General features: G+C 49.0%; 101 protein-coding genes, 1 tRNA gene, 1 other RNA gene and 1 pseudogene (2 of these 104 cut by a window edge). 61 read left to right on the forward strand and 43 right to left on the reverse strand.

Features of this window, described 5'->3' with window-relative positions; genetic code table 11:
- The 20 genes from ACOZIO_RS10195 to ACOZIO_RS10290 form a co-directional block, all read left to right on the forward strand.
- Positions 1 to 100: the 3' portion of a hypothetical protein gene (locus ACOZIO_RS10195; protein ID WP_129953096.1), read on the forward strand. 116 nt of this gene lie to the left of the window's left edge; only the last 100 of its 216 coding nucleotides appear in the window; its start codon lies beyond the left edge, outside the window; the stop codon is at positions 98 to 100.
- A gap of 74 nt (positions 101 to 174) precedes the next feature.
- Positions 175 to 831 (forward strand): YjbF family lipoprotein, encoded by a 657-nt coding sequence (locus tag ACOZIO_RS10200; protein ID WP_129991363.1) that lies wholly within the window; start codon positions 175 to 177, stop codon positions 829 to 831.
- Positions 828 to 1,571, forward strand: coding sequence for a capsule biosynthesis GfcC family protein (locus ACOZIO_RS10205; protein ID WP_129991364.1), 744 nt, complete (start codon positions 828 to 830; stop codon positions 1,569 to 1,571). The genes ACOZIO_RS10200 and ACOZIO_RS10205 overlap by 4 nt, the downstream gene beginning before the upstream one ends.
- The gene (locus ACOZIO_RS10210; RefSeq protein ID WP_129991365.1) at positions 1,571 to 3,661 is read left to right on the forward strand and encodes a YjbH domain-containing protein; all 2,091 of its coding nucleotides are present in this window, start codon (positions 1,571 to 1,573) and stop codon (positions 3,659 to 3,661) included. The genes ACOZIO_RS10205 and ACOZIO_RS10210 overlap by 1 nt, the downstream gene beginning before the upstream one ends.
- A gap of 169 nt (positions 3,662 to 3,830) precedes the next feature.
- On the forward strand, positions 3,831 to 5,261 hold the full coding sequence (gene wbaP / locus ACOZIO_RS10215; RefSeq protein ID WP_129991366.1) for an undecaprenyl-phosphate galactose phosphotransferase WbaP: 1,431 nt from the start codon (positions 3,831 to 3,833) through the stop codon (positions 5,259 to 5,261).
- A 97-nt stretch (positions 5,262 to 5,358) separates the two neighbouring features.
- Entirely contained in the window at positions 5,359 to 6,492 is a 1,134-nt protein-coding gene (locus tag ACOZIO_RS10220; protein ID WP_129991367.1) for a polysaccharide export protein, read from the forward strand.
- 2 nt (positions 6,493 to 6,494) lie between these two features.
- Complete coding sequence (locus tag ACOZIO_RS10225) at positions 6,495 to 6,929, forward strand: low molecular weight phosphotyrosine protein phosphatase (protein ID WP_129991368.1); 435 nt, start codon at positions 6,495 to 6,497, stop codon at positions 6,927 to 6,929.
- Positions 6,930 to 6,948: 19 nt separating this feature from the next.
- On the forward strand, positions 6,949 to 9,126 hold the full coding sequence (locus ACOZIO_RS10230; RefSeq protein ID WP_129991369.1) for a polysaccharide biosynthesis tyrosine autokinase: 2,178 nt from the start codon (positions 6,949 to 6,951) through the stop codon (positions 9,124 to 9,126).
- Between the two features lie 97 nt (positions 9,127 to 9,223).
- The gene (locus tag ACOZIO_RS10235) at positions 9,224 to 10,372 is read left to right on the forward strand and encodes a glycosyltransferase family 4 protein (RefSeq protein ID WP_129991370.1); all 1,149 of its coding nucleotides are present in this window, start codon (positions 9,224 to 9,226) and stop codon (positions 10,370 to 10,372) included.
- Positions 10,365 to 11,594 (forward strand): hypothetical protein, encoded by a 1,230-nt coding sequence (locus tag ACOZIO_RS10240; RefSeq protein WP_165385181.1) that lies wholly within the window; start codon positions 10,365 to 10,367, stop codon positions 11,592 to 11,594. The genes ACOZIO_RS10235 and ACOZIO_RS10240 overlap by 8 nt, the downstream gene beginning before the upstream one ends.
- 20 nt (positions 11,595 to 11,614) lie before the next feature.
- Positions 11,615 to 12,604 (forward strand): glycosyltransferase family 4 protein, encoded by a 990-nt coding sequence (locus ACOZIO_RS10245; protein ID WP_240783467.1) that lies wholly within the window; start codon positions 11,615 to 11,617, stop codon positions 12,602 to 12,604.
- A 37-nt stretch (positions 12,605 to 12,641) separates the two neighbouring features.
- The gene (locus ACOZIO_RS10250) at positions 12,642 to 13,679 is read left to right on the forward strand and encodes a cellulase family glycosylhydrolase (RefSeq protein ID WP_129991373.1); all 1,038 of its coding nucleotides are present in this window, start codon (positions 12,642 to 12,644) and stop codon (positions 13,677 to 13,679) included.
- 77 nt (positions 13,680 to 13,756) lie between these two features.
- A complete protein-coding gene (locus ACOZIO_RS10255) occupies positions 13,757 to 14,995 on the forward strand; it encodes a glycosyltransferase (RefSeq protein ID WP_129991374.1) in 1,239 nt (412 codons plus the stop codon).
- A 4-nt stretch (positions 14,996 to 14,999) separates the two neighbouring features.
- Complete coding sequence (locus tag ACOZIO_RS10260) at positions 15,000 to 16,016, forward strand: polysaccharide pyruvyl transferase family protein (protein ID WP_129991375.1); 1,017 nt, start codon at positions 15,000 to 15,002, stop codon at positions 16,014 to 16,016.
- Between the two features lie 18 nt (positions 16,017 to 16,034).
- Positions 16,035 to 17,498 carry a lipopolysaccharide biosynthesis protein gene (locus tag ACOZIO_RS10265; protein WP_129953082.1) on the forward strand — a complete coding sequence of 488 codons (1,464 nt, stop codon included), beginning with the start codon at positions 16,035 to 16,037 and terminating at the stop codon, positions 17,496 to 17,498.
- 8 nt (positions 17,499 to 17,506) lie between these two features.
- Entirely contained in the window at positions 17,507 to 18,496 is a 990-nt protein-coding gene (locus ACOZIO_RS10270; protein ID WP_129991376.1) for a glycosyltransferase family 2 protein, read from the forward strand.
- A gap of 121 nt (positions 18,497 to 18,617) precedes the next feature.
- Positions 18,618 to 20,039 (forward strand): mannose-1-phosphate guanylyltransferase/mannose-6-phosphate isomerase, encoded by a 1,422-nt coding sequence (locus ACOZIO_RS10275; RefSeq protein WP_129953080.1) that lies wholly within the window; start codon positions 18,618 to 18,620, stop codon positions 20,037 to 20,039.
- Between the two features lie 14 nt (positions 20,040 to 20,053).
- Positions 20,054 to 21,433 carry a phosphomannomutase CpsG gene (cpsG, locus tag ACOZIO_RS10280; RefSeq protein ID WP_129991377.1) on the forward strand — a complete coding sequence of 460 codons (1,380 nt, stop codon included), beginning with the start codon at positions 20,054 to 20,056 and terminating at the stop codon, positions 21,431 to 21,433.
- Positions 21,434 to 21,518: 85 nt separating this feature from the next.
- A complete protein-coding gene (locus tag ACOZIO_RS10285; RefSeq protein ID WP_129953078.1) occupies positions 21,519 to 22,673 on the forward strand; it encodes a glycosyltransferase family 4 protein in 1,155 nt (384 codons plus the stop codon).
- Between the two features lie 139 nt (positions 22,674 to 22,812).
- Positions 22,813 to 23,883, forward strand: coding sequence for a GDP-mannose 4,6-dehydratase (locus ACOZIO_RS10290; protein ID WP_129953077.1), 1,071 nt, complete (start codon positions 22,813 to 22,815; stop codon positions 23,881 to 23,883).
- A 141-nt stretch (positions 23,884 to 24,024) separates the two neighbouring features.
- Here ACOZIO_RS10290 and ACOZIO_RS10295 read toward each other — a convergent pair whose 3' ends face one another.
- Together ACOZIO_RS10295 and ACOZIO_RS10300 are read right to left on the reverse strand one after the other, a co-directional pair.
- Positions 24,025 to 25,038 (reverse strand): substrate-binding domain-containing protein, encoded by a 1,014-nt coding sequence (locus ACOZIO_RS10295; protein ID WP_129953076.1) that lies wholly within the window; start codon positions 25,036 to 25,038, stop codon positions 24,025 to 24,027.
- Positions 25,035 to 26,654, reverse strand: a complete 1,620-nt coding sequence (locus ACOZIO_RS10300; RefSeq protein WP_129991378.1) for a methyl-accepting chemotaxis protein — start codon at positions 26,652 to 26,654, stop codon at positions 25,035 to 25,037. Before ACOZIO_RS10300 ends, ACOZIO_RS10295 begins: the two co-directional genes overlap by 4 nt.
- 545 nt (positions 26,655 to 27,199) lie before the next feature.
- Between ACOZIO_RS10300 and ACOZIO_RS10305 the strand changes: the two genes are divergently transcribed.
- On the forward strand, positions 27,200 to 28,504 hold the full coding sequence (locus tag ACOZIO_RS10305; RefSeq protein ID WP_129953074.1) for an Nramp family divalent metal transporter: 1,305 nt from the start codon (positions 27,200 to 27,202) through the stop codon (positions 28,502 to 28,504).
- Between the two features lie 12 nt (positions 28,505 to 28,516).
- On the opposite strand, the gene ACOZIO_RS10310 is transcribed toward ACOZIO_RS10305, so the two are convergent.
- From ACOZIO_RS10310 to ACOZIO_RS10335, 6 genes are all read right to left on the reverse strand, one after another.
- The gene (locus ACOZIO_RS10310; RefSeq protein ID WP_129991379.1) at positions 28,517 to 29,479 is read right to left on the reverse strand and encodes a lysylphosphatidylglycerol synthase domain-containing protein; all 963 of its coding nucleotides are present in this window, start codon (positions 29,477 to 29,479) and stop codon (positions 28,517 to 28,519) included.
- Entirely contained in the window at positions 29,479 to 30,726 is a 1,248-nt protein-coding gene (gene clsB / locus ACOZIO_RS10315; RefSeq protein ID WP_129991380.1) for a cardiolipin synthase ClsB, read from the reverse strand. The genes ACOZIO_RS10310 and clsB overlap by 1 nt, the downstream gene beginning before the upstream one ends.
- Positions 30,723 to 31,484 (reverse strand): endonuclease/exonuclease/phosphatase family protein, encoded by a 762-nt coding sequence (locus tag ACOZIO_RS10320; protein WP_129953071.1) that lies wholly within the window; start codon positions 31,482 to 31,484, stop codon positions 30,723 to 30,725. Before ACOZIO_RS10320 ends, clsB begins: the two co-directional genes overlap by 4 nt.
- A 180-nt stretch (positions 31,485 to 31,664) precedes the next feature.
- Positions 31,665 to 32,093 (reverse strand): glutaredoxin-dependent arsenate reductase, encoded by a 429-nt coding sequence (gene arsC, locus ACOZIO_RS10325; protein WP_129991381.1) that lies wholly within the window; start codon positions 32,091 to 32,093, stop codon positions 31,665 to 31,667.
- A gap of 62 nt (positions 32,094 to 32,155) precedes the next feature.
- Complete coding sequence (locus ACOZIO_RS10330) at positions 32,156 to 33,445, reverse strand: arsenic transporter (RefSeq protein ID WP_129991441.1); 1,290 nt, start codon at positions 33,443 to 33,445, stop codon at positions 32,156 to 32,158.
- Between the two features lie 262 nt (positions 33,446 to 33,707).
- A complete protein-coding gene (locus tag ACOZIO_RS10335) occupies positions 33,708 to 34,061 on the reverse strand; it encodes a metalloregulator ArsR/SmtB family transcription factor (protein WP_129991382.1) in 354 nt (117 codons plus the stop codon).
- A 263-nt stretch (positions 34,062 to 34,324) separates the two neighbouring features.
- On the opposite strand from ACOZIO_RS10335, the gene ACOZIO_RS10340 reads away from it, so the two are divergent.
- Genes ACOZIO_RS10340 through ACOZIO_RS10350 form a run of 3 tightly spaced genes read left to right on the forward strand, consistent with a single transcriptional unit; the run spans position 34,325 to position 37,529 of the window.
- Positions 34,325 to 34,780 carry a MarR family transcriptional regulator gene (locus ACOZIO_RS10340; protein WP_421595241.1) on the forward strand — a complete coding sequence of 152 codons (456 nt, stop codon included), beginning with the start codon at positions 34,325 to 34,327 and terminating at the stop codon, positions 34,778 to 34,780.
- 24 nt (positions 34,781 to 34,804) lie between these two features.
- Positions 34,805 to 35,983 carry an efflux RND transporter periplasmic adaptor subunit gene (locus ACOZIO_RS10345; protein WP_421595242.1) on the forward strand — a complete coding sequence of 393 codons (1,179 nt, stop codon included), beginning with the start codon at positions 34,805 to 34,807 and terminating at the stop codon, positions 35,981 to 35,983.
- A gap of 10 nt (positions 35,984 to 35,993) precedes the next feature.
- On the forward strand, positions 35,994 to 37,529 hold the full coding sequence (locus ACOZIO_RS10350) for a DHA2 family efflux MFS transporter permease subunit (protein ID WP_129953065.1): 1,536 nt from the start codon (positions 35,994 to 35,996) through the stop codon (positions 37,527 to 37,529).
- Positions 37,530 to 37,654: 125 nt separating this feature from the next.
- Here the strand turns inward: ACOZIO_RS10350 and ACOZIO_RS10355 are convergent, their stop codons facing one another.
- Positions 37,655 to 38,125, reverse strand: coding sequence for a VOC family protein (locus ACOZIO_RS10355; RefSeq protein WP_240782828.1), 471 nt, complete (start codon positions 38,123 to 38,125; stop codon positions 37,655 to 37,657).
- A gap of 573 nt (positions 38,126 to 38,698) precedes the next feature.
- Between ACOZIO_RS10355 and ACOZIO_RS10360 the strand changes: the two genes are divergently transcribed.
- A complete protein-coding gene (locus ACOZIO_RS10360) occupies positions 38,699 to 39,214 on the forward strand; it encodes a GNAT family N-acetyltransferase (protein ID WP_235173283.1) in 516 nt (171 codons plus the stop codon).
- Between the two features lie 154 nt (positions 39,215 to 39,368).
- Here ACOZIO_RS10360 and ACOZIO_RS10365 read toward each other — a convergent pair whose 3' ends face one another.
- Together ACOZIO_RS10365 and ACOZIO_RS10370 are read right to left on the reverse strand one after the other, a co-directional pair.
- Positions 39,369 to 39,818 carry an NUDIX hydrolase gene (locus ACOZIO_RS10365; RefSeq protein ID WP_129953063.1) on the reverse strand — a complete coding sequence of 150 codons (450 nt, stop codon included), beginning with the start codon at positions 39,816 to 39,818 and terminating at the stop codon, positions 39,369 to 39,371.
- A 172-nt stretch (positions 39,819 to 39,990) separates the two neighbouring features.
- Entirely contained in the window at positions 39,991 to 40,827 is an 837-nt protein-coding gene (locus ACOZIO_RS10370) for a MipA/OmpV family protein (RefSeq protein WP_421595243.1), read from the reverse strand.
- Positions 40,828 to 41,033: 206 nt separating this feature from the next.
- On the opposite strand from ACOZIO_RS10370, the gene ACOZIO_RS10375 reads away from it, so the two are divergent.
- From ACOZIO_RS10375 to ACOZIO_RS10385, 3 genes and pseudogenes are all read left to right on the forward strand, one after another.
- A complete protein-coding gene (locus ACOZIO_RS10375; RefSeq protein ID WP_129953061.1) occupies positions 41,034 to 41,711 on the forward strand; it encodes a response regulator in 678 nt (225 codons plus the stop codon).
- Positions 41,711 to 43,099, forward strand: coding sequence for a sensor histidine kinase (locus tag ACOZIO_RS10380; RefSeq protein WP_421595244.1), 1,389 nt, complete (start codon positions 41,711 to 41,713; stop codon positions 43,097 to 43,099). The genes ACOZIO_RS10375 and ACOZIO_RS10380 overlap by 1 nt, the downstream gene beginning before the upstream one ends.
- Before the next feature lie 50 nt (positions 43,100 to 43,149).
- Positions 43,150 to 43,584 (forward strand): annotated as a pseudogene (locus tag ACOZIO_RS10385) (hypothetical protein); the annotation flags it as partial.
- A gap of 466 nt (positions 43,585 to 44,050) precedes the next feature.
- Here the strand turns inward: ACOZIO_RS10385 and ACOZIO_RS10390 are convergent.
- On the reverse strand, positions 44,051 to 44,656 hold the full coding sequence (locus ACOZIO_RS10390) for a serine O-acetyltransferase (RefSeq protein ID WP_129953059.1): 606 nt from the start codon (positions 44,654 to 44,656) through the stop codon (positions 44,051 to 44,053).
- Positions 44,657 to 44,966: 310 nt separating this feature from the next.
- A tRNA-Phe gene (locus ACOZIO_RS10395) sits at positions 44,967 to 45,042 on the reverse strand.
- A 704-nt stretch (positions 45,043 to 45,746) separates the two neighbouring features.
- Here ACOZIO_RS10395 and speF point away from each other — a divergent pair.
- The 10 genes from speF to ACOZIO_RS10445 all read left to right on the forward strand — a co-directional run bounded on the left by speF (position 45,747) and on the right by ACOZIO_RS10445 (position 59,053).
- On the forward strand, positions 45,747 to 47,909 hold the full coding sequence (gene speF / locus ACOZIO_RS10400) for an ornithine decarboxylase SpeF (protein WP_129953058.1): 2,163 nt from the start codon (positions 45,747 to 45,749) through the stop codon (positions 47,907 to 47,909).
- A 703-nt stretch (positions 47,910 to 48,612) separates the two neighbouring features.
- A complete protein-coding gene (locus ACOZIO_RS10405; protein WP_217218637.1) occupies positions 48,613 to 49,743 on the forward strand; it encodes a polysaccharide export protein in 1,131 nt (376 codons plus the stop codon).
- Between the two features lie 9 nt (positions 49,744 to 49,752).
- Positions 49,753 to 50,199 carry a protein tyrosine phosphatase gene (locus ACOZIO_RS10410; RefSeq protein ID WP_129953056.1) on the forward strand — a complete coding sequence of 149 codons (447 nt, stop codon included), beginning with the start codon at positions 49,753 to 49,755 and terminating at the stop codon, positions 50,197 to 50,199.
- Positions 50,196 to 52,346 carry a polysaccharide biosynthesis tyrosine autokinase gene (locus ACOZIO_RS10415; protein ID WP_421595245.1) on the forward strand — a complete coding sequence of 717 codons (2,151 nt, stop codon included), beginning with the start codon at positions 50,196 to 50,198 and terminating at the stop codon, positions 52,344 to 52,346. The genes ACOZIO_RS10410 and ACOZIO_RS10415 overlap by 4 nt, the downstream gene beginning before the upstream one ends.
- Before the next feature lie 110 nt (positions 52,347 to 52,456).
- Positions 52,457 to 53,692 (forward strand): oligosaccharide flippase family protein, encoded by a 1,236-nt coding sequence (locus tag ACOZIO_RS10420; RefSeq protein ID WP_421595246.1) that lies wholly within the window; start codon positions 52,457 to 52,459, stop codon positions 53,690 to 53,692.
- On the forward strand, positions 53,682 to 54,905 hold the full coding sequence (locus ACOZIO_RS10425) for a hypothetical protein (RefSeq protein WP_421595247.1): 1,224 nt from the start codon (positions 53,682 to 53,684) through the stop codon (positions 54,903 to 54,905). Before ACOZIO_RS10420 ends, ACOZIO_RS10425 begins: the two co-directional genes overlap by 11 nt.
- Positions 54,892 to 55,977 carry a glycosyltransferase gene (locus tag ACOZIO_RS10430; RefSeq protein WP_129953052.1) on the forward strand — a complete coding sequence of 362 codons (1,086 nt, stop codon included), beginning with the start codon at positions 54,892 to 54,894 and terminating at the stop codon, positions 55,975 to 55,977. Before ACOZIO_RS10425 ends, ACOZIO_RS10430 begins: the two co-directional genes overlap by 14 nt.
- The gene (locus ACOZIO_RS10435; protein WP_217156934.1) at positions 55,970 to 56,551 is read left to right on the forward strand and encodes an acyltransferase; all 582 of its coding nucleotides are present in this window, start codon (positions 55,970 to 55,972) and stop codon (positions 56,549 to 56,551) included. Before ACOZIO_RS10430 ends, ACOZIO_RS10435 begins: the two co-directional genes overlap by 8 nt.
- A complete protein-coding gene (locus ACOZIO_RS10440; RefSeq protein WP_421595248.1) occupies positions 56,548 to 57,732 on the forward strand; it encodes a glycosyltransferase family 4 protein in 1,185 nt (394 codons plus the stop codon). Before ACOZIO_RS10435 ends, ACOZIO_RS10440 begins: the two co-directional genes overlap by 4 nt.
- 148 nt (positions 57,733 to 57,880) lie before the next feature.
- The gene (locus tag ACOZIO_RS10445; RefSeq protein ID WP_421595249.1) at positions 57,881 to 59,053 is read left to right on the forward strand and encodes a glycosyltransferase family 4 protein; all 1,173 of its coding nucleotides are present in this window, start codon (positions 57,881 to 57,883) and stop codon (positions 59,051 to 59,053) included.
- Between the two features lie 46 nt (positions 59,054 to 59,099).
- Here ACOZIO_RS10445 and mltC read toward each other — a convergent pair whose 3' ends face one another.
- The 3 genes from mltC to mutY form a co-directional block, all read right to left on the reverse strand.
- Entirely contained in the window at positions 59,100 to 60,179 is a 1,080-nt protein-coding gene (gene mltC, locus ACOZIO_RS10450) for a membrane-bound lytic murein transglycosylase MltC (protein WP_129953049.1), read from the reverse strand.
- A 75-nt stretch (positions 60,180 to 60,254) separates the two neighbouring features.
- Positions 60,255 to 60,527, reverse strand: coding sequence for an oxidative damage protection protein (locus ACOZIO_RS10455; RefSeq protein WP_013576841.1), 273 nt, complete (start codon positions 60,525 to 60,527; stop codon positions 60,255 to 60,257).
- 33 nt (positions 60,528 to 60,560) lie between these two features.
- Complete coding sequence (gene mutY, locus ACOZIO_RS10460; protein ID WP_129953048.1) at positions 60,561 to 61,619, reverse strand: A/G-specific adenine glycosylase; 1,059 nt, start codon at positions 61,617 to 61,619, stop codon at positions 60,561 to 60,563.
- Between the two features lie 252 nt (positions 61,620 to 61,871).
- Here mutY and trmB point away from each other — a divergent pair, with 252 nt between their 5' ends.
- The 4 genes from trmB (at position 61,872) to ACOZIO_RS10480 (ending at position 64,676) form a co-directional block, all read left to right on the forward strand.
- The gene (gene trmB, locus ACOZIO_RS10465; protein ID WP_129953047.1) at positions 61,872 to 62,591 is read left to right on the forward strand and encodes a tRNA (guanosine(46)-N7)-methyltransferase TrmB; all 720 of its coding nucleotides are present in this window, start codon (positions 61,872 to 61,874) and stop codon (positions 62,589 to 62,591) included.
- Complete coding sequence (locus ACOZIO_RS10470; protein WP_129953046.1) at positions 62,591 to 62,917, forward strand: YggL family protein; 327 nt, start codon at positions 62,591 to 62,593, stop codon at positions 62,915 to 62,917. Before trmB ends, ACOZIO_RS10470 begins: the two co-directional genes overlap by 1 nt.
- Before the next feature lie 76 nt (positions 62,918 to 62,993).
- On the forward strand, positions 62,994 to 63,920 hold the full coding sequence (gene glsB / locus ACOZIO_RS10475) for a glutaminase B (RefSeq protein ID WP_129953045.1): 927 nt from the start codon (positions 62,994 to 62,996) through the stop codon (positions 63,918 to 63,920).
- A 24-nt stretch (positions 63,921 to 63,944) separates the two neighbouring features.
- Positions 63,945 to 64,676: a DUF2884 domain-containing protein gene (locus ACOZIO_RS10480; protein ID WP_217139427.1), complete on the forward strand. Its 732-nt coding sequence runs from the start codon at positions 63,945 to 63,947 to the stop codon at positions 64,674 to 64,676.
- 51 nt (positions 64,677 to 64,727) lie between these two features.
- Here the strand turns inward: ACOZIO_RS10480 and ACOZIO_RS10485 are convergent, their stop codons facing one another.
- From ACOZIO_RS10485 to ACOZIO_RS10515, 7 genes are all read right to left on the reverse strand, one after another.
- Complete coding sequence (locus ACOZIO_RS10485) at positions 64,728 to 65,429, reverse strand: YopT-type cysteine protease domain-containing protein (protein ID WP_129991399.1); 702 nt, start codon at positions 65,427 to 65,429, stop codon at positions 64,728 to 64,730.
- A gap of 40 nt (positions 65,430 to 65,469) precedes the next feature.
- Positions 65,470 to 66,606: a radical SAM family heme chaperone HemW gene (gene hemW / locus ACOZIO_RS10490; RefSeq protein WP_129953043.1), complete on the reverse strand. Its 1,137-nt coding sequence runs from the start codon at positions 66,604 to 66,606 to the stop codon at positions 65,470 to 65,472.
- A complete protein-coding gene (locus ACOZIO_RS10495) occupies positions 66,599 to 67,207 on the reverse strand; it encodes an XTP/dITP diphosphatase (RefSeq protein ID WP_129991401.1) in 609 nt (202 codons plus the stop codon). The genes hemW and ACOZIO_RS10495 overlap by 8 nt, the downstream gene beginning before the upstream one ends.
- Before the next feature lie 34 nt (positions 67,208 to 67,241).
- Positions 67,242 to 67,547, reverse strand: coding sequence for a DUF167 family protein YggU (gene yggU, locus ACOZIO_RS10500; RefSeq protein WP_129953041.1), 306 nt, complete (start codon positions 67,545 to 67,547; stop codon positions 67,242 to 67,244).
- A complete protein-coding gene (locus ACOZIO_RS10505) occupies positions 67,532 to 68,086 on the reverse strand; it encodes a YggT family protein (RefSeq protein ID WP_112150889.1) in 555 nt (184 codons plus the stop codon). Before ACOZIO_RS10505 ends, yggU begins: the two co-directional genes overlap by 16 nt.
- A gap of 90 nt (positions 68,087 to 68,176) precedes the next feature.
- Positions 68,177 to 68,998 carry a pyrroline-5-carboxylate reductase gene (proC, locus tag ACOZIO_RS10510; RefSeq protein WP_129953040.1) on the reverse strand — a complete coding sequence of 274 codons (822 nt, stop codon included), beginning with the start codon at positions 68,996 to 68,998 and terminating at the stop codon, positions 68,177 to 68,179.
- 54 nt (positions 68,999 to 69,052) lie between these two features.
- Positions 69,053 to 69,790, reverse strand: a complete 738-nt coding sequence (locus ACOZIO_RS10515) for a YggS family pyridoxal phosphate-dependent enzyme (protein WP_129953039.1) — start codon at positions 69,788 to 69,790, stop codon at positions 69,053 to 69,055.
- A 22-nt stretch (positions 69,791 to 69,812) separates the two neighbouring features.
- Here ACOZIO_RS10515 and ACOZIO_RS10520 point away from each other — a divergent pair, with 22 nt between their 5' ends.
- Positions 69,813 to 70,835 carry a type IV pilus twitching motility protein PilT gene (locus tag ACOZIO_RS10520; RefSeq protein WP_129953038.1) on the forward strand — a complete coding sequence of 341 codons (1,023 nt, stop codon included), beginning with the start codon at positions 69,813 to 69,815 and terminating at the stop codon, positions 70,833 to 70,835.
- Here ACOZIO_RS10520 and ruvX read toward each other — a convergent pair.
- The 14 genes from ruvX to metK form a co-directional block, all read right to left on the reverse strand.
- Positions 70,826 to 71,254, reverse strand: a complete 429-nt coding sequence (ruvX, locus tag ACOZIO_RS10525; protein WP_421595250.1) for a Holliday junction resolvase RuvX — start codon at positions 71,252 to 71,254, stop codon at positions 70,826 to 70,828. The genes ACOZIO_RS10520 and ruvX overlap by 10 nt on opposite strands.
- Complete coding sequence (locus ACOZIO_RS10530) at positions 71,254 to 71,817, reverse strand: YqgE/AlgH family protein (protein ID WP_129953036.1); 564 nt, start codon at positions 71,815 to 71,817, stop codon at positions 71,254 to 71,256. Before ACOZIO_RS10530 ends, ruvX begins: the two co-directional genes overlap by 1 nt.
- A 128-nt stretch (positions 71,818 to 71,945) precedes the next feature.
- Entirely contained in the window at positions 71,946 to 72,896 is a 951-nt protein-coding gene (gene gshB, locus ACOZIO_RS10535) for a glutathione synthase (protein WP_129953035.1), read from the reverse strand.
- 11 nt (positions 72,897 to 72,907) lie between these two features.
- Positions 72,908 to 73,639 carry a 16S rRNA (uracil(1498)-N(3))-methyltransferase gene (gene rsmE, locus ACOZIO_RS10540; RefSeq protein ID WP_421595251.1) on the reverse strand — a complete coding sequence of 244 codons (732 nt, stop codon included), beginning with the start codon at positions 73,637 to 73,639 and terminating at the stop codon, positions 72,908 to 72,910.
- Between the two features lie 87 nt (positions 73,640 to 73,726).
- Positions 73,727 to 74,440 carry a deoxyribonuclease I gene (gene endA, locus ACOZIO_RS10545; RefSeq protein ID WP_129953033.1) on the reverse strand — a complete coding sequence of 238 codons (714 nt, stop codon included), beginning with the start codon at positions 74,438 to 74,440 and terminating at the stop codon, positions 73,727 to 73,729.
- 93 nt (positions 74,441 to 74,533) lie between these two features.
- Entirely contained in the window at positions 74,534 to 75,055 is a 522-nt protein-coding gene (locus tag ACOZIO_RS10550; protein ID WP_129953320.1) for a SprT family zinc-dependent metalloprotease, read from the reverse strand.
- A 75-nt stretch (positions 75,056 to 75,130) separates the two neighbouring features.
- On the reverse strand, positions 75,131 to 76,525 hold the full coding sequence (locus tag ACOZIO_RS10555) for a sugar porter family MFS transporter (protein ID WP_015698489.1): 1,395 nt from the start codon (positions 76,523 to 76,525) through the stop codon (positions 75,131 to 75,133).
- Between the two features lie 308 nt (positions 76,526 to 76,833).
- Entirely contained in the window at positions 76,834 to 77,577 is a 744-nt protein-coding gene (locus ACOZIO_RS10560; protein WP_129953032.1) for a fimbria/pilus periplasmic chaperone, read from the reverse strand.
- Positions 77,578 to 77,598: 21 nt separating this feature from the next.
- Positions 77,599 to 78,759, reverse strand: a complete 1,161-nt coding sequence (locus ACOZIO_RS10565) for a CfaE/CblD family pilus tip adhesin (RefSeq protein ID WP_129953031.1) — start codon at positions 78,757 to 78,759, stop codon at positions 77,599 to 77,601.
- A gap of 85 nt (positions 78,760 to 78,844) precedes the next feature.
- Positions 78,845 to 80,008: a CfaE/CblD family pilus tip adhesin gene (locus ACOZIO_RS10570; RefSeq protein ID WP_421595252.1), complete on the reverse strand. Its 1,164-nt coding sequence runs from the start codon at positions 80,006 to 80,008 to the stop codon at positions 78,845 to 78,847.
- Positions 80,005 to 82,698 (reverse strand): TcfC E-set like domain-containing protein, encoded by a 2,694-nt coding sequence (locus ACOZIO_RS10575; protein WP_421595253.1) that lies wholly within the window; start codon positions 82,696 to 82,698, stop codon positions 80,005 to 80,007. Before ACOZIO_RS10575 ends, ACOZIO_RS10570 begins: the two co-directional genes overlap by 4 nt.
- A gap of 88 nt (positions 82,699 to 82,786) precedes the next feature.
- Positions 82,787 to 83,290 (reverse strand): CS1 type fimbrial major subunit, encoded by a 504-nt coding sequence (locus ACOZIO_RS10580; protein WP_421595254.1) that lies wholly within the window; start codon positions 83,288 to 83,290, stop codon positions 82,787 to 82,789.
- 88 nt (positions 83,291 to 83,378) lie between these two features.
- On the reverse strand, positions 83,379 to 84,128 hold the full coding sequence (locus tag ACOZIO_RS10585; RefSeq protein ID WP_421595255.1) for a fimbria/pilus periplasmic chaperone: 750 nt from the start codon (positions 84,126 to 84,128) through the stop codon (positions 83,379 to 83,381).
- A 411-nt stretch (positions 84,129 to 84,539) separates the two neighbouring features.
- Positions 84,540 to 85,691 (reverse strand): methionine adenosyltransferase, encoded by a 1,152-nt coding sequence (gene metK / locus ACOZIO_RS10590; RefSeq protein ID WP_129953026.1) that lies wholly within the window; start codon positions 85,689 to 85,691, stop codon positions 84,540 to 84,542.
- A gap of 878 nt (positions 85,692 to 86,569) precedes the next feature.
- Here metK and speA point away from each other — a divergent pair.
- The gene (speA, locus tag ACOZIO_RS10595) at positions 86,570 to 88,549 is read left to right on the forward strand and encodes a biosynthetic arginine decarboxylase (RefSeq protein ID WP_129953025.1); all 1,980 of its coding nucleotides are present in this window, start codon (positions 86,570 to 86,572) and stop codon (positions 88,547 to 88,549) included.
- Positions 88,550 to 88,741: 192 nt separating this feature from the next.
- On the opposite strand, the gene ACOZIO_RS10600 is transcribed toward speA, so the two are convergent.
- Entirely contained in the window at positions 88,742 to 89,494 is a 753-nt protein-coding gene (locus tag ACOZIO_RS10600) for a M48 family metallopeptidase (RefSeq protein ID WP_129953024.1), read from the reverse strand.
- A 248-nt stretch (positions 89,495 to 89,742) separates the two neighbouring features.
- Between ACOZIO_RS10600 and tkt the strand changes: the two genes are divergently transcribed.
- The 10 genes from tkt (at position 89,743) to ACOZIO_RS10650 (ending at position 104,137) form a co-directional block, all read left to right on the forward strand.
- Positions 89,743 to 91,737, forward strand: a complete 1,995-nt coding sequence (tkt, locus tag ACOZIO_RS10605; protein WP_129953023.1) for a transketolase — start codon at positions 89,743 to 89,745, stop codon at positions 91,735 to 91,737.
- A 499-nt stretch (positions 91,738 to 92,236) separates the two neighbouring features.
- Positions 92,237 to 93,253 carry an erythrose-4-phosphate dehydrogenase gene (gene epd, locus ACOZIO_RS10610; protein ID WP_129953022.1) on the forward strand — a complete coding sequence of 339 codons (1,017 nt, stop codon included), beginning with the start codon at positions 92,237 to 92,239 and terminating at the stop codon, positions 93,251 to 93,253.
- Between the two features lie 72 nt (positions 93,254 to 93,325).
- On the forward strand, positions 93,326 to 94,492 hold the full coding sequence (gene pgk / locus ACOZIO_RS10615; RefSeq protein WP_129953021.1) for a phosphoglycerate kinase: 1,167 nt from the start codon (positions 93,326 to 93,328) through the stop codon (positions 94,490 to 94,492).
- Between the two features lie 125 nt (positions 94,493 to 94,617).
- A complete protein-coding gene (gene fbaA, locus ACOZIO_RS10620; RefSeq protein ID WP_013576802.1) occupies positions 94,618 to 95,697 on the forward strand; it encodes a class II fructose-bisphosphate aldolase in 1,080 nt (359 codons plus the stop codon).
- Positions 95,698 to 95,831: 134 nt separating this feature from the next.
- A complete protein-coding gene (locus ACOZIO_RS10625; RefSeq protein WP_129991413.1) occupies positions 95,832 to 96,914 on the forward strand; it encodes a LacI family DNA-binding transcriptional regulator in 1,083 nt (360 codons plus the stop codon).
- A gap of 134 nt (positions 96,915 to 97,048) precedes the next feature.
- On the forward strand, positions 97,049 to 100,147 hold the full coding sequence (locus ACOZIO_RS10630) for a beta-galactosidase (protein ID WP_421595256.1): 3,099 nt from the start codon (positions 97,049 to 97,051) through the stop codon (positions 100,145 to 100,147).
- 60 nt (positions 100,148 to 100,207) lie between these two features.
- The gene (locus ACOZIO_RS10635; protein WP_129953018.1) at positions 100,208 to 101,476 is read left to right on the forward strand and encodes an MFS transporter; all 1,269 of its coding nucleotides are present in this window, start codon (positions 100,208 to 100,210) and stop codon (positions 101,474 to 101,476) included.
- A gap of 135 nt (positions 101,477 to 101,611) precedes the next feature.
- Positions 101,612 to 102,499 carry a small-conductance mechanosensitive channel MscS gene (gene mscS, locus ACOZIO_RS10640; RefSeq protein WP_129991415.1) on the forward strand — a complete coding sequence of 296 codons (888 nt, stop codon included), beginning with the start codon at positions 101,612 to 101,614 and terminating at the stop codon, positions 102,497 to 102,499.
- Positions 102,500 to 102,681: 182 nt separating this feature from the next.
- Complete coding sequence (gene argO / locus ACOZIO_RS10645; RefSeq protein ID WP_129953016.1) at positions 102,682 to 103,299, forward strand: arginine exporter ArgO; 618 nt, start codon at positions 102,682 to 102,684, stop codon at positions 103,297 to 103,299.
- 103 nt (positions 103,300 to 103,402) lie between these two features.
- Complete coding sequence (locus ACOZIO_RS10650; RefSeq protein ID WP_129953015.1) at positions 103,403 to 104,137, forward strand: oxidative stress defense protein; 735 nt, start codon at positions 103,403 to 103,405, stop codon at positions 104,135 to 104,137.
- A 53-nt stretch (positions 104,138 to 104,190) separates the two neighbouring features.
- Here ACOZIO_RS10650 and ACOZIO_RS10655 read toward each other — a convergent pair whose 3' ends face one another.
- A complete protein-coding gene (locus ACOZIO_RS10655; RefSeq protein ID WP_129953014.1) occupies positions 104,191 to 105,093 on the reverse strand; it encodes a LysR family transcriptional regulator ArgP in 903 nt (300 codons plus the stop codon).
- A 227-nt stretch (positions 105,094 to 105,320) separates the two neighbouring features.
- Between ACOZIO_RS10655 and rpiA the strand changes: the two genes are divergently transcribed.
- Together rpiA and serA are read left to right on the forward strand one after the other, a co-directional pair.
- On the forward strand, positions 105,321 to 105,983 hold the full coding sequence (gene rpiA, locus ACOZIO_RS10660; RefSeq protein WP_129953013.1) for a ribose-5-phosphate isomerase RpiA: 663 nt from the start codon (positions 105,321 to 105,323) through the stop codon (positions 105,981 to 105,983).
- A gap of 350 nt (positions 105,984 to 106,333) precedes the next feature.
- Complete coding sequence (serA, locus tag ACOZIO_RS10665; protein ID WP_129953012.1) at positions 106,334 to 107,572, forward strand: phosphoglycerate dehydrogenase; 1,239 nt, start codon at positions 106,334 to 106,336, stop codon at positions 107,570 to 107,572.
- A gap of 300 nt (positions 107,573 to 107,872) precedes the next feature.
- Here serA and asr read toward each other — a convergent pair whose 3' ends face one another.
- From asr to zapA, 4 genes are all read right to left on the reverse strand, one after another.
- Positions 107,873 to 108,346, reverse strand: a complete 474-nt coding sequence (gene asr, locus ACOZIO_RS10670; RefSeq protein WP_129991416.1) for an acid resistance repetitive basic protein Asr — start codon at positions 108,344 to 108,346, stop codon at positions 107,873 to 107,875.
- 271 nt (positions 108,347 to 108,617) lie between these two features.
- Entirely contained in the window at positions 108,618 to 109,214 is a 597-nt protein-coding gene (locus ACOZIO_RS10675; protein ID WP_129953011.1) for a 5-formyltetrahydrofolate cyclo-ligase, read from the reverse strand.
- Positions 109,215 to 109,253: 39 nt separating this feature from the next.
- A non-coding RNA gene (ssrS, locus tag ACOZIO_RS10680) (6S RNA) lies at positions 109,254 to 109,437 on the reverse strand.
- A gap of 47 nt (positions 109,438 to 109,484) precedes the next feature.
- Entirely contained in the window at positions 109,485 to 109,814 is a 330-nt protein-coding gene (gene zapA / locus ACOZIO_RS10685) for a cell division protein ZapA (RefSeq protein WP_013576788.1), read from the reverse strand.
- A 253-nt stretch (positions 109,815 to 110,067) separates the two neighbouring features.
- Here zapA and ACOZIO_RS10690 point away from each other — a divergent pair, with 253 nt between their 5' ends.
- The 5 genes from ACOZIO_RS10690 to gcvT all read left to right on the forward strand — a co-directional run.
- Complete coding sequence (locus ACOZIO_RS10690; protein ID WP_129953010.1) at positions 110,068 to 110,640, forward strand: YecA family protein; 573 nt, start codon at positions 110,068 to 110,070, stop codon at positions 110,638 to 110,640.
- Between the two features lie 60 nt (positions 110,641 to 110,700).
- The gene (gene pepP / locus ACOZIO_RS10695; protein WP_129991417.1) at positions 110,701 to 112,017 is read left to right on the forward strand and encodes a Xaa-Pro aminopeptidase; all 1,317 of its coding nucleotides are present in this window, start codon (positions 110,701 to 110,703) and stop codon (positions 112,015 to 112,017) included.
- A 1-nt stretch (position 112,018) separates the two neighbouring features.
- Positions 112,019 to 113,197 (forward strand): 2-octaprenyl-6-methoxyphenyl hydroxylase, encoded by a 1,179-nt coding sequence (gene ubiH, locus ACOZIO_RS10700; protein ID WP_129953008.1) that lies wholly within the window; start codon positions 112,019 to 112,021, stop codon positions 113,195 to 113,197.
- 17 nt (positions 113,198 to 113,214) lie between these two features.
- Positions 113,215 to 114,441 (forward strand): FAD-dependent 2-octaprenylphenol hydroxylase, encoded by a 1,227-nt coding sequence (gene ubiI / locus ACOZIO_RS10705; RefSeq protein ID WP_421595257.1) that lies wholly within the window; start codon positions 113,215 to 113,217, stop codon positions 114,439 to 114,441.
- Positions 114,442 to 114,751: 310 nt separating this feature from the next.
- A protein-coding gene (gene gcvT, locus ACOZIO_RS10710; RefSeq protein ID WP_129953006.1) for a glycine cleavage system aminomethyltransferase GcvT crosses the window boundary here: on the forward strand, positions 114,752 to 115,343 show its 5' portion. It continues 506 nt past the right edge of the window; only the first 592 of its 1,098 coding nucleotides appear in the window; it begins with the start codon at positions 114,752 to 114,754; its stop codon lies beyond the right edge, outside the window.

Genomic DNA, 115,343 nt, shown 5'->3' on the forward strand with positions numbered 1-115,343 from the left:
TGGCGCAATATTAGCCGCAGGCCTGATTGCTGTAGGTAACGATGATAGTAACGGTAACAGCAACACCAATACCTCAACTACCACCACAACCTCACGCTAATAAGTCACTTAATTATAACCACACATCCGTGTGGTTATTTTCCCACATGATAATAAAGATATAGGGAATCACTTGTGCGCTATTCCTTATTGCTCCTCTGCCTCTTATTACAAGCATGTACCCCTTCGCAAAACAGTCTGGTTGATACTTTTAAGGTTACCGTGAAGGGGCCGCAGGATGTCGTGGTGCCACCCGAAAGAATTGCCGCTATTCCTTACGGCAGCATTTATTTAAAACTGCCTACGTCAGCGCAAATCTTTGTGGTTGGTTATCTCCAGGATGGCTTTGAAAAATGGAGTACCGGCGATCAGGTTGTCTTTATTACCAGGAATGGTCGCCTGGTACGGTCAACCGGTTATTCGCAAGGCGATCTGCTGGAAGTCACCAATCTGCCCCAGGACCCGTTGCTGCATGCAGCGAGTTTGCATGAGGGGGCGAACTGGACACGCCTGATGCGCTGGACGGAGAACCGGCAACCCTTGTCATCGGTTGTCACATCCCGTTTCAGCCGTCAGGACGACGAAACCCTGACCCTTCCCGGAAGAGTCGTCGCCTGCCAGGTGTGGCGCGAGGATGTCACGCTTCAGGCCACGGGTGACCGCTGGCAAAACACGTTCTGGGTGGATCCGCAGAGCGGATTAGTGCTCAAGAGCAATCAGAGGCTGGGAGCAGATATGCCGGTGAGTATGACATTGCTCAAACCAGCCAATGCGGGGATCCCACCAGCATGAAAATAAAAACACTGTTATTCCTTTTCAGCGCCTTGCCGGGGATGGCATTTTCCGCAGGCAACGTGACCGTATATACCCGCGCTTCTCAGGGGCAGCCGGTGCAGACACTCAGCCATATTAAAGATATGCGTCAGATGATGGCGGAGTCGGATCTGATCCGTCATTCCTGGGCACCCGGTACGGTGATTGCTGTGCCTGCCGCAACGTCTGAGGCGCAGCAACAGTATCTGAACATGCAAAACCAGCTGAAAGCCTGGAGTATCACCGAGAGTGGCGATACGCAGCAGACCATTAACCGCGTTATTCAGCAATTGCAGGGGCTGCGGGTTACCGGCCGTCAGTTTACGCCGATGGATGCGGATCTGATCCTGAACAACAATGACGCGAACCGGCAGTTGCAGGGAGATTATCGCGTTTATACCGCAACGCGTCCCGACAGCATCTGGCTGCTTGGGGCGGTGAGCGGGGCGGGGAAACAGCCGTGGGTTGCGGGACGCACGGTGCGTGAATATCTCGGGGAGCATCAGTTTCTTGCCGGTGCCAATCTGAATGAAGCCGTGGTGATTGATCCCAACGGAACCGTCCGGGTTGCACCGGTCGCTTACTGGAACTATCGCCACGTTGAAGCCCAGCCGGGCAGTATCATTTGGGTCGGTTTTTCTGACTGGACGCTGCCGCGTCAGTATAAAAACCTTAATCAGAACATCGTCTCTGTTTTGGCGCACCGGATCCCTGACTGATGAAACCAAAATATCTTCTCAGCCTGCTCGCTTTGTCCGTGGTGTGTGCTAATACAGCCCGGGCGCAAACTTATAATGAACCTCTTGGTCCTTCGCAATCGGATTTTGGCGGCGCGGGGCTTTTACAAACACCAACGGCGCGGATCCCCAAAGAAGGGGAGTTCAGCGCCAACTACCGTGATAATGACGCGTACCGCTTTTACTCGCTCTCGATGGCGCTGTTTCCCTGGCTGGAAACCACGTTGCGTTATACCGACGTGCGTAACCGGCTTTACAGCAATGATCCGAATTTCAGCGGCGATCAGACTTACAAAGACAAGTCTTTCGATGTGAAATTAAGGCTGTGGGAAGAGGGCTACTACCTGCCACAGGTTGCGTTCGGCAAGCGCGATATCGGCGGCACCGGTTTGTTCGACAGCGAATATCTGGCTGCCAGTAAAGCGGCCGGCCCGTTAGATTTCACGCTGGGGATTGGCTGGGGGTATATCGGTAACAGCGGTAATATCACTAACCCTTTCTGCAAAGCCAGCGATAAATATTGTACCCGTGCTCAAAGCCATTCCACCGGCGATATCTCCCTCAATGATATGTTCCGCGGACCAGCGGGAATATTCGGTGGCGTGGAGTATCAGACTCCCTGGCAGCCGTTGCGCCTGAAAGTGGAATACGATGGCAATAATTACCGCGATGATTTCGCCGGAGCATTAAAACAGAGCAGTAAGATTAATGTCGGTGCCGTTTATCGCCTGGCCAGCTGGATGGATGTCAATGCCAGCTACGAGCGCGGCAATACCTTTATGTTCGGCTTTACCCTGCGCAGTAACATGAACGAGTGGGTACCGCATCAGATTGACGATCCGGTGCCTGACTATCAGCCGCAGCAGCAAAGCGCGGGAATGGTCAATTACAGCGTCGCCACCGGTCAGCTGGCGCAGCTCAAAAGTAACGCCGGGTTTAGCGAACCGCGTATCGACATTCGTGACGATACCCTGAACGTCACGGGGCAGCAGGATAAATATCGCAATACGTCAAAAGGCGTAGACCGTGCCAATCTCATCATGCTGAATAATCTGCCAGCCAATGTCGATACACTGGATGTAACCCAAAACCGCTTTGGTATGCCGATGGTCACCACCCGTACCCGCGTGGCGAGTCTGCGTCAGCAGCAAGAGGGTTATCCGCTGGGCCAGGAGCAATCCCTGAATCAGCAACGGATTGAACCTGTCACTGACGTCGGTCAGGGATTCTTTATCGGCAAAGACCGGTTTAATTACAGCCTGTCGCCGGTATTAAGACAATCCGTCGGCGGCCCTGAAAACTTTTACATGTATCAGGTCGGGGTACTGGCCGATGCCAACTACTGGCTGACAGATCATCTGCTGGTTGATGGTGGTGTGTTCGGCAACATCGCCAATAACTATGATCAGTTCCGCTATGATGGCGTCAGTAATGACTCTTCTCTGCCACGCGTGCGAACGCGTATCCGTGAATACGTCAGCAACGATGTCTATGTGAATAACCTGCAAGCCAACTACTTCCGGTATCTGGGCAACGGCTTCTACGGACAACTTTATGGCGGCTATCTGGAGATGATGTACGGCGGCGTCGGGGGCGAAGTGCTCTACCGGCCGCTCGACTCCGACTGGGCGCTGGGCATTGATGCCAACTACGTTAAACAGCGTGACTGGGACGACATGATGCGTTTCACCGATTACAAAACTGCCACCGGCAACCTGACAGCATACTGGCGGCCAGCGTTTATGGATGATGTGCTGGTGAAAATGAGCGTCGGGCAATATCTGGCTAAAGACAAAGGCGGCACGTTGGATCTCTCCAAACGCTTTGACAGTGGTGTCACCGTGGGCGCCTATGCGACGCTGACGAATGTCTCGAAACAGGAATACGGGGAAGGCTCCTTTACTAAGGGGTTCTACATCTCTGTTCCGCTGGACTTGCTGACGGTCAAACCAACACGCAGTACGCCAACGGTTAGCTGGACACCGCTGACGCGTGATGGTGGCCAGATGCTGGGCAGGCAGTACGGCTTATACGGTATTACTTCAGACAGAGATATTCCGCAGTTGCCTTAAAGAAAGGTTGTGCCTGACTGGAATAGTCAGGCATCTACAAATGACTTATTTATTTTTTTTCTGATATTACTGCATGTCAGGAGACAGTTAATGAAGTCCATTATTATAAGCCTATTAACCTGATGTACTCAGGTAATAATTTTTTTTCGTTACTTGTTGTGAGGGAAATATGACATTTCTCACCAGAAATTTTTACTCAAGCCTGTTCCTTGCTCTTTCGGATTTTTTCAGTTTTGTTCTGTCGATTTATGTCGCTAAAATATTGTTGAGATTCATGCTCAAAGAGTTTGATGACTATATTCCCGCTGAACATGTCACCGCCCTTGTTTTATTACACTGGACGCTGGCATTTTGCTGTGTTGGCTGGTTCTCCATACGCTTGCGGCATTATTACTATCGCAAAACCTTCTGGTTTGAGCTGAAAGAAATCTTACGTACATTGGTGATTTTTGCCGTCATTGAAATTGCCGTGATGGCTTTCGCCGAGTGGAATTTCTCACGTTATATGTGGATCCTCACCTGGTTGCTGGTGCTGATACTTGTCCCTTGTGCCCGCATGCTGACTAAACACATATTAACGGTTCTGGGGATCTGGCGACGGGATGCGATTATTATCGGCACCGGTAAAAATGCTCATGAGGCCTTCAAAGCGATTCAAAGCGAGAAGAACCTCGGGTTAAATGTCACCGGATTTATATCCAGTGAACCAACAGATAAACCGGGCGACAGTATTAATGGTATCCCGATCATATTCTGCGATGACCTGTGGTTATTAACCCCTTGCGACAAAAAAACGCAGTTTATTGTCGCCGTGGAATCGCATCAGGGTGATATCCGCAATTACTGGCTACGGATGTTTATGATCCACGGCTACCGGTATGTCTCTGTGATCCCGACCCTGCGCGGTATGCCGCTCGACAGCACGGATATGTCGTTTATTTTCAGCCATGAGGTGATGATATTACGTGTTCATCAGAACCTGGCCAAATGGTCATCACGTTTCCTGAAGCGCGCCTTCGATATTGCGGCTTCACTGGGCATTATTGCCATACTCTCTCCGCTGTTGCTGTATATCAGCTACAAAGTCAGGAAAGATGGCGGCCCGGCGATTTATGGTCATGAACGCATTGGTAAAGGCGGACGTCCTTTTAAATGCCTTAAATTCCGCTCAATGGTCATTAATTCCAAAGAAGTGCTTGAAGAATTGCTGGCAAATAACCCGGAAGCGCGTGCCGAGTGGGATGAGACTTTTAAACTGAAAAACGATCCACGTATTACGCGCATCGGACATTTATTGCGTAAAACCAGTATGGATGAGTTGCCGCAGTTATTTAATGTACTAAAAGGAGAAATGAGCCTTGTCGGGCCGAGACCTATTATTAACGCTGAACTGGAGCGATACAGTGATGAGGTAGATTATTACTTACTGAGTAAGCCGGGAATGACCGGATTATGGCAGGTGAGTGGTCGCAGTGATGTGGATTACGAGACCCGCGTCTATCTGGACGCCTGGTATGTAAAAAACTGGTCGATGTGGAATGACATTGCCATTTTATTTAAAACAGTAAGTGTTGTGCTTAGAAAAGACGGTGCTTATTAACAGTTATTTAAATAATGCATCACCCTCATGTATTGGCTGCTAATCATTAGCGTCATGGCCAACATCAATTTCTGTTGAACCACATGATATGGATTTTATGAAAAAAAATACCTTTAAGATTTCTGCATTATTCGGGGCTTTGTTACTGAGCGGATGTACGGTTATTCCAGGGCAATCGTTAAGTACCATGGACAAAGACGTTGTTCAACCTACTGATAGCAATTATGACATTGATAAATTAGTTAACGTTTACCCGATGACACCCGGCCTGATTGATCAGCTGCGCCCTGACACGGTTCAGGCGCGGCCAAATCCTGAGCTGGATATGCAACTGCAAAACTACCAATACCGTATCGGTGTCGGTGATGTCCTGATGGTTACCGTGTGGGATCACCCGGAACTGACCACCCCTGCGGGCCAATACCGCAGTGCCAGCGATACGGGTAACTGGGTCAATGCTGATGGGACAATTTTCTATCCTTACATCGGAAAACTGAAGGTCTCCGGAAAAACTGTAGCGGAAGTACGTCAGGACATCAGCAGCCGTCTGGCGACGTATATTGAAAGTCCGCAGGTTGATGTGAGTATTGCGGCCTTCCGTTCTCAGAAAATTTATACCACTGGCGAAGTCGTCAAGTCCGGACAACAGCCCATTACCAATATTCCGCTTACCGTGATTGATGCTATTAACGCCGCTGGGGGCTTAGCGCCAGATGCGGACTGGCGTAACGTCGTGCTCAACCATAACGGCCAGGATACTCAGATTTCACTTCAGGCCCTGATGCAGAAAGGGGACCTCACACAAAACCGCTTGCTTTATCCCGGCGATATTCTGTTCGTGCCACGAAATGACGACCTGAAAGTATTTGTGATGGGCGAAGTCACCAAGCAGAGCACGCTGAAAATGGATCGTAGCGGGATGACGCTCGCCGAGGCATTAGGCAATTCAGAAGGGATTAGCCAAAGTATGTCTGATGCTTCCGGGATATTTGTTATCCGGCCACTGAAGGGAAACCAGAAAGGTAAGATAGCTAATATCTATCAGCTGAATGCCAAAGATGCCTCTTCTATGGTGATGAGTACGGAATTCCAGCTTCAGCCTTACGATATCGTTTATGTCACCACCGCACCGATAGTTCGCTGGAATCGTATCATTTCGCAGATTGTCCCGACCATTTCGGGAGTGCATGACATGATTGAAAGCACTCGTTACATCAAGCAGTGGAACTAACTATGTTCTCTTCAGTTCTTGTTGTGTGCACCGGCAATATATGTCGTTCGCCAATGGCCGAACGGATCATGAAGCAATATCTTCCCGAAAAGAAGATCCGTTCTGCTGGTCTTATGGCAATGGTCAATCATCCGGCTGATGATACTGCTGTGATTGTCTCTGGGCTTCACGGGGTATCGTTAGAAGGACATAGAGGCGTGCAGTTTCGGTCTTCAATGGCAGGAGAGTTTGATCTTATTTTAGTCATGGAAAACAGCCATCTGGAACAGATAAGCAAAATCGCACCCCAGGCCAGAGGAAAAATTATGCTTCTGGGGCACTGGTTAGATCACCGTGAAATTCCGGATCCTTACCGTAAAAGCCAGGAAGCTTTTGAATCCGTATTTCAGCTTATCGATCAGGCCTGTCAACGTTGGGCACAGAAGCTCACCGGCTAATCTCTCAGGAAATTATCGCATGTCATCAGCTATTTCAAAAAAAACTGCAACACCAGACTCCGACGAAATCGATTTGGGGCGTCTTTATGGCGAATTTCTCGATCACCGTAAATTGATTATCATTCTGACGGTCGTTTTTACTCTGCTGGCCATAACGTATGCCTTATTTGCTACGCCTGTTTACCAGGCAACAGCAATGATACAAATCGAGCAGAAACAGGGGAACGCGATCCTCGACAGTATTAGCCAGATGTTGCCAGATTCACAGCCTGTCTCTGAGCCTGAGATTGCGTTATTACAGTCTAGGATGATTCTTGGCAAGACTGTTGACGATCTTAACTTGCAAGCTGTTATTACTCAGAATTATTTTCCGGTATTTGGGCGTGGTTGGGCCAGGATGACCGGTGATATTCCGGGTAAGCTTAGCATCAGCCGTCTATATATTCCTAAAACCAGCAATGATGTTCCGAGTATCACTCTCACTGTCATTGATAAAAATCGATTTCATGTTGAAGGTGATAATTTCAATCTTGACGGAGAAGTGGGTAAGCTCATCACCCAGGATGGCATTGCTCTGAACGTCAGGAGTATGGACGCTGAACCAGGAACACAATTCACGGTCGACTATATAACGCGCTTAGATGCTATCAACAGTTTGCTGAATTCGCTTACTGTCGCCGACCAGGGCAAAGATACTGGGATCCTAAATCTGTCATTAAATAGTGATGACAGGGCGCTGGCAACGTCAGTCCTTAATGATATTAGTGAAAACTATTTGGATCAGAATATTGCCCGTCAGGCTGCACAAGATGCGAAGAGTCTGGAGTTTCTGAATCAGCAATTGCCGCAGGTACGTAGCGATCTGAATGATGCTGAGGATAAACTTAATCTGTATCGCCGCCAGAAGGATTCTGTTGATTTATCCCTTGAAGCGAAATCAGTTCTTGAGCAGATCGTTAATGTAGATAGCCAGCTTAATGAACTGACGTTCCGCGAAGCGGAGATATCTCAACTTTATACTAAAGATCATCCGACGTATAAAGCCCTGTTGGAAAAGCGACAGACCCTATTACATGAGCGGGATAGCCTTAATAAACGTGTTACAGCTATGCCAGCCACTCAACAAGAAGTAGAACGTTTAAGTCGTGATGTTGATTCTGGTCGGGCTATCTATATGCAGTTGCTTAATCGTCAGCAAGAATTAAGCATCGCAAAATCAAGTGCAATCGGTAATGTGCGTATTATCGACAATGCAATAACACAGCCTAAGCCAGTAAAACCAAGGAAAGTATTGGTTGTACTCATAGGGATTATTGTAGGTTTATTTATATCATCAGCACTCGTTTTGCTGAAAATTTTCCTGCGTCGTGGAATTGAGTCCCCTGAGCAGTTGGAAGAAATTGGTGTCAGTGTATATGCGAGTGTGCCACTTTCCGAATGGCTGACTAAGAAAAATAAATCAGGGCGTTCAAAAGGAGCAGGAGATAAAAATAGGAAATATGAAAATAAATTCTTAGCTATTGAAAATCCTGCTGATTTAGCTATTGAAGCAATTCGTAGCCTACGAACAAGTCTTCATTTCGCTATGATGGAAGCCAAGAATAATATTCTGATGATCTCGGGCTCAACACAGAATGCAGGTAAAACATTTATTGCGAGTAATTTGGCTGCAGTCATTGCTCAGGCCGGAAAAAAAGTATTATTTATAGATGCAGACATGCGTAAAGGTTATGCACATAAATTATTTAAATTCACTGGGGAACAAGGGTTGTCTGATATTCTTTCTGGGAAGATAAATGTTAACAACATTGAAAAATCTGTTCCATCAATTGGTATTGATTTTATTGCAAGAGGCAAGGTTCCCCCTAATCCATCAGAATTACTGATGCATAAACGCTTTAATGCTTTGCTAGAATGGGCTTCTGATAATTATGATTTAGTGATTGTCGATACCCCTCCTATCTTAGCTGTTACGGATGCAGCCATTATTGGTCGTAGTGTTGGAACATCATTACTTGTTGCCCGCTATGGAACAAATACAGTTAAAGAAGTAGAGATTAGTATCAGGCGATTTGAACAAGTCGGTGTGCAAATAAAAGGATGTATCTTGAATAGTGTGCTCAAAAAAGCCAGTAGTTACTATGGCTATGGATACAGCCAATATGATTATTCTTACGCCGAGAGCAAAGATAAATAGTTTTTTTATTCCAGCCTGGGATAGAAATATCCCAGGTGTAAATTAATAATAAGGTTTTTTATTTCGATTATTTTTTTTTGGATGAATGGGAAAGAAAATGAAAATAATGATTTTTAACACATTGTATTTTCCCTACAGAATTGGTGGTGCTGAAGTTTCAGTTCAACTGCTCGCCGAAGAACTCGCATTGCAAGGACATAGAGTCAGGGTGGTAAGTCTTACCGAAGGGAATGAAAGGGATGTCATGATGCTTAATGGCGTAGAGCTTATTAAATTGCCATTGGCTAATGTCTATTGGCCTTTTTCGAATCAAAATAAAAATTCTTTAAAAAAAGCTATATGGCATCTCTTTGATTATTTAAATGTTAAAATGTATTTTAAAGCACTCAAAGAAATCAAAGAGTTTTCACCTGATGTTGTTCATACTAATAATATATCTGGGTTTTCAGTCCTTTTGTGGAAAGCAGTAAAAAAATGCAAAGTCAGACTCATACACACTTCCAGAGACTATTATCTTTTTCATCCTAATAGCACATTATTTAGTAATGGCCATAACATGAGGTTGAACGATAAAAGTATTCTATTCTGGTCTGCAATAAAAAGAATGTATAGCCGAAATGTTGATGAGTATGTTGGCATTAGTCAATTCATACAAAAATTGCATCATGAAAAATTATTTTTCAAAAATGCAAATAACCATGTCATATATAATGCTGTATGCAAAATTGAATCAAATAAATCTAGTGAAATTAAAAAAATTGGATTTATCGGTCGATTATCAACGGAAAAAGGATTTGATGTTTTCTGCAATGTAGCCGAAAAATATAAAAACAAATATACATTCATTGCTGCCGGTAACTTCGTCAATAATGATGAGCAGCACTCATTAAAGAATTTGGCAAGTAAATCTGATGTGTCTGTAAAAGGCTTCATGAAACTCGATGACTTTTTGAATCAAGTAGATGCCGTCGTTCTTCCTATAAAATGGAATGAACCTTTCGGGCGTACTGTTGTTGAATGTGTCCTGGCGGATAAGTTAGTCCTTACAAATCCAGTTGGGGCAATGACAGAATTATCTATGATCCTTCCTAACATCATAATTACTGACAATATTGAACGTGATTTCTACGATAAAATAGATAAAACTGAGATAAAACCTGTTGGCTCTGTACTTATTGAACAGTTTAAACCCAAGGAAATAGCCGACCAATATCTCCGTGTTTATAATGGTAAAGTGAGTGTATAAAATGACAATGAGGGGGTTAGAGCAAAAACTTATTGGATTATCCTTGTTGCTTTTTTTGTTTTTCGAATGCTTCGCAGGACCACTTCGGATGGTCTTTCATATGGTCGGTGTGGAGTTTTTGTTTTCCATCCCAAAACTCTTTATTTTAATAACGCAAGCCTTCTCAGTAATATTAGTCTTGTATTATAGGAAAATAACAGTAAATGGGATAATTGCTTCGGTAACGATATTCTATGTAATATTAATAAGCATGATATCTTCACAGATGGCAGCGATGTTTATCGGTGTGTGGGCTATTCTACCTCTGTTCTTAGGTTATCATGGGGCAAGAATAATCATGTCAAATATTAAGGAGAAAAAAGCAAATCGCATCATAACAATAATATTTTTGATGTCATGCCTAGGGGTTGTTCTGAATATTTTTTTCAACTACCCATGGTATAATGTCTCATATGAAATTGCAGGGATGGACGTTTCCTCATCCCAAATAGGAAGTAGCGGTGGTTATACCCGATATGCTGGCTTCTTTAAGAGTTCGTTACAGGCGTCCGCTAATGTCTTAATTCTTCTTTTATATGTTATATCAACAAGCAAAAGCAAAACTTTAATTATGATTTCTTTTGTTTTAAGTGCGTTGGTAGCTTTGATAACTATTTCTAAGACAATATTTTTACTTCATATCATTATCCTTCTGTACATCTTTGTTAAGATTATCCCTGTCAAAGCTATATGGCGAATAACATTAATATGCGCTTTCGGATTTACAGTCTTTACGATAGGAAGTACCAATTATCACTTTAATGTTAGCAAGGATCCAATGGAGGTTATGTTATTAGCTTCTCTAAATGATCGGCTAACTAATACATGGCCAGAAGGCGTTAAAACTATTATTAACAATGGAAGCCTTTTCTTTGGTGGCGGAATGGGGACTATTGGTGTGGGGTCTAAATTAGGCACTGGTGTCTATAACCCTGGCGATAGCATGTATCTTTATATTATTGGTTCAGGTGGTTACCTGTTAGGGTTTATATTTCTTTTTTGGGCTTTTTATCAATCGGCTGTATTTAATAATGAAAGTGTCTGTAGGTACTTATCATTATTATTGATCGTGATATGTTTGTTTGGTTTGTCAATGACAGCTCCGGAGTATCCATTTATGGCACTTTCTTTTGGTTTTTTGATAAACTCAAGAATATATAAATATGTTAAAATTGCTGATTAAAATAAATGGAGATAGGGATAGTGAAAATAATTTATGATGCCCGTTGGATTGGTGAGCATGGGATTGGACGATTTGCTAGTGAGGTAGCAGATCGGAATAAAGAGTTTGTAAAAATAAAAAATGGTTTGAAACCAACAAGTCCTCTTGATGTATTTTTTATTACTTTCTATTTAGCCTTTAAAAAAGGTTTATATTTTTCACCGGGATATAATTGCCCATTTTTCTTTTTGAATAGAAGTATCATTACTATTCATGATTTGAATCATATAGATGTTAATCATAATAGTAGTTTTCTTAAGAAAATATATTATGAATTTGTTATGAAAAGAGCTTGTCAGAAGTCATTTAAAATATTGACGGTGTCAAATTTCTCTAAAAAGAGAATTTGCGAGTGGGCTGGAATTAGTGGTTCTCAAGTCGTGGTTGTTGGAAATGGCGTGTCGGAGGAGTTTTTAAATAAAGAAAACGATATAGATAGTGTTGATGGTGAATATATTTTAGTCGTAAGTAATAGAAAAAAGCATAAAAATGAATCAAGAATATTATCAGCCTTCCATATGGCTAATATTCCCTCGTCGGTTAAGTTAATCTTCACAGGAAGTCCAGATGAGAACCTTGAGAAAGAAATTAACAGTAAAAATTTGCAAGATAGAGTGATTTTTAAAGGGCGGGTAGGGAATAACGAACTTGCATCTTTATATAAGAGCTCACTCTTTTTGCTCTTTCCATCACTCTATGAAGGTTTTGGCCTTCCTGTCATTGAAGCGATGTCCAGCGGTACAGCTGTGATAACTTCAACTACAACCTCTTTACCAGAAGTAGCAGGTGATGCAGCAATTCTTGTTGATCCTGAAAATACAGAAGCTATTACACAGGCAATAAACAGGCTTTATTCTGATCCAGATCTGAAAAAAGAACTAATAAAAAAAGGTTTAATCCAAGCGAAAAAATATTCTTGGGTGAAAACTTCTGATCTGATAAAGGATTGTTTGAATAGTTTTAAAAGTTAATACACACCTGCCATATTATATTTTATAAGGTAATAAAATGAATAAATTCATGTTTTATATAAAAACTTGCTGTATGTTTTTTTTCATTTATTCGTCGTATGGGATGTGTACAATTGTTGGCGTAGGTACTCATTTTCAAGGTTATCGTGGAGAAAGTGATATCTATTTAGAAAAAATAAGAAGCATGGGTTTTACATCATTTCGTGAAGACTATCCGTGGTCAAGTGTAGAAAGAAGTAAAGGCGTTTTTGCAGTAAGTGATAATATAAAAAAAACAGATTCTGCATTTTTAAATGCCCAGAAGAATGGTCTGGATCCTATATTGATTCTTGATTATGGAAATAAGTTTTATAATAACGGTGACTATCCAAGAGACCAAGAATCTATTAATAATTTTGTTAAGTATGCTAGCTGGGTTGCTTCAAGATTTAAAGGTAAGGTCAAATATTACGAAATTTGGAATGAATGGACAATAGGTACTGGAATGACTCGGTTTCGTACTAATATACCATCGGCTGAGGTCTACTTTAATCTTGTTAAGGCAACAAGTAAGGCAATAAAAAATATTGATCCAAATGCAGTAATCTTGGCCGGTGGATTCAACCCTTTGGAACACAGAGCTAAGGTCTTGAATATTACAGACGTCGTTTGGTTCGAACAACTTTTAAAAATGGGAATTCTACAATATGCCGACGGTATTTCTATTCACACCTATTCATATCTGAATGGTCGCCGTTCTTTAAGAACAACAAAAGGGAATTTAGATTTTCTTGACGATTTTTACTCTAACAGCAAAAAAATAGCTGGGAAAGATTTCCCTGTATACATTACTGAAATTGGAGTGACAAACTATACAGGGCCTGGTGGTATGAGCCAGCAAGAGTCTGCTGATTATATAAAAAGTTATATTGAAGATGCAAAATCCCGTTCATATATAAAAGGCGTTTGGATCTATGATCTCATTGATGATGGCAAGGACAAGAGTAAGAGGGATTTTAATTTCGGTCTTTTGAATAACGATCTTACACCGAAGTTAGTCGCTCCTATGATTTCTGACTTACTTAATAAAAAATAATCTCATTTAACTGTGATGACTAATGATCGATATGAATTTAGTTTTGATGATTATTTAATGGCGAGTAAAGAGGTAATATGAGGATTTTGTTTTTTGTATATAAATTTCCAGTTCTTTCCGAGACGTTTATCCTCAATCAAATTGCATATTTTATTAATGAAGGTTGTGAAGTAAGCGTAGTTTCTGTTTTTCCCGGTGAACTTAACGCAGAGCATAAAGTTATCAAAGATTTCGATTTGATAAAAAGGACGCGATACTTACTGGAACCGGAACCAAGAGGTAAGGTTTCAAGAGTTTTAGCACGACTTAATGGATTGATTCCTTGCCTTTTATCTCCACATGCTCTTAAAAGCATAAATGCCTTTAAATATGGGTATTACGCTAAAACCCTTATGCTCCCGCATATATTGTCAAAAAATAAAATCCCGATAGAGGTTGATGTTATTGTTTCACACTTCGGCACGACCGCAGTATTAGCAAATCAGCTAAGGAAATTAAATTTTTTGAAAGGTAAGTTAGCTGCGGTTTTTCATGGTAACGATATTTCACAAACTCGCACTCTCGATATTTTTAGAGATGATTATAAAAAACTATATGATGACGCTGAATTTATTCTGCCTGTAAGTCAGTTATGGGCTGACAAAATTAAAAATGTTTCCGGACATGATGATAATATTCATGTTATCAGGATGGGGATCAGTGTTAACAAATTTTCTTTTCAACCGAGAACTGTTTTAGGTAATCCAATTCGTTTACTCTCTATAGCCAGACTTACAGAAAAAAAAGGCATATCAGTCGCTATCAATGCCTGCTTGTTATTAAAACAGCAAAACGTTGACTTTGATTACACCGTTATCGGGGACGGCCCGCTGCGTAAAGAACTTGAGTCTCAGGCCGCTACTCTTGGGCTGGGTGACAAAATTGCCTTCTTAGGTGCGCAGACGCAAGAAACTGTCTCTGAATATTTAAATAACTCGGATGTTTTTTTACTTCCTTCCGTTACAGCGGCAGATGGCGATATGGAAGGGATCCCGGTTGCATTGATGGAAGCAATGGCTATAGGTATACCCGTGATATCGACGTTTCACAGCGGGATACCTGAACTCATTGAGAATCGGGTGTCTGGTTTTCTGGTCAATGAAAATGATGCCACCAGCATTGCGGCTGTCGTCCGTGAAATAATCGATAATCCCGACGTGTTGCCGGATATTTGTCGTAATGCAAAAGAAAAAATTGATAACGAATTCGATCAGGATAAATCGTATTCCAGGATGTTAAATATTCTACTTGGCCAGCCTTTACATATTAACCGGTGATAAATTGAAAATTTACTATTATAAATCAGCGCATGGAAATTTTGGGGATGATCTTAACGCATGGATTTGGGATGCATTACTTCCCGGCTTTTTTGATGACAATGAGGACGTAAGGGTATCGGGTATTGGCACCATTATTACCTCCGCTATGCCACCCGCTAAAAAGTGGTATGTCTTCTCGAGCGGGGTAGGTTATGGCTATCCGCCTGCCAGCTTTGGTGACAGCTCCTGGGAAACGTTGTGTGTCAGAGGGCCACTCAGTGCTGAGATTTTGGGATTGCCGAAAGATAAGTTTATTACTGATGGCGCCGCGCTGTTAAACACGCTCGCTGAGTTTAAACCCCTCTCCGAAGCTGAGCGTAAGGGGGTGATTTTTGTTCCTCATCACCATGCACTCATCACGGGACAATGGGAAAAGGTTTGTCAGCAGGCCGGGGTTGAGTTTGTGAATCCACAGTCGGATGCGAAGACAGTTATCCAAAAAATCCGAAATGCCAAACTGGTGCTGGCGGATGCTATGCATGCTGCGATTATTGCGGATGCAATGCGTGTACCTTGGGTACCATTAATTACTTCTTCACAGATCAATACATTCAAATGGTTAGACTGGACTCAGACAATAAACCTTCCTTACAGGCCGACTGTTTTGGGAAGCAGTTCTCTACGTGAGTATTTACGTGATAAATCTTTATATATTTATGGTGAAAAATATTTTTTACCTGGCTCAGATGTAGAGTTTGCTGTTAAATATTTCAAGGGGCAGCGTGAGTTAAAAAATAAAAAATGGTGGGGTGGTTATCAAGAATTAACTCAGTTGGTGACGCATAGAGTCCCTAATAAAGGTATTAAAACTATTGAAGGGTTGTTTAACCTGGATTTAAATGAAAGGTTTATTAATAATGCGTCCAATGTTCTTACTCATGCAAAATCTCAACCGGGTTTTTTAAGTAATGATATTAGATTTAACTCAAATTTAGAACGCTTATTAAATGGTATGGATAGGCTTTCAAAATGCAAGTGAAACTCTAAGGATGCTAAATTGAATGCTCAAGCGCGAAATCAGAAGCCATCGATAATTTCTGGTGCTATCTGGTCTGTTCTGGATAATACAGCCTCACAAGTGATAACATTTGTAATATTCATTATTTTAGCAAAATTGCTGACCCCCAGTATATACGGCATGCTAAGTGTTTCTTTGCTTGTTACGCAGTTTTTTCGAAATGTTATATTCGATAGTATTGCGACTTCTATTGTGAGGATGAAGTCACCGACATCAGTAGATTATAATTCTGCCTTTTTTTTGTGTTTCTCTTTATCTGTGCCTGCCTTTTTGATCGTCTTTTTTTCCGCCCCGTTCATAGAGGCGTATATGAAAGTACCAGAACTGGCCAATGTAATTCGAGGAACAGGGATTATTATTGTTGTCAGCGGGTTGAGTCGAACTCACGAGGCCTGGCTGACGCATAATATGATGTTTAGACCCTTAGCGATAAGGTCAATATGCTCTATCACTATTGGTGGCGTTGTTGGGGTAGTACTGGCATATAAAGGGTTTGCCGTTACCAGTTTGGTCGTGCAGCAAGTTGTCACCTCCCTGATTTCCCTTGTCACACTATGGCTTACTACTCCATGGAAACCAAAACTGAAAATTTCAAGAGACTCAATCAGAGAGTCTTTAGGGTTTTCTAAGCATGTGGCGCTGAGTAATATTACTAACTTTGCTAATCAGAATAGTGATGTTTTCTTCATCACATATTTTCTCGGTACAGCCGGGGCAGGTATTTATTCGGCTGGTAAGCGTATAGTGAATACCTTAAATACTGTTCTCTCTTCCGCATTAATGAGAGTTTCATTACCGGCATTCACTCGATATAAAAATGATTTAAATGAGTTCGGCAATAAGTATTTGCAAGCAACCTATTTTACGGTTCTGGTGACGGCGCCCGCTTTTGTTGGTCTTAGTGCCCTATCGCATGATATTACTTTCCTGCTCTTGGGGCACAAATGGATGCCTTCTGTTCCAATCATGCAAATTGTCAGTGCAGTAGGATTTGTAACATCGATCGGTTATTACAATCATTCAGTGATGTTTGCACGTGATAAGCCCGAATGGCAAGCCAGACTCACGTTAGTCTATGCGATAAGTAATGTAATAGCGTTTTACATCTTTGTTAGGTTTGGTTTGATTGCAACGGCACTAGTATTTTCCATCCGTACGATACTTCTCTATCCTATTTCTGCCTGGTGTGCATTGACACTTTTGAACTTAACATTTAAGCAATATATTAAAGAAATATTCGTTCCTATCATATGTTCGGGAGTTATGTGCTTACTTCTTATTGGAATGCAGGAGTTTACATACTTAAATGAATCTTGGGTTGGGATTGTTGTAAAGGTTTTTTCGGGCGCATTTTTTTACTTTATTTTAATTTTTACTTTTTCGTCTAAGAGTAAAAAAATGATGATACTTTCACTCGCGAGAAAGATAATAAAAAGGAATTAAGAGATTTCATGACGACTTATCCAAGTTTAGTTAGCATCCTTATCCCTCTTTTTAATTCTGAAAAATACATCAGGAAGGCTTTGCAGTCTGTTGTTTCACAGAGTTACTCTAACATCGAAGTTATCATTGTTGATGATTGTTCAACAGACTCATCGCTAACTGTGGCAAAAGAGTTTTTTATTGAGCATAACACTATACCTCACGTAATAATTAAGAATGATAAAAATGAAGGGGTTTCTATCACCAGGAATAAATTAGTTGATAATGCTAATGGTGATTTCATTTGTTTTTTGGATTCGGATGATTATTTTGATCATGATGCAATAGACTATTTGATACGCATTGTGACAAGTAATAATACATCTATAGGTCAGTGTTTATATTATTCTGAAACTCCTGACGGGCACCCAGTCGGTACAACAAACAAGTTTTCCCCGAATGTGATTTTACAGGGGAAGGACGCCGTTTTTTCTATGTTAGAGAATGAAATTACAGGTTTTCTCTGGCATAAAATTTTCAGGCGGGAAGTTTTTCAGGATGTCAGTTTTGATTCTAAATTGCCAGTTTTTGAAGACTATCTTGTAATTATGACTATGTTTATCAAAGGGGCTAATATCTCTTTTGGCAACGAACCAAAATATCATTATATACAACATACATCCTCACTAACTAAGAAATCCTACCAAAAATCACTTGATAGATTGTTATATCTTGACATGACTAAAACCCTCGTTAAGCCCTTAATTTCAACAGAGGTGGATAAATTACGACTCATTAAACATGAGTACATGGTAATTTTAATGGTTTTTATTAATGCAGTTAAATTTGGCGCTCCGGCAAGCGATGTTGCCAAAATAAAAGAGTACATTAATATTCATTCTCTTATAAAGTTAAAAAAGCAACTGAACCTTAAGCGATTTTATGCAATATTCATGATTAAAATCTTCCCCTATTTATTTTATTTCATGCTTAAAACTGCTTTTAAAATTAAATCGTAATTACTTCCGTGTGAATATGTATGCTTTTTAATTCTTATTACGTTATTACTTCTCTGTACACTGAGTGGTTTTATTCGGTGGTTTAATCTTATTTAACTCTTATATATTTGAGACGAAAACTATGATCCTTCCAGTAATCATGGCTGGCGGCACCGGTAGCCGTTTGTGGCCAATGTCTCGTGAGCTTTATCCAAAACAATTTCTTCGCCTGCATGGCGATAATTCCATGTTGCAGGAAACGGTCACCCGTTTAAAAGGGCTGGACGTTTCTGAGCCGCTGGTTATTTGTAATGAAGAGCATCGTTTTCTTGTGGCTGAACAATTGCGACAAATAAACCAGCTCTCCGACAATATTATTCTTGAACCGGTCGGACGTAATACCGCGCCTGCTATTACCCTGGCCGCCCTGAGTGCCATCGATAATGGTTCTGACCCGCTGTTGCTCGTGCTTGCAGCCGACCATGTTATCGAGTCACCGGATGCCTTCCATCGGGCCGTGCAGAATGCGATACCCTTCGCCGGCCAGGGGAAACTGGTCACGTTTGGCATCGTGCCAACAGGCCCGGAAACCGGCTACGGTTACATACAGCGCGGGACAGAATTCAGCAGCGATGCCGAGCCTGCTTTTGGGGTGCAGCGTTTTGTTGAAAAACCGAATCTGGCCACCGCAGTGCAATATCTGGAAAGTGGCGAATATTACTGGAACAGCGGAATGTTCTTGTTCCGCGCCAAACGTTTCCTTGAAGAGATGGCAAAATTCAGGCCGGATATACTCGAAGCTTGTCAGAAAGCGATTGAAACCTCGCATGCCGATGAACAACAGGATTTTATTCGCGTAGATAAAGCGTCTTTTATTTCCTGCCCGGACGAATCTGTTGACTATGCCGTGATGGAAAAAACCACCGATGCGGTTGTGGTTCCGTTAGATGCAGGATGGAATGATGTGGGTTCCTGGTCGGCTCTTTGGGAAGTGAATGATAAAAACGCCGAAGGGAATGCCGTCAATGGCGATGTGTTTACCCATAATGCGAAGAATTGTTATATCAACACCGATGAGAAATTAGTGGCTGCAATCGGTGTGGATAATCTGGTTATTGTCAATACCAAAGATGCCGTTCTGGTTATTGATAAAAACCAGGTGCAGGACGTTAAAAAAGTCGTCGAATATCTGAAGAGTAATAAAAGGCGGGAATACCGTTTGCACCGCGAATCTTATCGCCCGTGGGGCCGTAACGATAATGTCGTAACTGCTCCCCGCTATCAGGTGAACCGGATAACCGTGAAACCGGGCGGTCAGTTCTCATTACAAATGCATCATCACCGCGCTGAGCACTGGGTTATTTTGTCCGGCACCGCCAGAGTCATTCTCGAAGATAAAAATTATTTGCTCACTGAAAATGAATCCACGTTTATCCCTATTGGTGCTCAGCATATGTTAGAGAACCCCGGGAAAATTCCGTTGGAACTTCTGGAAATCCAGTCGGGTTCCTATCTGGAAGATGACGATATTATCCGTATAAAAGATCACTATGGTCGCTGTTAATTTGGGGATGAAATATGTCAGATACATTAACTTGCTTTAAAGCTTACGATATCCGCGGTGAATTAGGCGTCGAATTAAATGAAGATATTGCTTACCGTATAGGGCGTGCTTACGGGGAATATTTAAAACCCAAGAAAATGGTATTGGGGGGCGATGTCCGCTTAACCAGCGAGGCACTAAAACTTGCGCTGGCGAAAGGTTTGCAGGATGCGGGAACGGACGTTGTGGATATCGGAGTAACCGGTACAGAAGAAATCTATTTTGCAACGTCTTATCTGTGCCTTGACGGTGGCATCGAAGTCACGGCCAGCCATAATCCGATGAACTACAATGGCATGAAACTGGTCCGTGAGGATTCCCGTCCGATCAGCGGTGATACTGGCTTACGCGATATTCAGGCGCTGGCGGAGGCTAATAACTTTGCACCGGTCGATCAGGCTTCGCGTGGCAGCTATGAGAAAGCCTCGGTGCTGGATGAATATGTTGATAAGCTGCTCAGCTTTATCAATTTTGAGAATTTTACCCGTCCTTTAAAGCTGGTGTTTAACTCCGGCAACGGTGCGGCCGGCCATGTTGTCGATGCTATCGAACAGCGGTTTATTGCAGCGGGTGTACCGGTTGAATTTATCAAGGTTCATCACGAGGCAGACGGCACATTCCCCAACGGTATTCCTAACCCGCTATTACCGGAGTGCCGTCAGGACACGACGGATGCCATCATTAAGCATAATGCAGATATGGGAATTGCTTTCGACGGCGATTTCGACAGGTGTTTTCTCTTCGACGATGCCGGTAATTTTATCGAAGGTTATTATATCGTTGGTCTGCTTGCCGATGCCTTCCTGGAAAAATATCCCAACTCACGAATTATCCATGACCCGCGCCTGAGCTGGAATACCATTGATATTGTTACCGGTGCAGGCGGCGTACCGGTTATGTCAAAAACCGGGCATGCCTTTATTAAAGAACGTATGCGCCAGGAAGATGCGGTCTATGGCGGTGAGATGAGCGCCCATCATTACTTCCGCGATTTTTATTATTGCGATAGTGGGATGATCCCCTGGTTGCTGGTCGCTGAATTATTGCATCTGAAAGGCAAATCTCTTCGTCAGCTGATTAATGACCGGATCACTGCCTATCCCGCTTCAGGCGAAATTAACAGTTACCTGCAGCAGCCGAAAGAATCCATTGCCCGTGTCCTGGCAATGTATGAAGGCGAGGCGGTAAATGTCGATCACACTGACGGGATCAGCCTGGAGTTTGATGAATGGCGTTTCAATCTCCGCAGCTCTAATACAGAACCGGTTGTACGGTTGAATGTCGAATCCCGCGCAAATACCAAATTAATGCAGGAACAGACCAGAAGAATTCTTTCTATCCTTCGCAGTATGTAATTATTAAAAATATCTTATTTAAGTGAGTGATCATGACTCGCTGTGGGTTTGTATTGCTCACTTTTCATTTTATAAGGTTTAAATTATGTCACATGATGTGAGTGTAGGGATTGTTGCTGACTGGTTAGTGACATTTGCAGGGTCCGAAAAAGTTATCGCAGAATTTATTAAATTATATCCGGATGCTGATGTTTATTCTGTTGTTGATTTTCTGTCTGATGAATCGCGCAAGAAATTCTATGGGAAAGAAGCCACGACCTCTTTTATACAGCGCCTGCCTTTTGCGAAGAAGAAATATCAGCAGTATTTGCCTTTAATGCCGCTGGCCATCGAGCAACTTGATGTCACGGGGCATGATATTGTGCTTTCCAGCAGCCATGCCGTTGCCAAAGGTGTGCTGACCGGCCCTGATCAATTGCACATCAGTTATGTGCATTCTCCCATCCGCTATGCCTGGGATTTCCAGCACCAGTATTTGCGTGAGTCAGGGCTGAATAAAGGCCTGAAAGGCAAACTGGCCCGCTGGTTTCTGCATAAAATCAGGATGTGGGATTACCGGACAGCCAATGGCGTGGATCACTTTATCGCCAATTCCCAGTTTATTGCCCGGCGAATTAAGAAGGTCTATGGCCGTGATGCGGACGTGATTTATCCGCCTGTCGATGTTGACCGTTTTACTTTGCAGGAAAATAAAGAAGATTTCTATTTTACCGCCTCACGGATGGTGCCTTATAAGCGTATCGATCTGATTGTTGAAGCATTCAGTCAGATGCCGGATAAGAAGCTGGTGGTCATCGGTGACGGTTCTGAAATGGCTAAAATAAAGTCCAGGGCTGGCAGCAATATCGAAATACTGGGTTATCAGCCTGACGATGTCATGCAGGATTACATGCGGCGTACCCGGGCGTTTGTTTTTGCTGCTGAAGAGGACTTTGGAATTACCCCGGTCGAAGCACAAGCCAGCGGGACGCCGGTGATTGCTTTTGGCAAAGGCGGTGTGCTGGAAACCATCAGACCTTATGGGGAACGTAATGCCACCGGGATGTTCTTCTCAGAACAAACGGCGGAATCCTTGATTAAAGCTGTGCGTCATTTTGATACCATTAAAGACACCATCCTGCCACAAGACTGTCGTGAAAATGCTTTAAAATTCTCTGCACAAAGATTTCATGATGAGCTGGATGAGTATATCAAAACAAAATGGCATGACTTCAACGAACGGAAACGCATCATTTATTAATATTGTGATCTTTTTTAATCTTATTTATTTTTCTGTCGTTGACTGTTTATTCTGCGATTCATCTTACTCAACATAACCTTGCAATTATAATCGTGCATCTGTCCCGATGCGTTTTTAAATTGTAATCTAAGGGTTTACTATGTCTAAGGTCGCTCTTATTACCGATATCGCCGGGCAGGACGGGTCTTATCTGACTGAGCTTTTGCTTAAAAAAGGCTATACAGTCCACGGGATTATTCAGCACGGCCGGGTACCCGATACTGAATCTGTCTGTGATGATTTACAGGCAAACAATCCTGATTTTTATATTCATCATTATGGCTGGGGTGAAATCTTCGATCTGGGGAAATTGCTGGCGTTAATTCGCCCGGATGAAATTTATAATCTGGATATCACCAGTGAGACTGCTACGCATTCTACGCTTCCCGTGGCCAGGATCAGTGCGCTCAGAATGCTCGAGGCGATTCGTTCTCAGGGGCTGGAGCACACAACGCGTTATTATCATGCCTCATCTTCTGCGTTGTGCGGGCTGGTTAACGGGATGACCATCAATGAAATGGTGACGTTTAATCTTCCGCCTTCGGATACCGTCGCCAGGGTCAGTGATTTCTGGACAGCCGTGAATTATCGCGAAACGTTTGGTATGTATGCCTGTAATGGCATTTTGTTTAATCACGAGTCGCCGCGACGCAGCGAAAGTTTTGTGACGCGTAAAATCACGCGCGGGCTGGCCAACATTACTCAGGGGCTGGAGAAATGCCTTTATCTGGGCAATCTGAATGCATTACGTGACTGGGGGCATGCCAGAGATTACGTCAAAATGCAGTGGCTGATGTTGCAGCAGGACAAACCGGAGGACTTCGTGATTGCGACGGGCGTGCAGTTTACGGTGCGTCAGTTCGTGACTTTTGCTGCCCTTGAACTGGGGATCAAGCTGCGGTTTGTCGGTAAAGGTATCGAGGAGAAAGGGGTGATTGCCGCGATTATCAGTCCGGTCGCTGCGGCGCTGAAAGTCGGGGATGTGATTGTCGCCGTCGATCCGCGTTATATCCGTCCGTCAGAGGTCAGCAAGGTTTCGGTTAATCCTTCCAAGGCGCGTCGCCAGTTAGGCTGGGCACCTGAAACGTCACTACAGGATCTGGTGATTGAGATGGTGCAGGCTGATCTGGCTTCTGCCAAAAAGAGGGCACGTCTGAAACTGTACGGATAACGCCGCCCGCTATTTATCACGAGCGATAAAAAGCCGGAGAATGTCAGCACATTCTCCGGCTTTTTTTTTGCTTTCCGGAAGGTAAAAACCGGTCATCAACGGGTTTCTTGAAATGGGCTGTTCGGCCCATTTTTATGCCCTTTATTTTGCACCAAAACAGGCATCAAGCCCTGCCTGAGTATCTTTGCTTGGCAGGCCCTGCATGGGTTTATCTGCGATAAGCGTGACGCCGGTATCGACATACCCGGACACTTTTTTGCCGTGTCTGGCATAGGCTACGGCAGCATCAACACCCATTGCGGCCATCGTTAAAGGATATTGTTGGGCTGTGGCAGCAATCTTTCCTTCCCGCACGTAATTTACGCCCGCACACCCGCCATCAACAGACAGAATAAGGGCATTCTTTTGTTTACCCGCCTCCTGCAATGCTTTGTAGGCTCCGGCTGCAGCCGGTTCGTTGACGGTGTAAACCAGGTTAATGTCCGGATGTGCTTTCAGGCAATTTGCCATGACCTCGTAGCCTTGTTTTTCTGCCCCTTCGCTATAGCCTGAACACACGATTTCGGGTGTGGCCGACAGCTCACTGGTTTCGGCACCTGCCGCAGGTAAACCTAATCCTTTCATAAACCCGTTGTGCCTTCTTGCTCCTACCAGATGTCCTGGCGATAAATCCAGCATGGCTATTTTGAAGGGTTGCCCCGGGAACGTCAGCGGCATAGCCGCCTGAGCATACTGACCAATCAGCTCGCCCGCTTTATAGTTATCGGTGGCGAAGAGGGCATCGACGGCACTGATCGGATCCGTGGGAGAATCGAGAGCGATGACCTGTACGCCTTTCGCCCGAACCTCATCCAGTGCGGGCACAATGGCTTTGGCATCGCTCGGCGTAATGAGCAACGTGGTCGCGCCGGCGGACACCATGGACTGAATCGCGATGATCTGGGAAGGATAATCGCTGTCTTCTTTACCGGCTGCGGTGAGCAGCCTGACCCCGTGTACAGTGGCGCCCAGCATGGCGCCTTCTTTCATTTTCAAAAAGAACGGGTTGGTGTCTGTTTTGGTAATCAGGCCAATCGTGATGTTCTGATTACTGCCGGCAAGGGTGGCCGATGTAAACAGGGTCGCCGCCACGGCAAAAACGCAGGAAATTTTCATCTCAATACCTTAGCGGCTGCCGTTGCACTGATATTCAGATTTCCTGCACGTGAAATATCAAACGCAGAAATCCCCTTCAGCAGGATATGGGCCTGTTGTTTTAAACTGTCCGCCGCCGCCGCACTTTGTTCGACTAAGGCGGCATTCTGCTGCGTCGCCTCGTCCATATTGACCACGGCTTTGTTAACCTGATCGATGCCCGTATGCTGTTCGCTTGAGGCAAGGGTGATTTCAGCCATCAGGCTGTTGACGCCTTTGACAGCATTTACCACTTCCATCATGGTGGTGCCCGCTTCATCGACCAGCTTAGAGCCGACGTTGATCCGCTCCACAGACTCACTGATCAGGTTTTTGATTTCTTTAGCGGCATTGGCGCTGCGTTGTGCCAGCGTGCGCACTTCTCCGGCAACGACCGCAAAGCCGCGTCCTTGCTCACCGGCACGGGCTGCTTCAACGGCGGCGTTAAGCGCCAGAATATTGGTCTGGAAAGCAATGCCTTCAATGACCGTGATGATTTGTGTCACTTTGCCTGAGCTTTCTGCAATTTCATGCATGGTACTGACGACGCGTTCAACCACGACGCCGCCGCGCTGCGCCACTTGTGAGGCATTGGTAGCCATTAGATTTCCCTGATGGGCATTGTCGGCATTGTGTTTCACTGTCGCGGTCAGTTCTTCCATGCTTGCCGATGTCTGTTCCAGTGAGGAAGCCTGAGCTTCGGTCCGGCGACTCAGATCCTCATTGCCCAGCGTAATTTCCGTTGAGGCGCTGACAATGCTTTCTGCGGAATTCGCCACCTGGTTGATTAACTGATGCAGTTTTACCTGCATTTCACCAAGCTCTGCCAGCACGCTGTTTTGCGGGGCATTTTTCGCGCCTTTCACTTCACTGAGATCACCCGCCGCAATACGCTGTACGACCTGACCTAAAACAACCGGTTCCTCACCCAGCGCGCGGAACAGGGAACGGATAATAATGCCGCCCAGAATGACCGCCAGACTCAGCGCGACCAGGCTGATAATGATGAAAATGAGGCGGGTTTGTTGATACGCATCCTGTGCGGTATTCAGGCTCTCTTTTGCGCGTGCGTTACTGTATTTCAGATAATCATTGGTTGTATTAAGCAGCAGCGTCAGCTGAGGCCGTAGCTCCCGGTTCATGCGGTCAATCGCTTCGGCCTTCTTCTCGTCAAGGGCGAGATCAACAATGTGTTTCGCCACCGGACGGTAGCCTTCTTCCGCATTGAAAATCGCGGTCACGAATTGCCGATCCTTATCCGTGACGTCAGAGTGTTCTTTGATTGCCGCCTGAAGCTGGGTCAGTGCGGCAGTGGTTTTCTCTTCTGCGGCAGCCACTTGTCTTTTACCTGCTTCGATATCAGCAGGCTCACTGACCAGCACCAGCCCGTAAATATTCAGTGAACTGTCTTTTACGCCGCTGAGAATTAAATTCACTGAAGCCTCACGGGCGGAAACCTGCTGCACGTGGGTTTTGAATCGGTTGTTGGCCTGGCTTAACGCATTCATCGAGAGCAGGACTACTGCAAGAACAATGACGACTAAAACGCCAAACCCCAACGTAAGCTGGGTGCGTACAGTAGTATGTTTAAAAGACATAGAGGTAACTCCCTGAAATTGCAATTAAAAAAGTGCGCAGGCACCTTAAGTTTATGACAACACTTCAATCAGTCTGATACGTAAAACGTTGTTATTGGCGTAGCCTGTCAGGGAGCACAGGAGAGAAATCTGTCGGAAAAAATGAAGCTGCTCACGTAAACCGAATGAGATTTATTGATTAAGTTAACGGCACATTGACGGGGAAACTTGATAGCAGGGGACATGCAGCCGGTTTGTTTGGCGGAAAAGTGTGATGTCTGTCGGGTTTTTCTGGCGGCGATTTTTTCATGCGCTGTTACGCATGTCTGTTGAGCCAAAGACGCTGGCGCAGAACAGGCCGTGTGGTCGTCGCGCCGGATGAATCATTCGAAAAAGCATTCCGGTTTTATAATCTCAGGCAATGATTGAAGTTTCATATTTTGAAACACTCTGCTCCTGATAACCCGTCAACTAAGCTTGTGCTATAGAATATAGCTGGTGCTATATTTGTTATCGCCGGATAAAAATCACACAAAAATAACAAGCAAGAACAGGGTGGGGGCAGTATGCGTGGAACAGGCCAAACTTCTTCTTTAACCGACAGAACCAACGCGGCGATTGTTAATGCCATGTCTGGCCGCAAACGCAGCCTGATGACACCGCTGCTGTTTGCCGGTCCTGCGGTGATCGCCTCGATTGCCTATATGGACCCGGGTAATTTTGCAACCAATATTCAGGCTGGCTCCCGCTATGGCTACATGCTGCTGTGGGTGGTGGTAATGGCCAATATGATTGCTATGCTGTTTCAGGCGCTCTCCGCCAGGCTTGGGATCGTTACCCATAAAAACCTGGCGGAAATGTGTCGTGACCAGTTCCCGAAACCCGTGGTCTGGGGCATGTGGGGGAGCAGTGAAATTGCCGCAATGGCGACCGATCTGGCCGAATTTCTCGGGGGTGCTCTGGGACTTTCATTACTGTTCCATATGCCGTTACTGGCCGGAATGGGCATCACGGCGCTGGTGACCTACGGTCTTTTGATGGTGGAAAAACGGGGTTTCCGCCCCGTTGAGCTGATGATCGGCGGGTTAGTGGCGGTGATTGCGCTGTGTTATCTGATCGAAATGTTTATCGCCCCGGTTGACTGGGCCGCAGCCGGTCTGGGCATGGTAACGCCGCAACTGCCTGATGCGCAGGCGCTGACCATTGCCGTAGGGATCATCGGAGCCACCGTGATGCCACATGCGATTTTCCTGCACTCAGGTCTGACTCAGCACCGTACCCAAGCCAGAAATCCGGGAGAGTGCCGTAAACTGCTGCGTTTTTCCAATATTGAAGTGGTGATCGCGCTGACTCTCGCGGGACTGGTGAACATCGCGATGGTGATTATGGCGGCGAGTGCCTTCCACTCAGGGCACAGTGAGGTGGCGGAAATCGAAACGGCTTATCACACCCTGACCCCGCTGTTAGGCATCGGGGCGGCAGGTTTCTTCCTGTTGTCATTGATCGCTTCCGGTATTTCCAGCTCAGTGGTCGGCACGATGGCAGGTCAGATGATCATGCAGGGCTTTGTCGGCTTTCGTATTCCTGTCTGGTTGCGCCGGCTGGTCACCATGATCCCCGCATTTATCGTGGTGGCGATGGGCGTTAATGCCACCGACGCGCTGGTATACAGCCAGGTGGTGCTCAGTCTGGCACTGCCTGCACCGATGATTGCATTGGTGATATTCACCGGCCGTCGCGACATCATGGGTGAATTTGTGAACAGCCGCCGGACTGCCGTGCTTTCCATCATCGGCACGGTGGTGATTGTGGCGCTCAATATCATCCTGCTACTGCAAACATTTGGCGTGAATATTCCCGGTCTGGAATAATAGCCGGGAGGCTCACTTCGCCATCGCCTTCTCGTTCTTCGCCCGCAATTTCTTCGCCCGGCTCTCCAGCAGCAAATAGCATACCAGCGCCAGCAGCAGCGGCAGGAAGTAGTAAAGCACGCGATAGGCCAGCAGGGCGGCGATAATCGTGCCCTGAGAAGTGTGTTCTCCGGCCAGCAGGGCAATGAACACCGCTTCCAGCACGCCGATCCCCGCCGGAATATGCACAATCACCCCGGCGATACTGCTGACTAACAGCACACCCAGGATAAAGAAATAGTTCATATCCTGGCCGATCAGCAGCCAGATAATGGCGCCCATTGCCATCCAGTTAGCGCTGGAAATCACCATCTGCGCCAGGGCGAATTTAAACGACGGTAGCACCAGCTTTTGCCCTTTCACTGTCATATGGCGGTGTTTAGCAAAGGCGCAGAACCAGAGATATGCAGCCACCATCGCCAGCAATATAAGACCGACAATGCGCAGTGTGCCTTCGTCGATGTACCAGTGCGCAGGCAACTCCACGACGCCGAAAGTGAAGATAATGCCACCGAGCAAAATATAGCCAAGCCAGTTGGTGGTAATGCTCAGTGAGAAGATACGCGTGATCGTGCTGCCCGGCAGCCCCAGGCGGGAGTAAAGCCGGTAACGCATACCGATGCCGCCCACCCAGGTGCTGAGCGTGAGGTTAAAGGCGTAGCAGACAAAAGACACCAGCATCACCTGGCGCGCCGCGAGTTTGTGCCCGCAATAAGCACGTGCCAGCAGATCATAACAGCCGTAAAGCAGATAGCTGATAATCACCAGCCCCGCTGAAATCAGCAGTGGCGTACGGTTATAATTACGAATGACCTTCCACACGTCTTCCCAGTTAACCGTGCGGGCGTAAACCACCAACAGCACGGCCACGGCGATAAAGAAAATCCAGGTGAGGATCTTTTTCGCCAGGCGCCACCTTGGACGGGATACAGACATTATGATTTCACCTCCGAATTCTCTGACGTCACCCGATCCTGTGTTTCAATTTCGGGCTGAACGGGTGGCTTTACCTGTGCAAGCCTTGGCGTGTGTGCGGGTAGCCAGCCGACCATCGCCGGAAATTTACGCAAGAAGTGGAACACCACCACGCTTTTTGCCAGATTCCACCAGGTGCGCTTCGGGGCCATGGTTTCATCCACACACTGGCAGTCCCGGGCGATAATGTTGTTGAGATTGTCGCGCAGCGTCTGGTTAAACGTCCGGTCGTGGATAATCAGATTGGCTTCAAGATTGAGCGATAAACTCAGCGGATCGAGGTTGCTGGAACCGATTGTCGCCCAGTGGTCATCCATCAGCGCGACTTTGCCGTGCAGCGGGCGACGGCGATATTCATACACCTGCACCCCCCCTTGTAGCAGATAGTTGTACAGCAGCTCGGCACCGACTTTGACAATCGGCATATCCGGCTCGCCCTGCACGATGAGTTTTACCCGCACGCCTCGGCGGGCGGCATTGCGCATGGCGTGCAGCAGACGGTAGCCGGGGAAGAAATAAGCGTTGGCGATAATCACTTCGCGTTTCGCGTTAGCGAGCATTTTCAGATAGTGACGCTCAATATCATCCCGGTGATCCTCGTTATCGCGCCAGACAAACAGCGCCTGAGCCTCGCCGGGCCAGCGATTTTCGGCCGCATGATAACGGCGGCGTTGCTGCCACCACCGGCGGGTTTGTGCATGATCGGGCAGGTTTTCCAGCTCAAACTGCAAAATGTCATCCACCACCGGGCCTTCTACCCGCACAGCGTAATCCTGCTTGGCTTCGGGACCGTAATCGGACATATGCTCGGCCGAGTAATTAATCCCGCCGACAAACGCCACCGTGTTGTCGATGACCACAATTTTACGGTGCATACGGCGGAATAAATTGGTTCGCATACCGAACAGCGGCGGACGCGGGTCGTAATAGCGGAACACCACACCTGCTGAAGTCAGTTCCCCGACGAAATCATCGCTCAAATCAGGCGAGCCATAACCATCAAGCAGCACTTCAACGTCGGCACCGCGCCGGGCGGCGCGCAGGATCACCGCATGTAACTGGCGTCCCACTTTATCTTCGAACCAGATAAAGGTCTCCAGAATCACTTTACGCTGAGCCTTATCGATAGCCTCAAATACCGCCGGATAGTATTCGTCGCCATTTTCCAGCAGCTGGATACGGTTGCCTTCCCGCCATGCAGTTTTCATAGATGGACCTCCGCACTTAACGGGGCATGATCGGACAGATGACGCCAGTTCCGCAGCGGCAGCACGGCAGGCGCGCTGGCATAGGCATTTTTTACATAAATTCTGTCAAGACGCAGTAGCGGCATACTGACCGGGAAAGTGCGCGCCGGGCGACCCCTGGCGCGGGTGAAAATCTCCTCAAGGCCGGCCTGCATTTTAAGCGGATGACTGGCCTTTTGCCGCCAGTCGTTGAAATCACCCGCCACCAGCACCGGTTCTCCCTGCGGGAAAGCATTAACCCAGTCGGCCAGCATGTTGAGCTGCGCCTGGCGGTGTGCTTCCCGCAGACCCAGATGTACACAAATTACATGAACAGGACACTCAAGCTGCGGAGGTACGATGCGGCAATACAACAGGCCCCGGTTCTCGCTACCCGCGACTGACACGTCGCGATTTTCATAATGTTCAATGGGATAGCGGGAGAGGACCGCATTGCCGTGATGACCTTCCGGGTAGACCGCGTTGCGCCCGTAGGCGAAGTCGTTCCACATGGTGTCAGCCAGAAATTCGTAATGGCTGGTGTCCGGCCAGTTCTCGACATGCAGCGAATGGGCTTCATGTGCGCCCATCACTTCCTGCAGACAGACGATATCGGCGCTGACGGTACGTACCGCGTCGCGCAGTTCGGGTAAAATGAAGCGTTTATTAAACGCGTTGAAGCCCTTGTGTGTATTAATCGTCAGCACTTTCAACGAAAATCCCCGGGTTTGTTGGGTCATTATTTATCCTGCCAGCATCACTATCCTGATGAAATATTAAATAAAGTGTAGTTACTGTTACCAAAGGATGCAGGGTTACAGATTTTTCCGTAAACATGATGTGCCAGCATGTAATGCCTGCTGACCCCTTTCTGAGGTCAGCATCAGACAACCCGCGCGTGCTTTTCGGTTTACTTCAGTTTATTGAGAAACCCGTTTTCCCTGAGCATCCACGACGGCTTCGCCGTCTTCTTTAGTGAATGCACCTTGCTGTGCGTCCGGCAGGATATCCAGAACGACCTCAGACGGGCGGCACAGTCTGGTGCCCAGTGGTGTCACGACAATCGGGCGGTTGATAAGGATTGGATATTGCAGCATGTAGTCGAGTAACTGTTCATCCCTGAACGTATCTTCAGCCAGGCCCAGTTGCGCATAAGGTTCAACGTTTTTTCTCAGTAATGATCTCACTGAAATACCCATGTCACTGATAAGTTTTATCAGTTCGCTGCGGCCTGGCGGCGTTTCAAGATAGAGAATAACGGCAGGTTCAACGCCGCTGTTACGGATGAGTTCAAGCGTGTTGCGTGAGGTGCCACAGGCAGGATTATGGTAGATAGTCACAGACGTCATAACGGTGCTCTCTTGTCAGTAAGACCTGCCGTGATGTCACAGCAGGCGGGTAGCGGGGGGAATTAATGGGGGAACGACAGACGGAGGGCAAGGGCCGCCAGCGTCACAAACAGCACCGGAAGGGTCATGATAATCCCGACCCTGAAGTAATATCCCCAGGTGATCCTGATGTCTTTCCGGGACAGTACGTGAAGCCATAACAGGGTCGCCAGGCTACCGATTGGGGTGATTTTAGGTCCCAAATCACTGCCGATAACGTTGGCATAAATCATGGCCTCTTTGATCACGCCTGCCGCGCTGCTGCCGTCAATAGACAGCGCACCGATCAGTACCGTCGGCATGTTGTTCATGACGGAGGAAAGGAACGCGGTCAGGAATCCCGTGCCTAGTGTGGATACCCACAGGCCCTGCTCAGCCAGATGACCGAGGATCAGGGACAGGTAATGGGTCAGGCCGGCGTTGCGCAGGCCGTACACCACCAGGTACATGCCCAGTGAGAAAATAACGATTTGCCAGGGTGCTTCGCGCAGCACCTTGCCGGTGTTGATTGCATGACCACGCTTTGCCACGATAAACAGAATAAGCGCGCCCGCCGCCGCAACGGCACTTACGGGAATTCCCAACGGCTCCAGTCCGAAGAACCCGACCAGCAACAGTATTAATACCCACCAGCCAGTTTTAAAGGTCAGGCGATCTTTAATGGCTTCGTGCGGTACCGGTAACTTAGAGACATCATAGGCCGCCGGAATGTCTTTGCGAAAGAACAGGTGCAACATGACCAGCGTTGCCACGATAGACGCCATGTCGACAGGTACCATGACGGAGGCATAGTCGTTAAAGCCAATTTTGAAAAAGTCTGCGGAGACAATATTCACGAGGTTCGACACGATAAGCGGCAGGCTGGCGCTGTCGGCGATGAATCCCGCCGCCATCACAAAGGCCAGCGTCGCGCCCCGGCTGAAGCCTAAAGCCAGCAGCATGGCAATCACGACAGGTGTGAGAATAAGCGCGGCTCCGTCGTTGGCAAACAATGCCGCGACGCAAGCGCCAAGCAGGACAATATAAGTAAACAGTAAGCGTCCCCGGCCTTTACCCCACCGTGCTACGTGCAGCGCCGCCCACTCAAAAAAGCCTGACTCATCCAGCAGCAGACTGATAATGATGACCGCGATAAAGGTGGCCGTCGCATTCCATACAATGTTCCAGACGACAGGGATGTCGCCCATACTGACGACACCGCCAATAAGGGCCAGCGCGGCGCCGGTAATGGCACTCCAGCCGATACTCAGGCCTTTAGGCTGCCAGATAACTAACACGATAGTCAGAACAAAGATTGCCCCTGCTAACCACATATTTTTTCTCCGGCGCGGACGGGAGATACCCGTCCGCGCTATCATTTATGTTTTCCTGTGAGAACATTCAGCCGGTCAGTACCTACCGGCTCATCTCCCTGCAACAGGGCTTTGCCTTGTACACCCGGATCTTTCCCCTGAGTCACTCACATCTTTTCGCGATAGTGTTCGGTTTCTGCCCGCGGGGGCAGCGCCGGGGCGCTTTTCATCGGATAGCGCGGTTATTTATATTTGTATTTTCGCATGTATTTCCGGTCCGGCATCACAGGCAGACGGACTTGCCGCCTGTTGTGTTTTGGTTACGGGTGATGTTTTTAACCTGTGCAGTAATCTTGTCCCGGTCACTCAGAAATGCTTGTTCGATAACGGCTGCTGCCCATGCCGGCATGTGTGGTGACAAGCGGTAATGAATCCATTTCCCGTCACGGCGATCTAAAATGAGCCCTGTTTCTCTCAGCATAGCCAGGTGTCTTGAGATTTTCGGCTGCGACTCGTTAAGCACTCCGATGATTTCGCAGACACACAGCTCTCCGGCTTCTCTGAGCAACATGACGATCGACAGACGCGTTTCATCGGACAGGTTTTTAAACAACACAAGCGAAGACAAACCGTTCATAAGAACTCCTTTATGTAATGCGTTTATGGTATGCCCTGCTTAAAAATTGTCAATAACACATGTGTTTTTTCGAATATGTACGCCTGGAGTTATGTCATCTAAAGCGATCGCTATGTGTAAGCGTCCGGATTTGAAGCAGTGACATCAAAACACACCCAAGTCTGACTTTCCCCCTGACAAAAAATGCGTTTAATTTGACACAACCTTGACAGATAGATGCCTGGACAGTAGTTTTGTTTGCAATTAATGACTAGGCAAATATTATGCACAATACTTCCGCTATTAGCGGCGATAAATTACCCCTTGGTTTGCTTATCCACCTCGCGAACCAGTTCAAAGACCAGATCATCAGCGAGTACTTTGCCGGTGCGAATATCACTGCGCAACAATTCAAGGTATTGATTACTATATATAAAGGTTTCTCCAGCCCTGTTGAAATCAGCAAAAATTTGGTAATGGACGCCGGTGGCATGAGTCGCATGGTTGAACGCATGGTAAAGCGGGAACTGATTGCACGCACCCCGAACCCGCAGGATAAACGCCAGGTGATCCTGACGTTGACTGACGAAGGTCAGGCCCTGTGCGAACGTTTTGAGAAAGATGCGCAGATCTCAATCATGGGCAATCTCACCGCACGCCTTACTACTGAGGAATCCCGCTTACTGGTAGAGCTCATTACAAAAATGCTCCCGGACGACATCACCGCACCTCATCGCTAACGTTTTCAAAAAGGTCATCACAAGATGGAAACCACACCTGCCCAAGATGTTGAGCGCGGTAGCAAGCGCAAACGTAATTTTATAATTTTGTTTTTTATTCTGGTGATTGCCGCCGGGGGAATACTGGCGTGGTATCTGCTTTACGCCCGCTTCTATGAATCTACCGATGATGCTTACGTAAATGGCAACCAGGTCACGCTTACGCCCCAGATAGGCGGTACGGTGACACAAGTGACGGTGGATGAAGGCGACTTTGTACAGAAAGGCCAGCCGCTGGTGCTGCTCGACCCGAGCGACACCGAAATCGCTCTCCAACAGGCGGAAGCCAACCTTGCGAACACCGTTCGTCAGGTTCGGGGTTTGTACAGCACGGCGGATAACTACCGTGCCCAGGTTGCGGCCAAAAAAGTCGCCTTGCAAACGGCACAAAATGACTATGCCCGCCGCCAGAAGATCTTCTCTTCCGGCGCTATTTCTTCGGAAGATCTTTCTCACTACCGTGATGCGGTCACCAGCGCACAAAGCGATTTAGCCGCCGCGCAGGAAGCGTTACGCACCAATACTGCAATGGTCGACGACACCGTTATCGACAGTCATCCGGAAATCAAAAGTGCGGTTGCCACACTGCGCCAGCGCTTCCTGGACAACGCCCGCACTACCATCGTTGCACCCGTAAGCGGTTACGTAGCCAAACGCGCTGTGCAGCTGGGTATGCGCGTGGATTCCGGCACCACGCTGTTGGCTATCGTGCCGCTGAGTGAAGTGTGGGTGGATGCAAACTTCAAAGAAAGTCAGATGTACTCCATGCGCCTGGGCCAGAAAGTCACGCTCAACGCGGATCTTTACGGTGACAAGGTTGAATACCACGGCACTATCGAAAGCCTGGGCATCGGGACCGGCAGTGCGTTCTCTCTGCTACCCGCCCAGAATGCCAGCGGTAACTGGATCAAGATTGTTCAGCGCCTGCCGGTGCGTATCACGCTCGATCCGCGCGATATGCAGAAGCACCCGCTGCGCGTTGGCCTGTCGATGAACGTCCGCGTGGATATCCGCGACGACGACGGCCGCTTGCTGCCGCAGCAAACCGTTAGCACCCCACGTTTCAGCACGGATGTGTATCAAAACCCGCTGGCAGAAGCGGACAAACTGGTGGCTAAAATCCTTCATGACAACAGCAAAACGGTTGCCACAGGCAGCCGTTAAGGGAGACGTAATGCAAGATAAGGCCGCATTTACGCCGCCCACTATGTGGCTGGCGGTGCTCGCATTGTCGCTGGCGACATTTATGCAGGTTCTGGACTCCACCATTGCAAACGTTGCGCTGCCGACTATCGCCGGAAACCTTGGCGTCAGTGCGGACCAGGGGACGTGGGTTATCACCTCCTTTGCGGTATGTAACGCCATTGCCCTGCCGCTGACCGGCTGGTTTACCCGCCGGTTCGGGCAACTGAAGTTGTTTGTTGGTTCGGTGGTGATGTTTACGCTCAGCTCGTTCCTGTGCGGCTTAGCGCACAGCATGACCGAACTGATCATCTTTCGCGCCCTGCAGGGGTTTTTCGCAGGCCCGATGTTCCCGATGTGTCAGACGTTGCTGCTGGTGATCTTCCCCCCCAGCAAGCGAAGCATGGCGCTGGCGCTGCTGTCGATGGTGACGGTTGTCGCACCCATCGTCGGGCCCATCACCGGAGGCTGGATCACCGATAACTATTCCTGGCCATGGATCTTCTACATCAATGTGCCAATCGGCATTTTTGCCACTCTCGTGGTCTGGACCCAGCTGCGTGCCCGTGAAGAAACGACGAGCCACGTGCCAATTGACTATATTGGCATTGCGCTGCTGGTGATGGGGGTTGGGTTGCTGCAGGTTGTATTAGATAAGGGCAACGATCTCGACTGGTTTGCTTCACTGCAAATTGTCATCATGACGGTCATTTCCGCGATTTCCCTGGTGTCGTTTGTCATCTGGGAACTGGGCGAGCGCCATCCGATTGTTAACCTGCGCTTGTTCAAAGAGCGCAACTTTGCCGTCGGCACGCTCTCGCTAACGCTGGGCTACGCCGCGTTCTTCGCCATCAACATTATTTTGCCGCAGTGGCTGCAAACTCAGATGGGCTACACGGCGATTTGGGCAGGGCTCGCCGCCGCACCCATGGGCGTACTGCCGTTATTGATGACGCCGTTTATTGGCCGCTATGCCAACAAAGTTGATCTGCGTATTCTGGCATCGCTGTCATTCCTGACGATGGGGGCATCCTGTCTCATCCGTGCACAGTTCAACACCGATGTGGATTTCCGCACCATTGCGCAAGTGCAGCTGTTTATGGGGATTGGCGTGGCGTTTTTCTTTATGCCTGTGACCACTATCGTCTTGTCGAATCTTAACGGTGCAGAAATCGCCGAAGGTTCCGGTCTGGCAACGTTCTTCCGCGTACTGGGCGGGTCGTTCGCCTCGTCGCTGACGACCTGGATTTGGTCCCGCAGAGAGATATTCCACCATGCCAATCTGACGGAGAGCGTCTCTGCGTACAACCCGGCGGCGGTGAATTATATTGAGAAGATGGGGGGGCTCACCCAGCAGAATATGGCGTCTGTCGATAAAACCATTGAGCAGCAGGCCTATATGATGTCGACCATTGATTACTTCTGGATATTAGGCTGGGGTTTTATGGCGCTGATTGTGGTTATCTGGTTCACACGGCCACCCTTCAGTCGTTCTGGTCCGTCAGGTGCTCCGGCGGCAGGGCATTAAATGAAAGGTAAAACGTAAAGTAGCTGCTTTGAAGCGTACAACACCCGGCTAAACGTAGCGGAGAAAACCCTGACGCTTATTCTCACTGAGCCTGGACAGCCGAGCAGAAAACCTGAAGAGTGTATCTATGCTTCGGGTGCGCAGACAAAACAAAGCTTATTGCCTTCCGGGTCCCGGCAATAAGCGGCAAAGAAATCTGTCGCATATTCTCTAAATCCTGGCGGGCCCTCATCGGTTCCTCCCATCGTAATGGCAAGTTCCCAAATCTCTTTCACATCAGCGTGTGAGGCCACTAAGAAACTCACCTGAACGCCATTTCCCCAGGTTGAAGGGAGGCCATTCACAGGGAGTTGTACATAGAACTGAGGCCATCTTTTATCCGGGTATTTCCAGCCCACACCTTGTGCGCTACCGCCATTTCCCTCAGGGATCTGAACGAGGCCTAATCTGGAAAGTATGGCTTCATAGAAACAAACCAGCTTGCTCAGATTTCTGGCTCCGACGTGTACATGACTAAACATGCGTGACTCTCCATGAAAAGTAACGATGACTTTTGAATTGCCATAAACAGTGTAGACCTTTTTAAATCGATGCATCACAGCACGCTTTTTCAGTCATACAGTCAGATATTTGCTCTTGGCTTCCCCTGGTCCGACATTTTCCAACGTAGCGGGCTGATTCGTGCCAGAAATGGACGTTAGATACATCACGATATTTTAATTGATGAGGGCAGATTCAACGGATATTTTAATGAATTCATGTGGCTAGCATGAGCCTATTCAATAATGGAGATGCAAATATGTATAAACACTTTTTTGTGTGTATTTTCGCGCTTGTCGTTTTTTCTGTGAGTGCTGCAGAGGGAGGGGCGGGAGGTAAGGGGGCGGATGGTGGAAACGGTGGGAATATGTCACAACCTGGTAAACCAGGTGCGGACGGCGGGAGGGGCTCTGACGGGGGCAGTTCAGATAATTCACCAGGCAGGGCAGGATGCCCGGGAGGAACGGATCCTGCTGAGAACGGCCTTTTTTATCTCCCGGGAACAAAAGAACAATGCAATCCAGGTCCGCAGGATTCAACGAAAAGTGCAAATTTGTTGTAATGCATTATCTTCGTAACTGCTTTTATCGTTAATGCGACTGGCTGACAGGCACGGTTGAGGATCCTCATTGGAGATAAAAAATTTGGATATGGAACTCAGTATCCGGGAAGCAATACGTTCTGATCTTGCGATCATGAGTGATTTGGCTCGCGAGCTCAATATCATCCATCATAAAGCGCGCCCAGATATTTATGCTGATGTGACTTTGAATGAGGGAGCAGATGAACCCCATTGGATGGGATTTATTGAAACTGATGATCATGTTGCGTTTATAGCCCGGCATAACTCTCTTCCCATCGGGTTTATTGCAGCGAACATATCAATACCAACAAGTCCACTTCTGAAGCCAGTCCCTGGTTGCAGGATTTGCTCAATATGTGTTCTTGAAACACACAGAGGGCAAGGAGTGGGTAAAGTATTGATGAACAGAGTGCGTGAATGGGCTCTGGCACGTAACGCGCAGGAACTCAGACTGGCTGTTTGGCATTTCAACAAGGCAGCAATCCGCTTGTACGAGGAATTTGGCTTTGAGGTTCGTGCGCTGGAGATGGGCATGCCAATATCTTCTAAGGGGGAGGTTTGAGCGCATGACCTTATCCCCGTTGATTAACACACGGCGATGTTTTGAAATACACCCTCGGTGGTCAGAACGATTTCGTACTTCCGCTTTTCGCTCTCAGCAACTCTTTTGCATATGCATACTGACAAGGAGCGGAAATATTGCTTTGTAGCAGAGGTTACTCACCTGTGTCCCAGCCGTACTCTGAGTAACTCTCATCAGCATTAATGGCTTCAATAGCCTGCCTTACATAGGGTATTGTTTCTTCTGGCAGATCCGAAATATTCTTCCAGCTTACTTCGGCATGCTTGTCAGGTTCTGCAAGGAAGGGTACACCACTCCATTCTCGGCAGATAAAATAATGTCCTATCCATGAACGGTTTTCCGTCCACACATGCATGGTATGCACAAGGGCCAACGCTGAAGGAATTGTGTCCACCCCTGTCTCTTCTTTTAGCTCTCTGGCGGCAGCGGTGGAGAGTGTTTCGCCTTTTTCTAGCCCACCGGCCGGTAAGCTAAAGCAACCATCCATCCAGCCCGTATTAGACCTTCGGAGCATGCAGAGTTCATCCCCTTTTAGAAGCAAGACGAATACTGCTATGGATAGATTATATCTGTCACGGCCCATGTAGCGATTGCCCAATTACTTAGAATACTGTCTATATATACATTGCTTTAATGCGTTTTGATATCTGTTAATTTTGAAAATGAATGTCCTTACGTCCTTTGTGAGTACCGCCCCATCATCTGTATCGGGGCGGTTCAAGTGTGTATTTATTGACAGTGCAATCGAACAACGTTCAGAAGCTATATGTCACTTTCAAGCTTCCATTGGGCGATGCTTTTCGTTGCACAATCGGGCTGTTGCGTGCATCACCAGCCAACTGTGTAAAGCCTGTAGCGGCCACTACGCTCCAGTTCTGGTTGAACTTGTGCGTCCAGTCCATATTCATTGAATAGGCATAAATCCCGGAACCGGCATCATATTGAGTAAACCCCGATGCGGCTGACTGTGATGAACTTACCCCGTAGTAAGTTTGCATATAGTTGTCAGTTCCCCAACTGCTGGTCAGCGCCATCGTCACGGTATTTTCCGATGAACTATAAAGCGGGCTGATAATGCCGAAATGCAGGGCCGCGCCATTGTCCCGCTGAGAAAACGGCACCTCAGCCTGCAATTGCAAATGAAGCCAGTCGGTTACCTTATATCCCAGACCCAATGCCCCGATAGCCGAGCCTTTGACATCGCCCATACCCCGCAAGTCGTCACTGCCATCGCTCATTGCGTCGCTGTCCACGTCATGATCCTTACGGCCTGCGCGATAGCTCAGCGCAGTACTGTAATCCAGCTTGCCGGAGCTGTTGCCATAACCGATACCCCGCATGGTACTCACGAAGAACCCATTATGCATCGAGTAATCAAGCACCAGGGCTGTCGTGACGCGGTTTTCATCCGAACCAGAATAAAGTGGCGTAACATCCACGCCTCCTCCCAATGTTAAGGCGTTACCCTGTTGTGGTTCTGCCGCAAGTGTTGGGTTGGTCAGTAACGCCAGCAGCGCGCCCGGCAGCATTTTTTTCAGGTTGCGTCCTGAGAGTGAATAGGGGAACTTATGACGCAGTTCGAAGTTGCTCATTAAAGAAGTCCTTATGGATTCAAATGATTACGATACAAGCGGGTTTTAAACGCCAGAACGCTCAGTTTGAATACGCACCCTAAAGTTCTCATGAGCTAAAAATGAAGAAATACTGAAGCACGTGCCGGTGACACAAACCTGATAAATTTCCTGATACCGTTTTTTTCTTCAGACGTTCTTCATTCACTGTTGATAACGTAACTATTGTGAAAATTCTCCTCATCGAAGACGACCTGGATCTCGGCAACGGCGTACGTATTGCCCTTGCAGATCAAGGATTAGATGTCATATGGGTTCGCCGCAAAGTGGATGCGCTGCATCAACTCGATGCCTGCTTGCCGGAACTTGTTTTGCTCGACCTCGGACTGCCTGACGGCGATGGCATGAGCCTGATGGCGTACTTGCGCCAGCAGCTCAAGGGGATCCCCGTCATCATTCTGACCGCGCGGGGCACTCTGCAGGATCGCCTGTGCGGGCTGGATGCCGGTGCAGACGACTATCTCGTCAAACCTTTTATTCTTGCCGAGTTATTGGCCAGGGTGAGAGCCCTTGCGCGACGCAGTTACGGTTTTGAGAATGAGGTGATAGAAATTCGTGGGTTATCTCTCCACGTGCCGACTCGTCGCGTGACAGTGAGCGCGCGGAATGTTGAGTTGACGGCAAGTGAATACGCGCTGCTTGAAACTTTAATGATGCGCACTGATCGCGTGCTTACACGAAGGTTTCTGGAGGAAAGGATATTCGGCGCAAAAGAAAATATGAGCAATGCACTCGATGTGCATATGGGTAATTTACGTCGCAAAATCGGCGACGGCTATGTACGAACGGTGAGAGGCGTAGGGTATGTCATTGATACTGTGCCGATTCAGAAAGGGGCTGGTTGATGCGAAATTTTTGGCACCACCTGAGAACTCCAACGCTCGTACGGCGAATTATGATCGCCCAGATGCTACTGCTTACACTGCTTTGGTGTCTTTTTCTGACCTACATTTTGTGGGAGAACTTGCGTAGCCCCCCTATGCTAACGGGCAACAATACCTACGAAACCATTCTTACATTGGTTGATCGTATGGATGATCGCCCGCAGGATCTCACCGCTGTGCTGAAAAAGTTCAGCACAGCGTTGCGGGAAGGTTATGGCGGAGGTGAAGATCCGAAACTGTCAATCAGCCTAATCGTTCGGAAGAATAAAGAGATAATTTATTCATCTGATGGCGCTCCGGCAGGAGTGACAAACACCAGGTATGGGAAAATTCAGAGCATCCGGAGTGGGGGGCGCACCTGGACTAGCCGTACTCTCAAGTCCGGGAGATCCGATGCGGAGGTAACACTTGTCACCCCTGCCGGAGGCTGGAACTTTTTTATATACCTGAACTCGCGGGGATACTACATATTGCCGCTACTGGTGTGCATTCCTTTTCTTTTGTTTCCCGCGTGGCTGTCAATCCGTATTGCAATGCGCCCCTGGAACAAGGTGGTAAATGAAATTTCCTTACGAACTTCAGAAGATCTCTCTCCCTTAAAAGAAGTGCCAAAGCACATGGAGCTTCGCCAAATGGTGGACGCTACTAATCTATTTCTTGCCAGGGTGCGAGAGAGTTCTGATAGGGAACGGGTTTTCATTGCAGATGCCGCCCACGAACTGCGTACCCCACTGGCTGCGATGCGAATCAATGTGGAGGCTTTGCAGTCCTATGTAAGCAGCGATAATCAACAGGAGTTGCTTGCAGGGATTATTCGCAGCAATAGCCGTGCAGCGCGTCTTGTCAATCAGTTGCTGCTGATGATGCACAGCGAAGTGCGTATTGACACTGTTATGGAGCCTGTGCCGCTGACAACGCTCATACAAGAGCGAATGGCTGCACTGGCACCGCTAGCGGCTGAGCGCAGGATTGAGCTCGAATTCTACTCTGATGATGAAATCTGGATCACAGGCGTCAAGGAACGCCTGATGTCGCTGATTGATAATTTAATTGAAAATGCCGTGAAGTACAGCCCTGAGGGCGGACGGGTTGAGGTAGATGTAGGATCACTTGATAAATCTACTCAGCTGCGTGTTTCAGATGCAGGGCCCGGCATTCCATTTGAATTGAGGGAGCGCGTGTTCGATAGGTTTTTTCGCGATCCCAATCAGATGCAAAGCGGGAGTGGATTGGGACTTGCAATAGTCAAAGCGGTTGCGCAGCAACACAACAGCAGCGTATGCCTAAATACGTCTGCAGAAGGTGGGCTCATGGTTACTGTTGACTTTCCAAACCACAAGTCAGCCTGAAAGAAAACATAATTTTGATACCAGCCCAGCGGAGAGCCTCTGTCAGAACAATGGAGTTGAAATTGAAATATTTGACCCTGTCTACACTATTATTTTCTATCTCGATCAGCGGGTGCGCCATAACCGTCAGCGAATTAAAAAGCAGTCAATCCTCTTATGACGGCAGCTTTACGAGCAAGACGGAGCCCTCAGATACGTATCGAACTTTAAGGCACATGGCAAGGCAGTGCCTGGAATATGAGGCATATTCAGGAAATCCGGTCATCGTATTAAGCGAGTTTGACGGTGAGCGCAATGAAGGTGAAATCAATCAAAAGCTCCTTGCGCAGGGACTGTTGATTAACAACACGCTAATTGAAATAGAAAGACATGATGGGGACAAAGCACAGGTCAGCCTATACACAACCAAGAACATCTTGAGTGTGGGCATCAGGTCGCCAAATATAAGTGATATCAAGCGCTGGGCTGACGGTGATAAAGCTTGCCAGAACGACACTGTCGTCAATACCGTGAAACATCTCAGGCCATATGACTTAATCCCCCGTTGATTTACACACCGCGATTTAAGTAATGCCTTCATCAGTAATGAGAATAACTGCGAATGACTATCCCTCGCTCATAATTGCCCTGGATCCTTTAGCGGATAGGTCTGAGTAGCTACGCAGCTTAAAATGATTCAAGGAATCTTTGTTTCGGGGGCAGTTTTAGTAACCGCTACAATTTTTTGCTCATAAAGACGGTCTTTCCACCCATGAATTGTTCACGTCTATCGATTTCATATTCTGGCGCTGCATATAAGGCAATGTTCGCCTCGAATGCTTCGTTCGTCTGCAGGCGAATTTCCCCAACGAGTCATTTCATCTCAGAAAGACAAATTAAGTGATGAGTAAGCAAAAGTTAAGCCTCTTTATTGAAGAGGCTTTTTTTATTGGCGTGTTGCTTAATACAACATCAATGCTGAATCGTAGACCCGATGTTTTTAATTACGATCTGAGTAGTTTTTTGACTATAAACCAGGGTGTTAGCGGGGATATCTTTATTGATAAATGACATTGCCCCAATAGTGACATTGTCTCCAATAACGATGTCCCCAAGAATGCAGGAGTTAGCACCGATATCGACGTTATTACCGATTGTGATATATCCTATATCAGGCGTTGATTTTTTCCTTCCAATAGTCGTGTTTTGACGGATATTCACATTGTCGCCAATCACACATTCAGCTCTGATTACGATCCCCACGTAATGGTTTATTTTCATACCGGTTCCGATATGTGCAGCAATGCTTATGTCTGCGCCATACTTTCTGGCTAAGTTAACACCAATTATTTTGGCGATTTTTCGCTGGCGAGATGATGAGGATTTATACAAATAGTTTGCAATCCGCCACCAAAAGTAGAAGCGTTTTTTGCGATTAAAAGCTACGCGGTGAAATACTTTTAGCCATGAGAATCTTTTGCCCCCATCTCTTTTTATCACTTCTATTCTTAAACATTCTTTCAAATGTTCATAGCCTGTAACTTTATTACTTGCGGAGCTGACCAGAGGATTATCCATATTGTATTACCGTTAAATAAAAGCAATTAAGCACTTATCGGCATTGAACAAATAAACTTTAAAAGAATAACCTGAGTAGAGGATATGCCCGAAAAGCAGGGCGCAGGCGCTCACAAATCTGAAATTTTTAACCAATTTTACCTTCCGCCACCGGACCAATTTGCGCCCAACGCTTTTTCCTCTGTACGGCTCATACGGCAGTAAGGGCCTGGCAGGGTGATCCTGCAAGGCGAATCATCGGACGAAGTTCGATGGAGAGTCCGGAAAGCGGAAAGCAAAAAACCCGCCATAGGCGGGTTCTTCTAAATATTGGTGCCCGGACTCGGAATCGAACCAAGGACACAGGGATTTTCAATCCCTTGCTCTACCGACTGAGCTATCCGGGCAACGGGGCGCATTAAACCGTATCGGGCATGTGCCGTCAACGGCTTTTTGTGACAACAGCGGGGTTCGTCACCTGACTGATGCTTTTTACGACGATTTGTCGATTTAACTTACGGCCCAGGCCACCTGTCCAGGTTTGTACCCGACAACAAGCCCGAAAAACGTGGAGGTTCCGGGACATGCTCCCTGTCGCATTCTGTAAGAAATTCGCCGTATGTTCAGGGTTGAACCGGGGGGTAAAAGATGCGATTATTGCGCCGATTTATTAAACAACTCTGATCCCGTTTTCACGCGACAGCTCAAGAGGGTTGCGGCATGGCTGGTTTATCACATCGCGCTGTTCGCCAGTGCAAAAACAATCTGATGATGATCTCCGGGTGCTGTAAACACCACGATTTCAGTTTTCCTCCTTTTGTCGTCTCTTTCATGCGGTAAGGCTACCGTTTGCTCGCTGTTAGGCATTATTAAAAACAGAGATTAAAACAGAGCAGCTCTCTGATTTTACTGTTGTCTATCCGACGTGGCGTGGCCTGAAACCCGATTTGTCACCGCTTTGCCCCACCGGCATAGCTCCGTTGCACTCGATATCTCGCTTAGCCAACGTCAATTGCCGGGCCGGACTCTGCGCTTACCTTTTATGCCGTAAGATCCCGCTCATTGCCGTGCCATCTGGCACACCCTCTTACTTAACCGTTTGAGAGTCTGAATGAAACACTTAAAACTTGCAGCAAGCGCTTCCGTCGCCCCTTATCTCCAGACTGCACGTCTGGTCGTTGACCTGCGCCGCGCCGATTATGCGGACGTTGCGGCCATCATTATTTCTGTCGGTGACCTGAACCACGGCAGGCTGGCGGAGATTGAAACGCTGGGATTTGGTATTCCCGCGTTTGTTGCGGTGCAGGGTACGGAGCAGGTGTCACCTGAGTTTCTGCCATTGCTGAAAGGCGTTATCACGCTGTCGGACGCCAATCAGGCATTTTATGCCGCGCAGATTGAATCTGCCGCGCAGGCTTATGAAGAAGCGCTGTTCCCGCCGTTTTTCGATACGTTGAAAAAATATGTCGAGATGGAGAACGCCACTTTCGCCTGTCCGGGGCACCAGGGGGGCGAGTTTTTCCGACGTCATCCGGCAGGGCGACAGTTTTATGATTTTTACGGCCCGAATATTTTCCGCTCCGACATGTGTAATGCGGATGTCAAACTGGGCGATTTACTGATCCACGAAGGATCGGCGAAAGATGCCCAAAAGTATGCAGCTAAAGTCTTCAGCGCAGATAAAACCTATTTCGTGCTCAACGGCACGTCTGCGGCCAATAAAGTCGTCACTAATGCACTGCTGACGCGCGATGATCTGGTGCTGTTTGACCGTAACAACCACAAATCAAATCATCATGGTGCGCTGCTGCAGGCGGGTGCAACGCCGGTTTATCTCGAGACTGCGCGTAATCCGTTCGGTTTTATCGGCGGTATCGATGCTGCCTGTTTCGATGAAACCTATCTGCGTAAACAAATCAAACAGGTGGCACCTCATCGCGCGGCCGAAAAACGTCCGTTCCGTCTGGCGATTATCCAGCTTGGTACCTATGACGGCACCGTGTACAACGCCCGTCAGGTCGTGGATAAAATCGGTCACCTGTGCGACTACATCCTGTTTGATTCCGCATGGGTGGGTTATGAACAATTCATCCCGATGATGAAAGAATGCTCGCCGTTGTTGCTGGAACTTAACGAAAACGACCCTGGCATTATCGTCACGCAGTCTGTTCATAAGCAGCAGGCCGGGTTCTCGCAGACCTCGCAAATCCATAAAAAAGACAATCACATCAAAGGCCAGAAGCGTCATTGCAGCCATAAAAAGCTCAACAATGCGTTTATGATGCATGCCTCGACCAGCCCGTTTTATCCGTTGTTTGCCGCACTGGATGTCAATGCGCGCATTCATGCCGGCGGCAGCGGAAAACATATGTGGATGGAGTGCGTGAAGCTCGGCATCGAAACCCGCAAAATGCTGCTTGATCAATGCTCAATGATTTTGCCGTTCGTTCCCCCGACTGTCGGTGGCAAACGCTGGCAGGATCATGAAACCAATGAGATGGCTAACGATGTGCGTTTCTTTGATTTTGTGCCGGGCGAGCGCTGGCACGCATTCGACGGTTATGCCGGGAAACAGTATTTCGTTGATCCCTGCAAATTGCTGCTGACCACGCCGGGCATTGATGCTTCCAGCGGTAAGTACACGGAGTTCGGCATTCCGGCAACCATTCTGGCGAACTATCTGCGTGAGAATGGCATCGTGCCGGAGAAATGTGACCTTAACTCGATTTTGTTCCTGCTCACTCCGGCGGAAACACCGGCCAAAATGCAGTTGCTGGTGGAAGAACTGGTGCGGTTCGAGCAATACATTGAAGAAGATGCGCCGCTCAGCGAAGTACTGCCGACGGTATATCGTAAAAACGAAGACCGCTACCGGAATTACACCATCCGCCAGTTGTGTCAGGAAATGCATAACCTCTACGTCAGTTTTGATGTGAAAGAGTTGCAGAAAGAGATGTTCCGCGAGAAGAGTTTCCCGCAGGTCGTGATGAATGCGCAGGATGCTCACAATGAGTTTATCCGCGATAACATCGAACTGGTGGCGATTGGTGATGCCGAAGGCCGTATTGCTGCGGAAGGCGCTCTCCCTTATCCTCCGGGCGTGTTGTGCGTCGTACCAGGTGAATTATGGGGCGGGGCGGTTCAGCGTTACTTTATGGCGCTGGAAGAAGGTATCAACCTGCTGCCGGGCTTCTCGCCGGAATTGCAGGGGGTGTATATCGAGAAAAAACCGGTTGGCTGGAAGCGTGTGATGGGGTATGTCGTTTCTGCGTAATTTCTTAAAATAAAGCCTGGTTTTTCACATAATCATCTTTACGTAATGCGGAGGCTATAGCCTCTGCATTATTTATAACACACTTATAATGTATTTTATGAATATGTAATAGCGGGCGGTTTTATCGATAATATAAATGATTTTATCAACTTTCTGGCTTTATGGATTATTATTACTTATCAGGATTAATTAATTTTTTGTATGTTTTAGTTAATGTTAATTACGCACATTACTGAATATTCCCCGCAAGTAATTCCCCGCAATTTTCAACTCAAAATTGTTTCCAAACATTGCTTTTTACTTTCCAATCCTATAAATTGCCCTACTACCGAGACTGCTAAAAATAAAACGTTATGCATAAGGATGTTAATAGGATGTATGTCTCTATATTTGGCATTCCTGGATTTGTTGTTATTTATTATTGATCGTGATACCCCGCACTGATTCTCAGCGATATTTAATTTCTGCATGACATAGGCAGAGGCTATTTCACAGCCTGTTTTCGGTGGTTGACTCATTATCATATTATTACGCTATGGATACCATAACATCCATGGGCGGTAGCGTGGGAAAGCCATCCTCACTGGCTAAACTTACTCTTACTTAAGAACCTCATAAAAACATCTTCCTTAATTCCCCGGCGGGCAGGGATAAAAATACCAGAAAGAAAGCTGCCCCGATAAAAATAAACGGTTAAAACGTTATGAAAGTTAAGCTCTTCTCTGTTCCACTCGTCATATTTTTCACATCGCTGTGTGGATGTACGTTATCGCCAGGTATCGGTCTGAATACCTCGGGTAAAAATGTCGTGAACGAAAAAGTTCCTTCTGAAGATATTAGCGCCCTGGTTGATGTTTACCCTATTACGCCTAAACTGGTTGAATCCCTCATCCGGCGTCCCGCCGTTGCAACAGTGAATAGTGACCTGGATTCACGTCTTAAAAACTACCAGTACCATGTCGGCATCGGCGATATATTAACCATTACCGTATGGGATCATCCTGAACTTACCACTCCCGCCGGTCAGTATAGGAGTGCCGGAGAGGCCGGAAACTGGGTAAATGCCGAGGGAGCCATATTCTATCCTTACATAGGCATGGTTAACGTTGCCGGCAAAACTACCTCCGAAATTCGTAGCAATATTACTGCCCGGCTCACCCAATATATTCAATCACCGCAGGTTGATGTCAATGTCGCGACGTTCCGCTCGCAAAAAGTCTATGTCACCGGTGAGGTGGTAAAATCCGGACAGCTACCGGTCACCAACGTTCCCCTGACCATAATGGATGCCATTAACCAGGCGGGGGGATTAGGTGAAAATGCCGACTGGAATAATATCGTATTATCGCATAACGGTGAGAAGTCCCTCATTTCTTTGCAGGCCCTAATGAAGAACGGAGATATGCGGCAAAACCGTTTACTCGAGCCGGGAGATATTCTCTATATCCCAAGAAATGACGAGCTGAAAGTGTTCGTGATGGGTGAAGTGAACAAGCAAATGACATTACGCATGGATCGTAGTGGTATGACTCTGACTGAAGCTCTGTCGGATGCTCATGGTGTTGACCCGCTGACGTCAGATGCTACGGGGATTTTCGTCATCCGCCCCCTGAAAGGGGAGGCTAAAAACAGGATCGCGAATATTTACCAGCTGAATGCGAGCGATGCGGCGGCACTGGTGCTGGCAACAGAGTTCCAGCTTCAGCCTTACGATATTGTGTATGTGACGACGGCTCCGGTAACAAAATGGAACCGTATTATCGGACAACTATTGCCAACTATTACCGGGGTTCATGACCTGACGGAATCAGCCCGCTATATTCGGAACTGGTAAGGAAAGGGAATGTTTAATTCTGTCCTGATAGTGTGCGTAGGTAATATATGCCGCTCACCGCTAGCTGAAGCTTTACTGAAACAATGGCTGCCTGAAAAAAATATACAATCGGCCGGTCTGTTTGCACTGAAGGGAAAAGGCGCTGATCTGATGGCAAAGACGGTGGCCTGCCGTCACGGGATATCACTGGAAAATCATAAGGCAAGGCAGTTTACGCGTGAAATGGGGCGGACGTTTGATCTTATTCTGGTGATGGAAAAGAGGCATATCAATATTATTACGCATTATTTACCCGAAATCAGAGGGAAAATCATGCTGCTGGGGCATTGGAATCAGCGCAAAGATATTCCTGACCCGTATGGAGGAGATATAACAACCTTTAATTTTATATTCTCTCTTATAAATGAGTCAGTATCTGGCTGGAAGGCGGCTTTAGATGATCAGGGTTTAAAATGAGTGTGAAAATAACGAATCACTTTAAAAATAAAAATAGCCAGGATGAGTTTGATTTACGCAAAAACGTTGGCGCTGTTATTGACCGAAGATACACTATTATTGTCATTACCTTAATCTTTGCCATCATTGGCCTGTTATATGCCGTTCTGTCGGCTCCGATTTATCATACTGATGCGTTAGTTCAGATCGAATCCTCAGGCGAAACCGATATGATAAGTCATATCTCGCCATTATTGCCGGCGAAATCACCTGTTTCACTGACAGAAAAACAATTGATTACTTCCCGGGCAATACTGGGTGAAACCGTCGCTCAGTTAAATTTGGATACAGAAGTCCGTTTTGCCCATTTTCCCATTATTGGTGAGGCGATACGGCGATATTCGTCGTCAGGATTGCCGCAGATCACGGTGGATATCTTTGAACCACGCGAGGGAGTGACCGGAAGCCCTTATACGCTTGAAATTCTCGGGAATGCTAATTATCAGATAACATCACCTTCCGGCACGACCACATCGGGAATGGCCGGTAGGGTGTTAGAAACTCCGGAGTTTCGTATTGAAGTCAACGCAATCAATGCGCGCAAAGGCGATAAGTTCACCGTTATAAAAGTCGAAGTGCTCAAGGTGATCAGTGACTTACAAACCAATGTCAACGTCATGGATCAGGGAAAAGATACGGGTATTTTGACTATCAGCTACAGTGGCAATGATCGTAAACAAATTAAGCGTATTCTCCAGACAATTATTGATAACTATGCCCGCCAAAGTATCCACCGGAAATCAGAAGAAGCAGAAAAAAGTCTGGAGTTTCTCAGGAGTCAGCTTCCCTTGGTAAAAAACAATCTTGGGATCGCAGAAGCGAAATTAAACACCTTCAGAAGCCGAAATAATTCGGTGGATTTACCGATGGAAGCAAAGTCGGCCCTCGACAGCCTGGTTCAACTGGATGGTCAGGTTAACCAGCTTATCCTTAAAGAAGCTGAGATTTCAAAGCTCTATACAAAGCAGCATCCTGCATACGTGGCATTAATTGAAAAAATCCATGTACTGAAAGAAGAAAAGGAAAATCTGAGTCAAAAAATCAGCACATTGCCTCAGATGCAGCAGGAAGTGGTCAGGCTGACGCGTGACGTTCAGTCGGGACAACTTATCTATATGCAGCTTTTAAATAAGCAGCAAGAACTAAAAATCAGCCAGGCCAGCACAATCGGCACGGTCAGGATTATCGACAGTGCCGTCACAGGATTAAAACCCGTTAAGCCCAATAAAATCAGGGTGATATTTATTTTTGCCTGTCTGGGAATGATTTCATCCGTTGGATTTATCCTGGCAAAAGTCTCACTGCAGCATGGCATTGATTCCGCCGAAATACTTGAAGACATCGGTCTGAATATTATTTCAAATGTGCCGCTATCAGAGTGGAAAAATAATCCCGATCCTGACGCTATGAAGGATGGGCAACGCTTAAGCCTACTGGCACTTGAGAATCCGTCAGATATTGCCATTGAAGCCCTGAGAAATTTAAGAACCAGTTTATATTTCTCGCTGATGGAATCCGGATCAAATGTATTGATGATCTCCGGTGCTACCCCGATGGTAGGTAAAACCTTCATCAGTTCCAACCTTGCTGTGGTGATAAGCCAGGCTGAAAAACGGGTCTTATATATTGATTGCGATATGCGAAAAGGGTATGCACACCGGATCTTTGATATTCACAACGTAGGTTTATCAGAGGCTATTGCAGGTTCCATCATGTATAAAGACGCGGTCCAGAGCAGTAAAATTCCGGGGCTGGATATCATTACGCGCGGGAAGTTATCCAGAAAACCATCGGAACTTTTGATGCGCAAGGAATATCGCCAACTTATTGAATGGGCTTCAGAGAATTACGACCTCGTAATACTGGATGCACCGCCGGTCCTGGCGGTAAGCGATGCCGTTATTATCGGGAAACATGCGGGTATTTCTCTGCTGGTTGCTAAATTCGAACAGAGCACAGTACGTGAAATAGAATCTGCAATCAGAGTATTCAAAAGAAATAATATCGATATTAGCGGCGGGGTGCTCAACGCAGTGGTGAATAAATTTTCTGGTTTCTATAGCTATGGTAAAAAAGAAATATATGAATATCATGCATCTGAACTATGAAAATCACACTCCGTTATCAGGACATAGGCAGAACTCTACGAGAAGTGGTGTTTGCTCCTGACTGGTCTTAACTAAACCAGGATCATTATGATATCTTTCAGGGAAAGATAATGAATAAGATATTCAGCGACAGTGTTATTTATGTTGGCGGAGAGTTATTTGTAAAAATTTTCCCTTTCCTTCTGCTCCCTGTTCTCTCCCGTGCTTTGGGGCCTGAACAGTACGGACAAATATCTTTATTCAATACTTATGTGTCGATCTTCTTTGTCTTCATTGGGCTCAATTCATCAGCCGCGATTATTAGATATGAGTACACGCAAAAAACATATCATTCTGCAGATTATTTCTTTTCCTCTGTCATTATTTTATCCATCGCCTTCATCCTTTACATCCATGTCCTGTATGTTTTTTACCGCCATGAAATTATCATCCTTGCAGCGCTGGCAGGTTATCTGCAGTGTGTTTACACCAATCTGGTCTCGGTCAGTCAGGCCAGAAAAGAAGCGAAAAAATACCTGATAGCACAAGTGCTTAATGCGGCAATGTCATTTTTTATGACATTATTATTTCTGTATTATTTTTGGGCGAACTATGAGGCCAGGGTTTACGCGATTATCATGGGCTTTCTGCTCTCAATATTTTTTGCTTCCTGGTCAAACAGAGTCTGGCTGAAGCAGGTAGATTTTCGTTTTGAGACGTTTAAAAAGACATCATCGCAACTTTTACTTTTTGGCGTTCCTCTCATTATTCATAATTTGAGTTTTCTGGCCCGATCCGGACTGGACAGGATTATGATCAGTAAATACTTCCCCGGTGCCACATTGGGGAATTACTCAGCAGCATTTCAGCTGAGTGTGATTATTACCGTAGTGCTGATGGCGCTGAATAAGGCATTGACCCCTCATCTGTACAGCCAGTTAAGGAATAATAAAATCAGGAGAAGTGACTTTAATCTGATCTTCGCCGGGTATTTTTTTCTGAGCATACTGATAACCGTTGTTGCGCAGTTACTGCCTGAAAAAATATACAATATGGTTGCAGGAGAAGAGTATAAGGATATTAAAATATTGGTGATAATTATGGTGCCTGCTTTTTTAGCGCAGGGATTTTACCTGATTATGGCTTCCACCTGCTTTTTTTATGGCAAGAATAAAGCAATTTCCTATTGTACTTTCACCGGAGGAATCGTTCATTGCGTTATATTGTATTTCGTTTGTAAGTTTATGAATGTATTGTGTGTGCCATGGGTGCTGTTTTTCTCGAACAGTTTTGTCGCTTTTCTGATGTATATAACTGTCTTCAGGACTGTATTAAGCCAGGACCGGCGAGGAAAAAGTGAACATTGATTTAAAACGTGGCGTTATGTATCTTTTTTTAATGATGGCCATTTCAGTATGCATAGTTAATCTTATTGTGAATGCACGTATTGCGGTAGGGGCGGTGATCTTTACCCTGACTGCATTGAGCATACCTGTCATGACCATTCCGGGAGCCCGTTATAATTTTTTTATCATCTCGGCACTGCTGTTCTCCGCCGGCTATACGTTTTATTGTGTTAATGCTTTTGATATATTCCCCGGAATAGATGCTGTCCGCTATTATCAATTTTTGATGTCAAATAACTCGCTTGGTGAAATACTCTCCGGTGCGGTAGAGAGAGTGATTAAAGTGCATGAAAGCGGAGAGACTGACGGACCGGGTTCCTTTTTTATCTTTGGGTTGCCCGTTCATTTATTTTATAATTTAATGCCCGCAAAAGATGCAGTTTATATTGTTATTTTTAATTTCATCTTCAAAATGATGGGGGTTTTGACAATCAGCCGACTATTTTCCAGAGTATGTTCGGTTAATTTTCGCTGCGTTCTGCTATCCCTGATTATTTTTTCTCCGACGTTTAATTATTTTGTTTCTGTTTTTGGTAAAGATACCTTTATCTTTTTCATGACGATCCTTCTGGCCGCAGCGTTAGTCAGTTTCTCGGTTACTCCGGGGAGAGTTACAAAATTCTTCCAGGCCATTAGCATGTTAATACTGGCAGGCTACTGTTTTCTGCTCCGGCCTTATTCTCCCGTAACGGCACTTCTGTATGTTATGTTTACACTGGAATGTTGCCGGTTAATAAAATTCGCCATGATAGGAACTGTTTTGATAGTGGTACTGGTTGCTGTTTTAAAATCGGTTCTATTAATAATTAACTGGCCGATGATTTTTGCTTTTATGTATATGGCTCCCAACCCCTCTCAGTTTATGAATTATGATGGCTTTACATTGCTTCCCGTGCTCGGGGTTATTATTACTTTAATGTTGATTTTTGTCCGGACAATAAAATATACCACCCTTATTTTTGACAGGAAACTGGCAGCATCGGTTATGTGTGTCCTGATTTATTCTGCCATCATGACACTGGTTGGATTCTACGCGATCCGTACTGAATATAGCTTTGGAAGTGTAGGGGATGCCGTATTCAGAAAACAACTGCTCATTATGCCGCTGGTTATTTTTTCCCTGTTACTTTATTTAAGAACCCGAGTTGCAGGTACATCAGATGAAGAAAATTGAAGTTGCTCACCTGTTAGGTCAGCTGGATATCGGAGGAATTGAAAGCTGGCTTTATGATTTGGTGATTGAAACAGCAGGCAGTGTACAGCACACCTTTATCGTCGATAAGCCCCATAAAGGATTTTACGAAGAGGATTTATTGTCGATGGGTTGCAGAGTCATACACATTTCGTCTTATACAAAACCACTGAAATACATAGCCGCTTTGTTTTCCGTTCTCAGGAAAAATAAATATGATGTCTGTCATAGCCACGTCAGCTTCAATAATGGTGTCGTCGCGTACATCGCTAAGATGTGTGGTATACCGAAGGTTATTTCCCATGCTCACTCTGATCGAACTCTGCAATACCAACGCCAGGGCCTGTTAAAACGCCTTGAAATTGATTTTAAAATCTTCCTGGTCAGGCGTTATTCGACGTATTGCGTTGCGGTCAGTGAAGGTTCAGCACGTTGCCACTACAAAACAAAGGGAACGGCAGTCAGCATCATTCCCTGTGGCAAAAATTTTCAGAACCTTGTCTCTGCTGCTCCGAGCCGCCTTAAACAGGAGCTTGGTATTGCTGAAAGCACGTTTGTTTTGGGAACGGTCGGGCGGGTAGAACCTGTTAAAAACCAGGCATTCCTGCTTGATATACTCTCTCAATACCGTGAGCAGGATGTATGTTTGCTGATTGTTGGTGAAGGAAGTCTGCGGGCTGACTTGCACAGACTCACCCTTGAGCAGGGTCTCGCTGACAAAGTTATCCTGACCGGTGCAAGAGACGATACGCTGTTAATTTTACGCGATGTTATTGATGTTTTCCTGTTTCCGTCGCTGCACGAGGGCTTTGGGCTTGCTGCTGTTGAAGCTCAGGCGGCCGGCCTGCCGGTCATCGCTTCACTGCATGTTCCACGGCTTATTGATGTGACTGAACGTATCTCTCATCATTCACTTAGCCATCTCTGTGCATGGACGTCAGAAATTGATGCATGGATGGCTCAGCCTGTCAGGAAAGAAATTAATACTGATGTGATAACAGGCCGCTTTTCTATCGGGAAGAATGCGCAGGAAATATTGAGGTTATATGTCTGAAAATATTAAAACTGGCCGGATGGTTTTTCATCACTGGCGGAGCATTATTCTGTTTCTATGTGCCATAATCTCTCCTTTACCGAAATTTTTTCGTGCTTATCTGCTTGATGTCTTCGCCGGATTTCCGGGAAAAACAGGGGTGGGCATCCGCTATATTCTTATCCGTACGCTGGTAAAAGCATGTGGAGATAATGTTTATATCGGACGCTGGTGCGTATTCAAAAATCTACAAAACCTCTCACTGGGTAGCAATATCAGTTTTCATGAACGGAGTTATGTGGATGCTGCCGGAAATATATTGGTGGGTAATGATGTGTCGTTTGCCCATTCTGTGTCGATTATCTCTTTCGAACATCGGTACGCATTATCTGAACAACCCTTTAAATATCAGCCGGTAGAGCTTAAAAAAATTTGTATTGCCTCGAATGTCTGGGTGGGGTGTGGTGTAAGGATCCTGGCAGGTACGATAATTGACTCTGACGTCGTTATCGCAGCGAATTCTGTCACCAAAAATCATCTTACTGCGGGAGTCTATGCCGGATCCCCGGCAATGAAGATAAAGGAGCTATCATGAAAATGGTTTTTGCGCATGACCATTATTTTATCCATCATGGTGAAAAAGTGTATTCACCCGGTAAGCTTCCTTATTCTGCTTTTACCCGGTATTTACATCATTTTGATCAGGTAACTGTATTATCCCGTTATAAAAATGATTCCTCATTTTCGCCTTACTGGACTCTGGCCAGCGGTCATGGGATGGTTTTTAAAAAAATTGAAAATCATTCTTCTCTGAAATCTGTGTTATTCACTTGCCATAAAAATATTATCGAGATTAAAGACACTCTCAGGGGGTGCGATGGCGTTGTTGTCAGGTTACCCAGTGAAACCGGTCTGATAACGGCAAAAATCGCACGACAGATGAATATTCCTTATCTTGTGGAACTCGTAGCCTGTCCGTGGGATGCCATGATCGGATACGGATCACTGAAGGGATTCCTCTATGCGCCGGTGTTATCCTGGCGGGTGAGGCAGGCGGTGAAAAAAGCCTGGGGTGCTATTTATGTTACGGAAAGTTTTTTGCAAAAACGTTATCCTATTAAATATAACGGCGTGTCTGCTTCAAACGTTGACTTACTGCCGGCCTCTCTTTCTGTTCTGAATCAAAGATGCGATAAAATAGCTACGTCCTCTGGAGGACCTTTTAAAATAGGCTTAATTGCTTCTCTTGACAGTCCGCATAAAGGTTTTGATACCATTTACAAAGCAGTCTATCGGCTCAAAAATAAGGGGGTTCCGGTCATGCTTGAAATCACCGGTGGCGGAAGTAAATTCAAAAATAGTCCGCTGATTGATAAATTATTACTGCATGACAATATTATTTTTTCAGGGCCCAAAACATCAGGAGAAGGGATTTTTTCATTCCTGGATACCGTCGATCTGTATGTGCAGCCCAGCAATCAGGAAGGATTGCCACGTGCTGTGATAGAGGCGATGTCGCGCGCCTGCCCGGTGATCACCAGTTCTGCCGGAGGAATGCCGGAGTTATGTCAACGGCATTACCTGCATAAGCCCAATGATGACCATACACTGGCGAACAACATTGAATATTTACTAAAAAACCGTCAGGAAATGTTATCGATGGCGCACCACTCGTTTAATACTGCGCGTCTTTATCAGCCTGAATTATTAATGAAAATCCGCTTTGATCTCTTTACCCGCTATAAGAACCATATGCTTTCACTCAGGAATGCCTGACACAACATCTCTCAGTTGTTTTTGGTTTTTACTGATATAGATAATGAATGACCTTTAACATAATTATGAGAAATGTTTTTGCAAGGTCAGTGTGAATATTTTATTTATATTAGGGAGCTGCAAGCAAGATCCGAACACAATGCAATAAATGTTGGAATTTATTTCCGGCAAAAAAGGAATGATAATTTTGAATGGAATCGATCACAAATATGTTATTGCAATTACGGCTAACACAAGCTGGTATTTGTATAACTTTCGAAAAAATACCATTATGGCTTTGCTGGAGAATGGATATCAGGTAATAGCAATTTCACCTGCGGATGAATATACTCACCGGCTCGCTGAACTTGGCTGCCAGACGGTTCCGGTAAAAATAGATTCCGGCGGTACTGATTTTTTCAAAGACTTGACCACTTTATTTTCAGCCTGGTGTGTTTTGCGCAAGCACAAAGTCGATGTGGTATTGAATTTTACGCCTAAAAATAACATCTATTTTACGCTGGCAGCAAAGGTATTAAATATTCCTGCCATCAACAATATCGCCGGACTGGGCAGTGTTTTCATGAGCAAAGGCATGGTGAGGATAATATGCCGGCATCTCTACCGGTTCAGTCAGCGCTATGCGGCAAAAATTTTCTTTCAGAATGAGGATGACCGGGAATTATTCCTGACTGAAATGCTGCCTGATTATTTATATACCGAACGATTACCGGGTTCGGGTGTTGATTTAATGCGTTTCAAGGTAACACCGGCACCTGATGATGATGTGGTACGTTTTATACTGATTTCCCGAATGCTCTATTCCAAAGGGGTAGAACATTATGTTGATGCGGCGCGCAAATTGAAGAAACGGCATGGGCAGCGCTGTGAATTTCGCTTGCTTGGGTTCCTGGATGTTAATAATCCGGCCGCCATTAAGACCGAACGGATGGCCGCCTGGATTGAGGAGGGCAACATACTTTATCTGGGGACGTCAGATAATGTTGAGCAGGAAATCGCGCTGGGCGACTGTATTGTTTTGCCTTCCTTTTACCGTGAGGGGGTGCCGAAATCCTTACTCGAAGCCGGAGCGATGGGGAAGCCTCTGATTACCACGCGTAATATTGGTTGTCAGGACACGGTCAATGAAGGGGTAAATGGTTTTCTGTGTGAGCCACAGGATACGGGGTGTTTAACACGTGCGATGGACCGGATAATCAACCTTACCCACTCGCAACGTCTGGATATGGGCAACGAGAGCAGGAAAAAAATGGTCAGGGAGTTCGACGAAAAAATAGTCATTTCCCGCTATCTGACGGCCATTGAACAGGTTCTTTCCTGACACCGGCGGTTATTCCGCCGCCGGTGTCAGGCTTGCTGACAAAATGCTAGTCCACGCGGCGATAGCTGCGCTGCGTATTGTTGACTTTATACAGATAGCGGCGCGATTCTCCGGACGGATGTTTGGTCGTCAGTGTGGTATAGACATCGCCCGGCGACATGTTGTTAATGATGTTAAATGCCTGCGTTTTATTGCTTGAGAACACGCGTAACACGCTGCCTGCGCCACCGTTATACGCAGTAATCACTGCATAACGACGTGATGTCGGATTGCTGATGTTCCCCAGATAAACGTTTTGCAACATCGCCAGATATGCGGTGCCGGTATTGATGTTATTTTGAGGATCAAACAGATAGCTTCGGCTTGGCTTACCCCATTTCCCTTCTGATTTAAACACATCCACCCCAGCGGTATGCTGCACAACCTGCATCAGCCCCAGTGCATCGGCGTTACTCACCGCATACGGGTTAAAAGCAGATTCTGTTTGCATGATCGCCAGTATCAGTGACTGATCGACACCATATTTCGCAGAGGCTTCGCGGATCATCGGCAGGTATTTATGCGCACGCTGATTCAGGTGGTTTGGTACCATCTGGATCGTTACGGAATAAATGACATGCAGGCCGGACTGACGGCGCATCAGTTTGTTCTGGATCAGATAGTCGGCAAAGCTGGCGGCACGCCCTTCCCAGCGGATCGGCTGACCGGTGTTGTCGAGAACCTGACCGTACAACATCGGTTCCCGGCTGATCTGGATATCGTTGGCGTCTGAGTAGAGATCAACGTTGCCCGGGTCATCGCCCACCAGCAAGGTGCTGATAATGGCCTTACGCAGGCTGGCGGCCGGATCGGTGCCAGAAATGGTTTCAAGAGTAATGGTACCCGCATCAAAGTTAATATGGCTGCGGGTGTAATACTGATCGCTATATTTCACGTAGTCTTTCGGACCCGCGATCAGCACTTCATTCATGCCCCAGATGTTTTCGATGTTATGGGCGAACTGGCCCATCAAAATGTCAAATCCGTTAGTGTCTTTCACATAAGCTTCGTTGAACGAGTCTTTCTTACTGCCGGAGCAGGAGATCAACATGGGCGCGATAACCAGCAAAGCTAAAATTTTCTTCATCTTACAAGCCGTTTCTGATGAAAGAAGCAGGCGCCGGGGCACCTGCCTTAATGTTTCAACCATTATTACCAATGATTATTTTGAGGGCGGGGTATAGCCTTCGATATGAACATCCTGACCTTCAAACAGAAAATTCACCATTTCCTGCTCCAGCAATTTACGGTCATCCGGGTTCATCATGCTGAGTTTCTTTTCGTTGATCAGCATGGTCTGTTTGGCCATCCACTGCGACCAGGCTTCTTTGGAAATTTCATTGAAAATACGTTTGCCAATCTCGCCAGGGTACAACTGGAAGTCTTGCCCTTCGGCATCGCGCTTGAGAAAGGTGCAAAAAATCGTTCTGCTCATGCTAATTCCTTATCGATCGTTCTTTTAGGGCGGTTATTTGCCAGCGGTCTGCTTTGCTAATTGTATCAGCAGACGTTCTACCGGCGCGGCCAGCCCGACGGATTGTGGTTGCGCTAAGTTATACCAGAGACCCGCACCTTCATCCATGCAACCCGCCGTAGAACGTAGATTTAACCACATCGGAACGATATCCAGATGGAAATGGCTGAAAGTGTGACGGAAAGCGGTCTGTTGCTGTAACGCATTTTGCGTAACACCGTATTTTTGCAGCCCCAGCGCGAGTTCATCTTCGGTCTGGTATTGCGGGAAGCAGAACAATCCGCCCCACAGGCCGACGGGCGGACGCTGCTCCAGCCAGACTTTATCTTCCTGCTGAATCATCAGCATAAAGGCCGTTTTTTCCGGTAACGTGGTTTTGGGTTTTTTACCCGGGTATTTTGCCCAGCTGTGATGTGCGTAAGCTTCGCAACCTGATTTCACCGGGCATAACTCGCATTTCGGTTTGCTGCGGGTACAGACCATGGCACCCAGATCCATCATTGCCTGATTAAACTGTGCGACGCCTTCGGCAGGCGTGACGTCTTCACTGATCGCCCACAGTTTATTTTCGGTTTTTTTCTCGCCCGGCCAGCCGTCAACGGCGTAGCAACGGGCCAGCACGCGTTTCACATTGCCGTCTAAAATGGGGTAATGCTGATTCAGTGCCAGCGACAACACGGCGCCCGCCGTTGAACGGCCAATGCCCGGCAGCGCAAGAATTTCATCAAACGTCGTCGGAAATACGCCGCCGTGCTGGCTGGCAATAGTTTGGGCCGCTTTATGCAGGTTTCGTGCACGGGCGTAATAGCCAAGGCCGGTCCACAGATGCAATACTTCGTCGAGCGGTGCCGCGGCGAGATCTGACACCGTCGGGAAACGTTCCATAAAGCGTTCAAAATACGGGATGACAGTCGCTACCTGCGTTTGCTGCAACATCACTTCTGAAAGCCAGACTTTATAAGGTGTTTTGGCAATTTGCCACGGCAGCGTCTTGCGGCCATAGCGCTGATACCACTCGAGCACCAGCGGCGAAAAAGAAGGGGCTTCCATCATGGGTGAATTACAGTCCGGCAGGGTTAAAAGACGGGGCTGATCACATCACAGTTGCCGTCTGGCTGTAAACCGGAACTTTCCGCACTGTACGCACAGTAGTTAGTGGCCGATTTCAGTATTGACTGTTTTCCTGCCCGCAAGCCTTGCTAATCGGGAGTAAGTTTGGATAATGCGCCTTTCCTTATATTCAGTGACCCAGGCACAGGCATCCGCGCGCGGGTACCGCGTCTTGCCAATCGGAGTGGAAACACCATGAAAAACGACGTCATTTCACCGGAGTTCGACGAGAATGGTCGCGCGATGCGCCGTATTCGTAGTTTTGTCCGCCGCCAGGGCCGCCTGACGAAAGGCCAGCAATTCGCTCTGGACAACTTCTGGCCGGTAATGGGCGTGGAATTTCAGACAGAACCTCTGGCAATTGATGCCTTGTTTGGTCGCAGTGCACCGGTTGTGCTGGAAATCGGTTTCGGAATGGGCACGTCGCTGGTCACCATGGCTAAACAGAACCCGGACCAAAATTTCATCGGCATTGAAGTTCACTCGCCTGGCGTCGGTGCCTGTCTTGCGACCGCGCATGAAGAGGGTGTCAGTAACCTGCGCGTGATGTGCCACGATGCAGTCGAAGTGTTAGAAAAAATGATTCCGGATGGCTCGCTGGATATGGTGCAGCTATTCTTTCCTGACCCGTGGCACAAAGCGCGCCATAATAAGCGCCGTATCGTGCAGCCGGAGTTCGTTGAGAAGCTGCGCAGGAAACTGAAAGTAGGCGGCGTGTTCCATATGGCAACCGACTGGGAGCCGTATGCAGAGCACATGCTTGAAGTCATGACCGGTTTAGAAAGCTGGGCGAACCTGTCGCAGGAAAACAATTATGTTCCGCGCCCGGAATCCCGCCCGGTGACCAAGTTCGAAATGCGTGGCCAGCGTTTAGGCCACGGCGTATGGGATCTGATGTTTGAGAGGAAGCAATAATGGCTAAGAATCGCAGTCGTCGTTTACGTAAGAAGTTACACATTGCCGAGTTCCAGGAACTGGGCTTCTCTGTAAAATGGCGTTTCCCGGAAGGTACCGCGGTAGAAACCATTGATGAATCCCTGGATAAATTCATTGACGGTGTGATTGAGCCAAACAAACTGGCCTTTGACGGCAGTGGTTACCTGCAATGGGAAGGTCTGGTTTGCCGTCAGGACATCGGTCACTGCACTGATGAACAGCGCGCGCAGGTCAAAAAATGGTTAGAAGACCATAAAATGGAAGACGTGGAAGTCAGCGAGTTGTTTGATATCTGGTGGGATTAATTCCCGCAGATCTGCAGGATCGCTGAATGTAAAGGTGCCTCTGACAGGCACCTTTGTTACATCTGGAGGCTGGGCATTGGGTACTGAACTTGATAACAATTTGCTGGAAGATATTCTTGCGCAGGTCAGGCCGCTGATAGGTCGCGGTAAAGTCGCCGGTTATATTCCTGCGCTGGCGGAAGTCAGCCCCGATCATTTAGGCATCGCCGTGTGTACCACGAAAGGAGAAATCTTTCGTGCCGGTGATGCCGGGATGCGTTTCTCGATCCAGTCGATTTCTAAAGTCCTCAGCCTGACGCTGGCGCTGACCCGCTATCAGGAAAGCGAAATCTGGCAGCGCGTCGGTAAAGAGCCCTCGGGGCAGCCCTTTAATTCCCTGGTACAGCTTGAGCTTGAGCAGGGAAAACCGCGTAACCCGTTTATTAACCCGGGCGCGCTGGTGGTTTGCGACATGCTGCAAACCCGTCTGTCCGCACCCAAGCAAAGAATGCTGGAAGTGGTACGTCAGCTGGCCGGATCGGCAGATCTCAACTACGATCGGCACGTTGCGCGTTCCGAGTTTGAGCATTCCGACCGCAACGCCGCTATTGCTTATCTGATGAAGTCTTTTGGTAATTTCGACAACGATGTCATCACCGTTTTGCATACCTATTTTCATTACTGCGCACTGCGGATGAGTTGTGAAGAACTGGCGCGCACCTTTGTGTATCTGGCCAATAAAGGCCATCCGCTCGGCAGCGAGACACCGCTCATCGATGCCCGCCAGGCGCGGCAGATTAATGCAATGATGGTGACCAGCGGAATGTACGACGGTGCGGGTGAATTCGCTTATCGCGTCGGAATGCCGGGTAAATCCGGCGTCGGCGGTGGCATCATTGCCGTCGTGCCGGGGGAAATGTGTATCGCGGTTTGGTCGCCGGAACTTGATGCGGCAGGGAACTCTTTGGCAGGTATTGCTGCCTTAGAATTACTGGCGCAACGTATTGGCCGTTCAATTTTTTGAGTTTGCTGTCTTAAGGGAGAGTACATGTTAGTAAAAAGTGGAGTGGTAAAAGCCGGACTTGCTGCATTGCTGGCGCTGAGCGCGTGGAGCGCGCAGGCTGATTATCAATGTGCCGTACAGCCTAAAGATGACGTGATCATCAAGCCGCAGACCGTTCAGGTGGTCGGTAACAGCGGTGATTTGCTGATCACCCCCAATGGTAACGTGACCCTCAACGGTAAAGACATGACCCTGAGCGCCAGACAGCGTCAGGAAGCAATCGACTATCAGGCCGGTTTACGCCGTGACCTGCCGTGGATTGATCAGGGAGCAACGGCGCATCTTGAAAAAGGCCGCGTGGCGGTTGACCGGGTGATCGTCGAGAAACTGGGCACCGACAGCAACGTGCGTAACCGACTGGTGACACTCGATAAAAAACTGAAAGAGCAAATGAACCTCATCATCGAGCATCGTACTGACGGCCTGACCTTCCACCATAAAGCTGTGGATCAGGTTAAGCAGAATGGTCAGAAGCTGATGGAGCAAACCATGGGCGGTGTGATGCAGGACAGCATCAACGAGATGGGCCTCAAACAGGCGACCAGCGGCGGAAATCCGCTGCAGGCAATGATGGGGAATCTTGGCGGCCTGCAGCAAGCCATTCAGGAAGAGTGGAACAAGCAGGAAAAAGAGTTCAAAACCTTTGGCGATGACGTCTGTAAGCGTGTGACGAATCTGGATACTCAGCACAAAGCCCTGCTGGCGGCGCTCAGATAACAGTCATTTTATCGCCTCTTTAAAACACCTAAAGAGGCGATAAAGACGAAATTAGTGTGTGGTATTCACCATATGGTAAAGCGACCAGCGTTTAATATCAGGATAAAAAGTCGTGAATAACCCCTGAAGGAAGGTGATTAAATCACTTTCCTTTTTGAAGATAAATTCGCCTAAATTGGGATCAAATACTTTATATCGGTCCCTGGAAATGAATAACCCCATCGCGTGGCCTGCGTTACTCATTCTTATACTTAAATACTCAACTCTACCCGGCACGCATGAATAAACGATTTCACGCGCCGCGACATCAGTGAGACTGGAAGTTCCTGCCTCAGTGGTTTCTGATCTCGGGTTTTTCTTTTTTAAGACGTCAAAAAGATCTAAACCCAGAGGCCGGCACATTTCTCTGAGATGAAAATCGTTATAGGTTTTCATTTCCGAAAATAACAATGCGATATTAGTCATTCCCCTGACTACGCTTGCGCCTTCGGCACCCAGAACATAGTTTTTCCATGCATGATAATTCCCTCTTTTCTGGGCATACGTCAGTACTAATCCCAGGCAGGCTCCACCCGGGCCATGCTGGATGGTTTTTTTACTGGGCGGCATGATATTTTTTTGCCAATATCCCTGCCGCAAGAAAGGAACCTGGTGTCTGGCATTGCTTAAATCCAGATAATTGATTTGATGAAATAAAGAATAATCAGAACAATGGGTTGCAGTGGCTAATTGCATAACCTTTTTGAAACGCATATAACATCCTTGTGTTAATTATCAACGTAAATTACTTATATTACTCAGTCAGAAATAGCTCCAGCAGTGAGTTCAGGAACAGTTTCCCTTTGCCGGTGATCTGCCAGTGCGTGTCGGTTTCCAGCAGATATTCTTTGGCGATCGCGTCATCAAGCTGCGCACGAATCACCGATTCATCCAGCCCGGTATACAAACCAAACTCTTCGCGGGGTGCCGCTTCCAGCAAACGAAAACGGTTCATGAAGAATTCAAATGGCAAATCTTCAGTTTCGACCGGATGCTGTTTGTCCATGTAGCGTCCTTGCATATAGCCACGAGGGTGTTTGGTTTTCACGGTTCGCAGGATTTGCCCGTCGGGCTGTGTCAGCTTGCCATGCGCACCACAACCGATGCCGAGATAATCGCCGAAGCGCCAGTAGTTGAGGTTGTGCTGGCACTGATAACCTGGTTTAGCGTAGGCCGAGGTTTCATATTGCTGGTAACCGGCAGCAGTCAGTAACTGATCGCCTTGTTCGAAAATATCCCACAGCGCGTCGTCATCCGGCAGTTTAGGCGGACGCGAGGCGTACATCGTATTCGGCTCGATAGTCAGCTGATACCACGACAAATGCGGCGGATTAAGCGCGATAGCCTGGCGCAAATCGTCCAGCGCTTCTTCCAGCGTCTGATCCGGCAAGCCGTGCATCAGATCGAGATTAAAGCTGCGCAGATTCAGGCTGGTCGCCAGATGTGCCGCACGCTTTGCCTCATCAGGCCCATGAATGCGCCCCAGACGCTCCAGTTTCTGCGCATCGAAACTTTGTACGCCAATGGAAATACGGTTCACACCGGCGCGCTGATAGCCGCTGAAGCGGTCGGCTTCGACGGTGCCGGGGTTAGCTTCCATGGTGATTTCAGCATTGGCATCAAGCGGCAAACGCGCCCGGACGCCGTCGAGCAGGGTCTGCATGGCTTCGCTGCTCAGCAGGCTGGGGGTTCCGCCGCCGATAAAAATCGTCCCCACACTGCGCCCGCCGACCAGATGCAGGTCGGCATCCAAATCGGCCAGCAGATGCGCGACATAATCGTCATGCGGCACTTCACCCTTTAACGCGTGCGAGTTGAAATCGCAGTAAGGGCATTTTTGCACGCACCACGGAATATGAATGTAGAGACTCAGCGGCGGCAACTTACGCATTCTTCTGTACAGCCTCTTTCATCGCGGCAAGCAGCAGTTTCAGTGCCTGACCCCGGTGGGAAACTGCACTTTTTTCTTCGCGGGTCAGTTCTGCAGCGGTTTTCCCCAGTTCCGGTACGTAGAAAATCGGGTCATAACCAAAGCCGCCTTCGCCTGCTTCAGCAAAGGTAATTTCGCCCGCCCAGCTGCCGTGGCACACCAGCGGCGTCGGGTCTTCTGCGTGGCGCATATACACCAGAACGCAGTGGAATTGCGCGTTGCGCTGGCCCTGGGGCACATCTTTCAGTGCCACCAGCAATTTATCGAGGTTCTGCTGATCGCTGGCGTCAGCGCCTGCGTAGCGGGCGGAGTAAATCCCCGGCGCACCCCCGAGAAAATCCACCGCCAGGCCGGAGTCATCGGCAATGGCCGGCAAGCCGGTGACAGCCGCTGCATGGCGGGCTTTCAGGATGGCGTTCTCGATAAACGTCAGGCCGGTTTCTTCAGCGGATTCGACGCCCAGTTCGGTTTGCGCCACCACGTCCAGGCCGAAATCAGCCAGAAGATGCGCGAGTTCACGCACTTTACCGGCATTGCCGGTAGCTAAAACGACTTTCTTCATAAAAATAATGTCCTGAAATGAATCTGACTTGAAGTTATTCAGCGAGCAGTACCGCGACCTCGGTCGGGATATTTTGCGGATTCGTAATGCGGACTTGTTTATGGCGGCCCAGCTCGCCTTTTTCGATGCTTATCTGACTTTTGGCGACTTTAAACTGTTTTGAAAGAAATTTCACCAGATGCGTATTGGCCTGGCCGTCCACCGGCGGGGCAGTGATGGCGACTTTCAGTTCATCGCCATGCAAACCCACCAGGCTGTCGCGGCTGGCTTTGGGCTGGATAACCAGCCGCAAAACCAGCGCATCGGATTGCCAGAACGCCGGACTTAAAGCTGGAACCACAGTGCACCCAGCAAATCCATACCGAGATAATTCAGCATATACAGGATCAGAATCACGACCATCGCCGAGAAATCAATTCCCCCCATGGCCGGAAGGATGCGGCGGATGGGTGCCATCAGCGGTTCGGTCAGTTGCATCAGCAGGTAATCCATCGGCCCGCGTCCCTGGCTCACCCAGCTCATCAGAGAGCGGATAATCACCAGCCAGAACACCAGATAACCCGCGGCTTTGACCAGCCCTATCAGGCCAATCAGCAAGCTGCTCAGACCAAAGAAGATGGCACCACTTTGGATAAGCAACAGCAGCGGAAATTTGATCGTGCAAAGGATAAAAGCCAGCAACAGGCTTGCACTGTCAATCGGGCCCAGCGGCGGAATAATCCGGCGCAAAGGTCCGATAACGGGCTGAGTAATCTTCACCACGAACTGTGAGAACGGGTTATAAAAATCTGTACGTGCCCATTGCATCCAGATGCGCAGCAGCAGAACCATCACGTAGAGATCAATCAGTGTTTTGACCAGAAAAGTCAGCGTTAACATAATTCTCCTATGCCCTTCGTCTTTCGGGTTGCTTCTGCGTTGCCGCAACGCGAATGATTTTAGACAGTCATATTTTATTATTCGTTCTTGTCAGAACAGTTTTTCCATTTCCTGCGCACGGGCAATGGCGGCCTGCATGGCTTCGGAAACAATCTCCGGTAATTTACGGTCGGTGAAAACCTTCAGCGCCTCAAACGTCGTACCGCCTTTGGATGTCACATTCTCACGAAGTTGTGACAATGGCGTGTCCGGGCTGGTGGCTACTAAGGCGCTGGCACCGCTGGCAGCTTGCTCAACCAGCATCCGTGCGGTTTCAGCGCTGAAACCCAGACGCTGCGCTTCGGCCTGCATGGCTTCCATAAACAGGAAGAAATACGCCGGTGCGCTGCCTGCGGCGGCAATCACATGGTTAATACCTTCTTCGGTATCGACCCAGCAAATTTTGCCGACGGCGGTCATCAGTTCGCCACTGTAATCACGGTCTGCCTGAGATACCTGAACAGGCGCGTACAGGCCACTCATGCCTTTCCCGACGAGGGAGGGCGTGTTGGGCATAATGCGCACAATATTCAGATTTTCTCCCAGCAACTCGCAAAAACGCGCCACGCTGACGCCTGCGGCAATCGACAGTACCAGCTTGTCGCTAAAATCCACGTCTTTTTGCAGTGCTTTACACACATCGGCCATCATCTGTGGTTTTACGGACAAAACCACTACATCTGCCTCTTTTGCACAGCCGCTGTTATCGCTGCTGCTTTGTACGCCATATTTTTCAGCCAGCGCATCGCGATGCGTGGTGGACGGGGCACAAACGCTGATGAGATGTGCCGGATAGCCGCTTTCGACCAGGCCGGAAATAATTGCGCCCGCCATATTACCGGCGCCGATAAAACTGATTTTGCGATGTTGCATTCATGCTCCTTGCTTTTAATGGGGGCTGAATTGAGCCTATCAAGAGTAAAGCAGTCAATCCAAAGATAACGATGACTGTTTTACGCCGTAATCACGGGCACCGAAAATGGCGGTCCCGATGCGAACCATCGTGCTGCCAGCCGCAATCGCTGCAGGCATATCATCGGTCATCCCCATCGACAGCGTATCGGCCAGCGGACAAATACGTTGCAAATCTTTCAGTGCCTCACGCATTTTGCCGAACACTTCAAGCTGTCGCGCATAATCCGTTTCCACTGCCGGGATGGCCATCAGACCGCGCAATGACAGATGAGGCATCGTCATAATCTGGCGGGCCAGCTCTGCAATATCACCGATTGCGATGCCGGATTTGCTGGCTTCATCACTGATGTTTACCTGAATCAGCACCTGCAAAGGCGGTAACCCGGCCGGACGCTGTTCGTTCAGTCGCTGGGCGATTTTCAGGCGATCAATGGTATGGCACCAGTCGAAATTCTCCGCCACCAGGCGGCTCTTATTCGATTGCAGCGGCCCGATAAAGTGCCAGGTCAGCGCGGGCTGATGTCCGGCAAAGTGGGCAATCTTATCAACGCCTTCCTGCACGTAGTTTTCGCCAAACGCGAGTTGTCCGGCGGCAATAGCTTCTTCGACAGCGCTCGCAGGTTTTGTTTTGCTCACTGCAAGCAGGGTAATTTCTTCTGAAGGTCTGCCGCAAAGGTGTGCAGCTGTGGCGATTTTCTCACGGACATTCTGTAAGTTCTGCTCAATAGCGTTTTGCTGACTAAGGCTCATAGGGACTCAGGAGGATTTCAACATGGATATTGATGGATTAGTGGGACGTAGTGTAAAGCAAAATGCCTCAGATCTGCACCTTTGTACTGGCTATCCGCCAGTGTTACGCATTGACGGAGAATTATGCCGCTGTGAAGATCTGCCGGTGGTCGATGCCTCGCAGATGCTGGGGCTGACCCGTGAGTGGCTGGATGCGACGGAGCAGTATGCTTTACAGCAGGCCGGGCAGGTGGATAAAGCGCTTTCACTGGGCGATGGCATACGGGTACGGATCAATATCTTTCAGCAACTGCACGGGCTTTCTGCGGCACTCAGACCGGTGCCTGCCCGTTGTCCTGAACTGGCCGCTTTGCTGGCGCCAGATATCTTGCAACGCGTCATTATGCAGGAAGACGGCCTGATTTTGGTCACCGGCGCGACAGGCAGCGGGAAATCTACCACCCTTGCCGCGCTGATTGATCATCTCAACCGCCATGTGAAGCGCCATATTATTACTCTTGAAGATCCGATCGAGCTTATTCACACGGGCAGGCAATGCCTGATTCAGCAGCGTGAACTCGGGCTGCATACGCGTTCATTTGGCGAAGCCGTACGCGGTGCGCTGCGTGAAGACCCGGATGTTTTGCTGCTTGGTGAGTTGCGCGACACCGAGGGTATCCGGCTGGCGCTGACGGCGGCGGAAACCGGACATCTGGTTCTCGCAACACTGCATGCGCGCAACGCCACGCAGGCGATTGACCGGCTGGTTGATGTATTTCCGGCTGAAGAAAAAGCGTTTGTCCGTGCGCAACTGGCGGGCAGCCTGCGGGCCGTGATTGCGCAAAAACTGGCGGTGTCGGCAGAAAAAGACGGTAAAAAAACGGGAAGGGTAGCGCTGTTTGAAGTACTGACGTCCACGCCTGCTGTGTGCAATTTAATTCGCGAAGGAAAAAACCATCAGCTGGCGGATATCCTGCAAACCGGTGTACAGGCCGGAATGCAGACGTTTGCACAAAGCCGTCAGCAGCGGCAATGTGCAGGATTACTGGCGGAAAATCAGGAGTGATTCCATTGTTTCTCGAACCAGCTTTCCAGAATAATGACGGCGGAAGCAGCATCCACGCTGCCTTTATCCAGAGCACGAAAACCGCCGCGATCGAACAAATCAGCACGGGCTTCGACGGTGCTCAGACGTTCGTCATGCAGTTCAACCTGGACGCCAAAACGGCCATGCAGACGGTTGGCAAATTTACGTGCACGGGCCGTCAGGGGTTGTTCTGTGCCGTCCATATTTAGCGGTAAACCCACAACCACCAGATCCGGCAACCATTCTTTCAGCAACTTTTCGATTTTCTGCCAGTCTGGTGTGCCGTCCTGCGCTTTAAATGAGGTCAGCGGGCGGGCGGTGCTGGTCACTTCCTGGCCAATAGCCAGACCAATACTTTTAGTACCAAAGTCGAAAGCAAAAACCGTGCGGTTTGCCATTATGCATGCCCCGCGTGGGTGGCCAGTTGCCCGACGTCAACGCCGATCATTTTCGCCGCTTCTCGCCAGCGGTCAGCAATCGGTGTACGGAACAGAATGTCGCTGTTTGCTTCAATGGTCAGCCACGAATTCTCCAGCAATTCTTTTTCCAGCTGGCCCTGTTCCCAGGCGGCATAGCCCAGCGCCACCAGCACATCTTTCGGCTGAGCGGGGGTGCCCAGTGTTTCCAGTACATCTTTGGAGGTGGTGATCATGGTGCTGTCAGAGATACGGATGCTGGAGCCAAAACCTTCGCGCGGCGTATGCAAAATGAAACCGCGATCGTCTGCCAGCGGGCCACCGGAAAAAACCGGGCGATCAAGACGAATGCTCAGATCACGGGGTTCGGGTGTGATGTCCAGTTTGTCGAGCACGTTTTCAACCGTAAAATCGTCGACCAGTTTGTTAATCACCAGGCCCATGGCGCCGTCTTCATTGTGCTCGCAGATGTACACGACCGAACGTTTGAACTGGGGTTCATCCAGGCCAGGCATCGCAATAAGAAAGTGGTGTTGTAGATTCATGTTATGCAGGATGTTTAACCTCAGAATAGATATCAGTGCAGGCAGGCCAGTTTATTACGTCAGGCTTGCCAAAAAAAGCGGGTTATCCAGCAATGCTGAACAACCCGTTTACCGATGTTAATCTGCGCTTACTTTTCAGCCAGACGTTTCTCGATGGCGTCCATCAGCATGCCTGTGATGGAAATCGGGAAGGCGGCTTCGATTTCACGTGCGCAGGTCGGACTGGTGACGTTAATTTCCGTCAGGCGATCGCCGATAATATCCAGACCAACAAAAATCAGGCCCTTTTGTTTGAGTACAGGGGCTACGGTGCGGGCTATTGCCCAGTCACTTTCGCTCAGCGGGCGTGCTTCACCACGGCCGCCAGCCGCCAGATTACCGCGGGTTTCGCCTTGTGCGGGAATACGCGCCAGGCAGTAAGGTACCGGTTCGCCGTCGACCACCAGAACACGCTTATCACCGTCTTTGATTGCAGGCAGATAGTTTTGTGCCATGCAGAAACGGCTGCCATGTTCGGTCAGGGTTTCAATCACCACTGAGACGTTCGCATCCTCCGGTTTCAGACGGAAAATCGAAGCGCCGCCCATGCCGTCGAGCGGCTTGAGGATCACGTCGGTGTGTTCTTTATGGAAGGCTTTCAGCTGCGCTGCATTGCGGGTCACCAGCGTATCCGGCGTCAGTTCCGGGAACCATGCGGTGAACAGCTTCTCGTTACAGTCGCGCAGACTTTGTGGTTTGTTGACGATCAGCGTGCCTTTTTCTTCGGCACGTTCGAGGATATACGTGGCATAAATAAATTCGGTATCGAAAGGGGGATCTTTACGCATCAGGATGACGTCAAGTTCCTGCAGGGCGATATCCTGCTCTGTCCCAAACTCATACCAGCCGTCGTAATCCTGCTTCACGCTGAGTTTTTTAGTGGTCGCACGGCCTTCGCCGCTGCGCAGATACAGGGAATTCATTTCCATGTAATGCAGTTCATAACCACGACTCTGCGCTTCCAGCAACATAGCGAAACTGGTGTCTTTTTTAATGTTGATGGAAGAGATCGGATCCATCACGATGCCAAGCTTAATCATTTGGTTTCCTCTTAACCCAGATCGCCGAAACGAACCTGTAAGGCCGTTATCGCGGTGAGTGCTGTGGTTTCTGTACGCAGAACACGGGGTCCCAGCAGGATATCAGTAAATCCGTAGCCGGAGGTCATTGCAATTTCGTCAGCGGATAAACCGCCTTCCGGGCCAATCAGCAGGCGAACATGGCTCACCGGCAGCTGCAGGGTATTAATACTGTGGCTGGCGCGCGGATGCAGGTTCAGCTTCAGGCTATCCTCCTGTTCGCCACACCAGGCTTCAAGCTGCATCGCCGGGCGAATTTCCGGGATACGGTTACGGCCGCATTGTTCGCAGGCCGCGATGGCAATTTTCTGCCACTGCTGCAATTTTTTCTCCAGACGTTCACCGTCAAGTTTTACACCACAACGTTCTGAAAACAGCGGGGTAATAGTATTGACGCCCAGCTCGATAGATTTCTGGATGGTGAATTCCATCTTCTCGCCACGCGATATCACCTGGCCAAGATGCAGATTAAGCGGGGATTCATTATCTGCCAGCACGCCTTCGTTCAGACTGACGCGCACGCTCTTCTTATCAACCTGAGTGATGCTGGCTTCGAAGACCTGGTTGCTGCCATCAAAAAGCTGAATCGCCTGACCGGGCTGCATACGCAGAACGCGTCCGACGTGGTTAGCGGCATCTTCACTGAGCGCAATTTCGCTACGTGCGGTCAGGATTTCCGGATGATAAATGCGGGGTATGCGCATGTATGGCTGCTGTCCTTAAAATGTTGATGTGGGCTATTTTGGCAACTGTTGCCAGCCCTGTCGCTGACTATTGTGCTCTATAGTAGGTTAGCTTTTTCTTTGCGCGCAAGCCTGCTGAACGTAAGGGTTATGATTGCCTTGCACATTGGCAATACGGTTGTCGCGTTCGCATTCCCAGGCGGTCACCGGATACTGGCGATCCCATGCGGTAAACAACTGCGTCTGCTGGCGGGATAAATTCAATTTATACTGGTCACGCATGTAGAAATAAATGCGTGCAATAGCGCCCCGGGCGCGGGCTGGCGGCTCAGCGGCTTTGGCTTTAAAGTCGATTTTCATTTCGCAGCGGCCATACTGACCTTCACCCCCGTTCCACTGACTGTACATAAAATTGTTGCGGTCGCCGTTCACTTCGCCAATGGCCGGTTCAAGATTATGCAGGTCGGTTTCTATCTGGCGATAGCTGGCACTTTTTGCGCAATTTTTGCGCCCGCCATCCTGCCAGCATTGCATCTGGTGGCCGAATTGCCAGGCGGGAACCACATGTTCCCATTCGATCCGGTTGGCGCGTTGTTCACTTTTACGTACTGCGTAGCCGCAGGATTGCAGATCCGGTGTGCCTTTTTTCCCTTGCCAGTGGATAGTGCAGCCGCAATAAAATGTTGGCGCGCCCTGATTGATTTTAACAGCGGCGGCCTTGGCCTGACTGAAATTATTAATGGCATTGCCGGACTGGCTGAACGCGCTCAGCGGTGCCAGCGCACCGATAAACAGAAAAGATAAGAACTTTTTACGAAACATATTTCTGAAAGCCCCGAAACTAAAAGGCCGGAAGGGTAACGGATGAAAGGCGTCGTGACAATGGGACTTTGCTGCTAATGAGTGGTTGATAAATCAGCAATTAGTACTGCCGTTAGCGTTAAAACGTAACAGTTCACCGCAATGACGGCAGCGATACTCCGACTCTTTTCGCATTACTTTATTGTGGCGCCGCACGGTAAGCCGGTGATCACGACAGGCGCATATATACGGATAGGTTTTACTTTGTACGGACGCGACTTCGAACTTGTGTGTTCTGCTCGCTGACACACCCAGCACATGTTCCATCATCCAGCGCCACTCTTTACCATGCGGCGCAGGCGCGCGGCCAAAGCGGCGGTAGACCAGTAAATGGGCCAGTTCATGCGGAACAACTTCGTCGATAAAGGGTTGCTGATTTTCCATCAGCAGCACCGGATTAAGCCGGATTTGCCAGTGTTGCAGATACGCGCTTCCCGCGCTGGTACCGCGTTGCTGATAGCTTATCTCCGGCTCCGTATAATCGGTGCCAAAAAACTGATTTGCCATCAGGAGCTTTTCCCGCAGGCAGCGCATAACGGCTTGTTGCAGGGCAATGGGGAGACGTGTGGTTTTCATCAGGCGAAGGATAAATCTGGCGGGGAAGAGATGCAATATGGAATTCCTCCCCTTTGCAGGGGAGGAAGGAAACGCTTACTTACCGATGTCGCGCAGTGCTTCACCTTTCATCAGATTGCGTTCGATATGTTCCAGCGAGACGTTTTTGGTCTCAGGGATCAGCGCAATGGTAATGAAGATGAACACGACATTCAGCGCTGCATACACCCAGAAGGTGTTGGCATTGCCGAGGCTGTCGAGCATGGTCAGGAAGGTCGCGCCGACAATCATGTTGGCGATCCAGTTCGTTGCGGTGGAGACGGTGATACCAAAATCGCGGCCTTTCAGCGGCTGAATTTCAGAACACAGTACCCAGATCAGCGGGCCGGCACTCATCGCAAAACCGACGATAAACATCAGCAGCATAGCGATGGAGAAGTATTTCGCCGCATCGGATTCCACACCAATATGCAGCATGGTACCGAGCACGCCCATCCCTACCGCCATCACCAGGAAGCCCAGTTTCAGCGTCGGTTTACGACCCCAGCGGTCAACCAGACCAATGGCAATAAAGGTCGCCAGAACGTTGACCAGACCTACGATAACCGTGCCCCACATCTGCTGAGAGGTGCTGGCGAAGCCGGCGATACCGAAGATTTTCGGTGCGTAATACATGATGACGTTCATACCGGTGAACTGCTGCATCACCTGCAACAGAATGCCGAGGTAGACCGCACGACGGAAGTTCTTGTTATTGGTGAATAACCCCCAGCCGCTTTGTTTTACTTTCAGGCTTTCACGGATTTCATCCAGCTCGCGTTTCGCCTGTTCGCTGGAATCACGCAGTTTCTCCAGTACGCGGCGCGCTTTTCCATCATCGCCACGGGCAGCCAGCCAGCGCGGGCTGTCCGGCAGGAAGAAGACACCGACCAGTAACAGCAATGCCGGAATGGTGATGATGCCCAGCATCCAGCGCCATGCCCCGGTATAGCTGAACGCAGTATCAGACAGATACGCCGCCAGAATACCGATGGTGATCATCAGCTGGTACATCGAAATCATACTGCCGCGGATTTTCTCCGGTGCAATTTCCGAGAGATAAATCGGCGCGGTATAAGAGGCAATCCCCACCGCCAGACCCAGCAGAACGCGGGCGACAATCAGGATTTCTGCGTTAGGTGCAAAGGCTGAACAGAGGGAGCCGACCACGAACAGGATCGCGCCGATCATCAGACTGAATTTACGGCCCAGACGGAAGTTCAGCCAGCCGCTGCCGACAGCACCGACGGCGGCACCAAACATCATTGAGCTGACCACCCATTCTTGCTGGTGGTTGGTTATCTGAAAATCATGGCTGATGAAGGGCAGGGCACCAGCGATGACGCCGATATCTAAGCCGAACAGCAGTCCGGCAAGGGCAGCGAGAAAACAGACAAAGAAAGTGACGCTTTTGTTTGAGCGCTTTCCTTTCGTCGATGTTGAGTTATTCATCCGGTCTCCAAAATAATGCAATCGTGTTGAGTTTGTAATAATGCTTAGGCTGTTATGTTATTAACCCTGCACACGGCTTAACGTGAGCCCCGTCACAGTGTTGTAATCGTTTACACTAATAGGGGTGGTCGGGTGACTTGTTTTTTAAGGGTTTCAAACGGATAGCGTAACAGGAAGGGAAGGCACCTAAGATTAATAGCTTACAAATTGATTTATATCAATCAATACTGTGTATCAAACTTTTACATATGAAAATAACTTGTTAATTAATAATGAATTATTGCCTGTAACCGTTTTCATTATCGCTATTATCTGAGAGGGTAATTTTCCGTTTCCTGCCGTTGAGTGTAATCGTTGAAATACTCAATCCTCACATTTTCGGAAGAAACTGAACCGGGAAAAGAAAGCCCGGGCGGGAAAGGTTTACCCGGATAGACGTTTTTTTTCAGAACTTTCCACTGACATTGCGCCTCAGGTTTGTCGCTGGCACACAACCCGATGCGATTTACCAGAAGGTGGATATTGCCGGTGTTGGTTATTTCCTGAGCGGACGCATCCCATCCCAGTTTTGCAGTCTGTTTGGCGGGTGGCACCATGACCACCACGCCCCATACGATGGTCAGACTCAGGTCGCTGGTGAAGTTTTTGTTACTGCCTGTGTTTTTAAATTCTTCCGGTGTCAGAGACTGAAAATGTACGCGGTAGATTTTTTCTTCATTGCTGTCGCCGAGAACTACGATCCTTACCGGCTGGTTGTTACCGGCGGGTAAGCCAAATTTTAGTGGCGAGACCACCAGACTGTTGGATGTTCCCTGCGGCGCAGGCGTTTCATTTTCTTCAGATGTACCGGGGTTATGCACCTCGTTGATTTTTCCCTGAATGTACTGAGTTGTTTCACTTTTAGAACTGATCACCAGAGCGGCGGCATGCTGATCGTTAAGTATGACTTTCATCGGTGAAACGGTGATATTGGCAGAACATAAGACCGGAACCGCCAGGGTCGCCAGTGAGAGTATTTTGAGGCCAGAGGTGAGCCCGGGATTTTGCAGCATGCGAATAGGCCTTCTGTGAGGTTAATAAAGCGACGGTGTGAAATTAAGCTCAAGCGTTCCCCGATATCCGCCGGCATTTTTACTATTAATCTCGAACATTTGGGTACTCAATGTGAGAGGAGCCGGCACGCAGATCACGGGTTGGGGGAGACCCGGCAAATGTACCTGACGTATGTGAGCCTGCTGTATTTTGGTGAACGTCATCTGTGTTCCACGCGCTACGGTCTGTATCGTGTTGGTATCAGGGTTGAGAATATCAACTACATAATCAATACGATCTCTGTCATTACTCGCATTGCCTCCCTCACGGACCAAAGAAAAATCCATCATTGTTCGGTTTCCCTGACCGGTATAATTATCGTTTATCGTTAACATAAACGCGCTGCTGTTGGCGTTGTAACCATCGTACAGACAGACATCAATACTCGCGCTACCGATAACAGATATTTTGTTAATGCCGTTGCCTGGAAGCGGGCGCATATTTAAATTCACCAGCGGCGCAGCCTGGCCAAATTCGGGTAAATAGATCTGCTGGTTATTATTGTCAGTGACGTTGAGGGTGATACGGGCGTTCCAGTCGGCAAGTTTAATCCGCGGACTCCACTGCATCAGACTCATTTTTAAATTGGCTTCCCAGATACCACCCGAAGGAAGTTTGCTGAGTTCCTGGCTGGTTACATACACACTCAGTTTTGATTCATCATTAGCCTCCCCATCATTACAGTTTGCTTGCATCCCCGCGTAAACCTGGTATGGACCTCCCCACGGCTGTTTTGGGCTAACACCGCATGCATTGCCGGTTGTCGTATAAATATCGTGATAACCCGTGAGATTTATGATTTGCGTTAAATGGCTTCTTTTTTCGGTAAAAATAACAGGGATGGTCGTATTGCCATTTACAACGCCGGTGACGGAGGTGCTACATTCACCGTTGACAGGATTTGAAGACGATAAGCAAATCCAGGTATTTCTTCCCCATAACGGATCGTTATCGGAATCATAACCGCCACTTTCATCCTTCCAGATATCAAGTTGTGCAGGTGGCGATGATTTATCAAATGTTGCGATAACGGGGGTATCACGCCCTGTAGGTTCTACCCGCTCCGCATACGCGCCTGGCATTGTCAGTAACGAAGTACTGAGCAGGAGCAGTAATGATGTCAGACAAGTGGTGAGTTTCATTTTATTCCCAGGTATTTTCTGACGGGCACGTCATCTTCTCAGTAATGGCCTGCTTTTATTCCGGCGTTGCGGGATCCCCCTTTACCTAAAGCTGCGAGGTAAAATTCACAATCAGGTGTCCGGTATAATGCCCGGCTTGTTTGCTGTTGATATCCAGAGTCTTGGTACTTAATTCCAGTGGCGCAGGTATGCATAATACCGCCTGCGGGATCCCCGGAAGGTGCACCGGCCGGACGCGGGCTGTCTGAATATTAGGGATGACCAGATCCTCGCCACGTATGATGCTGACATATTTACCGTCGGGGGCTTGCATTTTCACGTAATAATCAATGCGACCCGAATCCTGATTAACGTCGCCGTGATCCGAGTAAATAGAAAAATAGCCGTTATTACGCTGAATTGTCCCCTGCTGTTGATCATCAAATTTCAGGGTAAAACTGGTGCTGTTTGAGCCATAACCATCGTACAGACACATATCAATATTAGCAGCGCCATTCATTTGTGCCTGGTTGCCCTGCGTACCCGGCAGCGGGCGCATGTTAAGATCTACGTGTGGTGCAGCCTGGCCAAATTCGGGCAAATAAATTTGCTGGTTATTATTGTCAGTCAGGTCGACGGTGAAATTAATATTGTAGGTTGAGGCAATTTGTACGTCAGTACCAAAATGCATCACCAGATTGGCCTGCCATTTCCCACCTACCGGCAACTGACTTAACTGGGTATAATCCAGCCATAAATTTAATGCTGCACCGGAACGCCATTCACCTCCTGAACAAAAAGATGTACTCCAACCCCTTGAGTTCAGATTATTATCCCCGTGAAATGTCGGTGAACCGCAGGCATTGGTCGGGTTCATCTGCACACGTTGGCCGGTAACCAGCAGGTCGACCTGCATACCGGAGCGTTGTTCAGTAAAACGTAATTTAATATCCGTTTTACTTCCCTGCGCGTAATTGCCTATTTTTACCGCGCATGCCCCCTTTTGGCTGTTGCTCTCATCCAGGCAGGTAAACCCCATCTCGTTGTAGGTTTTTCCCAGTTCAGAAGGCTGCTGGGTATAGGCGGCGACATCATCGTCAAAAAATGTTTGTTTTCCTGATGAAGGCAGGGTTGCCCTGTCAAAATTCATAATGAAATTTTGCTGCACATCATGTGGCACCGTATCGGGTGGCTGAGCATAAGCCTGAGCGCTGACAAACAAACTCAGAATACAAAATATGGTCGCAAGAGTCGGTGAATATTTCTTCATTTTGTTTCCCGTAGGCTCTTTGGTAAATCAGCAGCCTGAATCGTTTTACACAGTGTTTTTCCCACATAGCGCACCACATCCCGGCTGGATTGCACGGTGATCGCACATTGGTAATTCAGATTGCCACTGCGCAGATACAGATTCTTCGCCAGCGAGGTCATTTCTGCGGTAAAACCGCCGTCGTCTGAACTGTTGAACGCATCGGCATTGAGCATATGAACATTACTGAGCGGCTTGCCGGTGACGGTAACCAGTTGGCCGACGTAGGTGTAATGGGATTCCATCGTGACTTCGCGCACTTTCATTTTACCCGGCAGCAGGAATAACTTCTGGCTGCCTGCGCCCCGGGTAATGCTGGCCTGACTGCCGTTGCTGACGTCACGGCTTTCATCGATCGATACCTTGCCTTCTTCAAAACCGGTTACCGGGAATAATGCTTTGCTGTTTTGTTTCATTTTGGCTGCCCCGCCCCCCTGAACAGATACGTCAATCAGGGCGTCACCGGCGGCATCCGGACTTTCTTCGTTGCTGCTTTTGACCTGCACGGCCACTGCGGCACCCGGAGAGCCTGTTCCGCCCGGTCCCCAGAAGAAACCGGATTTAGATACCGCAACGGAAGAGTTGTAGCTGCCGGTTACCGCTCCCTGATGGGTTTTTTGCTGATTGTCATAGCTGTCGGATACGGTCAGTTCGCCATCGCCGTATTGCCCGTTGAGACGGCCGTGAACCGAAGCGTTAGCGTTGTCGGTGTTCGTACCCCCCACATCAATACCGAGTTCGCGTTCATTATTGCTGCCCCAGTCCCAGTTCTGGCTGGCGTTGTACGTCATCTGCGCATCGCCATTCTGGCTGCCCTGATAATCGGTACTGAAGGAAGTATTGCTGCTGCGCAACTGTGCATCTTTCGGCGTGTTCCGTGACAGTGAAAAGCCGATGTAAATACCTTTGTCGTTATCGCTGCCGCTGCTGCTCTGACGACGATATCCGCCAAACCGCGTGGTGACGGTCATCTGTTTCCAGGTGAAACTTTTGTTCAGACTCAGTTGCAGGGTTTTGGATGTACTTTGCGATTCGGTGTTGTTAATCATGTTGTCTTCAAAAGGCTTTGAAGGATCGTATGACGACGAGTCCGGCGAGAGGCTGGTATTTTTATTGTACGTGTATCCCAGCGAGGCCGACCAGCCTTTGACCGGCACGGAAAGGGTGCCGCTGATGGATTCGTAACATCCAATATCAGCATAATCGTACTGACTGACTTGCGCACTGGTGCAACTTTTACCGTAAGCCGCATTGCGGTAAACGCTCATGGAAAAGCCGTCGTTATAGCTGATTTGCTCTACGTTACCATCGGAACCGTCGGTGCCGCTGAAAACGTTGGCCTGCATATCCAGCACACCGTCGATCACTTTTCCGTTAAAGCCGTGGGTCCATTGCAGTCCCGCTTCGCCGTAGTTTTCATTATCTGTATTGGCGATACCCGCCGTGGCTGTGACTTCGGCAAATACTGGCAGGCGGGCTCCGGCTTGCATTACGGGTTTACGCGGTGTGCTGTCGTTTTCATCATCACCGCTGGCGCGGACAACGTGATTATCTGCCGTTTCGCCTGCCTGTAAAAACCATTGCAGATGCCCGTCGCCGATCCCGCCCGTTTTCGTAAAAGGCTGCGTCTCGGTACGTACCAGCTGATTATTTTCATAAATTCTCAGGGTGACCGCGTAGCTTCCGTTGGGGAAGCTACCGGTATCCAGCGTATTCGAACCATTATTAAGGTAGAAAGTGCCCAGCAACTGATTACCACGATAGGCATCGACGCGGGATTTACTGGAAAGCAGCAGCACCAGCGGCGAACCTTTGCTGGCCTCTTCAAGGTTCAGGTAGCTCAGGGAACTCCCGGCGCGGATGCCGTCAATCGCATTAAGCGGTAACAGCGCGAAGGTAATATTGCCGCCGAGATTGCCGGAGAGATCACGCGAATCCATACGTCCGGCCTGCACGTAATGGCGTTTGCCCAAACTCTGACGGAAATAGAAATCATCCACTGACACTGTCTGGCTGTCACTGTCGTCACTTTTGTAAGAGTCGAGTGACCAGTCAAAACCCACGTAACCGTTGGTCAGCACGCCCAGTGCGCCGGAGCCCTGTAAAGACAGACTCTGGTATTCATCCTGTGCCGCCACGTTCAGTGTTTGCTGATGAATTAACGCATTTTCAGTCTGCGCTGTCGGGGTATAATAAAGGGCTTTTTTATCAGCATCAGGCACCAGTGTTTTGCTGACAAAAAGGTCGGCTGCGCTGTTATTTTCATCATAAATGAGGGCCACCGAATCAGTTTCCAGATAACCGCATCCTTCGGCATCCGCATTGCTGTCGCAGGCCAGGTTGCCATGTCGTGCAAGCGGTGCAGATAAGGTTGCCAGTATTTTTTGATAATCCGGCGTGCCGGGTTTTAGTGGCAGGTTCAGTGCGGTCAGGACTGCCTGCGGATCTTTAAACTGTACGGTTTCCAGCGTGACGTTGGCTTCAAATAATCCGGCCGACTGACCGAGCAGATTGACGTTCAGCCAGATGTTCTGGCCCGAGACCAGTTCTTCGAACCCCGGCGGAACGCCGGAGTCTGCAAAAGCAAGATTGCTGAATAAAGCAAAATGAATGGCCAGAAAGCAGAGAGACACTTTCAGATTTGAGTTCATTATTTTTCCTTTATTCAAAAATCTGATGAGTGGAAAAGAATCGGCCTGATTAACAGGCCGATGTGGAGTGATTCAGACGCGTGATCACTTATGGCGTTACGGTTGCCTGAGTCAGCACAACGCTGACAACGCCGCTGTAGTTACCGGAAGCAACCGGTGCCTGAGTTGTCTGGCTGACTTTCAGAGGCTGAATGATGGAACCGTTAGTGGTATCGCCGTTCGGGAACAGGGTAGTTGCAGCCATGGTCTGCTGAGCCTGAGTCAGGGTCAGGTCGCCATATTTCACGGTCAGTGGGATATTTGCGTTGGTTCCTACGGTATCCATTAATTGCGGAGTACCTGCCAGGTTGATATTTACGTCTTTCTCTGCATCGTTAGAGAAGATTTTAGTCATCTGGGTAACAGGTTCCAGACCCACGCCAGGCATATACCCCATTTCCATCGTAGAAGGTAATACTTCGCCGGTGTCAGTCGTCATATCTAAAGTAGCATCAACATTTGCAGTTACAGTAATATCTTTCTGAACAGCATAAGCGTTAATTGCCATACCCATGATCATGGTTGCTATCAGTGGCTTGATAACGGATTTCATTGTTTAATTCCTTAATGTAGAGGGTGCATGTCAATATGCATTTTTATAACAAGGGTGTTACTAATTTCTCAGTGAAAAATAATAATATTTACTTTGCACTGAATTCTTTTACGCCGGTTTTCTTATCTGTCCAGTTGAAATATTTCACTTTCACTACGCGGTAATTATTCCCTTTAAATAAGGCAGGGTCTAATGTGGCGTGCTGATTAGGATAAATACTGTTCTTTACCGGTTTACTCCATTGACATCCGTCATCAGTGAGTTGCTGAGGACATAAACCGATGCTGTTAATCTTCAGATGAATATTGCCGGTATTACTGACCTCGCGGCTGACGGGGTTTAGTGTGAAATCCAGTCGCGGGGCAGCGGGTGGCACGGTAACCAGTACGCCCCAAATCATGCTGATACCGAGTTTAGCCGCGCCTTTGGGTTCATTTTTGTCATTGCTATTATTCGGTGCCGGAATGCCTTCAAAATAAACACGGTACGCTTCTTCTGTTTGGGGTTGCTGAATATTAATCAGACGTATAATTCGGGTGGTGCCAGGCGCCAGTCCAAATTTCGCTGGTGTGACAATAATACCCTGGCCCGATGACTGATTTAGGATAATTTCATTTTCCTGTGATGTGCCAGGGTTATTAATTTTTTTTACGGTCGTTTTCACATATTCCGTGGTGTCGGAGTTTGTTGTTACGCTAATTTGTGCAGCGCCGTTTTTTTCCATCGGGACAGAAATAGGGTAAACGCTTATTCCTGCAAATGATAATGCGGAAAAAAATAATGGGGCGGCCGCTAAAATCATTATCAGGGATTTTAATTTCGTTAAGGGCATGGTCATTTTCTCAATATTTAATTAAACGTTATCCGGAAAAGTATTTCGTTGATTCCCTTTGAGTAATTATTTGTTTTGACTGTTTCGATGGGGTGAATAATAGATTCAATGAATGTTCAGGTCAATGGCATAGAAATTAGCTATTTGTGTTATCTGTTTAACTAAAAATAATGTTTACAAAATAATAACATCTCATGCGGTTTTTATTTTTTTGATTACACAGGGTTTTTATTTTCCTTCCTGCTTATTCACCCTGACTTGTTAAATAAAAATGGGTGTTTTATTTGAATTATTCGCTTATCTACATGATGGATTAAGTTAAATTAATATAAACCTACGCGGTTTGTTTTTATTTAAAAATCAATAAAAAACCCCGCTTGCGGCGGGGTTGAAGAGATTTTATGACGCCCGGGTTTCTTATAAACCAGCGGCTTCGCGCAACTGAGCGGCCTTGTCGGTTTTTTCCCAAGGGAAATGTTCACGACCAAAGTGACCGTAGGCTGCGGTTTCTTTGTAGATTGGGTGTAACAGATCCATCATCTGGATCAGACCGTATGGGCGCAGGTCGAAGAACTCGCGTACCAGCAGGGTCAGTTGCTCATTGGAAACTTTACCGGTGCCGAAGGTTTCCACCATGATGGAAGTCGGTTCCGCCACGCCAATCGCGTAGGACACCTGAATTTCACAACGGTCAGCCAGACCAGCAGCCACGATGTTTTTTGCCACATAACGTGCTGCGTAAGCCGCTGAACGGTCAACTTTCGACGGATCTTTACCGGAGAACGCACCACCACCGTGACGGGCCATGCCGCCGTAAGTATCCACGATAATTTTACGACCGGTCAGACCGCAGTCACCCATCGGGCCGCCGATAACGAAACGGCCGGTCGGGTTAATATGATATTTGGTACCGGCGTTCAGCCATTCTGCTGGTAACACAGGTTTGATGATTTCTTCCATCACCGCTTCCTGCAAATCTTTCAGCGAGATGTCTTCTGAATGCTGGGTAGACAGTACGACCGCATCGATGCCGACGATTTTGCCTTCGTCATACTGGAAAGTGACCTGGCTTTTGGCATCAGGGCGCAGCCACGGTAACGTGCCTGATTTACGCACTTCAGCCTGACGCTGCACCAGACGGTGTGCGTAAGTAATAGGTGCTGGCATCAGTACGCTGGTTTCGTTGGTCGCATAACCAAACATCAGCCCCTGGTCACCCGCGCCTTGTTCCAGCGGATCAGTACGGTCAACGCCCTGATTGATATCCGGAGATTGCTTACCGATAGCGCTCAGCACTGCACAGGAATTGGCATCGAAACCCATGTCAGAATGGATATAGCCAATTTCGCGAACAGTCTGACGTGTGATTTCTTCAACGTCGACCCATGCGCTGGTGGTGATTTCACCGCCAACCAGGACCATGCCGGTTTTGACATAAGTTTCACATGCAACACGTGCTTTTGGGTCTTGCTCTAAAATTGCGTCCAGCACGGCATCGGAAATCTGGTCAGCAATTTTATCTGGATGTCCTTCCGAAACGGATTCGGACGTGAAGAGGTGTTTAGCCATTATGTTCTTTACCTTACATACGACGGGTTAGATATCACTGCATAGCACTGGGGTGACGGGCAGATGAGGAGCGGAGCTCGCCATTGTCGCAATGCGTCCTGCATGTCCCCATTAGGCAAAGCCTTGAAGCAGTTTGCGCGTTAAACCACCCATGCGTGTGGACGGATTAACATCTGGACGGCTATTTTAGGATAGCAGGTGTCCCGAATGCCAGTCATTTTTGTGACAGAGTGGGTGTTATTGTGCGGGTTTGCAGTGATATTCACGGCCTGAAACTATTTACACCACATTTTCATTTTGCAATTACAGCGGGTTGCCGGTATAAACGGCGCGCGCTATGCATATTTCTGCAGGCCCTGCAGATGCAGCGTATTCCAGTAATTACTGTTTTCTCAGCTCGAATGCCCGCGGGTGATGCGTGGCACGTGTGGAGGTGGTTAGTTTAATGACCCACTTTTTACCGCTTGTAACATTTCAACAGCATCCCCTGCAGCCTTCATTGCGCCCTGCAGCATTCTCCTCAGCATTTCTGTTAGCAAAACGTCTGTTATCTCTTCGATGTTACAGACAGTCTGACTATAGACAGGTCAGCCGCCGACATCTGTACGCTGCTCAGTAAACCCGGCTGTGTGTACATCGCACTTCCGACATATAACTGATGTAGCCTGCGATCTCCCGGGGCATCCGTCCCTGATTTCTCCCGACTCGTTACACGGAGTCTAAAAACGTGTTTTACAATGATATGAGTAGAAAACAGTCCTATGGCTGCGGCACACAGGGTTTTATCCTGTCTGAAAGCCAGGCTTGCGGGTTGTTCTCACCTGTTGTTACTGCGATAGTGGCTGGCCATGTTGTCAGTATAGAAAGAGGATTTACCTATGTCTGATGACATCCAGTCCCACCGTCCGCCACATTCGGACGATACTGTTTTTTTGCGCTCCATGCAGGAGGTTGCCGTGAACGATCGTGATGCCAGCAAGATGCTGCGCACTTACAACGTTGCCTATTGGGGTAACAATTATTATGACGTCAATGAACTGGGCCACATCAGTGTTTGCCCGGATCCAGACGAGCCTTCTGCCCGTGTCGATCTGGCACAACTGGTAAAAGACATGCGGGAACAGGACGGTCAGCGTCTGCCGGCATTGTTCTGTTTCCCACAAATTCTACAGCACCGTCTGCGTTCGATTAACGCCGCCTTTAAACGTGCGCGTGAATCTTTTGGCTACGAGGGTGACTACTTCCTGGTGTACCCGATTAAGGTCAACCAGCACCGCCGTGTCATTGAATCGCTGGTGGAATCGGGTGAACCGCTGGGTCTGGAAGCCGGCTCAAAAGCTGAGCTGATGGCCGTGCTGGCGCACGCCGGGATGACCCGTTCCGTGATCGTCTGTAACGGTTATAAAGACCGTGAATACATCCGTCTGGCCCTGATCGGCGAGAAACTCGGGCACAAGGTTTATCTGGTTATCGAGAAGATGACTGAGATTAAACTGGTGCTGGAAGAAGCTGAACGCCTGAACGTTGTTCCGCGTCTGGGCGTGCGTGCGCGTCTGTCCTCACAGGGCTCCGGTAAATGGCAGTCCAGCGGTGGCGAGAAATCTAAGTTTGGCCTGGCAGCCTCTCAGGTTCTGCAACTGGTCGAAATGTTGCGTGAGGCAGGGCGTCTGGAAAGCCTGCAACTGCTGCATTTCCACCTGGGTTCACAGCTGGCGAATATTCGTGACATCTCGACCGGTGTACGTGAATCCGCGCGTTTCTACGTAGAACTGCACAAACTGGGCGTTAATATTCAGTGCTTCGACGTGGGCGGTGGCCTGGGTGTGGATTACGAAGGAACCCGTTCACAGTCTGATTGCTCGGTGAACTATGGCCTGAATGAATATGCCAATAACGTTATCTGGGGGATCGGCGACGCCTGTAACGAACATGGTTTGCCGCATCCGACGGTGATCACTGAGTCTGGTCGTGCCGTGACCGCGCACCATACTGTGCTGGTGTCGAATGTCATTGGTGTTGAGCGCAATGAGTTTAAAGAGCCGGCGGCACCTGAACCGGATGCACCGCGTGCGCTGGGCAGCATGTGGGATACCTGGAACGAAATGCACGATCCGGAAAACCGGCGCTCGCTTCGTGAATGGCTGCACGACAGCCAGATGGACCTGCACGATGTCCATTCACAATATGCGCACGGAATTTTGGATCTGACGCAGCGTGCCTGGGCGGAAGATATCTACCTGAATATCTGTAATAAAATTCAGGATCAGCTGGATCCGAGTAACCGTGCTCACCGCCCGATTATTGACGAATTGCAGGAACGTATGGCGGACAAACTGTACGTCAACTTCTCGCTGTTCCAGTCGATGCCGGATGCATGGGGTATCGATCAGTTGTTCCCGGTTCTGCCGCTGGAAGGTCTGGATAAACCGCCTGTAGGCCGTGCGGTACTGCTGGACATCACCTGTGACTCCGACGGTACTATCGATCACTATATCGACGGTGACGGCGTCGCGACCACCATGCCAATGCCGCCGTATGACCCTGAGAATCCGCCGGTGCTGGGTTTCTTTATGGTCGGTGCGTATCAGGAAATTCTCGGCAACATGCATAACCTGTTCGGCGACACTGCTGCGGTGGATGTGTTTGTCTTCCCTGACGGCAGCATTGAAGTGCAGCAGTCAGATGAAGGCGATACGGTTGCGGACATGCTGGAATACGTGCAATTGGATCCTAACGTATTGCTGTCCCGCTTCCGCGATCAGGTGAAAGAAACAGATTTGGATGCCGAATTGCAGGCCCAGTTTGTCGAAGAGTTTGAAGCCGGTTTATACGGTTATACCTATCTGGAAGACGAATAAAAGCCCGGTTCTTTTATTCTCTGCGCCTCAACGCCCGGCTTGTCCGGGCGTTTTTACGTCCTGCTTTCGTTACTTATTTCATGAACGTATTTTATATTGATAGGTAAAATTGTTTCTTTATTAACCATGAAGCAGAAATCATTGTTGTGCGAAATGAAAGTGAAAGGCGCAACATTTTGCGCCTTAATGGGGTTATTTTCCGGCAGCGATACGTTCACGTATATGTTTCGCACGTGCCTCTGAAGACGGGTGATCGTCAAACCAGCCGATACTGCTCCCCTGATCCAGTTTGGCCAGCTTCTCAAAACTGGTCGCCAGACCTGTCGGATCAATACCCCGTTTTTTCAGCAGATCGAAAGAATAATCGTCCGCTTCGGATTCCTGCTTCTGGGAGAACTGTGCGTTAACATATTTCTCGCCCAGGTCCGCCAGTTGTGACTGTGACAAGGTGGCGCTGACGCCACCAAGGGAAGAAATTGCAGAGCGTGCTGCGGTAGCGCTGTAAGCGACCTGCATGGCTTTGCGGGTGTGACCGAGCGCGACGTGGCCCATTTCATGACCGAGAACGCCTTCCACTTCATTGTCATTCATCATATCCATCAGGCCGCTGTAAACACGGATGCAGCCGTTCGCCATCGCCCAGGCGTTGACGTCTTTGGTCAGGTAAACCTTATAGTTGGCAGGGGTGCCATTAATGTTATCACCCAGTGCCGCCGAGATTTTTTTCAGGCGTTGTGCGTATTCACTGCTGTCGGGAGCAATTTGTGCCTTTTTATCCATCTCCTCGCAGGACTGTACGCTCAGTGTTTTAACGTCGGCGTCACTCAGCGTATAGGCCTGATAAGCCTGCGCGCCGGACTGCATTAAGGTATCGGTATTGACATTAGCGCAGCCACTGACCAGCGATGCGGCAAAAAGGCTCAACATAACAGGGTGAAATTTCATCAATTTGGGTTCCCGGAGAAAGTTAACAAAACAGCGAATACAGCCTGAAAAAGGCTCTGACTGTAAGGATAGCGTTAAGATAGGTTTTTGGCAGTGCACGATCTATAGTGTAAGTCCGAAAAAACGCACTGATTTAAAAGCGGATTTTGTGAACTTAATCACGAGAGTGATTAGAGATTGCCGTTTTAATGCCGAGTCTGAGAAAATGACTTTCTTGACTGCTTTTTTAATCCGACCTGGAGTAGAACATGTCCTCTCGTAAAGAGCTTGCGAACGCTATTCGCGCACTTAGTATGGATGCCGTGCAGAAAGCGAATTCCGGCCACCCTGGTGCCCCTATGGGCATGGCAGACATTGCCGAAGTGCTGTGGCGCGATTACCTTAATCATAACCCGACTAACCCGCACTGGGCGGACCGTGACCGTTTCGTGCTGTCCAATGGTCATGGTTCTATGCTGATTTACAGCCTGCTGCATCTCACCGGCTATGATCTGCCGATGAGCGAACTGGCTAATTTCCGTCAGCTGCACTCTAAAACCCCGGGCCATCCGGAATACGGTTATACGCCTGGCGTTGAAACCACCACCGGTCCGCTGGGACAGGGCATCGCGAATGCCGTCGGTTTCGCTATTGCAGAACGTACGCTGGCAGCACAGTTCAACAAACCAGGCCATGACATTGTCGATCACCAGACCTACGCGTTTCTGGGCGACGGCTGCATGATGGAAGGCATTTCTCACGAAGTGTGTTCACTGGCCGGTACCATGAAACTCGGCAAACTGACCGCGTTTTATGATGACAACGGTATCTCTATTGATGGTCACGTAGAAGGCTGGTTCACCGACGATACCGCGGCACGTTTCGAAGCTTACGGCTGGCACGTAGTCCGCGGTGTTGATGGTCATAATCCTGACTCCATCAAAGCGGCCATTGAAGAAGCGCATAAAGTTACCGACAAACCTTCCCTGCTGATGTGTAAAACCGTGATCGGTTTCGGTTCGCCGAACAAAGCCGGTACTCACGATGTACATGGTGCCGCACTGGGCGCAGCTGAAGTAGCCGCTACCCGTGAAGCGCTGGGCTGGAAATATGCCGCCTTTGAAATCCCGCAAGATATCTATGCGCAGTGGGATGCGAAAGAAGCCGGTAAAGCCAAAGAAGCCGCGTGGAACGACAAGTTTGATGCCTATGCGAAAGCCTATCCTGAGCTGGCAAAAGAGTTCAAACGTCGTGTGAACGGCGAGCTGCCAGCAAACTGGGAAACTGAAGCACAGAAATTCATCGAACAGCTGCAGGCTAACCCTGCAAACATCGCCAGCCGTAAAGCCTCCCAGAATGCGCTGGAAGCTTTTGGTAAAGTGTTGCCTGAGTTCCTGGGCGGCTCTGCTGACCTGGCACCCAGCAACCTGACCATGTGGTCTGGTTCGAAGTCTATCGGCGACGATCAGGCGGGTAACTACATCCATTATGGCGTGCGTGAATTCGGTATGACAGCAATCACCAACGGTATCGCGCTGCATGGCGGTTTCCTGCCGTATTCTGCGACTTTCCTGATGTTTGTGGAATACGCGCGTAACGCGGTGCGTATGGCGGCACTGATGAAAATCCGCAACGTTTTCGTGTACACCCATGACTCCATCGGTCTGGGCGAAGACGGCCCGACGCACCAGCCGGTTGAGCAAATTGCCAGCCTGCGCGTTACGCCAAACATGAGCACCTGGCGTCCTGCGGATCAGGTTGAATCTGCTGTGGCATGGAAATACGCGATTGAGCGTAACGACGGCCCGGTTACCCTGATCTTCTCCCGTCAGAACCTGACCCAGCAACCACGTACGCCTGAACAACTGGCCAACGTGGCGCGCGGGGGTTACGTGCTGAAAGATTGCGACGGTACGCCGGACGTGATCCTGATTGCCACCGGTTCTGAAGTGGGTATCACTGTTGAAGCGGCTGACAAACTGGCTGCTGCGGGCACCAAAGTGCGTGTGGTTTCCATGCCGTCTACGGATGCCTTCGACAAACAAGACGCAGCTTACCGTGAATCGGTCTTGCCGAAAGCCGTTTCTGCCCGTGTTGCGGTTGAAGCCGGTATCGCTGATTACTGGTTCAAATACGTCGGCCTGAACGGTGCAATCGTCGGTATGCATAGCTTCGGCGAATCTGCTCCGGCAGAGTTGTTGTTCAAAGAGTTCGGTTTCACTGTTGATAACGTTGTTGCTCAGGCACAGGCGTTACTGAAGTAACTCCGCATTTCTTATGCCGTTAAAAGCACCTTCGGGTGCTTTTTTTTCGCCTGTGTTTTCCGGTACCCGTTCTCAGTTTCGCGCGAAATGACACAGGTCAAACCGTTCCGATGCGGGCTCGGTTACACTGCCTACATGCCGGAACTGTTTCAATCCGTCGGTTTATGAGGAAAATCACTGTCGAAAAGGTGATGAAAAAGTAAAATCACTGTGAATACACCGAATTGGCTGGTGTTTTTTTCAGCAATCGGAGCGATTAATGCGGCCTTCTTCTACGAATTATTCCTTTTATTCACCGTTTGGTTTATTCTCAGCTGAACCGTTTCAGTCGGGCTATTTGAGCTTAACATCCTTACCAGGTTGTTATCGTGCCTGAAACTGACGCTTTTCTGCCGCAGGCTTTGTGCGGACAAATGATGATGGTGATTCACCGTAAACGCACGCTGCATTACTATAGGTGTTACTGATATTGAGTAACAACCGTGTAACAGGGAGATGTATGCCAATACGTATTGCAATTAATGGCTTTGGTCGCATTGGCCGTAGCGTATTGCGCGCGTTATACGAATCCGGTCGCCGGGCGGAAATCTCCGTCATTGCCATCAATGAAATTGCCAGCCCTGAAGGCATGGCTCATCTGCTTAAATACGATTCCAGCCACGGGCGTTTCGCCTGGGATGTCCGCCAGGAAGGTGAAAACCTTTACGTAGGCGATGACTCCATCCGTTTACTTCATCAGTCTGATGCCAGCCAGTTGCCATGGGGTGAACTGAGCATTGACGTCGTGCTTGATTGCACCGGTGTCTATGGCAGCCGTGCAGACGGTGAAGCCCAGCTTGCGGCCGGCGCTAAAAAAATTCTGTTCGCGCATCCTGGCGGCCATGATCTTGACGCCACGGTGGTTTACGGCGTGAACCACGCCTTGCTCGAACGTCAGCACCGCATTGTGTCCAATGCGTCCTGCACCACCAACTGTATTATCCCTGTGATCAAACTGCTCGATGATGCTTTTGGCATTGAGTCCGGCACGGTAACGACCATTCATTCCTCAATGAATGATCAGCCGGTGATCGATGCGTACCATGCGGATTTACGCCGTACGCGCGCCGCCAGCCAGTCCATTATCCCGGTTGATACCAAACTGGCCGCAGGGATCACGCGCATCATGCCAAAATTCTGCGATCGCTTTGAAGCGATCTCGGTGCGTGTGCCGACAATCAATGTCACCGCCATTGATTTAAGCGTATTTGTCGAGGGTGCTGTGACGGTAGGCGAGGTTAACCAGCTGCTGCAAAAGGCCGCAACAGGTGCTTTTCGTGGTATTGTTGACTATACCGAACTACCATTAGTCTCGACAGATTTTAACCATGATCCCCATAGCGCCATCGTAGATGGAACGCAGACGCGGGTGAGTGGACAGCACCTGATTAAGACACTGGTCTGGTGCGATAACGAGTGGGGTTTTGCCAACAGAATGTTGGATACAACATTGGCAATGTCTGCCAGCGGTTTCTAGTACGGCTGTTCCGGCTTTCCGGCCGAAACTGCCTTCAAGCAACTTTAAAGAGAATCAACGAGAGGATTCACCATGTCTGTTATTAAGATGAGCGATCTGGATTTAGCGGGTAAACGCGTACTGATCCGTGCCGATCTGAACGTGCCAGTTAAAGATGGCAAAGTAACGTCAGATGCACGTATCCGCGCTTCTTTACCTACCATCGAAATTGCCCTTAAACAAGGTGCACGTGTGATGGTTACCTCGCATCTGGGTCGTCCGACTGAAGGCGAATATAACGAAGAGTTTTCTCTGCTGCCGGTTGTTAACTACCTGAAAGACAAACTGTCTTCTCCTGTACGTCTGGCTAAAGACTATCTGGATGGCGTTGAAGTTGCCGAAGGCGAGCTGGTTGTTCTGGAAAACGTTCGCTTCAACAAAGGCGAAAAGAAAGACGACGAAACCCTGTCCAAAAAATATGCTGCCCTGTGTGACATCTATGTGATGGACGCATTCGGTACTGCGCACCGCGCACAAGCTTCTACTCACGGCGTGGGCAAGTTTGCACCTATCGCCTGTGCCGGTCCGCTGTTGTCTGCAGAACTGGAAGCACTGGGTAAAGCGCTGGGTAACCCGGCCCGTCCGATGGTCGCTATCGTGGGTGGTTCTAAAGTTTCTACCAAACTGACCGTTCTGGATTCCCTGTCCAAAATCGCTGACCAGCTGATCGTTGGCGGTGGTATCGCGAACACCTTCGTGGCTGCTCAAGGCAACAACGTCGGGAAATCCCTGTACGAAGCAGACCTGGTCGGCACCGCAAGCAAATTGCTGGAAACCTGCGACATTCCTGTTCCTACCGATGTTCGCGTAGCGACGGAGTTCTCTGAAACTGCAACGGCTACCGTGAAGTCTGTTAAAGACATCAAAGATGATGAACAAATTCTCGACATGGGCGATGAGTCTGCAAATCGTCTGGCTGAGATCATTAAAAACGCTAAAACCATTCTGTGGAATGGTCCTGTAGGCGTGTTCGAGTTCCCTAACTTCCGTAAAGGGACCGAAATTGTGGCGCAGGCTATTGCTGACAGCGAAGCATTTTCTATCGCAGGCGGCGGCGACACACTGGCGGCTATCGATCTGTTCGGTATCGCTGACAAAATTTCCTATATCTCCACTGGCGGTGGCGCATTCCTGGAATTCGTTGAAGGGAAAGCACTGCCAGCGGTTGTGATGCTGGAAGAGCGTGCTAAGAAGTCATGAACCCTGAACGGGGAGCGTAATGCTGTCCGTTCTTCTTTGCCGCGCGGGGGGCTGCACAGTGGAACCCGCGCGACATAGCAAACCGATTCAATCCATCTACGGCCGACGAAACAGGACAAAGAACTATGTCTAAAATTTTTGATTTCGTAAAACCAGGCGTTATCACTGGTGATGATGTACAGAAAGTTTTCGCTATCGCTAAAGAAAACAAATTTGCTCTGCCAGCGGTTAACTGCGTAGGCACCGACTCCATCAATGCCGTGCTCGAAGCGGCTGCGAAAGTTCGTTCACCGGTTATCGTTCAGTTCTCTAACGGTGGCGCTGCGTTTATCGCAGGTAAAGGCCTGAAAACTGACGTACCACAAGGTGCGGCAATTCTGGGCGCAATCTCTGGCGCACACCATGTGCATCAGATGGCAGAACATTATGGCGTGCCGGTTATCCTGCACACCGACCACTGCGCGAAAAAACTGCTGCCATGGATCGACGGTCTGCTGGACGCGGGTGAAGCGCATTACGCGAAAACCGGTAAGCCACTGTTCTCTTCTCACATGATTGACCTGTCTGAAGAATCTCTGGAAGAAAACATCGAAATTTGCAGCAAGTACTTAGCTCGCATGGCAAAAATCGACATGACTCTGGAAATCGAACTGGGTTGCACCGGCGGTGAAGAAGATGGCGTGGACAACAGCCATATGGACGCATCAGCACTGTACACTCAGCCACAAGACGTTGATTACGCTTACGAAAAACTGAACGCTATCAGCCCGCGTTTCACTATCGCTGCGTCATTCGGTAACGTACACGGTGTTTACAAACCAGGTAACGTTAAACTGACTCCAACGATCCTGCGTGATTCTCAGGAATACGTGTGCAAGAAACACAACCTGCCACACAACAGCCTGAACTTCGTATTCCACGGCGGTTCCGGTTCAACTGCAGCAGAAATCAAAGAATCTGTAGGTTACGGTGTTATCAAAATGAACATCGATACCGACACTCAGTGGGCTAACTGGGACGGTATTCTGCAGTTCTACAAGAAAAACGAAGCTTACCTGCAAGGTCAGTTGGGTAACCCGGAAGGCGCGGACAAACCTAACAAGAAATTCTATGACCCGCGCGTATGGCTGCGTTCTGCACAGTCTTCCATGGTGACTCGCCTGGAACTGGCATTCAAAGAACTGAACGCGATCGACGTACTGTAATTCTTATCTTTCCGGTGCTTGACCACCGGAATGTGAGGATAATCGTCAAAGGGGCTTCGGCCCCTTTTTTATGGCCTGTTTTCCGGCCACAATAGCCCGTATCAGTATTTCGCCAGAATCCCGAAGAGAGAGCCATGAAGCCAAAATCTGTCACCCTCGATGATGTTGCGCGCCACGCCGGTGTGTCTTATCAGACCGTTTCGCGTGTACTGAATCAGGCTGCGCATGTGTCGGTCAGAACGCGTAATAAAGTCGAACAGGCAATGGCGGCGCTCAATTACGTTCCGAACCGTGTCGCACAGCAACTGGCGGGGAAACAAAGTTATACGCTGGGTCTGGCGACCACTGAGCTGGCATTGCATGCGCCGTCACAAATTGCGTCAGCGATGAAAACCCGTGCTAATCAGTTAGGCTTCAACGTTGTGATTTCGATGATTGATAACCTGAGCCTGACCGCCTGTCGTGCGGCAGTAAACGAACTGATGTCGCAGCGGGTAGATGGCGTGCTGATTAACGTGCCGTTGTCGAATGACGATGCGGGGGCTATTGCGCAGTTGTGCGGCAACTTACCGGCGTTGTTTCTGGATGTAGATCCTGAAGCTGATGTGTTCAAAATTCTGTTCGATCCTCACTGCGGGGCAGAGCAGGGCGTGGCGCATTTACTGGCGCTCGGGCATCAGCAGATTGCCGTACTGACCGGCCCGCTCGAGTCCATCTCTGCACGGCTGCGTTATGAAGGCTGGCTGAAGACGCTGGCATTGCACGATATTACGCCCTGTGCGGTTCAGCATGGTGACTGGAGCGCGGCTTCGGGTTATCAGCAGGCATTATTGTTGCTCAGTCAGCCCGAACGTCCTACGGCGATTCTGGTTGCCAATGACCAGATGGCGCTCGGCGTTCTGCGTGCTGTCCATGAGTTTGGTCTGCGGGTACCGGAACAAATTTCGGTGATGGGTTATGACGATACTGAAGACAGCGCATTTTTCTTCCCGCCGCTGACCACAATCAAACAGGATTTCCGCCTGCTCGGTCACGAAAGCATTAACCGGCTGGTGGAGCATCTGCATACGCATGGCGATCATCAGCAATCCTCGCTGTTACTGCCCACTTCTTTGGTTGAACGCCACACGACCGCCAGACCGGGCACAAACCCGGTGTCACAGGAAGCCTTATCGCAGGAGCTGATCCGCATCGCGCGTCAGCTTAGCGCGCTCTGAACCGGATTTAACCCTCCCATGACGCGGAATTTGTGATCCGCGTCCCTTTCCCGCATACCTCCGCTTTACTTACTCGTCCGGGTTACGCATGTTTATCATATTGTGAGCGCATAACAATTTACCGGGGAGATATTATGACAACATCAGCGGAAGATAAATTATCATCGCTGGCCACTGTTCTGGCCCGCCGTGACTGGGAAAAACCGGCCTCGACACAGTGCAACAGGTTACCTGCACACCCGCCGTTTAACAGCTGGCGGGATGCAGAAGAAGCGAGAGATAATAAGGCTTCAGGAAACATCCGTAGCCTGAATGGCGAGTGGGCATTCAGCTATTTTAACCGTCCTGAAGCCGTGCCGGAGCAATGGCTGCAACAGGATCTGGCAGGTGCCGACGCTGTGCAGGTGCCATCAAACTGGCAACTGGCGGGTTATGACGCACCGATTTATACCAACGTTCAATACCCCATCCCCGTCAATCCGCCGTTTGTACCGGCAGAAAATCCTACGGGTTGTTACTCGCTCACAGTTTCTGTGGATAATGACTGGCTGAGCAGCGGGCAGACGCGCATTGTGTTCAACGGCGTTAACTCTGCTTTCTATTTATGGTGTAACGGCCGGTGGATCGGGTATTCACAGGACAGCCGTTTACCGGCGGAATTCGATCTTAGTGGTGTACTGCACGCCGGTGAAAACCGTCTGGCGGTCATGGTGCTGCGCTGGAGTGACGGCAGTTATCTGGAAGATCAGGATATGTGGCGGATGAGCGGGATCTTCCGCGACGTCACCTTGCTGCATAAACCGGCGGAGCAGATTACCGACTTACAGGTGCGCACGCATTTGTTTCATGGCTTCACGCAGGCCGAACTGGAAGTGCAGGTCAGCGCCGCCGTGCCGCAGGAAAACGCAGCGGATTACCAGATACGCGTCCAGTTGTGGCAGGGCGACAAGCCGGTTGCACAGCATCTGCAACCACTCGGCAGCGAAATCATTGATGAGCGCGGGTCGGCATTTGACCGAACCACGCTGCGTTTGCCGGTCAGCCAGCCTGCGTTGTGGAGCGCTGAGCAGCCCGCCCTCTATCGCGCTGTCGTTTCCCTGATTTCTCCGCAGGGGCAGCTTATTGAAGCTGAAGCCTGCGATGTGGGCTTCCGTCAGGTAGAAATCAGCAACGGATTGCTGAAAGTGAACGGCCAGCCGGTGTTGATCCGCGGCACCAACCGCCACGAGCATCACCCTGAAAACGGTCAGGTGATGGACGAAGCCACCATGCGCCGGGACATCGTGCTGATGAAGCAGCATAACTTCAACGCCGTACGCTGCTCGCATTATCCGAACCATCCGCTTTGGTACAAACTTTGCGATGAATATGGCCTGTATGTGGTCGATGAAGCCAATATCGAAACTCACGGCATGCAGCCAATGAACCGTCTTTCGGACGATCCGGTCTGGTTCAACGCGTTCAGCGAACGTGTGACGCGTATGGTTCAGCGCGACCGCAACCATCCGTGCATCATCATCTGGTCACTGGGCAATGAGTCCGGTCATGGCGCGAATCACGATGCACTTTATCGCTGGATCAAGTCTGTTGATCCCACCCGTCCGGTGCAGTACGAAGGCGGCGGAGCCAACAGTGCGGCAACCGACATTATCTGCCCGATGTATTCCCGTGTTGAGCAGGATCAGCCGTTCCCGGCCGTACCTAAATGGTCGATTAAAAAATGGATCAGCATGCCGGATGAAACCCGTCCGCTGATCCTCTGCGAATACGCCCACGCGATGGGCAACAGCTTTGGCGGCTTCGATAAATACTGGCAAGCGTTCCGCCAGTTTCCGCGTCTGCAGGGCGGTTTTGTCTGGGACTGGGTCGATCAGAGCCTGCTGCGCACCGGCGATAACGGCGAGCGTTATATGGCCTACGGCGGTGACTTTGGCGATACGCCCAATGACCGTCAGTTCTGCATGAACGGTCTGGTGTTTGCTGACCGTACGCCGCATCCGTCCTTGTTTGAAGCGCAGCGCGCCCAGCAATTCTTCCAGTTTTCGCTGATCAGTACCTCGCCGCTGATGCTGGAAATTCAGAGCGAATATCTGTTCCGCCACAGTGATAACGAACAACTGGTCTGGCGTATCGAACATGACGGCGAGGTCATTTCGCAGGGCGAAGCGGTGTTAGATATCGCGCCAAACGGCAAACAAACCCTGAATCTGGGCGATATTCCCTCGTCGGAAGGGGATTTGTGGCTGAACGTGGCAGTGCATCAGCCGCAGGCGACCGCCTGGTCAGAAGCCGGGCACCGCAGCGCCTGGGATCAATGGCAATTGCCGCAGCCAATGACCTTACAGGTAACGGAGAAAATTTCTGCTGTTACACCGGTACTGGAGCAGCAAAACGGCCTGATTACGGTAGCACATGGCACACAGCGCTGGCAGTTCAGCCAGCAAAGCGGACTGCTGGAACAGTGGTTTGATGGCTCAACGCCGCGTCTGCTGAGTGCGCTGCGCGACCAGTTTATCCGTGCGCCGGTGGATAACGATATCGGCGTCAGCGAAGTCACCCGTATTGATCCAAATGCCTGGGTTGAACGCTGGAAAGCGGCGGGTATGTACCAGCTGGAACCGCGTTTATTAAACATCTGTGCCGACCAGTTACAGGACAGCGTGGTGATCACCACCACCCACGCATTCATGGCGGGGGAAGAAACGCGACTGCTGAGCCGTAAGATTTTCCGCATCGATAATCAGGGCGAACTGCATATCAGCGCCGATGTCCGCGTGGCGTCAAATGTACCGTCGCCGGGTCGCATTGGCATGACCTGCCAGCTGGCGGAGACTGCAGAAAACGTCAGCTGGCTGGGACTGGGACCGCACGAGAATTATCCTGACCGCCGTCTGGCGGCGCAGCACGGGCGCTGGACGTTGCCACTGACAGAGATGTACACGCCGTACGTTTTCCCGACCGAAAATGGCCTGCGTGGAGAAACCCGCGAACTGGATTACGCCGGATGGAAGCTGCGTGGAAACTTTCACTTTGGCCTGAGTCGCTACAGCCTGCAACAGCTGATGGACACCAGCCATCGTCACTTATTGCGTGAAGAAAAGGGCACATGGCTGAACATCGACGGCTTTCATATGGGCGTCGGCGGTGATGATTCCTGGAGCCCGAGCGTCAGTCCTGATTTCCTGCTGACGGCCGGTCAGTATCATTATTCGTTCACCTGGAAGCGTGCCTGATATCCAGCGCTGCGGCCTTAACCCGCCGCAGCGCAGTATTCAGACGTAAGGAATCTGCTTATGTATTACCTGAAAAATACTAACTTTTGGATGTTCGGGCTGTTCTTCTTCTTTTACTTTTTCATCATGGGAGCCTATTTTCCGTTTTTCCCGATCTGGCTGCATGACATCAACCAGATCAGCAAAAGTGACACCGGCATCATCTTCGCCAGTATTTCGTTGTTCTCGCTGTTGTTCCAGCCGGTGTTTGGTTTACTGGCCGATAAACTGGGGTTGAAAAAGCATTTGCTGTGGATCATCACCGGCATGCTGATCCTGTTCGCGCCATTCTTTATTTATGTATTTGGCCCGTTACTGAAAATAAATATTTACCTTGGATCGGTAGTGGGCGGGATTTACCTGGGTCTGATTTACAACGCCGGTGCACCTGCGATTGAAGCCTATATCGAGAAAGTCAGTCGCCGCAGCAGCTTTGAATTTGGCCGTGCACGCATGTTCGGCTGTGTCGGCTGGGCGCTGTGCGCATCGGTGGTCGGCATCATGTTTACCATTAACAATGAATTCGTATTCTGGCTCGGCTCCGGCTGTGCGGTCATTCTTGCTATTCTGTTGCTGATCGCCAGGCCGGAAGTGACCTCCAGCGCACGTGTGGTCAATGAACTGGGGGCGAACAGCAAACCGTTCAATTTCAAACTGGCCGTCGAACTGCTGAAAGATAAAAAACTGTGGTTCCTGGCGCTGTACGTCATTGGCGTCTCCTGTACGTATGACGTATTTGACCAGCAGTTTGCTAACTTCTTTACCTCCTTCTTCGCGTCATCTTCTGAAGGGACGCGCGTCTTTGGCTATGTCACCACCATGGGCGAACTGCTGAATGCCAGCATCATGTTCTTCGCACCGCTGATTGTGAACCGGATTGGCGGCAAGAATGCTTTATTGCTGGCCGGTGCTATTATGTCCGTGCGTATCATCGGTTCATCTTTCGCGTCGTCACCGCTGGAAGTGGTGGTGCTGAAAACCTTGCATATGTTTGAGGTGCCGTTCCTGATTGTCGGTTGCTTCAAGTACATCACCTCAGTGTTTGAAGTGCGTTTCTCGGCGACGATTTATCTGGTGACCTTCTGTTTCTTCAAACAGGTGGCGATCATCTTTATGTCCGTTTTCGCGGGCAATATGTATGACCGTATCGGTTTCCATGGCACCTATCTGATCCTCGGATTAGTCGCGCTGACCTTCACGGTGATTTCTGCCTTTACGCTGAGTGGTCGCGGCCCTCTTCAGGCATTCAAAACCCCTGAACCGTTAAAAAACAGCCACGCAAATCCTTAATTTATCTGCAGTCTTTGTTACGGAATTGGCACTTCATCGCATTGTTAGTTAACCTTACAGAACACTTGCTGCCTCGTTAAACGGGGCAGCTTTAGTTTTTGCAGCCCGTGAGGGTGTAATTTTGGGGTACCTTAAATGGATGATTTGAACGTGGTGGGCAGCATCAATAATGCTGGCAACTGGTTGGTGAGAAACCAGGCGTTATTGCTTCATTACGCCGTGAATATTGTGGCAGCAGTCTTCATTCTGATTGTGGGGCTGATTATCGCCCGCATCGTTTCCGGTGCCGTCAGCCGGGTGTTAAAAGTTCGTGGTATTGATATCACGGTTTCCGATTTTCTTTCCGCCATGGTGCGTTACGCGATTATCGCCTTCACGCTGATTGCGGTTCTGGGAAGGATTGGCGTGCAAACCACGTCCGTGATCGCCGTCATCGGTGCCGCCGGTCTGGCCGTCGGTCTGGCATTACAAGGCTCACTGTCTAACTTTGCGGCGGGCGTTCTGCTGGTGATTTTCCGGCCGTTCCGTGCCGGTGAATATGTTGACCTCGGCGGCGTGGCCGGTACTGTCACTCAGGTACAAATTTTTTCCACTACCCTGCGTACACCGGATAACAAAATTATTGTGGTGCCAAACGGCAAAATCATCGCCGGTAACATCATCAACAATTCACGTGAACCGACCAGCCGTATCGAGCTGACTGTTGGCGTAGGTTATGATTCTGACATTGATCTGGTGAAAAAAATCCTGACCGATATCATCACTGCCGATCAGCGCGTTTTGCAGGATAAAGGTGTCGTGGTTCGTCTGAACGAAATGGCGGCATCTACCCTGAATTTCATCGTGTATGCCTGGACCAACAACGGTGATGCGCAGAACGTGAAATGGGATCTGCTGGAATCGTTCAAACGTGCGCTGGATAAAAACAATATCAATATTGCTTATCCGCAAATGGATGTTCACCTGTATCAGGTGGCGAATGCGGCGGGCAGCCAGCAGGAAGAACGACGCACTTTCGAATAATAAATATCTCCCGGATTCGGATTTTCACAGGCGCCTGCGGGCGCCTTTTTCATGCCTGAAATATCCCACTGTCGCTGATAAGCCAGGCTAATGACCGATTAGAAATTTCCATTTCCTCTTATGCCCGCTAAGCCCTTACACTGCGCGCAATCTCTGTTACTGATTCTCTGAAGGAGTTCCCTATGCTGGCAATTTTCCTGCAAGGACTGGCGATGAGCGCCGCGATGATTTTACCGATTGGCCCGCAAAATGCATTTGTGATGAATCAGGGCATCCGCCGTCAGTATCATCTGATGATCGCCGGCTTGTGCGCGCTGAGTGACATTGCGCTGATTTGCGGCGGTATTTTTGGCGGCAGCGCGTTGCTGAGCCAATCCCCGACGTTACTGTTGCTGGTGAGCTGGGGCGGTGTGGCATTTTTACTGTGGTATGGCTGGGGTGCATTTCGTACGGCATTCAGCAAAAATCCCGAACTGGCTCAGGCTGAAGTGGCGAAGCAAAGTCGCTGGAAAATTGTCGTCAGCATGCTGGCGGTGACCTGGCTGAATCCGCACGTTTATCTTGATACATTCGTGGTGCTTGGCAGTCTGGGCGGCAGCCTGAGCCATGATGAGCGTTCGTGGTTTGCGCTCGGTGCCGTCAGTGCGTCAGTGATATGGTTCTTCGGGCTGGCTATTCTCGCCGCTATGCTCGCGCCATGGCTTAATACCGGCAAAGTGCAGCGGGTGATAAACTTTATCGTCGGCGTCATTATGTGGGGGATTGCAATACAACTGGCCCGTCAGACCGGGGTATTTTGAGTTTTGTCACTAATCTTAGTTTCTGTTGCAACGGATTATGCTACGGTTTCGCAGATTGTTTGACCTATCTATTGCCAGATCTTTGATGATTAATGGAGGCACTGTGAAACTGAAAGCATTGGCTGTAGCAGCGATGTTGGGATTAGGGACATTACCGTTGACGTTACAGGCGGCAGAATTACCTGCCGGGCCGCACGTCGTCACGTCAGGCACCGCAAGCGTGGATGCCACGCCGGATATCGCGACGCTGGCGATTGAAGTCAGCGTGTCAGCGAATGATTCGGCCAGCGCCAAGAAGCAGGCTGATGAACGCGTGGCGGAATACTTTGCTTTCCTGCAAAAAAACGGCATTGAGAAAAAAGATATTAATGCTGCCAACCTGCGTACTCAGCCGGAATACAACTATCTGAAAGACGGCACGTCGCAGCTGAAAGGCTACCGTGCAGTACGTCAGGTTCAGGTAACATTACGTCAGCTGGACAAACTGAACGAACTGCTGGATGGCGCACTGAAATCAGGTCTGAATGAAGTGCGTGCGGTTGAACTGGGTGTTGCCAATCCGGATAAATTCCGCGATGAAGCACGTCAGAAAGCCATCGAAAATGCCACGCAGCAGGCAAAATCACTGGCCGAAGGTTTCCATACCAAACTGGGGCCGGTTTACAGCATCCGTTACCACGTTGCTAACTACCAGCCGATGCCGGTTGCACGTATGTATAAAACGGCTGAAGCCGCAGGCCAGAGCGATGTGGCGCAAACCTACGAGCAGCAAAGCATTCACTTCGACGATCAGGTCGATGTCGTTTTCGAATTGCAGCCTCAGGCTCCCGCACAGTAAATATGAAAAAACCCGCTCCGGCGGGTTTTTTATTTCTGTTTTCGCCAGGCAAATCAGTCCTGACGCAACACCTGATGGCCGTGTGCCAGCAGGGCATCGGTCACTTTGCGCATCATGCGGCTTTCCGGTGCAAAACGGTGCCAGTAAAGCATACGGCGCTGGAAAAGACCCGGCGTCAGGTCGATCAGCTCACCGCTTTCCAGTTCTTTCTCAATCTGTAAATGCGGGATCATGCAGCAGGTGGTGCCCTGACGGGCCAGTTGTACGAACGCTTCCGACGAGTTAACGATATGGCACGGCACGCTGCCAGGCGATAAATCGAAGTTCTGTTGCAGGAAGGCCTGATGCATATCATCAAGATGGTCAAATGCCACCGCCGGTGCTTTCAGTAAGGCGGAGCGGGTGACGCCGTTCGGAAAATAGCGATCAGCGAAAGGTTTGGAACCCACAAACAAATAATCCAGTGCACCGAGCTGATCCACCAGACAACTCGGCAGTGGCTGTGGCTGTATACTCACCGCACCGACGACTTCGCCGCGACGCAAGCGCTCCTGCGTTCGGGTTTCGTCTTCCACCTGTAAATTAAGACGGATAGGGGAATCGACCAGCACCGATTTCAGCGCAGGCAGTAACCAGGTTGCCAGACTGTCGGCGTTGACTGCCAGTGAAAGCAACAGCGGTGTATCGTTGCTTTCGTGATTGCTGTCGCTGCCCAGCCACTCTTCTTCCAGTAATTCCACCTGATGTAACAAGGCCAGCAATTTCTGCCCCTGTTCAGTCGGACGGGGGGGAACGGTACGGACCAGCAGCGGCTGGCCGAACAAATTTTCCAGTTGCTTAATGCGCTGAGAGACTGCCGATTGTGTGATGCAAAGCTTCTGTGCTGCGCGTTCAAAACCGCGCTCACGGATCACCGCGTCCAGTGCCTGCAGCGTTCTATAGTCCGGGCGTTTCATCGGAGTTCTGTCCCTTGGATTCAATGTTATCGGGACACTATGCCACAGATTGTCAGGTTTTGTGGTGAGGAAAATCGGGGTGTTTGCAACACAATTGCACTTAATAAGTGTGATCTGGTCACGCTCTTGACTGCCCAATCTGCCGGGACATGCTTTATAATCACCCGCACTCTTCGTTTCACCGAACCATTCACGCCACTTTCGTGTTATCAGACAGAGAAGCCATTATGACGCAGGAAGAATTGAAAAAAGCAGTCGGTTGGGCCGCGCTGGATTACGTGACGCCGGGCACCATTGTCGGTGTCGGCACCGGATCCACTGCCGCGCATTTCATCGATGCACTGGGTTCCATCAAAGGCCAGATAGAAGGCGCCGTTTCCAGCTCCGACGCCTCAACTGCAAAACTGAAAAGCTTAGGCATCCATGTTTTCGACAGCAACGAAGTGGATTCGCTGGATGTGTATGTTGACGGTGCAGATGAAATCAATGGCGCAATGCAAATGATCAAAGGCGGCGGCGCGGCGCTGACCCGTGAAAAAATCATTGCCGCGATTGCCAAAAAATTTATCTGCATTGTGGATGCCTCTAAGCAGGTGGATGTGTTGGGTAAATTCCCGTTGCCTGTTGAAGTGATCCCGATGGCTCGTTCTTACGTGGCGCGTGAACTGGTGAAACTCGGCGGCCTGCCGGAATACCGTCAGAATGTACTGACAGACAACGGCAACGTGATCCTGGATGTGCACAACCTGAATATTCTTGATGCTGTCGCGATGGAAAATAAGATCAACAGTATTGCCGGTGTGGTGACTGTCGGTCTGTTCGCCAACCGGGGGGCTGATGTGGCGCTGGTCGGGACTTCCGAAGGTGTCAAAACCATCAAACTGAAGTAATCAGCCTATAAGCAGAAGATCTGGCTGCTTTTGTCCCGGGCAGCCAGTCTCCGCCTCGTCATCCCGCTGTCATAACGCAATGTTATGAAGATGATAATTTTCCGACTGAATCATCTTTTATTTAAAAGCTTTAATTTGGTGACTTATGTCACATTCCTGTGTTTCTCCTCCTGAACGTCTGGCTCAGAAAAATCTAACCAGCATGAAATGCTAAAAACCAACAGGTGCGCTGAGCCTTCTGCTGGGGGGCAGGCAATCGTTTGTATTGATGATGGCGGATTTTTTGTTATGTTGACTGTGAGCAGTCACCATGCAGTTTGAATTCAGTCAGAAAATTATAGGGTCGGGAAATGGCAAAAGTATCACTTGAGAAAGACAAGATTAAGTTTTTGTTAGTGGAAGGCGTCCACCAAAGTGCGGTTGATACACTCCGTGCCGCGGGTTACACCAATATTGAATTTCACAAAGGTGCTTTAGACACGCAATCGCTGAAAGAATCGATCCGTGACGCGCACTTTGTTGGACTCCGATCGCGTACTCAGCTGACTGAAGAAGTGTTCCAGGCAGCAGAAAAACTGGTGGCTGTTGGATGTTTCTGCATCGGCACCAATCAGGTGGATCTTAAAGCTGCGACCCGTCGTGGTATTCCGGTCTTTAACGCACCGTTCTCCAATACCCGTTCGGTTGCGGAAATGGTGCTGGGCGAAATGTTGCTGATGATGCGCGGTATTCCTGAAGCGAATGCGAAAGCGCACCGTGGTGTGTGGAACAAACTGGCAGTCGGTTCATTCGAAGCGCGTGGCAAGCGTCTGGGGATCATTGGTTACGGCCACATTGGTACGCAGCTGGGGATCCTGGCGGAAAGCCTGGGGATGCGTGTCTTCTATTACGACATCGAAAGCAAACTGCCATTGGGTAATGCGCAGCCGATTGCGACGCTGGAAGAATTGCTTAACACCAGCGACGTGGTCACCTTGCATGTGCCGGAAACTGCCGGTACGAAAGACATGATTTCGGAGGCGCAGCTGGCCCAGATGAAACCGGGCGCGCTGCTAATCAATGCCTCACGCGGCACCGTTATCGACATTCCGGCGCTGTGTGATGCACTGCGCAGCAAACATCTTTCCGGCGCGGCGATTGACGTCTTCCCGGAAGAACCGGCGACCAACAGTGATCCGTTCAATTCTCCGTTGTGTGAATTCGACAACGTCCTGCTGACGCCACACATCGGTGGCTCGACAATGGAAGCGCAGGAAGGTATCGGCCTTGAGGTGGCAGGTAAACTGGCGAAATACTCTGACAACGGTTCAACCCTGTCAGCGGTTAACTTCCCGGAAGCCTCTCTGCCTGCGCATACCGAGAAAGCCAGCCGTCTGTTGCATATCCATGAAAACCGTCCGGGGGTGCTGACCAGCATCAACCAGATTTTCGCGGAGCAAGGGATTAATATCGCCGCACAGTATCTGCAAACCAGCCCTGAAATCGGTTATGTCGTTATCGATGCTGAAACAGATACCACGACGCTGAATACCGCACTGCAACTGATGAAGGCAATTCCGGGAACCATTCGTGCCCGTTTGCTTTACTGAGCATATCAGCCATAAATGACAAAGCCGCCGGAAGGCGGTTTTTTTGTTTCTGGCATCAGGGTAATAAACAATATCCGCTGGTGAACGCGGGAATCAAAACGTCAGAAGTAAAAAGACAGGGTGATCAGACCACAGAGGATCACTGATGAAAAAGTGATTTCGAACAGGTAGCGGCGCAGGATCATCTGTCAGTACCTCGGGCGGATAAACGGAGAAAAAAACACCCGGCGAACCGGGTGTTAAATTAACAGTCTTGATAAGCGCGAGCAGCGATGCTCACGAAGACTTCTTCGTTACTTCTTATGCTGCCGGGGTAGCTTTTGCAGCCGGAGCAGCTTTCTTAGCATGTTTTACGTGTTTTTTAGCAGCCTGGGCTTTCTGTGCAACCGGAGCGGCTTTCTTAGCATGTTTTACGTGTTTTTTAGCAGCCTGGGCTTTCTGTGCAACCGGAGCGGCTTTCTTAGCGTGTTTCACGTGTTTTTTAGCAGCCTGGGCTTTCTGTGCAACCGGAGCCGCTTTCTTAGCGTGTTTCACGTGTTTTTTAGCAGCCTGAGCTTTCTGAGCGACCGGTGCTTTCTTCGCTGCTTTTTTGTGTTTCTTGGCAGCCTGCGCTTTCTGAACAGGTTTCTTGTGTGCTTTATGCTTAGTCGCATGAGCCGGAGTCGCTGTAGTTGCTGTGGCAGCAGGTGCCGGTGTTGCTGTAGTTTCAGCAGCGAAAGCGACAGAAGACAGGCCCATTGCAGCGGCTACAACCAGAGCTAATACTTTTTTCATGTTTAATTCCTCAGGAGTCTTGGTTTATGTGTCTACCCCACTGCGGGGCCGATGTGAGAATAATAGGCGTGACGAACCCTGTTGTCCGTGAGTGATTGGTTTCGGCGTGTAACGGTATGTATAAGCGGTAAATATGCTTTATTTCAAAGGGTTGGTTATTTCTGACAAAAGAGGAGATGCCGGAGGCTGCAATTAGTTACAACATACTAATAAATGATATCCTCTGTTTCCGGCTGACACCTTACCTGCAGTGAATTTATATTGCCTGGCATCACCAGACCCACACTTTTCCGGGCGTGATGACTTCAGGTAATGGTACATCCCAGTGTTCAGCCGGTAAGGCATCGACATGCTGACAATCGTGCGCCAAACCTATCGGATACGGACCGCCCGCTTCCCGGCGCTCAAGTGTGCGGTCATAAAAGCCTCCCCCCATACCTAAGCGTTGCCCGGCACTGTCGAAGGCGACCAGCGGCGTCAGGATGATATCCAGTTGCGGCAGCGGAATAACCTGAGTGACATCCAGTTGTGGCTCCAGAATTTTGAGACGATTACGCACCAGCGGCGTGTCGGGCGTATAACGCAAAAAAAGCAGGTTTCCGGGCGAGAAAGGGTGCAGCACCGGCAGGCAGAGTTGTTTGCCTTCGTTCCACAAGCGGCCGATCAACGGTGCGGTATCCAGCTCACCATCAAATGACAGAAACAAAGAAACTGTAGAGGCGGACATAATCTTCGGGTGGGTTGCGACGCGTTCTGCAGCCTTAAGGGCAAAATCAGTTTGCTGTTCAGCAGTCAGAGCCTGTCTGCGTTGGCGTATTTCACTGCGGAGAATTTGTCGGGCTGATGCGAACAGAGGAGTATAAGACATAGATACAAACACCAGAAAGGGATGTACCGCAAAGAAAGGGGGATCTCCGAGATGCCGTCGCAGGCTGTAACCCTTGAACCCATGGTTCAAGGTGAACGTGCTGTCGCAATCTTTAGGCTTCTCGGACGGGCCGAGCATGCGCACCGATTACGGATCATCACATTCTGTTGGTACTAATTATCGGCTCAGGGGACGGGCCCGCTGGCGAACATCTCAGAGAAATTTTTTACCGTTTCTGACAACCTGTGACCAGTCAGTCAGCAACGTGTGTTATTCGAAAGGCGCCCCTTCACGTTCAGAGATCCGGCCTTGTTCGAGCAATGCCTGCTCGATGGTTTGTTGCAACATCCGGATACGTTGTTCCATATTGGATGCGTAATCGCGAGTTTTCAACCTTTCCTGAGCAAGTTCGTGACATACGTTCAATGCCGCGATGAATACCAGTTGCTCGGTATTGGTGACTCTAGTGCGAACTTTCAGATCTTGCAACCGCTGATTAAGATCTTCAGCTGCCAGATTCAGTGCTTCCTGTTGTTCTGGCGGACAATTCACCCGTAAAGAGCGACCAAAAATTTGAATATCTACCGGTTGTGCAGACATGCCACCTTCCTGCTGATTTATTCGTCCGCCCCAACGTGACCACTACGACCTGGCGCAGGATGTTGGAAGCGGGCGCCACTATAACTATCTCAATACCAGGTTACAACCCCATGACCGACTGATTGCTGCCCGATTGCTCAGGGCGTGCCATTCATGCCTAACACCACCCAATCACGGGCTGCTAATCTGGTACTACGACAGACCTTGGTGGTAGCATAACACGAACTTAACCTGCCAACGATGGCGAATGCGCATGTCTATTGAGAATACTTACCCTACTTACGATTCGTTGGATCAAAACCTGAAACAACAATCGGTTGCTTTGACCGCAGCAGAAATGCACGGTTTGATCAGTGGTTTGCTGTGCGGTGGCAATCGCGATGGCAGCTGGCTGACGATGGTGCATGACCTGACTAACGAAGGCATAGCCTTCCCGCACACGCTGGCCGATTTGCTGCAACAACTGCGCAAAGTGACGTCAGACACCCTCGAGGATGACAGCTTCGAATTCAAAATGTTGATGCCAGACGATGAAAAACACGTCTTTGAGCGTGCCGATGCGCTGGCCGGATGGGTGAACCATTTCCTGCTCGGGCTGGGCATGATGCAGCCAAAACTGGCCAAAGTGAAAGGCGAAGTGGGTGAAGCGATCGACGATTTACGCAGCATCGCACAACTGGGTTACGACGAAGATGAAGATCAGGAACAGCTGGCACAATCTTTAGAGGAAGTGGTGGAGTATGTCCGTGTCGCCGCCATCCTGTGCTTTGGTGAATTTGGTCACAGTCGCCCGACGGCTGCGGAAAATCACCGTACGTTGCATTAATCGTACGTTGCATTAAATAAAGCAATTGCACTCATTAAAACGATTTCAGGAGAAGGTGTGATGACTCAGCAAGAGTACGAGAATCGTCGTCAGGCGCTGTTAGCGAAGATGGCACCGGGCAGCGCTGCGGTAATTTTTTCTGCGCCGGAAGCCCCACGCAGTGCCGACAGTGAATATCCGTATCGTCAGAGCAGTGATTTCTGGTACTTCACCGGTTTCAATGAGCCGGAAGCGGTATTGATCCTGGTGAAAAGTGATGAAAATCATAATCACAGCGTCCTGTTTAACCGTGTCCGTGATCTCACCGCTGAAATCTGGTTTGGTCGTCGTTTAGGTCAGGAAGCTGCGCCCGCCAAACTTGGCGTGACCAAAGCACTGCCTTTTGATGATATCAACGACCAGCTTCATCTGCTGTTTAATGGCCTCGATGTGGTGTATCACGCACAAGGCGATTACGCGTATGCGGATGAAATCGTTAACCGCGCCATGGAAAAATTGCGCAAAGGCTTCCGCCAGAATCTCTCCGCGCCTGCCACTGTGACTGACTGGCGTCCCTGGGTGCATGATATGCGCCTGTTCAAATCGGCTGAAGAAATTGCCATCATGCGTCGCGCCGGACATATCACTGCGCTGGCGCATACCCGTGCGATGGAAAAATGCCGCCCGGGCATGTTCGAATATCAGCTTGAAGGCGAAATTCACCACGAATTTAACCGTCATGGCGCGCGTTACCCTTCCTACAACACCATTGTGGGCGGAGGCGAAAACGGCTGCATCCTGCATTACACCGAAAACGAATGTGAATTGCGTGACGGCGATTTAGTGTTGATCGACGCCGGTTGTGAATATCAGGGCTATGCCGGTGATATCACCCGTACTTTCCCGGTGAACGGTAAATTCAGTAAAGCGCAGCGTGAAATCTATGACATCGTGCTGGCCTCAGAATATAAAGCGCTGGCAGTCTTCGGCCCGGGCAGCAGCATTCAGGCTGCGACCGAAGCGGCAGTACGCGTGATGATTGAAGGTCTGGTAAAACTCGGTGTCATGAAAGGCGATGTTGAAACCCTTTACGCTGAACAGGCTCACCGCCAGTTCTTCATGCACGGTTTATCTCACTGGCTGGGACTGGACGTTCATGACGTCGGCCATTACGGTTCAGTTGATCGCAGCCGGACGCTGGAACCGGGCATGGTGCTGACCGTTGAACCGGGCCTGTATATTGCGCCGGACGCTGACGTACCGGAAGCGTACCGCGGTATCGGTATCCGCATCGAGGACGACATTCTGATCACCGCTACCGGTATTGAAATTCTGACCGGCGATGTGGTGAAAGAAGCCGATGATATTGAAGCGTTAATGGCGGCGGCACAGAAATAATATGAGTATTGTAATTGTTGGCGGCGGAATGACCGGTGCCACGCTGGCGCTGGCGATTTCTGCACTGACGCAGGGACGTTTGCCGGTGCATCTGGTGGAAGCCACTGCGCCGGAGCATCACGGGCATCCGGGTTTTGATGCCCGTTCGATCGCACTGGCGCAGGGAACCTGCCAGCAATTATCCCGGGTGGGGATCTGGCCTGCGCTGGCGGCGATCGCCACACCAATCCGCGATATCCACGTCAGCGATCGTGGTCACGCGGCTTTTGTCAATCTTAATGCCGCGCATTATGGCGTTGAAGCGCTGGGACAGGTGGTTGAGCTGCACGAAGTGGGCAAGCGTCTTTTTGCCATGCTGAAAAATGCTCCCGGTGTGACGTTGCATTGTCCGGCGAAAGTGACAGATGTCACGCGTTTGCAAGATTCCGCCAGCGTGACGCTCGACGATGGCCAAGTTCTGACTGCACAGCTTTTGGTGGCCGCTGACGGTTCCCATTCTTCGCTGGCAAAAGCCTGCAATATTGGCTGGCAACGTGAAGATTACGGACAGATTGCCGTCATCACCAACGTTGCGACCGGCGAGCCGCACAACGGCCGCGCGTTTGAGCGTTTCACTCAGCACGGACCGCTGGCCCTGCTTCCGATGTCCGACGGCCGCAGTTCCCTGGTCTGGTGTCATCCGCGAGAAGCGAAAGAAGAAATCGATAACTGGAGCGAAGCGCAGTTTCTCAGTGCGTTGCAAAAAGCGTTCGGCTGGCGTCTGGGCACCTTAAACCAGGCCGGTAAACGTTTCAGTTATCCGCTGCAATTACAAAAAGCTAACAGCCATATCAGTCACCGTCTGGCGCTGGTGGGCAACGCGGCGCAAACGCTGCATCCGATTGCGGGACAGGGTTTTAACCTCGGTCTGCGTGATGTCATCACGCTGGCGGAAACGCTGGCCCATGCTGCCGTACAAGGCACCGACGTCGGTAGTTACCCTGTGCTGAGTGAATATCAGCGGCGCCGTCAGCCTGATCAGCAGGCGACCATCGGCGTCACGGATGGCCTGATCCATCTCTTTGCCAACCGCTGGCTGCCATTAATGGTCGGACGTAATCTTGGTTTACTGGCGATGGAAGGCATTACGCCGCTACGTGATGCGTTTACCCGCCGGACGCTGGGCTGGGTTGACCGTTAATCCTTACAGGAAAAATTATGCAATCTTTTGATGTGGTTATCGCCGGTGGCGGAATGGTGGGTCTGGCGCTGGCGTGCGGATTACAGGGCAGCGGTTTGCGCGTTGCTGTACTGGAAAACCAGCAGCCGGATCTCGATACGCCGTTGCCGGAACAGCCGGGTTTACGGGTTTCGGCGATCAATGCTGCCAGTGAACGCCTGCTGAAATATATGGGTGTCTGGGACAGCATCATCGCTCAGCGTGCCAATGCTTATCAGGGGATGGAAGTCTGGGATCGCGACAGCTTCGGTAAAATTGCATTCCGTGGCGAAGAATACGGTTTCAGCCATCTGGGGCACATCATCGAAAATCAGGTGATCCACCGTGCTTTGTGGCAGCATGCGGAAAAATCTTCTGACATTACACTGCTCACATCAGCCACATTGAAAAATGTGGCATGGGGTGAAAATGAAGCCTTCATTACCCTCAATGATGATCGTCAGCTCAGTGCGCGCTTAGTGGTGGGGGCGGATGGTGCACAGTCGTGGTTGCGTCAGCACGCCGATATTCCACTGACCTTTTGGGATTACCGCCATCATGCACTGGTGGCGACCATCCGCACGGAAGAACCGCACCAGTCTGTGGCACGGCAGGTATTCCACGGTGAAGGCATTCTGGCATTTCTGCCGCTGGCGGATACACATTTGTCTTCTATTGTCTGGTCAGTATCTCCGGATGAAGCGCAGCGCCTGAGGGCGCTGGAGCCAGAAGCATTCAACAAAATTCTCGCCAGCACCTTTGACCTGCGCCTTGGTGTTTGTGCAGTAGAAAGCGATCGTCTGACCTTCCCGCTGACCGGACGTTATGCCCGCAGCTTCGCCGGACAACGTCTGGCGCTGGTCGGGGATGCGGCACACACCGTGCATCCGCTGGCCGGGCAGGGTGTCAACTTAGGCTTTATGGATGCTGCTGAACTGGTCTCCGAAATCAAACGTCTGCAAAAAGAAGGCAAGGATTTTGGCCAGCATATGTATCTGCGCCGTTATGAGCGCCGCCGCAAACACAGCGCAGCGCTGATGCTTGCCGGAATGCAGGGCTTTCGCGAACTGTTTGCCGGTGACAATCCTGCCAAAAAACTGCTGCGCGATATCGGCCTGACGCTGGCGGATTCCCTGCCGGGTCTCAAACCGAAGCTGGTCCGACAGGCAATGGGGCTCAATGATTTACCTGAATGGTTACAGGAGCCATCGCTTCGATTGAAATAATCTAATTTCAGCTAAAATTTTCCATTACATTTTCTAATCCGGGGCCGGATTTCTCATTCTGCAAATGGTGAGAAATCCGGCCTTGTCGTTATATAACATCGACACTTTTGCTGTTTATTTGTAGATTTTGCGCCACAAACCCCAGTTTACCAGTCAAAAACTCTGCAAAATGCCCCTGTGAAATCACTGACATTCCCACCGCTCTGCATATTTTAACTTATGGTTAGCAGGGAGATTCAGTGGTAAGTTCAGGCAAAGGGTATCGTTTGCGCGGTGTGCTGTTTATGCACTTAATGAAATGAGGAATAAGATGGTTAAGCAGACTCAGCTTTATGAACAACATGTTGCGTGCGGCGCGCGTATGGTCGATTTCCACGGCTGGATGATGCCTTTGCATTACGGCTCCCAGCTGGATGAACACCACATTGTGCGTCAGGATGCCGGTATGTTTGACGTCTCGCACATGACCATTGTCGATCTCCACGGTGCCCGTACCCGTGAATTCCTCCGTTATCTTCTGGCGAACGATGTCGCCAAACTGACTGCCCCGGGTAAAGCGCTGTACACCGGCATGCTCAATGCCTCCGGCGGCGTCATTGACGATCTGATCGTTTACTTCCTTAATGAAAACTATTTCCGTCTGGTGGTTAACTCAGCGACCCGTGAGAAAGATCTGGCATGGATTTCGCAGCATGCAGAGCCGTACGGTATCGAACTGACGGTGCGTGATGATCTGGCACTGGTTGCCGTGCAGGGACCTCATGCGAAAGAAAAAGCAGAAACCCTGTTTACCGCTGAACAAAAACAAGCGGTAGCGGGCATGAAGCCATTCTTCGGCGTTCAGGCGGGCGACCTGTTTATCGCGACCACCGGTTACACCGGCGAAGCGGGTTATGAAATCG

The organism is Rahnella sp. PD4, assembly GCF_049199325.1.
Classification (GTDB): domain Bacteria; phylum Pseudomonadota; class Gammaproteobacteria; order Enterobacterales; family Enterobacteriaceae; genus Rahnella; species Rahnella perminowiae.

Bases quoted from the DNA above. Each gene is read 5' to 3' on its own strand.
- ACOZIO_RS10205 (WP_129991364.1), top strand. From the start codon at position 828: ATGAAAATAAAAACACTGTTATTCCTTTTCAGCGCCTTGCCGGGGATG.
- ACOZIO_RS10210 (WP_129991365.1), top strand. From the start codon at position 1,571: ATGAAACCAAAATATCTTCTCAGCCTGCTCGCTTTGTCCGTGGTGTGT.
- wbaP (WP_129991366.1), top strand. From the start codon at position 3,831: ATGACATTTCTCACCAGAAATTTTTACTCAAGCCTGTTCCTTGCTCTT.
- ACOZIO_RS10220 (WP_129991367.1), top strand. From the start codon at position 5,359: ATGAAAAAAAATACCTTTAAGATTTCTGCATTATTCGGGGCTTTGTTA.
- ACOZIO_RS10225 (WP_129991368.1), top strand. From the start codon at position 6,495: ATGTTCTCTTCAGTTCTTGTTGTGTGCACCGGCAATATATGTCGTTCG.
- ACOZIO_RS10230 (WP_129991369.1), top strand. From the start codon at position 6,949: ATGTCATCAGCTATTTCAAAAAAAACTGCAACACCAGACTCCGACGAA.
- ACOZIO_RS10235 (WP_129991370.1), top strand. From the start codon at position 9,224: ATGAAAATAATGATTTTTAACACATTGTATTTTCCCTACAGAATTGGT.
- ACOZIO_RS10250 (WP_129991373.1), top strand. From the start codon at position 12,642: ATGAATAAATTCATGTTTTATATAAAAACTTGCTGTATGTTTTTTTTC.
- ACOZIO_RS10255 (WP_129991374.1), top strand. From the start codon at position 13,757: ATGAGGATTTTGTTTTTTGTATATAAATTTCCAGTTCTTTCCGAGACG.
- ACOZIO_RS10270 (WP_129991376.1), top strand. From the start codon at position 17,507: ATGACGACTTATCCAAGTTTAGTTAGCATCCTTATCCCTCTTTTTAAT.
- ACOZIO_RS10275 (WP_129953080.1), top strand. From the start codon at position 18,618: ATGATCCTTCCAGTAATCATGGCTGGCGGCACCGGTAGCCGTTTGTGG.
- cpsG (WP_129991377.1), top strand. From the start codon at position 20,054: ATGTCAGATACATTAACTTGCTTTAAAGCTTACGATATCCGCGGTGAA.
- ACOZIO_RS10285 (WP_129953078.1), top strand. From the start codon at position 21,519: ATGTCACATGATGTGAGTGTAGGGATTGTTGCTGACTGGTTAGTGACA.
- ACOZIO_RS10290 (WP_129953077.1), top strand. From the start codon at position 22,813: ATGTCTAAGGTCGCTCTTATTACCGATATCGCCGGGCAGGACGGGTCT.
- ACOZIO_RS10295 (WP_129953076.1), bottom strand. From the start codon at position 25,038: ATGAAAATTTCCTGCGTTTTTGCCGTGGCGGCGACCCTGTTTACATCG.
- ACOZIO_RS10300 (WP_129991378.1), bottom strand. From the start codon at position 26,654: ATGTCTTTTAAACATACTACTGTACGCACCCAGCTTACGTTGGGGTTT.
- ACOZIO_RS10305 (WP_129953074.1), top strand. From the start codon at position 27,200: ATGCGTGGAACAGGCCAAACTTCTTCTTTAACCGACAGAACCAACGCG.
- ACOZIO_RS10310 (WP_129991379.1), bottom strand. From the start codon at position 29,479: ATGTCTGTATCCCGTCCAAGGTGGCGCCTGGCGAAAAAGATCCTCACC.
- clsB (WP_129991380.1), bottom strand. From the start codon at position 30,726: ATGAAAACTGCATGGCGGGAAGGCAACCGTATCCAGCTGCTGGAAAAT.
- ACOZIO_RS10320 (WP_129953071.1), bottom strand. From the start codon at position 31,484: ATGACCCAACAAACCCGGGGATTTTCGTTGAAAGTGCTGACGATTAAT.
- arsC (WP_129991381.1), bottom strand. From the start codon at position 32,093: ATGACGTCTGTGACTATCTACCATAATCCTGCCTGTGGCACCTCACGC.
- ACOZIO_RS10330 (WP_129991441.1), bottom strand. From the start codon at position 33,445: ATGTGGTTAGCAGGGGCAATCTTTGTTCTGACTATCGTGTTAGTTATC.
- ACOZIO_RS10335 (WP_129991382.1), bottom strand. From the start codon at position 34,061: ATGAACGGTTTGTCTTCGCTTGTGTTGTTTAAAAACCTGTCCGATGAA.
- ACOZIO_RS10340 (WP_421595241.1), top strand. From the start codon at position 34,325: ATGCACAATACTTCCGCTATTAGCGGCGATAAATTACCCCTTGGTTTG.
- ACOZIO_RS10345 (WP_421595242.1), top strand. From the start codon at position 34,805: ATGGAAACCACACCTGCCCAAGATGTTGAGCGCGGTAGCAAGCGCAAA.
- ACOZIO_RS10350 (WP_129953065.1), top strand. From the start codon at position 35,994: ATGCAAGATAAGGCCGCATTTACGCCGCCCACTATGTGGCTGGCGGTG.
- ACOZIO_RS10355 (WP_240782828.1), bottom strand. From the start codon at position 38,125: ATGCATCGATTTAAAAAGGTCTACACTGTTTATGGCAATTCAAAAGTC.
- ACOZIO_RS10365 (WP_129953063.1), bottom strand. From the start codon at position 39,818: ATGGGCCGTGACAGATATAATCTATCCATAGCAGTATTCGTCTTGCTT.
- ACOZIO_RS10370 (WP_421595243.1), bottom strand. From the start codon at position 40,827: ATGAGCAACTTCGAACTGCGTCATAAGTTCCCCTATTCACTCTCAGGA.
- ACOZIO_RS10380 (WP_421595244.1), top strand. From the start codon at position 41,711: ATGCGAAATTTTTGGCACCACCTGAGAACTCCAACGCTCGTACGGCGA.
- ACOZIO_RS10390 (WP_129953059.1), bottom strand. From the start codon at position 44,656: ATGGATAATCCTCTGGTCAGCTCCGCAAGTAATAAAGTTACAGGCTAT.
- speF (WP_129953058.1), top strand. From the start codon at position 45,747: ATGAAACACTTAAAACTTGCAGCAAGCGCTTCCGTCGCCCCTTATCTC.
- ACOZIO_RS10405 (WP_217218637.1), top strand. From the start codon at position 48,613: ATGAAAGTTAAGCTCTTCTCTGTTCCACTCGTCATATTTTTCACATCG.
- ACOZIO_RS10410 (WP_129953056.1), top strand. From the start codon at position 49,753: ATGTTTAATTCTGTCCTGATAGTGTGCGTAGGTAATATATGCCGCTCA.
- ACOZIO_RS10415 (WP_421595245.1), top strand. From the start codon at position 50,196: ATGAGTGTGAAAATAACGAATCACTTTAAAAATAAAAATAGCCAGGAT.
- ACOZIO_RS10420 (WP_421595246.1), top strand. From the start codon at position 52,457: ATGAATAAGATATTCAGCGACAGTGTTATTTATGTTGGCGGAGAGTTA.
- ACOZIO_RS10430 (WP_129953052.1), top strand. From the start codon at position 54,892: ATGAAGAAAATTGAAGTTGCTCACCTGTTAGGTCAGCTGGATATCGGA.
- ACOZIO_RS10435 (WP_217156934.1), top strand. From the start codon at position 55,970: ATGTCTGAAAATATTAAAACTGGCCGGATGGTTTTTCATCACTGGCGG.
- ACOZIO_RS10440 (WP_421595248.1), top strand. From the start codon at position 56,548: ATGAAAATGGTTTTTGCGCATGACCATTATTTTATCCATCATGGTGAA.
- ACOZIO_RS10445 (WP_421595249.1), top strand. From the start codon at position 57,881: ATGTTGGAATTTATTTCCGGCAAAAAAGGAATGATAATTTTGAATGGA.
- mltC (WP_129953049.1), bottom strand. From the start codon at position 60,179: ATGAAGAAAATTTTAGCTTTGCTGGTTATCGCGCCCATGTTGATCTCC.
- ACOZIO_RS10455 (WP_013576841.1), bottom strand. From the start codon at position 60,527: ATGAGCAGAACGATTTTTTGCACCTTTCTCAAGCGCGATGCCGAAGGG.
- mutY (WP_129953048.1), bottom strand. From the start codon at position 61,619: ATGATGGAAGCCCCTTCTTTTTCGCCGCTGGTGCTCGAGTGGTATCAG.
- trmB (WP_129953047.1), top strand. From the start codon at position 61,872: ATGAAAAACGACGTCATTTCACCGGAGTTCGACGAGAATGGTCGCGCG.
- ACOZIO_RS10470 (WP_129953046.1), top strand. From the start codon at position 62,591: ATGGCTAAGAATCGCAGTCGTCGTTTACGTAAGAAGTTACACATTGCC.
- ACOZIO_RS10480 (WP_217139427.1), top strand. From the start codon at position 63,945: ATGTTAGTAAAAAGTGGAGTGGTAAAAGCCGGACTTGCTGCATTGCTG.
- ACOZIO_RS10485 (WP_129991399.1), bottom strand. From the start codon at position 65,429: ATGCGTTTCAAAAAGGTTATGCAATTAGCCACTGCAACCCATTGTTCT.
- hemW (WP_129953043.1), bottom strand. From the start codon at position 66,606: ATGCGTAAGTTGCCGCCGCTGAGTCTCTACATTCATATTCCGTGGTGC.
- ACOZIO_RS10495 (WP_129991401.1), bottom strand. From the start codon at position 67,207: ATGAAGAAAGTCGTTTTAGCTACCGGCAATGCCGGTAAAGTGCGTGAA.
- ACOZIO_RS10505 (WP_112150889.1), bottom strand. From the start codon at position 68,086: ATGTTAACGCTGACTTTTCTGGTCAAAACACTGATTGATCTCTACGTG.
- proC (WP_129953040.1), bottom strand. From the start codon at position 68,998: ATGCAACATCGCAAAATCAGTTTTATCGGCGCCGGTAATATGGCGGGC.
- ACOZIO_RS10515 (WP_129953039.1), bottom strand. From the start codon at position 69,790: ATGAGCCTTAGTCAGCAAAACGCTATTGAGCAGAACTTACAGAATGTC.
- ACOZIO_RS10520 (WP_129953038.1), top strand. From the start codon at position 69,813: ATGGATATTGATGGATTAGTGGGACGTAGTGTAAAGCAAAATGCCTCA.
- ruvX (WP_421595250.1), bottom strand. From the start codon at position 71,254: ATGGCAAACCGCACGGTTTTTGCTTTCGACTTTGGTACTAAAAGTATT.
- ACOZIO_RS10530 (WP_129953036.1), bottom strand. From the start codon at position 71,817: ATGAATCTACAACACCACTTTCTTATTGCGATGCCTGGCCTGGATGAA.
- gshB (WP_129953035.1), bottom strand. From the start codon at position 72,896: ATGATTAAGCTTGGCATCGTGATGGATCCGATCTCTTCCATCAACATT.
- rsmE (WP_421595251.1), bottom strand. From the start codon at position 73,639: ATGCGCATACCCCGCATTTATCATCCGGAAATCCTGACCGCACGTAGC.
- endA (WP_129953033.1), bottom strand. From the start codon at position 74,440: ATGTTTCGTAAAAAGTTCTTATCTTTTCTGTTTATCGGTGCGCTGGCA.
- ACOZIO_RS10550 (WP_129953320.1), bottom strand. From the start codon at position 75,055: ATGAAAACCACACGTCTCCCCATTGCCCTGCAACAAGCCGTTATGCGC.
- ACOZIO_RS10555 (WP_015698489.1), bottom strand. From the start codon at position 76,525: ATGAATAACTCAACATCGACGAAAGGAAAGCGCTCAAACAAAAGCGTC.
- ACOZIO_RS10560 (WP_129953032.1), bottom strand. From the start codon at position 77,577: ATGCTGCAAAATCCCGGGCTCACCTCTGGCCTCAAAATACTCTCACTG.
- ACOZIO_RS10565 (WP_129953031.1), bottom strand. From the start codon at position 78,759: ATGAAACTCACCACTTGTCTGACATCATTACTGCTCCTGCTCAGTACT.
- ACOZIO_RS10570 (WP_421595252.1), bottom strand. From the start codon at position 80,008: ATGAAGAAATATTCACCGACTCTTGCGACCATATTTTGTATTCTGAGT.
- ACOZIO_RS10575 (WP_421595253.1), bottom strand. From the start codon at position 82,698: ATGAACTCAAATCTGAAAGTGTCTCTCTGCTTTCTGGCCATTCATTTT.
- ACOZIO_RS10580 (WP_421595254.1), bottom strand. From the start codon at position 83,290: ATGAAATCCGTTATCAAGCCACTGATAGCAACCATGATCATGGGTATG.
- ACOZIO_RS10585 (WP_421595255.1), bottom strand. From the start codon at position 84,128: ATGACCATGCCCTTAACGAAATTAAAATCCCTGATAATGATTTTAGCG.
- metK (WP_129953026.1), bottom strand. From the start codon at position 85,691: ATGGCTAAACACCTCTTCACGTCCGAATCCGTTTCGGAAGGACATCCA.
- speA (WP_129953025.1), top strand. From the start codon at position 86,570: ATGTCTGATGACATCCAGTCCCACCGTCCGCCACATTCGGACGATACT.
- ACOZIO_RS10600 (WP_129953024.1), bottom strand. From the start codon at position 89,494: ATGAAATTTCACCCTGTTATGTTGAGCCTTTTTGCCGCATCGCTGGTC.
- tkt (WP_129953023.1), top strand. From the start codon at position 89,743: ATGTCCTCTCGTAAAGAGCTTGCGAACGCTATTCGCGCACTTAGTATG.
- epd (WP_129953022.1), top strand. From the start codon at position 92,237: ATGCCAATACGTATTGCAATTAATGGCTTTGGTCGCATTGGCCGTAGC.
- pgk (WP_129953021.1), top strand. From the start codon at position 93,326: ATGTCTGTTATTAAGATGAGCGATCTGGATTTAGCGGGTAAACGCGTA.
- fbaA (WP_013576802.1), top strand. From the start codon at position 94,618: ATGTCTAAAATTTTTGATTTCGTAAAACCAGGCGTTATCACTGGTGAT.
- ACOZIO_RS10625 (WP_129991413.1), top strand. From the start codon at position 95,832: ATGAAGCCAAAATCTGTCACCCTCGATGATGTTGCGCGCCACGCCGGT.
- ACOZIO_RS10630 (WP_421595256.1), top strand. From the start codon at position 97,049: ATGACAACATCAGCGGAAGATAAATTATCATCGCTGGCCACTGTTCTG.
- ACOZIO_RS10635 (WP_129953018.1), top strand. From the start codon at position 100,208: ATGTATTACCTGAAAAATACTAACTTTTGGATGTTCGGGCTGTTCTTC.
- mscS (WP_129991415.1), top strand. From the start codon at position 101,612: ATGGATGATTTGAACGTGGTGGGCAGCATCAATAATGCTGGCAACTGG.
- argO (WP_129953016.1), top strand. From the start codon at position 102,682: ATGCTGGCAATTTTCCTGCAAGGACTGGCGATGAGCGCCGCGATGATT.
- ACOZIO_RS10655 (WP_129953014.1), bottom strand. From the start codon at position 105,093: ATGAAACGCCCGGACTATAGAACGCTGCAGGCACTGGACGCGGTGATC.
- rpiA (WP_129953013.1), top strand. From the start codon at position 105,321: ATGACGCAGGAAGAATTGAAAAAAGCAGTCGGTTGGGCCGCGCTGGAT.
- serA (WP_129953012.1), top strand. From the start codon at position 106,334: ATGGCAAAAGTATCACTTGAGAAAGACAAGATTAAGTTTTTGTTAGTG.
- asr (WP_129991416.1), bottom strand. From the start codon at position 108,346: ATGAAAAAAGTATTAGCTCTGGTTGTAGCCGCTGCAATGGGCCTGTCT.
- ACOZIO_RS10675 (WP_129953011.1), bottom strand. From the start codon at position 109,214: ATGTCTTATACTCCTCTGTTCGCATCAGCCCGACAAATTCTCCGCAGT.
- zapA (WP_013576788.1), bottom strand. From the start codon at position 109,814: ATGTCTGCACAACCGGTAGATATTCAAATTTTTGGTCGCTCTTTACGG.
- ACOZIO_RS10690 (WP_129953010.1), top strand. From the start codon at position 110,068: ATGTCTATTGAGAATACTTACCCTACTTACGATTCGTTGGATCAAAAC.
- pepP (WP_129991417.1), top strand. From the start codon at position 110,701: ATGACTCAGCAAGAGTACGAGAATCGTCGTCAGGCGCTGTTAGCGAAG.
- ubiH (WP_129953008.1), top strand. From the start codon at position 112,019: ATGAGTATTGTAATTGTTGGCGGCGGAATGACCGGTGCCACGCTGGCG.
- ubiI (WP_421595257.1), top strand. From the start codon at position 113,215: ATGCAATCTTTTGATGTGGTTATCGCCGGTGGCGGAATGGTGGGTCTG.